The following is a 111,804-nucleotide window of genomic DNA, read 5'->3' as shown; positions in this document are numbered from 1 at the left end:
GGCACGATCACGCCCAGCGCCACAAGAAATGACAACGGCTGACCAGCTTCGGGCGCGAATGCGCTGAACCCCAGCAAAGGGGCCACCAACGCCCCGTCGATCAGACGAGTGACAATCAGCACCAGAAAGATCGCCAACACCCACCACCAGAACTCGGAGCGCGGCGCGCGCCCCTGAAAGGTTGCGTATTTTGACAGCACCGTACGAACGGCGTGGCTCATCTGTTCCATAGTTTCCTCCGCGCAAATCACGGGAAACATAGCAGATTATTGGAAAAAACCGACAATAATCGGAAAAGTTGGGCGGAAGGCTTCAATCACCGATGTCCAAAGCCAGGGCGTGGATGCGCGGAACGATGTCGCCCAGGGCCTTGTGAACGGTCCGGTGGCGCGCAACGCGGGACTGCCCCTGAAACGCGGCAGCGCGAATGCGGACGTTGAAGTGGCTTTCGCCGCCTTCCTGAAACCCTGCGTGGCCGCGATGGCGTTCACTGTCATCCACGACTTCCAGTTCACGCGGGTTGAACTCGGCCTGCAGTCGCTGGCGGATTTCGTCGGTCACGGTCATTTTTACGCTCAGCGGCAAATATTTTGCCGCGCCCCTCTTCTACTTTCGATCACTTAGATTAAACTGCTGCCTCCGAGTCGAAAAGACGCGTTCATGAGGATGAGCATATGGTGAAACCAGATCCCTTCGGATTCGACATGTCGGTGTCCAGCGCCAAGAAGAAAAACCCGCGCGGGCGTCGGGGCATGTCGGGCGCGTCCGAGACCTCGACCCGGGTCTGTGACCACGAAGGATGCCAGGAAGCCGGCAAGTTCCGCGCGCCCAAGGCACCGGATGTGCTGGACGACTTTTTCTGGTTCTGCCAGCAGCACGTGCGCGAATATAACCAGAAGTGGAATTTCTTCGACGGCACCACCGAGGCCGAGCTGAACGCCCAACGGTCGAAAGACAAAGTGTGGGAACGCGAAACCAAGCCGATGGGCGATCCCGAGGCGCGGGCTTGGGCCCGGCTTGGCATCGAAGATCCGCATCAGGTTCTGGGCGAAAACGCGACCAAGAACCCCGGTCGGGCCGCAACAGGCCGTCGTCTGCCGCCAACTGAGCGTCGTGCGATCGAAATCCTCGAAGCCAAGGACACCTGGACCAAAGCCGAGGTTCGCAAAGCCTACAAAAAGCTGATCAAGGTGCTGCACCCGGACATGAACGGCGGCGACCGCAGCCAGGAAGAACAGCTGCAGGAAGTCGTCTGGGCCTGGGATCAAATCAAGGACAGCAGAAACTTCAAATAGCGGTTTTAGTGCGCGAATGTATCGCGTAACGCAGCAGCTTCGGGGCGTTTTAGGCAACGTACGCGCGTTTGCTCAAAAGCGGATGCCGCGTTTCGCAGTTGGGGAAATAGCACACGGAGTTCCTCGGCATCCTCCCGATCGAAGGACATCACCGCCATTTCACCTAAAAACAGACTTTCAGTTGGTAATCCATTCGACAACAGTATCGCGTGGCGACGGCAAGCAATGTGGTAGTATGTAACGGGATCACAAGTATTTACTTGGCGAATTGTATGATCGTTAACGAGATGAACTGCCGCGGCGAAAACTTTTGGCTCTCCAAACAGCAACTCTGCGCGCCAACCCTCCACGACAATCCTGTGTTGTGGAGAAACGTACAAATCTCGGTCAGGCAGTCCTTTTCCGAATGCACCTTTCTGAATGCAAACCGGACGTAACTGGGGGTTTCGCTTCAAAGCTTCTGCCTGCAGGGTCTTCTCTCCGATCCACTCGATGCGTAGCAGTTCACCACTGGAAGCACGCACTTTGTCACCAACAGCGAGTTCCTCAACAGCGCGACAGCCACTTTCAGTTTCAATCAATGTCCCTTTCACGAAACACGGCACCGTCCCGGCGGGAAGGGCTACGGTCACGATGAGGGAGTCGTTATTCCCATTTCCCGGACCCGTTGACGCGAATATCTCGACCGTCAATTGCGTGTTTGGAGGGATCACAACTCCCGGTGTGAGTTCGACAGTCAACAGCCCGCTCTGAGAAATCGAAACGGAGTACTCAGAGGGGTCCAGTCCACCTGTCCCAGATACGACCACGCTCCACGAGGCTCCAGGTTTGGTTGCAGTGTATTGCTCCATTATGGAGGAAGACCCGCTTGGGATCGAAATGGAGGATGGGCCTAAGATTGTTAGCGTCATTGGAACCTCGGTCTTACAACACCGAACTCGGAAAGGACCACGGGTAAGTCTAGCGGCAGGTTAACGCGTCACATCTTGATATTGCAATGAAAACATCCGCAGGGCTCTTGAACTATACCTGCTATGCAGGAAAAATCGCTCACCGAAGGCTTGAACAAACCGTTCACACTTCTGGGGCAGTGCCAATAATGCCAGTTTCAAAGAAACACCGGACTACGCGACGGCGCGAACGGCTTTCCCTTGCCCTTGCCTGCAATATGTTGCACCACACACTGGTTCAAACCCGGCAAAACGGGCCAAAGGATAAGGACAAGGCGAATGGCTGACGGATCGACCGATATCAACGCAAAACCCACCGAAGAGATCTCGGTCCGTGACGTGTTCGGGATCGACAGCAATATGTCCGTCAAAGGGTTCGCCGAAAGCAGCGACCGCGTGCCGGCAATCGACCCTACCTACAAGTTTGATCCCGAAACCACGCTGGCAATTCTGGCCGGGTTCACCCACAACCGCCGGGTGATGATCCAAGGCTATCACGGCACCGGCAAATCGACCCATATCGAGCAGGTCGCTGCGCGACTGAACTGGCCTGCCGTGCGCGTCAATCTGGACAGCCACATCAGCCGGATCGACCTGATCGGCAAGGATGCGATCAAGCTGCGCGACGGCAAACAGGTGACTGAATTCCACGAAGGCATCCTGCCCTGGGCGCTGCGCAACCCTGTGGCAATCGTGTTCGACGAATACGATGCCGGCCGCGCCGACGTGATGTTCGTGATCCAGCGGGTGCTAGAGCATGACGGCAAGCTGACCTTGCTGGACCAGAACGAGATCATCACGCCGAACCCCTATTTCCGCCTGTTCGCGACCGCCAACACCGTGGGCCTTGGTGACACCACCGGCCTGTATCACGGCGTTCAGCAGATCAACCAGGCACAGATGGACCGCTGGTCGCTGGTGGCGACGCTGAACTACCTCAGCCACGACGCCGAGGTCATGATCGTTCTGTCCAAGGCACCGCATTACAACACCGAAAAGGGCCGCAAGACCGTCAGCCAGATGGTCACCGTTGCCGACCTGACCCGGACGGCGTTCATGAACGGCGATCTGTCGACCGTGATGAGCCCGCGTACCGTTATCAACTGGGCGCAGAACGCCGAGATCTTTCGCGACGTGGGCTACGCCTTCCGCCTGTCTTTCCTGAACAAATGCGACGAGCTGGAACGGCAGACCGTTGCCGAGTTCTATCAGCGTTGTTTTGATGAAGAACTGCCGGAAAGCGCGGCCAGCGTGAGCCTGGGTTGATGGCATCGATTGCGCCCAGATCGGGCGCAACGCCCCCGGCGGGGACATCGGGGACCAGATGAAGACGGGGTCCGGTCACTTCAACCGGGCGTCGGGCCTAAGGGCGTGAGTGAGGGCTGATAGATATGGCGCAGAAGAACGACAACCCTGCTGATCCGTTCAAGAAGGCTCTGGCCGAGGCGACCAAGGTCATGGCCGATGATCCCGAGCTGTCGGTAAGCTATTCCGTCGACCCGTCGGGCCTGTCCGGAGACTCGATGCGCCTGCCGCAGGTGTCACGTCGAATGACACGCGAAGAGGTTCTTTTGGCGCGGGGCACCGCAGATGCCCTGGCGCTGAACCGGCGCTACCATGACGATGCGACGCATGCACGATATGCGCCTCCGGGAGATATGGCGCGCGACCTCTATGAGGCGATGGAAACCGCCCGGTGCGAGGCGATGGGCGCCCGGGACATGCCCGGCACGGCTTCGAACATTGACGTCAAGATCGGCCACGAGGCGTTGCGGCGCGGCTATGACCAATGCAAGCAACCCTCGGAGGCACCGCTTGCGGTGGCGGCGGGTTATCTGATCCGTCATCTGGCGACCGGGCGTGATCTGCCCGCTGCAGCCGAGAACGTCATGAACCTGTGGCGCGGATTCATCGAGGAACAGGCCGGCGGGGTGTTGGAGAATCTCGACGAGGTGCTCTCGGATCAGGCCGAATTCGCCAAATTCGCCCGCCAGATGATCAAGGATCTGGGCTATGGCGACCAGTTGGGTGACGACCCGGACGAACTGGACGAAGATCAGGAAGATCAGGCCGAGGAAGACGCCGAAGAACAGCCCGATCCGGACAGCACCGGCCAGGACGACCAAGACGACCAGGACGCCGACGCGACGCCCGAGCAAACTCAGGAAGAGCAACAGGATCAGTCTCAGGCGCAGGTCTCGATGGACGAGATGGCCGAGGACGAGATGGGTGAAGAAGCCGAGATGCCCGAGGGCGAAGCGCCTTTGGAGCCGCCTGCCCCTCCGCCCGCCTCCGAGGCCGATCCGGACTACATGGTCTACCTGAACACACATGACGAAGAGATTGCGGCCGAGGACCTTGCCGAACCCGCCGAACTGGAACGGCTGCGCGCCTATCTGGATCAGCAGCTCGAGCCGCTGAAGGGCGCAGTAAGCCGCTTGGCCAACAAGCTGCAGCGCCGCCTTCAGGCACAGCAGAACCGCAGCTGGGAGTTTGACCGCGAAGAGGGCATTCTGGATGCCGGTCGGCTGGCGCGGGTGGTAGCCAACCCCACGACACCGCTCAGCTTCAAGGTCGAGAAGGATACCGAGTTCCGCGACACCGTGGTGACGCTGTTGCTGGACAATTCTGGCTCGATGCGTGGACGGCCGATTTCCATTGCAGCGATCTGCGCCGATGTTTTGGCCCGCACGCTGGAACGGTGCAACGTGAAGGTCGAGATCTTGGGCTTCACGACGCGGGCATGGAAGGGTGGACAAGCGCGTGAGGCGTGGCTCAACGACGGCAGACCGCAGCAACCCGGCCGCCTGAATGATCTGCGCCACATCGTCTACAAGGGCGCCGACGCGCCTTGGCGCCGCGCACGGCCCAACCTTGGCCTGATGATGAAAGAAGGCCTGCTGAAGGAAAACATTGACGGCGAGGCCCTGGAATGGGCCCACCGCCGGATGTTGGCGCGTCGTGAACAGCGCAAGATCCTGATGGTGATCTCGGATGGCGCTCCGGTCGATGATTCAACACTCAGCGTGAACCCCGCCAACTACCTTGAGAAGCATCTGCGCGATGTCATCGCCATGGTCGAAAAGCGCAAGATGGTCGAGTTGCTGGCCATCGGCATCGGCCACGACGTCACCCGTTATTATGATCGCGCGGTCACGATCACCGATGTCGAGCAGCTGGCAGGAGCTATGACCGAGCAATTGGCCGCGCTGTTCGACAGCGACCCGCGCGCGCGGGCCCGCGTGATGGGCATGAAAAAGGCCGGCTGAGGCCGGTCTTGCCTCCAGCGGGAGCATTTCAAAGATAGGTGAAGGCAGGCGAACAAGACCTGTAGCGAGCCGAAGGAGAAGCAGATGTTCCAGTCTTTCGAAGTCACGGCGCGGCCCGAACAGGGGCCGCCAAGATTGGCGGCATTGCGCACGGAATTGGAGCGCGAAGGACTGGATGGCTTCATCGTCCCGCGTGCCGACGCGCATCAGGGCGAATATGTGGCCGCCCGCGACGGGCGGCTGGCATGGCTGACCGGATTCACTGGTTCTGCCGGGTTCTGCGCAGCGCTGCGAAATGTGGCCGGCGTATTTGTGGACGGACGGTATCGCACTCAGGTCAAGGCGCAGGTGGCGTCCGATTTCACGCCGGTACCGTGGCCCGACGTAAGCCTTCCGGCGTGGTTGAAACAGCAGTTGCGCGATGGAGGGAAAGTGGCGTTCGATCCCTGGCTGCATTCCGCCGGACAGATCACCGCAACCCGGGCCGAGCTGCAGAATAGCGGGATAGAGTTGGTTGCGTCAGACAATCTTGTGGACCGCATCTGGTCCGACCAGCCACCACCGCCAATGAACCCGGTCAAGGTGCACCCGCTGGAATTTGCAGGCGAAAGCGCCGAAAGCAAGGTTTCGCGGCTGGCTTCGGTTCTGGCTCAGAACGGGAGGTCGGCTGCCGTCATCACGTTGCCGGATTCGATCATGTGGCTGCTGAACATCCGCGGGTCAGACATCCCATATAACCCGGTTGCGCATGGGTTTGCGATTTTGCAGGCCGACGGGCACGTGGACCTGTTCATGGCCGCAAAAAAACTGAAGGGGATGGACGAGCATCTGGGGCCGCGCGTTTCGATCCACGAACCCGACGCGTTCCTGAACGCTGTTGCGGCGCTTGAGGGCGCGGTGCAAGTGGACATGGGAACTCTGCCGCAAGCCGTTGCCGATGTGCTTGGCGACCGGGCTGTGGACGGTGGCGATCCCTGCGCCCGGCCGAAGGCCTGCAAGAACGAAGCCGAAATTGCCGGCAGCGCCGCCGCGCATCTTCGTGACGCTGCCGCAGTCATCGAGACTCTGTGCTGGCTGGATGCCCAACCCCCCGGCAGCCTGACCGAAACGCAGGTGGTCACACGGTTGGAGGAGAACCGGCGGCGCGACAATGCGTTGCAGGATATCTCGTTCGACACCATTGCGGGCACCGGGCCAAACGGCGCCATCATGCACTACAGAGTGACCGAAGAAACCGACAGCCGGCTTGAGGACGGTCATATTCTGGTTCTGGACAGCGGCGGGCAGTATCTGGATGGCACCACGGACATCACCCGGACGATCCCCATCAGCACGGTGGGAGATGAGGAAAAAACCTGCTTTACCCGGGTTCTGAAGGGAATGATCGCGATGTCGCAACTGCGCTGGCCCGTTGGCCTGGCCGGTCGAGACATCGAGTGCATCGCCCGGGCACCTTTGTGGGCCGCGGGCCAGGATTTCAATCACGGCGTCGGCCACGGTGTCGGCGCATACCTGAGCGTTCACGAAGGGCCACAGCGCCTGGCGCGGGTCAGCCACGTTCCGCTCGAGCCCGGGATGATCCTGTCGAACGAACCGGGTTACTACCGCGAAGGTGCCTTCGGCATTCGGATTGAGAACCTGCTGGTTGTTGAGGAGGCCCCCGCCCTGCCCGGCGCAGACCCCGAGCGCGCGATGCTGTGCTGGCGGACACTGACATATGTCCCCATCGATCGACGCCTGATCGTCGTCGACATGCTGACCACTGCCGAGCGTGATTGGTTGAACGCGTATCACCGGGACGTGGCGGAAAAAGTCCGGCCAAGACTGTCACATGCCGCGCAACTGTGGTTGGATGCCGCAACCGCGCCCTTGTGACACCCGTTTGTCACATACTATGGGCATAGGCGAAGGCCTGACCACAACGAGGCCGCGACGACGAGGGAAGGAGCAGACATGACAGATTACATCAAGATCCGCAAAGCACCTGGCAAGTGGTGCGTCAGGTCCGGTGGCGCGATTCTGGGCGAGACGACCAACGCCCTGGAACTGTTGGAAGGCGATCTGGCCCCCGTCATCTACTTTCCGCGTGCAGACATCGCGATGGCCTTTCTGGACAAGACCGAAAAGTTGACCCATTGCCCGCACAAAGGGGATGCCACGCATTACTCGATCGTCAACAAGTCGAGCGTGACGCAGAACGCGGTCTGGAGCTATGAAGATCCGATACCCGCCGTTGCCCAAATCAAGGGCTACCTTGCGTTCTACCCGCTGGAGTCGGTGAAGGTCGAACAGATTTGAGGGCTGGACAAACCTGGCCCTCAACTACGTCTGTCAGAAACTGTAGCTGTATCCGAGAATGAGCGAGTGCGAAGAGTAGCGGCCATTCGCGAGATCTGTCGGGATGAACACTTGGGTCGTGGCGAAATCAAGATCGCCGGTCGTCTTGTAGCGGTACCCGATGTCAATGTTCCCGCGTTCCCCTACCTGAAAACGTCCTCCAAACCCCAATTGCCCCGCAATGGCGGTGTCACTGTCATCGACCAGTGTCACGCCAGCACCGGACTGACCGTCGTGGGACACGCGTGCAAACCCGAGCCCGCCACCAACATAGGGCTTGAACCTGCCCTGTACCGGGACGTCATACCAAAGGTTTGCCATTCCGAAGGTCGCATCAAAGCTTCCGTCATACTGAGCAAACGGGCGGCCGATTTCCTTGGTATCATTCGAAGCATATGAAAGTTCGATCTCGGCCCGCAGATTTGGTGCGACACGCAGTCCGACGGCCAGACCGTAGGTTACGCCATTGTCGGTTGTGATGGTGCCTTGGCCAACCACGACAGAAGGAACTGTCTGGAAAAAATCAAAATCATAGTCGCCCATATCGGTGATGCCGAGAAAGCCGGTCACGTACGGAGCCTCCTGCGCCCGCGCGGAGACAGCACCAATCATCGAAACCGCAACCACCACAGTCAGCAAAGAAGACCGTTCGAAAGCCATGTTCACACCTCAATCAAAGTGACTATCAGGGATAATTCTTCCATCAGGCTAGAATGCTCTCACCTTTTGACAAGGTGTCAAAATCAAAGAGAAACCCTCAGTGGCTCGCCTGCCACTGCTTCGTCATGAGTGTTCCTCGGCCGCTGTTGCGGCCAGTGCACGGTTGTACGCCTTCAATGCGTCCACGTGGTACAAGGCTCCGACCGGGTTTTCGACCCCGTCATCATCCCGAACAACCACCGGGAGCCAGGTAATCCCGTCTCGATCGAAATAGGGCATTGCCGCCTCGAGGGTTGCGCTGGCCCGGACGCACAAACCCTGCTCGATCATCTCCTGAACCTCCTCCCTGCTTACCGTATTCGGATCTCCCAGCGGTCGCATCACGGCTCCGGCGCGCAGCATCGCCAGCAAATAAGCCTGTGGCCCGGCGGCCAAATGCACCCCGCGGCGCTCGAGCTGGGTCAGGAAGAAGGACCGGTCCACAAGGCGGGAGGCCAACGCCGTGGACATGGACACCGAGACCATCACGGCAAGGCCGATCTGCCAGTCTCCGGTCAGTTCGAACACAATCAACGTGGTCGAGATCGGAGCGCCCAGAACCGCCGCCGCAACAGCACCCATGCCGGCAAAAGCATATAGCGTATGCGTGCCCGACACGCTTGGCAGAAGGCCTGTGGCGATCAGGCCAAAGGCAAGGCCGGTCAGCGCGCCGATCATCAACGACGGAGAAAATACCCCGCCGCCCATACGACCACCCATGGTTATGGCCACTGCCACGGTTTTCATCACTGCAAACAGGATGGCCGTGGTCAGCACCAGATCTCCGGTCAGGGCACGGATGGTCGTCTCGTATCCGACGCCGATGATATGCGGAAACCACACCGCCAGCACGCCCAGCATCGCGCCGGACACGGCGGGTCGCAGCCAGCGCGGCAGCGACAGGCGCGCCTGCACGTGATTGCCGAAATCTTCGGCAAAAAAGATCGACCGCATCAGCAACAGCGAGACCAGCCCGCAGATCAGCCCAAGGATCAGAAAGGCCGGAAGTTCGACGTAAAATTGCAGGGATCCGGGCGTGTCCAGGACAAACTCGGTCACATCGCCATATGCCAGCCGGTTGATGACGGTGCCCGCCACCGACGCAATCACGATCGGTGCAAATGCGTGGACTGCAAAATGGCGCAGCACGACTTCCAGCGCGAACAGCGCTCCGGCGATCGGGGCGTTGAAACTGGCCGATACAGCGGCGGCCACGGCGCAGCCCAGCAGGTCGCGGCCGGTTATTCCATCCGCGTTGATACGCTGGCATACCCAAGTCGAAAGCACGCCCGCCATGTGCACCACTGGCCCTTCGCGACCCGTCGACCCGCCCGTGCTGAGTGTGATCAGCGAGGCGAAAAACGACGCGACCCCTGCTTTGGTTTCGACCCGGCCATCACTGATCGCGGATCCTTCGATCACATCGGCGACAGACCGAACTCTCCCGTCATCGGTAAAGCGGTGCAGGATGATCCCGACGACCAGCCCTCCAACCGTGGGGATCGCCAAAATCCAGGCCCAGTGCAGTTTCTCGGCAAAGCTGTGCAGAAACAGGATGTCGTCGGTCTGATAGACCAGCGCTTGCAGGGCCGCGATCCCCTTGCGAAATCCCAAAGCCATGAAGCCCGCCGTGATCCCGATCACCAGCGCGATGAACCAGAACTGGATCTGGCTTGGCCCGCGGTGCCGCAGTACCCGCCACGCGTCCTTGAGCGCGGCCAGGGCCTGGTTGAGCTGAGTGCGCAGGACGGTTCGGGTTGATTGTGTCATGGGGCTTTGCGGATAAACAGGTATCCCTTACTAAGCCACGCCGGGCGCTTAGAAAAGTCGGCTGACAAGATATTGAAGGCAAGTGTCGCCGCCCGGCTGCATCAGGCTTGCAACAACGAACGGGCGGCCGCGCGGGCTTCATCCGTGATGACGTCACCCGAGACCATGCGTGCGATCTCGTCGATCCGGTCCGGTTCGGACAGCGGCAGGACAGTGGACAGGGTCTGCCCGTCGGTCACGTGTTTCTGAACCCGCCAGTGATGCGCCGCGCGGGCCGCGACCTGCGGAGAATGGGTTACCACCAGCACCTGCCCGCCCTGCGCCAGCGCAGCAAGCCTGCGGCCCACGGCGTCCGCGGTGGCGCCGCCCACCCCGCGGTCGATTTCGTCAAAGATCATTGTCCGGGTGCTGTCATCGCCCGACAGGCACACCTTGAGCGCCAGCAGAAAGCGGCTGAGCTCCCCGCCCGAGGCGATTTTGTTCAGGGGGCCCGACGGGGCGCCCGGGTTGGTGGCCACGGTAAAGGCCACGGCGTCCTGCCCCTCGGGTCCGGGGTCGGCGGGCGTGATCTGGGTCTGGAACACCGCACGCTCCATCTTGAGCGGCGCAAGCTCGGCCATTACCGCCGCGTCCAGCCGGCCGGCAGCCTCGCGCCGCAGGGCGCTGAGCGCCTCGGCGGCCGCGTTATAGGTGGCCTGCGCGGCCTGCACCGCAACACGGCGGTCGGCCAGGTCGGCGTCACCGGCCTCAAGCTGGCCCAGCCGGGCGCGCAGCGTGTCGGCGTAACCGCTCAGGTCATCGGGGGCCACGTCATGTTTGCGGGCCAGCGCTCGGATGGCGAATAGACGTTCCTCGGTCTGCTCCAACTCGGCCGGGTTGAAGTCCAGCGCCTCGAGGCAGGCGGTCACGCCGTCCTGCGCCTCGCCCAGTTCGATAAGGGCGCGCCCAAGGGCCGCGATCGGCTCGTCCAGTTGGCCCTCGGCCCGGTCGGCGACGCCTTCCAGCCAGCGCAAGGCATCCGCCATCGCCCCTTCGGCCCCGTCACCGCCCAGCATGGCAAAGGCGCGGGCCACGTCGTCACGGATGCGCTCGGCCCCCTGCATCATCCGGCGGCGCGCGTCGAGTTCGGCGTCCTCGCCCGGCTGCGGATCAAGTTTGTCGAGTTCGGCCACGGAATGCCGCAGAAATTCTTCTTCGCTGCGCACGGCGGCCACGGCGGCCTCGGTCTCGGCCAGGGCCTTGCGGGCCCGCGCCATCTCGGTCCAGGCGGCGCGCACGGCGGCCAATTGCGGCTCGGCCCCGGCATAGGCGTCCAGCATGCCGCGATGGCCGCGCGGGTTCAGCAGGCCCCGGTCATCATGCTGTCCGTGCAGTTCGACCAAGGTTTCCGACAGCGCCCGCAGCACCTCGCCCGAGCAGCGGCGGTCATTGACCCAGGCGGTTTTGCGCCCCTCGGCAGTGTTGACGCGGCGCAGGATCAGTTCCGAGCCGCCGGGCAAACCGGCCTCGGTCAGGATCGCATGGGCGGGATGACCCTCGGGCAGTTCGAACTCGGCCACGACCTCGCCCTGCGCGGCCCCCTGCCGGACCAGTTCGGCCCGACCGCGCCAGCCCAGCACAAAGCCCAGCGAGTCGAGCAGGATCGACTTGCCCGCCCCCGTCTCGCCGGTCAGCGCGTTCAAGCCCGGCTGAAAGGTCAATTCCAGCCGGTCGATGATCAGCATATCGCGGATATCAAGGGCGCGCAGCATCGGGTCGTCAGCGTCCCAAGCCTGTGACCATGGCGATTACAACCACTGGCCCTTGATCGTCTGGCGGTAGATCGTGCTGAGCCAGTTGTTGCCGCGGCTCTTTAGTTCGAGCCCACGCGAGGTCAGCAGCTTGTAAGCCGCGTCGTACCATTCAGACGACTGGTAGTTGTAGCCCAGAATCGCGCCGGCCGATTGAGCCTCGTCGACCAGACCCAAGGCCAGATAAGCCTCGACCAAGCGGTACAGCGCCTCGGCTGTGTGGCTGGTGGTCTGGAAATCCTCGACCACTACACGGAAACGGTTGATGGCCGCGGTATAGTGATCCTGACGCAGGTAATAGCGCCCAATCTCCATTTCCTTGCCCGCCAAATGGTCGAAGGCCAGATCGAATTTCAGCACCGCCGAGGTGGCGTATTCGCTGTCGGGATAGACCTCGATCACGGTGCGCAGCGCCTGCAACGCCTGGAAGGTCAGACCCTGGTCGCGGCCGACCTCGTCGATCTGGTCATAGTAGCTGAGCGCCAGAAGGTACTGCGCATAAGCTGCGTCTTCGTCGGTTGGGTAGAAGTCGATATACCGCTGCGCGGCGGCGCGGCTTTCTTCATACTCCTTGTCCGAGTGGAACGCGAAAGCCTGCATGATCAGTGACCGCTTGGCCCAGTCGGAATAGGGATAAAGCCGTTCGACTTCGGAAAAGTACCAGGCCGCATCTGCGGGACGATTCTGCGCAAGCTCGTATTCGCCACGGGTGTAGATCTGCTCGGGCGTAAAGCCTTCAAGGTTCTGGGACTTGTCAGCGCCCTTGTTACCAAACAGGCCGCCCGCGTTGCCGCAGGCCGTCAAAGTAGCTGCCAGAAGAATCGCGCCCGCAAGCCTGACTGCCGCTTTGGTGCCAACCATACCGCCCATCCTAGTCGTCTTGTCTCTTTGGGTAACCCCGGATTGAGCTTTGGTCTAGCACATAAAATTCCGGTGCAAAACGCCTTATCGGCCCCACGACCGATTTGTCGCCGGGCCGGGCCGGATCAGGCAACTTCGGGGATTTCGTCCCAGACCAATCCCTGCCCGGGCAGTTGTGCGGCTTGCTCAGGCGTGCACAGCACCGGACGCACGGCGCCAGGCGTCTCGAACAGCTTGCGCAGCAATGTGTTGGTCATGGCATGGCCGGATTTCTCGCCGACGAAGTGACCGAAGATCGGGCCGCCGGCCAGATACAGATCTCCCAACGCGTCCAGCATTTTGTGGCGCACGGCTTCATCCTGGTGACGGAAGCCACCCGGTGTCAGCACTTCGGCCCCTTGAACAACAACCGCATTCTCCAGAGTGCCGCCCAGTGCCAGACCGTTTTCGCGCATCGCCTCGACATCGGTTCGGCGGCAGAAGGTCCGGCAGTCGGACAGTTCCCGAGCAAACGACCCGTTGCGCATATCCAGGATCTTCGACTGGCTGCCGATCGCAGTGTCTTCGAAATCGATGTGGAACTCGATGATCAAACCGTCAGCCGGCCGGATCGAGGCACGGGCACCTTCCCGCTCTGCCACGACCGGCTTGAGGACCTCATACGCCAGAACCGGGCTGGCCTGACGGCGGACACCCTTGGCGATGATACCGCGCACGAAGTCGATCGACGAACCATCCATGATCGGAACTTCGGGTCCATCAATCTCGATCAGGGCGTTGTGGATCCCGCACCCTGCCAGCGCAGCCATGATATGCTCGACAGTCGACACCGAAACGCCGGCGTCATTGACCAGGCGCGTGCATAGTTGGGTTCTTTCGACCACATCGTAGATGGCCGGGATCAACGCATTGCCCAGTTCGATATCTGTCCGCTTGAACCAGATTCCGTGACCGGCAGCTGCCGGTTTCAGAACCATCGTCGCGGGCTTGCCACTGTGCAGGCCCACGCCTTTGAACGTGATCGAAGATTTGAGCGTCTGTTGCAAATTGAACCTCGGTGAGCGGTGTCCAGCCTTTTTCGGCTGTGTTGCACCCTCAGTTAAGGAAGCGCGCATCAAGGCTCAACTCACTCTTTGTAACTGAATGAAACAGTTCTGCAACAGATCGGCAAAACCCTGCTTACTGGCACTTAAACGTTTGCATCAAAAGGAAAAAGGGCCGCCTTTCGGCGACCCCGTGAGTGGATATTGTTACCGCGATCAGTTGGCCTGACGGCGCAGGAAAGCCGGAATTTCGATACGCTCCTGCTCGGGATCGACCTCCTCATGCGAGGGTGCCGTAGCGTCAGTCTGGCGCATCGCAGGCTGTTGCCGGGCCGGTTGAGCGGGGGTATCCGGGGCATGCCCAGTCATCCGGTCGATCAAACGGTTGAACCCGAACCGCGGCCGTTCCTCGGCGGCGGGCTGGCGCTGCGGCGCCGGTTCCTGCGGGCGCGACGCGGTCAGACGCTGGGCCGAAGTCGGTACGTTCTGAACAGCTGCCTGCAGCCGTTCCAGCGCGGCCGGCGAAGGCGTTCCAGGGGTATGCGGCACCTGTTGCGGCTGATAGCTTTCCGCCGGGCGTTCGACCGGCTCGGGCTGCGGATCGAACTCGGCGCTGCGTGGCTGATAGGCCGGAGGAGGCAGCCCGTCGTCATCGTCCTCGACAGCCTCATCCGCGCCTTGACCGAATTGCAAAGTCGTGTGCGAAGGCTCTTCGGCCGCTTCAAACAGAGACGGTTCGCGCGGAGCTTCGGGCTGCGGAGCCGGTTCAGCAACTTCCGCCGCGACCGGAGCCGGCTGTGCTGCTTCTTCTTCCGCCGATACGGTACGGGTCAGAGGAGCGGACATGGACCGGCGCGGAGCCGGCGCCTCGGAGCCGCTTTCGCTGGCGTCGATGCCGGTTGCCACGACCGAGACGCGCATCTTGCCTTCCATCTCGGGATCCAGCGTCGAGCCGACGATGATGTTGGCCTCGGGGTCCACTTCCTCGCGGATGCGGTTGGCGGCCTCGTCCAGTTCGAACAGAGTCAGGTCATGGCTGCCGGTGATGTTGATCAATACGCCCTTGGCGCCCTTGAGGCTGATTTCGTCCAGCAGCGGGTTGGCGATGGCCTTTTCCGCGGCCTGGATGGCGCGATCTTCGCCCTCGGCCTCGCCGGTACCCATCATGGCCTTGCCCATCTCGTCCATCACCGCGCGGACGTCGGCGAAGTCGAGGTTGATCAGGCCCGGACGCACCATCAGATCAGTCACGCCCTTGACGCCCTGGTACAGCACGTCATCGGCCATCGAGAAGGCCTCGGTGAACGTGGTCTTTTCGTTGGCCAGACGGAACAGGTTCTGGTTCGGGATGATGATCAGCGTGTCGACGACCTTCTGCAGCGCCTCGACACCGTCCTCGGCCTGACGCATGCGCTTGGCGCCTTCGAACTGGAACGGTTTGGTCACCACGCCCACGGTCAGCACACCCAGTTCACGCGCAGCCTGCGCGATGATCGGAGCGGCGCCGGTGCCGGTGCCCCCGCCCATGCCGGCGGTGATGAAGCACATATGCGCGCCGGCCAGGTGATCGACGATCTGTTCGATGCTTTCTTCGGCGGCGGCGGCGCCGACCGATGCGCGGGCGCCTGCGCCCAGACCCTCGGTCACCTTGATGCCCAACTGCACCCGCGCCGACGAGCGGCTTTGCTGCAGTGCCTGCGCGTCCGTGTTGGCCACCACGAAGTCAACGCCGTCGAGTTGTTTTTCAATCATGTTGTTGACGGCGTTTCCACCTGCACCGCCTACGCCAAATACCGTAATCCGAGGCTTGAGTTCGTCGTGCCCGGGCATCGAAAGATTCAATGTCATGCTCTGTCCGCCTGTATTTATGATCCCGCAAAGCGGTGTTTTTCTTGCCTATCCGCTTGTGATTCTACCTTTCCAAACGTCAAACGTCACGCCAAAAATCGCGTGAATCCACAAAATATGGAAGAAATAAGGCGGTTATTCGCGGCATTTCGCCCGACTGCGCAAATCTAGCGGCTCAGGGCGGACAGACCACCACACACGCGAAAACCCCCAGCCAGATTTGGCGGGTGCGATGCTGGACATCCTGTTCAAACTGCGGCTGACTGCTCGGGTCCTGCCGACGGGCCTCTGATGGGCCTTGTCGATATTCTGAGGGATAAATCCCTGCACCGCAACCGGAATTTTCAGCTGATGGGAACGGAAGGACAATCCAGGCCGTCCTCCGAAAATCCGCTGACTTCCTGGATTTCGCCATCCCCCAGCCGCGCGATCCTGACCAGCAACCGCCCATCATGCTCGAATGGCCACCAGCATACCGGGCCGGGCTCGGTGTCATAGAGGAAGCACAGTTTGCCGTCAGGCGTCGTGATCTGGCCATAGACACAGTCCTCGCCCTCTCGCCGCCAGACCGAGCGGGTTGGGCTGAGGAACTCCTCGGTGCCGACAAGCATACCGCTGGTCAATTCGTGGAACGTGACGGTTTTTCCGACCACCGCGTCCAGGAATGCTTCGGGCGAGATACGGGTCTGCGCGACAGCCGCAGCCGGAACCCAGGCTGCGCAAAACACCGCAGCCCGGAGCAGGAACCTACCAGTTGTCACGGAACCAGCGCACGGCACGCTTGAACGGCCGTGCTGCGTAGGTATCGACCGGGATTTCAAAGTCCCACCATTCGTCCTGCGGATGCGCCGCGAACAGCGCAAGACCGACCGCCGACGAGAACCCCGGGCCTGTCGCAGATTGCGGCAACCCATGCACACGCAGCGGTCGGCCCAGACGCACCCGCTGACCTAGTATCCGGCTGGCCAGCCCATCCAGACCGGGGATCTGACTGGCTCCACCGGTCAAAACGATCTGTTGGCTTGGCATATGTTCGAACCCTGCAGCGTCCAGCCGAACGCGGACTTCCTCGAGGATTTCCTCGACTCGCGGGCGCATGATGCCGATCAGCTCGGCACGGCTGACGGTACGCCGGTCGTGTTCCCAATCCCCAGTGTCGCCGCCAATGTCGATCATGTCGCGGTCATCGGCTCCGGTGGCGTGAACCCCGCCATTGAAGGTCTTGATCCGCTCGGCGACCGAGGCGGACACACCAAGCCCCATAGAGATGTCACTGGTGACGTGATCCCCGCCCATGCGGACACTGTCGGCATAGATCATGTGCTTTTTGATGAAGATCGAAACGCCGGTGGACCCACCGCCCATGTCGATACAGGCCGCTCCAAGTTCCTGTTCGTCTTCTACCAGCGCAGAAATCCCCGACACATAGGCCGAGTTCGCGATGCCAGCCAATTCCAGGTCGCACCGCTTGACGCAACGAACGATGTTCTGAATCGCAACCGCATCGACCGTCAACATGTGCATGTCGACCGCAAGCGTCTGCCCCATCTGCCCCCGCGGGTCGATCAAGCCAGATCGGTTGTCCAGAGCGAAGTTCACAGGTTGTGCATGCAGCACCTCGCGCCCTGACCCATAGTCCGGGACATCGCACGCGTTCAGGACACGACCGATCTCGGCCTCGGTCACCAGCTGACCGTCCAGATCCACCTGCGCATCCAGCCCATAAGACCGAGGGTTTGCCCCCGAGAAACAGGCGATCACATGGTCTACCCGGATATCGGCCATCTTCTGAGCAGCCTGCAGCGCGGTGCGGATGGCGCGCTCGGTTTCCTGCATGGCCGTGATCTCACCAAAGCGCACCCCGCGCGATCGGGTCGTCGCCGCACCGATCACCCGGAACCCGGTCTGCCCGGCCATGGACCCGATCGAGTTGTCCTCGCTGAGCCGCGCCGACCCATCAAAACGCAGTACAAGACAGGCGATCTTGGAACTTCCGACATCCAGGATCGCAACGACACCGCGTTGCATGGCCTGTCTGCGCATCTGGCGCATTGCGCGTTGAGACTGATAGAGATCCGTCATCATCGTATTACTGCCCGTTACCCATAGTCACTTTTGTATTCCACCAGTCTGCGCTGGCGGCTTCTGTCATCCGAATGGTCGGCCGCGCCCCTATGCGCATATCGACCACGGCAACATCCCGTTCCAGAAGGTCCTGCACCTCGTTCACCGCCAGAACACGCTCGAGCGCGCGCACCGGACGTTCCGTCGGCAGCATGACCCGTTGGCCTCGGTCCAGAACCAGGTCCCAGCGCCGCTCGCCGACGCGGACCAGACCGCGCACCCGGCTGCCCAGGCTGCGCGCAGTGGCCAGAAGCTCCAGTGCCTCGGCCACATGCTGATCTGCACCCTGACCGGCAATCAGCGGAAGATCGGAGCGCTCGGTCCGAGCCGCGATCTCGGCCACGTGGGTGCCCGTTTCGTCCAACAGCTGGATGCCGTCACGGGTGCGCCAGACGATCACGGGCTGACGTTCGACAACATCGACCTGCAGAATGCCGCCCGGACGGATCCGCACGGTTGCCGATTTGACCGGGTCCAAGCCGGTGATCGTGTCCCGGATCTGCTCGACATCCAGATCCCAGGAGCTGAGCGGGAAGTCCAAAGGCACGACTTCGCGGATGTCGTCAGCAAGGCCGGCCCCCGCCCCGTCGATCGCCATGAGCTTGACCATGAATTCAGGACGCTCCTGGAACGACGTGATCAAGTTGTCCACCTGCGCCCGAACCGCTTCTCGCCGCTCTTCGGCCGCGAAGTAGAGCCCAACCGTGGCCACGACCGCGCAGAGCGGCACTCCGATCTTGACCCCCAGCCGGATTCCCGGCGTCAGCATCCATCGCTGGAACCGATAACTAAACCGCGACGGTGCCGGGTCCGCACGGCCCTTGCCACGGCGGAAGAACCGACCACCGCGCAACCGCAATTTGGGCTCAGCACGGACGGCGTCGGCGTCCGCAGACTGAAACTCGGCATCAGGGCCGGACAGAGGCTTGGTGCGGTGGATCACCGGCGCACGAGTGGCGGTCAGCGGTCGCATGAGGCGTCCTCGACCATCCAGGCGCAGAGCTGACCGAAGGTCATGCCCAGATGCGCGGCTTGTTCAGGCACCAGCGAGGTGGGGGTCATACCCGGCTGGGTGTTGGTCTCCAGCAGGAACAGGCCCTCTTCGCCCCGGGCCTCGTCCCAGCGGTAATCGGTACGGCTGACGCCCCGGCAGCCCAAAACTTGATGGGCACGCAGGGCGTAATCCATGCACAGATCGAAGATCCGCGGCGGGATATCGGCGGGCAGCACGTGGCGTGATCCGCCGGGCTTGTATTTGGCGTCGTAGTCATACCAGCCGTCGGTCAGGATCTCGGTCACGGTCAGGGCGCGGTCGCCCATCACGGTCACCGTCAGCTCGCGCCCGGCGACGTATTGTTCGACCATGACCTGTTCGGGCATGTCATCCGACAGCTGCGGCGGGCCGTTCGAGCCTTCGAACACCAGATAGATCCCGACGCTCGAACCTTCGTTGTTGGGCTTGACCACATATGGCGCGGGCATGACGTGCCCCGCCATCACGTCCGATTTCGGGACGATCACGCTGTCGGCCACGGGCAGGCCGGCCACGCGAAAAACCTCTTTGCTGCGCTGTTTGTCCATGGCCAGCGCCGAGGCAAGAACGCCGGAATGCGTGTAGGGCATTCGCAGCCACTCCAGCAGACCCTGCACGCAACCGTCCTCGCCCCAGCGGCCATGCAAGGCGTTGAAGACCACGTCGGGCTTGATGTCCTGCAAACGCGCACAAAGGTCGGGACCGGCGTCCAGCTCGACGACCTCGATCCCTTCTCCCACAAGGGCGGCTGCGCATTCGCGCCCGCTGCTGAGAGACACCTCGCGCTCCGCCGAGGGGCCACCCATCAATACCGCCACTTTGGGGTTTGTCCTGCTCGACCTACCCACGTTCGTGCGCCTCAATGTCCCCGGACCTTATCTGGTGGTCCGTATTTCGTTATGCCTTTGATCCGTCGCCTGAATTTGCCTGTTTTGGTCTGACGGTCGGGGCTTTAATCTGTCAGCGGATCACCGACCCGCATGATTTCCCACTCTAGCGTGATCCCGCTTGTTTCGTAAACCTTTTTTCGCACCTCTTCGCCCAGCCCTTCGAGGTCGGCGGCGGTGGCGTTTCCAGTGTTGATCAGGAAATTCGAATGCTTGTGGCTCATCTGTGCGCCCCCGCGCCAGGCGCCGCGCATTCCGGCGTCGTCGATCACCTTCCAGGCCTTCAGGTCGTGCACATCGTCTGCCCGCCCGGTCGAGGAAAACCCGGCCGGATTGCGGAAGGTCGACCCGGCGCTGCGGTCCTTGGTGGGCTGGGTCTCGTCTCGCTTTTTCAGCTGCGCCTCCATCCGGGCGTGCAGGTCGGCCGGGTCACCCGCCGGGCCCTGGAACGTGGCCGACACCAGCACCGCACCCTCGGGCAGGTCGGACTGGCGATAGCGGAAGTTCAGGTCGGCCGGCGTCAGCTCGACCAACTCGCCCTGCCGGGTGACGATCGTAGCCGATTTCAGAACATCCGCCGTGTAGCTGCCATAGCAGCCGGCGTTCATCCGCACGGCCCCACCGATGGAACCCGGAATCGTCCGCAGAAAGGTGAGGTCCACCCCCGCATCCGCCGCCTTGCGCGCCACATGCGCATCCAGCGCGGCTGCCCCCGCGGTGACGGTGGTGCCGTCGACCGCGATGCCGTTGAAGCCGCGCCCCAGCCGGATCACAACGGCCCGCAAGCCCCCGTCGCGCACGATCAGGTTCGAGCCGACGCCCATGGGAAACACCGGCACCTCGGCCGGAAGATGATGCAGGAAAGCCTGCAAATCCTCAAGGTCAGCCGGCTGAAACAGATAATCCGCCGGGCCGCCGACTCGCAGCCATGTGAGGTCGTTCAGTGGTCGGTTCGCCGTCAGGCGGCCTTGAGGCGTTGGCAAAGTGGTCATTGAGGCTAGATCGCGGATTCGGCGGGGCGTGGCAAGCCCGTTCCAAGCCGCAGGGTCAAATCCGCCGCCGCAGCCACCGCCCAAGGTAGATCACCGGCCATCGTAGCACTGACATGCCGGCGGCCAGAACGAACAGGCCGACCCACGGGCCGTTTTCGTAGGTGACATAACCCAAGATCGGAATGCCCACCGCGATCAGCGCATAGGCGCGGGTCCAGTGGTTGTCCTTGCTGGGGATCATGGCCAGCACATTGGCGGCGACGCCCCAAAGGGCGGCAAGGGCGATAGACCAGCTCATTGCCCCACCTCGCGGCCCGACCATTTGCGCCAGTAAAACCGGATGGGGTTGCGGAACATCGATACGAACCCGGCAAAGGCCAGCGCTCCGATCAGCCAGCCATGTACCACACCCAGCCAGACGATCAGAACCGGCGCGCAGATCAGCAGCACGATGCCCGGCGGGAATTGCAGGCGCATCGGCAACAGCGCCACGACAGTGGCGCAGATCACCCAAAGGGCGGCAAAGATGACGGAATAATCCATGGTTCTCTCCGCAAATGAGTCACGCACCAGGGCAGCGACACATCCGCAAGTTGTGCACCCAAATGCCTGCTAACGTCAAACGGCTTGTTTTACCTTCAGCCGGTCAGGCAGCGCATTGGCCCAGGCACTGATGGTGCCAGCGCCCAAGCAGACGACCATGTCGCCGAGCCGGGCCTGTTCGCGGACCAGACGCTCCAGGTCGCCTTCGTCCAGCAGCGCGCGTGCGTGGCGGTGGCCGTGACGGATCAGGCCCTGCACCAGATCATCGCGGCTGGCGCCTTCGATCGGGTCCTCTCCGGCAGAGAAGACCTCGGCAATGGCCACGACATCGGCATCGTTGAAACAGGCGCAGAAATCGTCGAACAGGTTGGACAGGCGCGAATAGCGGTGCGGCTGGTGAACGGCGATCACGCGGCCTTCGGTCGCCTGGCGCGCGGCCTTGAGCACCGCCGCGATTTCCACCGGGTGGTGGCCGTAGTCGTCGATGATGGTGACGCCGTTCACCTCGCCCACCTTGGTAAAGCGGCGGTTGACGCCGCCGAAATTGGCCAGCGCGTCGCGGATTTCAGCGGTCTTCATGCCCAGATGACGTGCCACGGCGACCGCCGACAACGCGTTCGAGACGTTGTGGTCGCCCGGCATCGGGAGGGTGCAACCCTCAATCACGGTGTCCTCGTATTGCAGGTGGATGTCGAAATGCGCAATGCCGCCCTTGTAGGTCAGGTTCACTGCGCGCACGTCAGCCTGGGCATTGAACCCATAGGTGCGCACGCGGCGGTCGGTGATGCGGCCCACCAACGCCTGAACCTCGGCATGGTCGGTGCAGCACACCGCCAGACCGTAGAACGGGATGTTCGAGACGAAATCATGAAAGCCCGCGCGCAGCCGGTCGAAATCACCCCAATGCTCCATGTGCTCGGGGTCGATATTGGTGACGATGGCGATGGTCGCCGGCAGCCGGTTGAACGAGCCGTCGGACTCGTCCGCCTCGACCACCATCCACTCGCCCTGCCCCATCCGCGCGTTCGAGCCGTAGGCATGGATCACGCCGCCGTTGATGACGGTCGGGTCGAAATCGCCCGCCACCATCAGCTCGGCCATCATGGTGGTGGTGGTGGTCTTGCCGTGGGTACCGGCGATGGCGATGTTGGATTTCAGCCGCATCAGCTCGGCCAGCATGTCGGCACGGCGTACCACCGGCAAGCCTAGCACACGCGCGCCGTCCAGTTCCGGGTTGCCCGGCTTGATCGCGGTCGAAACGACCACGACGGCCGCATTGTCGAGGTTTTCAGCCCGCTGACCCACAAAGATCTCGGCCCCCAGCGACGCCAGACGGTCGGTAATCTTCGAGGCCTTCAGATCGGATCCCTGCACCTGGTACCCAAGGTTCAGCAGCACTTCGGCGATACCCGACATCCCGATGCCGCCGATGCCCACGAAATGGATCGGTCCGACATCCTGCGGCAGTTTGGTTGCTGGATTCATGGGGTCTCCTTCTGCGCCAGCTGTTCGACAAGGGCCACCAGACGCTCGGTCGCGTCGGGCGCCCCGACCGACAGGGCAGCATGGGCCATTTTCTGTGCGGCTTCGGGGTTGGTCAGAACCAGTGCGATTTGCTCGGTCAGGGCGGGAACGTCAAGCGCATTTTCGGGAATCATGATCGCCCCGCCCGCCTGCACCAACCCGCGCGCATTGGCGGTTTGGTGATCGCCCGCTGCGGCGGCAAAGGGGATCAGGATCGAGGGCCGCCCGATCACCGAGATGTCGGCCACGCTGGACGCGCCCGAGCGGCTGATCACCAATTGCGCCTCGGACATGCGGCGGGGGACGTCGTGGAAAAAGGGCTGGACCTCGGCCAGAATCCCGTGGTCGGCGTAGAAGGCGGTGACCCGCTCGGCATCCTCTTCGCGCGCCTGATGCGAAACACGGATATACTGGCGCAGGCTCTCGGGCAGAGCAGCGATGGCGCCGGGCACCACATCGCTGAGGATGCGGGCGCCCTGGCTGCCGCCCATCACCAGCACCGACATCGGATAATCTCCGGGCGGGATATAGGGCGCGGCCGCGCGTTCCAGCACGGCAGCACGGACCGGGTTACCGGTGTGGATGCCGTGGGCGCCCTCGGGCAGGTCGGTGGGCCAGACGCCGCAGGCCACATGCGCGACCCGGGTGGCGAACAGCTGGTTCACGCGCCCCAGAACGCCGTTCTGTTCGTGAATCATGCGGGGCAGACGCAACATCACCGCCGCGCTCAGCGCCGGGATCGACGGATAGCCACCGAACCCCACCACCACATCCGGCTTGTCGCGCAGCAACTGGGCCGTCATCCCGGCAACTCCGGCTGCGATCCGGGGACCAGCCAGCGCCTTGGCCGCCAGCCCGCCGCGCGCGAAGGTGGCCGAGGAGACCTCGACGATCTCGGTGGAATGCGGAAAACCACCGGTATAACGCGCCCCGCGCGGGTCGGTGGACAGGCGCACGCGCCAACCCTTGTTCAGCATGGCCTCAGCCAGCGCCTGGGCGGGGAACATGTGGCCCCCGGTTCCACCAGCCGCAATCAGCAAATAGGGGTTCGTCATCAGCCTCGTCCGCGCAGAATGTCACCCAGCTCGCCTTGGGGCCGCGACCGCGTGAACGCCAGCAGCATCCCCAACGCGATGCCGCCTGCAATCAACGACGAGCCGCCGTAGCTGACGAAAGGCAGCGTCATGCCCTTGGCCGGCAGCAGGCGCACAGCGACGCCCATGTTGATCATCGCCTGCACACCGAACATGCAAGCCAGTCCCGTGCCTGCCAACCGGGTGAACATGTCACGCTCGCGCATCAGGCGCAGCAGGGACCGTACCACGATAATTGAATAAAGCGCGATGATGATCAGCACCAGGATCAAACCGTATTCTTCTGCCGCGACGGCGATGATGAAATCGGTATGTGCATCGGGCAGCGACCATTTCACCTGCCCCTCGCCAACCCCAACGCCAAACAGCCCGCCTTCGCGGATTGCGTTGGTGGCATAGCCCAACTGGGTCGTCGGATCGACCTCTTGATTCAGGAAACCATCGATGCGCCGGGCGAAGTGTTCAGAATTGGCGTAGGCGAACATGCCACCCAAGACGACCGCTCCGGCCATTCCCAGCAGCAGGAACATCGGTGCACCCGCCACGAAATACATCACGCCCCAGCCGAACAGGATCAGACAGGCCTGACCGAAATCAGGCTGCATCACCAACATGCCAACGATCGACATACACAGCGCAAACGACCACAACCGCCCTGGCGGGCCATTGATCTCCTGCGCTGCGGCCAGCAGCCAGGCGGCCACGACAATGAAGCCCGGCTTCAGAAATTCGGACGGTTGCAGCGAGGCGAAGCCCAGCGAATACCAACGCACCGCACCCTTGCCGAAATCGGTCCCGAAGACCGGCAGAAAGGCCAGCGCAACAAATGAGGCCAGAAAGCCCAGCACCGCCAACCGACGCACCAAGGTGGGTGACATCATCGAGGTCAGCATCATCGCGATCAGCGCCAACACACCGAAAAGGGCCTGACGCTCGACATAGTGGAACGGATCGAACCCATTGCGCTGCGCCAACGGCGGCGACGAGGCCAGCCCCAACAGAAGCCCGATCGCAAAAAGGATCAGCACGCAGGACATCGTCCAGCGGTCAATCGTCCGCCACCATTTCGGAAGGATCGGTTCACCGCGCTGGTCCTGGACCGCGCCATACACCATCTCAGTCATGAGATACCGCCACTATCTGCCTCGTTACCGTCCCGTTTTCGGGATCTGTTTGAGAGTTTACAGGGAAAATGCCCCTCAGGCCAGCCTCTTCCTCTTGTCATTGGCGTCAATCCGCGCCAAGGGCGAGGGATGCGATTTGACACGATCATACTGGGCGCCGGAGCCGCCGGCATGATGTGCGCCGCCCATTGCGGCGGCCGTGTACTGGTGATCGATCACGCCAAGGCGCCGGGGGAAAAGATCCGCATCTCGGGCGGGGGGCGGTGCAACTTCACAAACCTCTACGCCGGACCACAGAACTTCCTGTCGCAGAACCCGCATTTCTGCAAATCGGCGCTGGCGCGATACACCCAGTGGGACTTCATCGACCTTGTAGGCCGTCACGGCATCGCCTGGCATGAAAAGACGCTGGGGCAGCTGTTCTGCGACGGCTCATCGAAGCAGATCATCGCCATGCTGCTGGCCGAGATGGACCGCGCGGGCGCAGAGCTGTGGTTGCACACGTCGCTGCGCGGTCTGCGCAAGACCGAAGCCGGCTTTGAACTGGTGGTCGAGCGCGAGGGTGCGCGATATGACCTGAGCTGTGCCAACGTGGTATTGGCCACCGGCGGAAAATCCATCCCCAAGATGGGTGCGACCGGGCTGGCCTATGACATCGCCGCGCAGTTCGGATTGCACGTCACCGAGACCCGTGCCGCTTTGGTGCCGTTCACCTTCCCCGATGGGCGGTTCAAAGACTTGTCCGGTGTTTCCGTCCCCGCGCGACTGTCGAACGATCGTACGAGTTTCGACGAGGCGCTGCTGTTCACCCATCGCGGCCTGAGCGGTCCGGCTGTGCTGCAACTGTCCTCATACTGGCGCGAGGGCGATGCGATCCGGGTCAACCTGATCCCCGAGCTGCCCCTGTTTGACCTTCTGCGCGAACGGCGGCAAAGCACAGGCCGCAAGGCCCTAACAACCGAACTCGCGCACCACCTTCCCGGCCGGCTGGTCGAGTATCTGAGCGCCCAGATCCCGATGCGTGGCAACCTGGCCGATCAGTCGGATGCGGCGCTGCAAGCGCTGACCGATGCGCTGAGCGACTGGGCGCTGACCCCCTCGGGCACCGAAGGGTACCGCACCGCCGAGGTCACCTTGGGCGGCATCGACACGGACAGCCTGTCGTCGAAAACGATGGAGGCCAGGGATGTCCCCGGCCTCTATGCGATTGGTGAAGCGGTGGATGTCACCGGATGGCTGGGCGGATACAATTTCCAGTGGGCGTGGTCCTCGGGCCACGCCGCCGGAATTGCGATCGCCGGTCGCCTTTAGCCTACGACGTTGTAGCCGCGGCCGCGCATGCAGTTGCGGACGATGACTTCCTGCTTCTGGGTGTTTTGCAGAGCGCTGGCGCCTGCCCCCACCAGTGCGCCAGCTACGGCCGCACGGCCCAGATCGCTTGCGCTGTCGTCGATGATGGCTTTGGTGCCCGCAGCACCCGCCGCGCCAATGGCCGCCGCGCCAGCGGTATTGCTGTCGATCGTGCCCTGCTGCCGCGCCACGGCCTGACACTGCGCCAGGTCTGCGTTGTAGTTCGGGCTGACGGGCCCATCCACAATGGGCTGGTAGTTCGCGCCTGTGTTCGTGCAGGCCCCTGCCACCAGGATGGCCGGCAGGATCATTGAAAGCTTGCGGTTCAGCATGGTCTTAACCTCGTGTTGAATTCCTAGGGTAACAAAATCATTAATTCTGGTGCGTCAAGCTGATAGCACTTCAATTTGGCCCAACCGGCGGTTCATTGCAAATGCGCAGTTCAAAGCCGCTTTTGAACCTGCGCCACGAAATCGTCGCCGCGCTGTTCGAAATTGTCGTACTGGTCGAAACTGGCCGCCGCGGGCGCCAGCAGCACGGTTTCACCCGGCGCGGCGTCGCGCATGGCCTGTTCGACTGCCTCGGCCATTGTGGTGCAAACGCGGGCCTCAACCGACAACTGCATGGCGAAGCCGGCCGCCTCGCGCCCGATCACATAGGCGCACAGAACCTCGTCGGTCGCGTCGTTCAGCGCGGCGATACCCCCCTCTTTCTCAAGCCCGCCGCAGATCCAGCGGATTTTTTTGAACGCGCCCAGCGCCTTGGCCGCGCTGTCGACATTGGTGGCCTTGGAGTCATTCACGAATGTCACACCGTTTGCCTCAGCGATGATCTGGCTGCGGTGCGGCAATCCTGGATAGCTGTGCAGCGCGTCCTCGATCAACTTGGGCGCCAGGCCCAGCGCGCGGCAGGCGGCATAGGCCGAGCACGCGTTTTGGTGGTTGTGGGTTCCGGGCAGGCCCTTGATGCCGCGCAGGTCGATCGAAGCGGCCAGGCGCCCCTTGCGGTATTCCGAGAGGAACCCCTTGCGGGCAAAGACCTGCCAGCCCGGGCCGGCCAATTTGCGCGCCACCGAGACGCGGATCACCCGGTCGTCGCCCGGCCCTTCGGCCAGTTGACCGGCTAGAAACGCGCCTTCGATCTCGTCCACGCCGATCACGGCACGGTCGGGACCGCCTTCTGAGAACAGGCGGCGCTTGGCGGCGAAATAGCCGCCCATGCCCCCATGCCGGTCCAGATGGTCGGGCGAGAGATTGGTGAACACCGCCACGTCGGGCGTCAGCGCACGCGCCAGCTCGGTCTGATAGCTGGAAAGCTCCAGCACCACCACTGATCCGTCGCCGCCGGGCTCGATATCCAGCACGCCGCGCCCGATATTGCCCGCCAGCTGCGCCTCGCGCCCCGATTGGCTCAGGATATGGTGGATCAGCGCCGCCGTGGTCGACTTCCCGTTCGAGCCGGTGACGGCGACCACACGCGGCGGCACGTCGAACTTGTCCCATTCGGCACCGCCCAACGAGCGGAAGAACAGACCAATGTCATTGTCGACCGGAACGCCGGCCTGCAACGCCGCGGCAACAACCGGGTTGGGTTCGGGATAAAGATGGGGAATGCCGGGCGATACGATCAACGTGGCGATCGCGTCAAAGGTGCCCTGTCGCCGCAGGTCCTGACACGCAAACCCCTCGGCCTCGGCCTTTTCGCGCGCGGCGGGGTTGTCATCCCAGCACACCGGCTCGGCTCCGCCGGCCCGCAATGCGCGCGCCGTGGCCAGGCCCGACCGCCCCAGCCCCAGAACCGCAACCTTATGTCCTGAAAACCCTTTGACCGGGATCATGCCGCGCACCTTCTTCCATCTGCCAATGCGCCGCCACCCTGTACCGAAGAATTGACCCTTGGCAAGGGCGGCGTCAGGCTCGCGCCCTCGGCGCGAGCCGGGCCCAACGGGTACAGGCGGGCCGCAGGCCCACCGCGCCCGGCGGGAGCCTTACCGTACTTTCAGTGTCGCAAGACCAATCATCGCCAGGATCAGCGAGATGATCCAGAACCGGATCACGATAGTTGGCTCGGCCCAGCCCTTCTTCTCATAGTGGTGATGGATCGGAGCCATCAGGAAGACCCGCCGCCCTGTGCGTTTGAAATACAGCACCTGGATGATCACGCTCAGCGCCTCGACCACGAACAGGCCGCCGACGATGGCCAGAACCAGCTCATGCTTGGTGGCAACGGCGATGGCGCCCAGTGCGCCGCCGAGGGCCAGTGAGCCTGTGTCCCCCATGAACACCGCCGCGGGCGGAGCGTTGTACCACAGAAACCCAAGCCCACCGCCAAACAATGCGGCGGTGAAGATAAGGATCTCGCCTGTGCCGGGGACATAGTGCACGTCCAGATATTCGGTAAAGTCGACGCGACCCACCGCATAGGCGATCACGCCCAAGGTCGAGGCTGCGATCATCGCGGGCATGATGGCCAGCCCGTCCAGCCCGTCGGTCAAGTTCACGGCATTCGCCGCCCCCACGATCACCACGATCGAGAACGGAATGTAGAAGATACCCAGATTGATCAGCGTGTCCTTGAAGATCGGCACGGCCAGCTGGTTCTGGAGCATTTCGGGGTGGTGCAGCGTCGCCCACAGCGCGGCCAGCGCGGCAATAATGATGCCCAAAGCCAGGCGCATTTTGCCTGAAACGCCCTTGGTATTCTGCTTCGACACCTTGGCATAGTCGTCCGCGAATCCGATGGCTGCGTAGGCCAGCGTGACGAACAGAACCATCCAGACATAGGGATTGTCCCACCGCGCCCAAATCAGCGTGGACGTCACCAGAGCACCGACAATCAGCAGCCCGCCCATCGTGGGCGTGCCGGCCTTGTTAAAGTGACCCTCGGGGCCGTCATCCCGAATTGGCTGACCCTTGCCTTGTTTCCGGCGCAGCACGTTGATCAACGGCTTGCCGAACAGGAAGCCAAAGATCAGGGCCGTCAGAAAGGCGCCGCCTGCGCGGAACGTGATGTAGCGGAAGAGGTTGAAGAAATCCCCTCCGTCCGACAGGCTGGTCAACCAATAGAGCATTACAAAACCTTTCTCACACCGCGGTCATGGGTGGTCATGCATCAAGCGCGCCCACTTGCCCCATTTTCCGCAAACCGTCAACAATCCGTGCCAGCGCCATGCTGAGGGAGCCTTTGGCCAACACGGCATCGCCCGCCCGAACCAGCTGCGGCAGCTCTAGAACCATTTCGGCGCTGGTCTCAAACCACAGCCCGCGCTTGTCCTCGGGCAAGGCCTCGTGCAGCGCCCGCATCAACGGACCGATGCAATGCACCTTGTCGATCCGTGCCATGGCCGGCACATCGGCCAGCCCTGCGTGCATGGCGCGCTCTTTTGGACCCAGCTCCTTCATGTCGCCCAGAAAGGCGATGCGCCTTTCGCCCTTCGCTGCCGCCAGCACATCCAGCGCCGCCGCCATCGAGGTCGGATTGGCGTTGTAACTGTCATCCAGCAGCTCGATCTGCCCGCCGTCCGGCAGGGCCAGCATCTCGCGCACGCCCCGCCCCGTGACCGGCGCCCATTTGGCGAGGCCGGTGATGGCCGCGTCCAGTTCGACACCCAGCGCGACGCAGGCAGCCAGCGCGCCTAGACCGTTCATGGCAAAATGCGTCCCCGCAGATTGCACGTCGAAAGCGAATGGCTGGCCCATGGCCTCGGCGGTCACGTGGATGTCCGTGGGCGACTGGGTCACGCCGGTCAGCCGATAATCCGATGCGGTGCGGCCGAAATCCACGATCACCGCGCCATGCCGGGCAGCGCAGGTGCGCAGGATGACGGTATGATCCAGGTCGGCGTTCACGATGGCGGTGCCGCCGGCCTCCAGCCCATCAAAGATAGCGGCCTTTTCGTGAGCGATGCCGGCAACCGACTCGAACGCCTCGAGGTGAACCGCGGCGACGGTGGTGACCAGCGCCACATGCGGGCGAGCCTGCCGCGCCAGGGGTGCAATTTCGCCAGGGTGGTTCATGCCGATCTCGATCACCGCATATTCGGTGTCGCGCGGCATCCGGGCCAGAGTCAACGGCACGCCCCAATGGTTGTTGTAGCTGGCAACGCTGGCATGGGTGCGGCCTTGATCCGACAGGATGGTCGCCAGCATCTCCTTGGTCGAGGTCTTGCCCACACTGCCCGTCACCCCAATCACGCGGGCCTTGCACCGGGCACGGGCCGCGCGACCCAACGCCTCGAGCGCGGTCTGTACGTCATCGACGATCAGCAGCGGCGCATCGGCGGCCACACCTTCGGGCACCCGCGTGACCAGCGCGGCAGCAGCCCCTTTGTCCAGCGCCTGCGCCACGAAATCATGCCCGTCGCGCGCCGCCTTCAACGCCACGAACAGGTCACCCGGTTGCAGCGTACGCGTATCGATGGACACGCCGCCCGCCTGCCAGTCGGTCGTGGCCCGTCCGCCCGTCGCGGCGGCGGCCTCGGATGCGGTCCAGAGTGTCATGCGACCCTCCCGTCCAGCGCGGCCACGGCGATGCTGGCCTGTTCCACATCATCGAAGGGCAGAACCTGGTCACCCACGATCTGCCCGGTCTCGTGCCCCTTGCCCGCGATCAGCAGCGCATCGCCCGGCTGCAATGCATCTATGCCGCGCAGGATGGCCTCGGCCCGGTCGGCAACCTCGGTCGCGTCGGGGGCCCCGGCCATCACCGCGGCGCGGATGGCGGCGGGGTCTTCCGAGCGCGGATTGTCGTCGGTGACAAAGACGATGTCGGCTTTCTCGGCCGCGGCGCGGCCCATCAGCGGGCGCTTGGTCGCGTCGCGGTCGCCGCCCGCGCCGACGATGGCGATCAACCGGCCCATCACATGCGGACGCAGCGCCTGCAAGGCGGTGGCCACGGCGTCCGGCGTGTGCGCGTAGTCGACAAATACCGCCGCCCCGTTGCTGCGGGTCGCCGCCAACTGCATCCGCCCCCGCACCGTGGTCAGATGCGGCAGGGTGTCGAAGACATGTTCAGCCTCGTCTCCGCTGGCGATGACCAATCCGCAGGCCAGCAGAACGTTTTCGGCCTGGAACCCGCCGATCAGGTTCAGCCGGGTCTGGAAGGTCTTGCCGCGCCAGGCAAAGCGCAGATCCTGCCCGGTGGCGTCAAACCGTTGGTTCAACAGGCAAAGATCGACATCCCCGCTGCCTACGGTCAAAACTGTCTGACCGCGCGCCTGCGCGATATCACGGATCGCGGCGCCTTTCGGGTCGTCCATGTTGATCACGGCCGTTCCGTCCTGCGGCAGAACCCGGTCGAACAGGCCGGCCTTGGCGGCGAAATAGGCCTCGAACGTCGCGTGATAGTCCAGGTGATCCTGGGTGAAATTCGAAATCCCCGCCGCCGTCAGGTGCACACCGTCCAGCCGGCGCTGTTCCAGCCCGTGCGACGAGGCCTCCATCGCTGCGTGGGTCACGCCGGCCTCGGCGGCCTCGGCCAGACAGCGATGCAGGGTGATGGGTTCGGGTGTCGTGTGGGCCAGCGGTGCCGTCCACGCGCCCTCGACCCCTGTCGTGCCGAGATTGACGGCCATGTGGCCCAGTTCGGTCCAGATCTGGCGCACGAAGGTCGAAATCGAGGTCTTGCCGTTGGTGCCGGTGACCGCCACCATGGTGCGCGGCTGCGCCCCGAACCACAATGCGGCGGTATAGGCCAGCGTCTGGCGCGGGTCCTGCACCACCACCAGGGCGGCGTCCGAGGCGGCCAGTTCATCGGCGGCGATCCGCTCGCCTTCGGCATCGGTCAGGATGGCGGCGGCTCCCATGCGCAAGGCGTATTGGATGAATTCGCCGCCATGCACGCGCGTCCCCGGCAGCGCCGCGAACAAAAAGCCGTCCTTGACCTGACGGCTGTCAACCGCCAGCCCGGTAATCTCCGGGTCGGCACCGCCGCGCGCGGTCAGGGCCAGCTGGCTGAGTTTCTTTGACCTTGCGCCCATGACCCACCTCTGTCGGACTGCCTAATTCGAGGTCAGCGTTATAGCAGCGCGATCCTCAGGCTCAAGCCGCGGACGCAAGCCCAGCAGCGGCGCGATGCGGCCGATCAACTCGGCCGCCACGGGTACCGCCGTCCAGCCTGCCGTGCGGCGCTTTTCGCCGTAGGCCAGGATCGACGGTTCGTCCAGCGCAACGATCAGAACATATTTCGGATCATAGGCCGGAAAGACCGAAGCGAAGGTGGCGATCACCTTGTCATCATAGTAGCCGCCGCGCGGCTTGGGCTTGTCGGCGGTGCCGGTTTTACCGGCCACGGCATAGCCCGGAACGTCACCAAAGCTGGCGGTTCCGTCCGTCACCACTTTGCGAAGCATCATCAGCGATTGTTTGGCCGCGTTTTCTGACATCACTCGCGGCCCGTATTGCGGCCCGTTGCGGCGCAAGATCGTGGGGCTGACATAATGCCCGCCATTGGCGATGGCCGCATAGCCCGCCGCCAGATGCATCGGGCTGGTCGACAGGCCGTGGCCGTAGGAAATGGTGACGGTGCTCAATTCGCCCCACTTCTTGGGCTTGAGCGGCACCCCGCCCTTGGCCTCGACGATCTCGAACGGGGTGGGGTCGAACATGCCCAGCGCGTCCAGGAACTGTTGCTGGCGCTCGGCGCCGATCTGCAGCGCCAACCGCCCCGTGCCGCGGTTCGAGCTGTGCACAATCACATCGGCCACGCTGATCTTGCCGTAATTCTTGCCGTTGAATTCGCCGATCGGGAAACGCCCGATCTTCATCGGGCCCGAGGTGTCGATGATCGTGTCTGCATTCACCAGCCCCAGATCGACCGCTTGCGCGGCAGTGAAGATCTTGAAGATCGACCCCAATTCGTACACGCCCTGCACATAGCGGTTGAACAGAGGGCTGTCCGAGGGGTCAAAGCCCGAGGTCGGCGGGCGCGGACGGTCGTTCGGGTCGAACGAGGGCAACGAGGCGGCAGCAATCACTTCGCCGGTATGGGCGTTCATCAACACCGCCGAGGCGCCCTTGGCGTTCATGATCTTCATGCCGCCGTCCAGCACCTGTTCCACCGCCGCCTGAACGGTCAGGTCAAGCGACAGCTGCAGCGGCTTGGTTCCGTTGGCCGGGTCGCGCAGATAGTCATCGAACTGTTTTTCCACCCCGGCCACACCGATCACCTCGGCAGCCGAGACGCCTTCGCGCCCAAAGCCTGAACCGCCAAGGATATGCGCGGCCAGCCGGCCGTTGGGATAGAGCCGCATTTCGCGCGGGCCGAACAGGATGCCCGGATCGCCGATGTCATGCACCGCCTGCTTTTGTTCCGGTGAAATACGTTTTTTGATCCAGAGGAATTTACGCTTGCCGGTGAAGTCCTTGACCAACCGCTCTTTGTCCAGATCCGGGAAGATAGCCACCAGCTTTTCCGCGGCCGCGATCGGGTCGATCATCAGCGGGGGCTGGGCATAAACGGAGTAGGTATCAAGGTTGGTCGCAAGGATTCGGCCTTCGCGGTCCACGATATTCGCCCGCTGCATGGCAATCGACGCGCCCGGGGCGCTCGCTAGCGGCTCTTGCGCCTCCGAAGTAGCCAATGCGCCCATCCGGAACCCGACAATGGCAAATGCCGCAAAGAAAAACGCGCTGAGCACCAGCAACCGCCCCTCGGCGCGGGCGCGGGCGCGGTCCTTCATCTCTTCGTGGCGGCGGCGGATGTTCTCGCGTTCGATCACCTTGGGGTTTTCCCCGCGGGCGCGGGCCTCGAGGATGCGGGCAAGCGGGCGGAGCGGTGTGCGCGTCATGGGATCTGCACCTCGCCCAGGGCCTGGGTGTCGGTGATCGCCTGCAATTCGATCGGGTCGGCGATGGGCAGGTCGGGATCCTCGGCATAGGCGATCTGGTCGGCACGTCCGAACTGCTCGGCGCGCAGCGGCAGCAGGGCAAGACGCTCGAAATTCAGGTCGGCCAGTTCACGCAGTCGGTCCGGGCGGTTCAGATAGGCCCATTCGGCCTGCAATACAGCCAGCCGGGCCTGCGCCGCGCCGATCTGGTGCTGCAGGGACTGGGTTTCCTTCAGTACCTGTTGGGTGCGGTAGTTTTCCTGATAGGCCCACAAGGCCAGCCCGAAAACACCCAAGGCGGTCAATACAAACAGAATACTCTTCATCTTGCCTTTCCCCCGATCATGGGCATGCCGATGGCGCGGGCATCAATTTCCCCCGCCGGAGCATCGGTACGAACAGCAACCCGCAACTTGGCCGAGCGCGCGCGCGGGTTGTCCTGCAACTCCTGCGGGTCGGGGCCGATGGCCTTGCGGGTCTTCAAGGTGAATTGCGGCTGATCCTGCTGGATCTCGGGCGCATAGCGGTTGGCACGGCCAGTCTTGCCCGCGCGCGATTGAAAAAAGCGTTTGACCATCCGGTCCTCGACCGAGTGGAAAGTGACCACCGCCAGCTGTCCGCCCGGCTTCAACGCGCGCTCGGCGGCCATCAGGCCCATGAACAATTCCTCGTATTCGGCGTTCACCGCAATGCGCAGCGCCTGGAACGACCGCGTGGCCGGATGGGACTGGCCGGGCTTGGCGCGGGGCAGGCAGGATTCGACGATCTCGGCCAGACGCAGGGTGGTGGTGATGGGCGACTCGGCACGGGCCTTGACGATGGCGCGTGCGATGCGGCGGCTTGCCCGTTCCTCACCGTAGTGGAACAGGATGTCGGCCAATAGCTCCTCGGTCGCAGTGTTGACCAGATCAGCTGCGCTTTCGCCCTCCTGGCTCATGCGCATGTCCAGCGGGCCGTCTTTCATGAAGGAAAAGCCGCGCTCGGCCTGGTCCAACTGCATGGAAGAGACACCAAGGTCCAGCACCACGCCATCAAGGTCGTTGGCATATTCATCCATGCGCGAGAAAACACCCGGTTGCATCACCAGCCGGTCGCCATATTCGGCTGCCCAATCCGCCGCCATTTCAAAGGCCAATGGATCGCGATCGACGCCGATTACCTTGTCGGCGCCAGCCTCAAGCAAACCCCGGGTATAGCCGCCCGCACCAAAGGTACCATCCAGCCAGGTGCCGGATACCGGATGAACCGCGTCCAGCAACGGGCGCAGCAGAACGGGAATATGGGGTTTGTCAGATGAAGTGTGATCCGCGCCGGCCATGCCGTCACGCACCTTCGATGCCGTCAAGGAACTGCATCGGATCGAAATCCTCGGGCAGTTCGTCCAACCAGTCTTCGGTGGCGGCCAGTTCCTCGGCCTCGTATGTCTCGGGCTTCCAGATCTGGAACGTGTCGCCCGCGGCGATAAAGAACGCCTCGCCCTCCAGCCCGATCTTGTTGCGCAGCTTGGCCGGCAACACCAGGCGACCCGTTTCATCGACATTGGTCGGGAAAGACTGCCCGTGGAACAGGCGCTGCAACATCTTGCGCTGCATCGAGCCGCGCGGCAGCGCGTCGATCTTGGCGTCGACCTCGTCGATCGCCTCCATAGTATAGCATTCAAGGTATTTGCGGCGGTGGTCACCGTAAACGATCACCAGTTCAGGATTGTCACCGGGCTGCCAGTTGGGGTCCGAGGCCTCGAGCACACGGCGAAACGAGGCCGGGATCGACACCCTGCCCTTCGCGTCCACCTTGTGGTGGCTTTCACCTCTAAACCTGCGCGCCAAGACGACTGTCCCTTTCGCTTGCGCCCCACCTACGTCTTCCCCCGGATGAAAAACGGCGGGTTGATCTGCTGCCACTGATCAACCCGCCGCATTGACCCGCTTTGCGGGATGTCCAGCTGCGCGCGCCACCTGGGGGGATGTCTGCTCGCCCGCGCGCCGGATCTCTTGAGTGATGAAAGCGAGATGCCTGTATGAAACCTGTTTGTTTTTGGTTCGGGGTCGTTTGGCGCCCCATGTGCCTCGTCCTCATCGGATGAATAAGGGATGCCATGGGAATTCATGGAAATCAATGAGATTTTTTTCCAAGTAGTTAGATTCGGAAAACTACAGCAGTAGAAATTCATACGCAAACATGAAAAATGCCCACAGGTAGACACCGGATAATATATAAACACAATATATAGACAGATTCCGTGCGGGAAAATTTTCCCACGATTTCCCATATTTTCTGTGCAACAACTCTGATTCCGCCCAACACCCCTCACTTTTTCGACCAAATGGCGCCGAATCACCCTGCGATCCAGGCCGAACCCGAGAGAGACCGCCCCGAATTTCCCACCAATTCCCGCCAGTCCCACAAAGTCCCATGACCCCGCCCAAATCGGGAGTTGGGCCAGACGCACAAAAATCGCGCAGTCCTGAACCGCACAAATTCCGCGTTTACGCGCGCAAATTTTCATCAAATGATGGGCGGCAGCCAGGCCGGAACAATGCCCCGCAGTTCGCGCTAACGAAAATTTCCATATTTTAAAGGCATATTTACGGGTGTCGGGATTCCGGCAGTCAATCTATGCACTTGCTGCATAGCAGCATTGATCCTGTCCGGTATTGTGCAATCGCAGCATTTGCCTATCTTCAGTCTCAAGCAAGCGCCGGAACATCGCGGCGGCAACGACAAATGATTGGGTAACGAACATGGCAGTCGCAAGCACCAACAGCGCACACAAAAGCGCATCGACATTTGGTTTCGCCTCTCTGATCGAAACCATGAAGACCCGTATCGCACGTTATCGCGTGTACCGCCAGACGGTGAACGAACTGTCAGAACTGTCGGACCGCGAGCTGGCCGATCTGGGCCTGCACCGTTCGATGATCCGTCGCCTGGCCATGCAGGCCGCCGAAGAACAATTCGCGCGCTGAGCGCCACGAAACACCGAGATCAGGTCCACTCCTCCTCCCATAGGACCTGTATTTCAGCGGCAGCATCTCTCCTCCTCCCTGATGCTGCCGCACCCTATACCGGCCTCAACCTGCCGGATGCTGATACATCGGGGCTCTCCTCCTCCCTGCTCTGATGTTGAAAGCGCGCGGTGGCATCTTCCTCCTCCCTGATGCCACCGCGCCCTTCTAATACCGGGCCAGACCCGGAAACGCATACATCGGGTTCTCCTCCTCCCTTCCCGATGTGAAAAGAGCGCGGTGGCACCCTTCCTCCTCCCTGGTGTCACCGCGCGCTTCAGATACCGGGGAAAACCCGGGTTCGGATACATCGGGGCTCTCCTCCTCCCTGCTCTGATGTTGACAAGAACGGCGGCTCCCTCCTCCTCCCTGGGAACCGCCGTTTTTTTCATTCGGCATGAAAAAGGCGCCACGGGCAGGACCGGGCGCCAAACAAAAAAGTCGAGCATGTGCCGGGAGGCACATTCCGCTGGATCAGAACGGCACGTCGTCTTTTGCGGATAGATACTGCGCGACGACCTTCTTGGTTCCGGCCTTGTCGAACTCGACCTCGACCTTGTCCCCCTCGATCCCGACCACGCCGCCATAGCCGAACTTCTGGTGGAACACCCGCTCGCCCAGGGTAAAGCTGGCCACGGCGGTCGCGTCGATCACGGTGTTGCGGGATTCACGCGGCTGTGACATGCCGTATTGCCCCTGCCGCGCCTGCATCCGTTTCCAGCCCGGCGAGTTGTAGACATTGGCCTGCGCCGCGCGGGTCTCGATGCCTGCCGACATCTGCCGGTTGCCGTGCAAACCTGCCCCGGGCAAAACCTCAACATGATCCTCGGGCAATTCGTCGATGAAGCGCGAGGGCATCGCGTTCTGCCACTGCCCGAACACCCGCCGGTTGGCGGCGAAGGAAATGGTGCAGACCTCTTCGGCGCGGGTGATGCCCACATAGGCGAGCCGCCGTTCCTCCTCGAGCCCCTTGAGGCCGGATTCGTCCATCGACCGTTGCGAGGGGAATAGACCGTCCTCCCACCCCGGCAGGAACACGGCGGGAAACTCCAGCCCCTTGGCCGCGTGCAGGGTCATGATCGAGACCTTGGGCCCGCCGCTGTCCTGTTCGTTGTCCATCACCAGGCTGACATGTTCCAAGAACCCTTGCAGGTTTTCGAAATTGTCCAGCTGGTTGACCAGTTCCTTCAGGTTTTCCAGCCGCCCCGGCGCCTCGGGCGTCTTGTCGTTCTGCCAGTGGGCGGTATAGCCGGACTCGTCCAGCACGATCTGCGCCAGTTCGATATGCGACACCTCGGGCGGGCCATAGCGCACGGGCGCGCTGCCGTCGTCGATGACCGCATCATCCTCGATCTCGATCCGGGGGCCGCGGGTCATCGCGTTCCAGCGCGCCAGCCCTTCGACCAGTTCGCGCAGAGCTGCGCCGCCTTTGCCCTTGATCAGCCCTTGCTCCACAGCGATCCGCGCGCCCTGAACCAGCGACACGCCATGTTCGCGCGCGGTGCGCTGGATCGTCTGCTGCGCCTTGTCGCCCAAGCCGCGCTTGGGCGTGTTCACGATCCGCTCGAAAGCCAGATCGTCCTCGGGGCTGACCACCAGCCGGAAATAGGCCATGGCATCTCGGATCTCCATCCGTTCATAGAATCGAGGGCCGCCGATCACCTTGTAGGGCAGGCCGATGGTCAGGAACCGGTCCTCGAAGGCGCGCATCTGATGGCTGGCGCGCACAAGGATGGCGATTTCGTCGAGGCTAAATTTTTTTGCCCTACACACCAGCACGGACTGAAGCATATTGGTTGATTTTTCGTCCCCAGCTAACAGCTCGATAATCAAGTTCTGGGTCTTAATATCCGAGTAAACCTTACCGGTTTCAAAAGCCTCCTTGATGAAAGTGTGTTCATCAACTGGCCCCAATCCCGCCTTTGCTCTCCGGTCCAGCTCCTGTTCAAAGCTCTTCAATCTAGGGTTGAACCTGTTTTGTGCCTCCAACGCCCTACCACTTGCAAGGTCATCGATTTTCTCACCGATCCAACGGGCCTCTTCCTCTCCATCCCAGTGGCCAATCAATCGAACTTTGTGACCATCTTTCTCCGCGTCCGTCCAAAGCTCTTTGCCAAGCCTACCCTCATTCCCACGAATGAGATTTGAAGCCGCTTCCAATATATAGAGCGTCGAGCGGTAGTTCTGCTCCAGCCGCACCACGTGGGCGCCGGGAAAGTCTTTCTCAAAACGCAGGATGTTACCCACTTCGGCCCCGCGCCAGCCGTAGATCGACTGGTCGTCGTCCCCCACGCAGCAGATATTCTTGTGCCCACCGGCCAACAGCCGCAGCCACAGGTACTGGGCGATATTGGTGTCCTGATACTCGTCCACCAAGATATACCGGAACCAGCGCTGGTATTGCTCCAGCACGTCCGGGTGGGTCTGAAAGATGGTGACCATGTGCAACAGCAGGTCGCCGAAATCCACCGCGTTCAACTCTCGCAGGCGGGTCTGGTATTGAGCATAAAGCTCGACGCCCTTGTTGTTGTAGGCCCCGGCATCGGCGGTGGGCACCTTGTCGGGCGTCAGGGCGCGGTTCTTCCAGTCGTCGATGATGCCGGCCAGCATCCGCGCAGGCCAGCGCTTGTCGTCGATATTGGCGGCCTGCACCAACTGCTTGAGCAATCGCAACTGGTCGTCGGTATCCAGAATGGTGAAGTTCGACTTCAGCCCCGCCAGTTCCGCATGGCGGCGCAGCAGCTTGACGCAGATCGAGTGGAAGGTGCCCAGCCACGGCATCCCCTCGGCGGGCTGGCCCAGCAGGCGGCCGACCCGTTCCTTCATCTCGCGCGCGGCCTTGTTGGTGAAGGTGACGGCGAGGATCTCGTTCGGGCGGGCCCGCCCGGTGTTCAGCAGATGCGCAATGCGGGTGGTCAGGGCCTTGGTCTTGCCGGTGCCCGCCCCGGCCAGCATCAGGATCGGGCCATCCAACAGCTCGACCGCTTCCCGCTGCGCCGGGTTCAATTCATTCAAGTAGTCCGCCTCGGGCCGAAGCGCGGCCATGGCGCGGGCCGACAGCGAGGCGCCTTCGAAGGCGTCATTTTCATCGAAACTGCTCATGCGCCCAAACTAGGCCGGAAGCGCGCCGAGGGAAAGGGTTTGTTCACGGCTTGTTCGCACGGTTTTGCGAATTTCTTTCGTAGCGCTGGTTGAGCCGTCAGGCGCAGGCTGCATCCGACTGAAACCCTTGCCGAATCGCGCGGCAGGTCGGATCAATCGACATGGACCTGCACAGCACCTATCCGGGCATCGAGGATCTGAAGCGCCGCGCACGCCGTCGGTTGCCGCGCTTTGTCTGGGACTATGTCGACAGCGGCACCGGGGCCGAGACCACGCTGAAACGCAACCGGGCGGCGCTGGACCGCATCGGGTTTCTGCCCGCCATCCTGAAAGGCCCGCTGGAATTCGACACCAGCACCCGCTTTCTGGGGCGCGACCATCCGCTGCCCTTCGGCATGGCTCCGATCGGGATGTGCGGGCTGGTCTGGCCTGGGGCCGAGGCGCTGATGGCGCGCGCCGCCGCGCAGGCGGGCATTCCCTATGTTCTGTCCACTGTCGCCAGCCAAAGCCCCGAGGACATGGCCCCGCATATCGGACCCGACGCCTGGTTCCAGTTGTACCCGCCCAAGGACCCCGAGATTCGAGCCGACCTGCTGAACCGCGCCCGGTCCGCCGGGTTCGGCACGCTGGTTCTGACCGTGGACGTGCCCGTGGCCTCGCGCCGGGAACGGCAAACCCGCTCGGGCCTGACCCATCCGCCGCGCCTGACGCCGCGCCTGCTGGCGCAGATCGCCGCCCGCCCGGCCTGGGCCTGGGGCATGGCGCGTCACGGCAAGCCCCGGATGCGCACGCTGGACAAATATATCGACGGCACCGCCAACCTGCCGCCCACTGCGCATATCGGATACCTGCTCAGGACCTCTCCGGGCATGGATTACGTCAAGTGGCTGCGCGATCACTGGCAGGGGCCGTTCATTATCAAGGGCGTGCTGCGCCCCGAGGATGCCGAGCGGCTGAAACAGGCCGGGATCGACGCGCTTTGGGTGTCGAATCACGGTGGCCGTCAGTTCGATGGCGCGCCGGCCAGCATCGACATGCTGCCCGCCATCCGCGCCGCAACCGACCTGCCGCTGATCTTCGACAGCGGCGTTTCGGGCGGGCTGGACATTCTGCGGGCGCGGGCCTTGGGCGCCGATCTGGTCATGCTGGGGCGGGCGCTCCTCTATGGCGTTGCAGCATTGGGCGCGCGCGGCCCGACCCATGTCATCGATATTCTGCGGCAGGACATGCTTGCAAATATGGGACAATTGGGTGCCGCAACGCTAAAATATCTGCCCAATGTTAACGCAAACATTGATGCCGCGATGCAGCATGTGCCATAAAACGCCGCAATAGGCGGCGTTTGCGAGCGATAACATGCCGGTTCTACCCAGAACTACAGATATATCTGCGCGTAATCTCGGTCTATTAACACGGCCAAATGCAAAAGACCGGGACTTGCCATGACTGACTTCAAGAAAATCCTGATCGCCAACAGGGGTGAGATTGCCATTCGCGTGATGCGCGCCGCGAACGAGATGGGCAAACGCACCGTTGCCGTCTATGCCGAGGAGGACAAGCTGGGCCTGCACCGGTTCAAGGCGGACGAGGCGTATCGCATCGGCGAGGGTCTGGGCCCGGTCGCGGCCTATCTGTCGATCGACGAGATCATCCGCGTCGCCAAGGAAAGCGGCGCTGACGCCATCCACCCGGGCTATGGCCTGCTGTCGGAAAACCCCGATTTCGTGGATGCCTGCGTTCAGAACGGCATTACCTTCATTGGCCCCAAGGCCGAAACCATGCGTGCCCTGGGCGACAAGGCCAGCGCACGCAAGGTGGCGATTGCCGCCGGTGTGCCGGTGATCCCGGCGACCGAAGTGCTGGGCGATGACATGGACGCGATCCGCAAGGAAGCGGCCGAGATCGGCTATCCGCTGATGCTCAAAGCGTCCTGGGGCGGCGGCGGCCGGGGGATGCGCCCGATCTATTCCGAAGACGAGTTGGAAGAAAAGGTTCTGGAAGGCCGCCGCGAGGCCGAGGCCGCATTCGGCAATGGTGAGGGCTATCTGGAAAAGATGATCACCCGCGCCCGCCATGTCGAGGTGCAGATCCTGGGCGACAAACACGGGCAGATCTATCACCTGTATGAACGCGACTGCTCGGTTCAGCGCCGAAACCAGAAGGTCGTGGAACGCGCCCCTGCCCCCTATCTGACCGAAGAGCAACGCGCCGAGATCTGCGACCTGGGCCGCCGCATCTGCGCGCATGTGAACTATGAATGCGCCGGCACGGTCGAATTCCTGATGGATATGGAGACCGGCAAGTTCTACTTCATCGAGGTAAACCCCCGCGTCCAGGTCGAACACACAGTGACCGAAGAGGTCACCGGCATCGACATCGTGCAGGCGCAGATCCTGATTGCCGAGGGCAAGACCCTGGCCGAGGCCACCGGCAAGGCCAGCCAGGACGAAATCCGCCTGAACGGCCACGCGCTGCAGACGCGCGTGACCACCGAAGACCCGCTCAACAACTTCATCCCCGACTATGGGCGCATCACGGCCTATCGTTCGGCCACGGGCATGGGCATCCGGCTGGATGGCGGCACGGCCTATGCCGGCGGGGTGATCACGCGGTATTACGACTCGTTGCTGACCAAGGTCACCGCCTGGGCGCCGACGCCGGAAAAGGCGATTGCCCGGATGGACCGCGCCCTACGAGAGTTCCGCGTGCGCGGTGTTTCCACCAACATCGCCTTTGTCGAAAACCTGCTGAAGCACCCGACTTTCCTGTCGAACGAATACACCACCAAGTTCATCGACGAGACGCCCGAGCTGTTTCAGTTCAAGAAGCGCCGCGACCGGGGCACCAAGGTTCTGACCTATATCGCCGACATAACGGTGAACGGGCACCCCGAGACCAAGGATCGCCCGCGGCCGCGTGCCGACCTCAAGGAACCCAAGCCCCCCGCGCCCAAGGCGGAACCGCTGATGGGCACGCGCAACCTGCTGGAACAGAAGGGCCCGCAGGCCGTGGCCGACTGGATGAAGGCCCAGCGCCAGTTGCTGATCACAGACACCACCATGCGCGACGGGCACCAGTCGCTGCTGGCCACCCGCATGCGCTCGATCGACATGATCCGCGTGGCGCCCAGCTATGCCGCGAACCTGCCGCAGCTGTTCAGCGTCGAATGCTGGGGCGGGGCGACCTTCGACGTGGCCTATCGTTTCCTGCAGGAATGCCCCTGGCAGCGCCTGCGCGACCTGCGCGAGGCCATGCCCAACCTGATGACCCAGATGCTGCTGCGCGGTGCCAATGGGGTGGGCTATACCAACTATCCCGACAACGTGGTGCAGGAATTCGTGCGCCAGGCCGCGCAGAACATCGACGTGTTCCGCGTCTTCGACTCGCTGAACTGGGTCGAGAACATGCGCGTGGCGATGGACGCTGTGATCGAGAACGGCAAGATCTGCGAAGGCACCGTCTGCTATACCGGCGATATCCTCGACCCGAACCGCGCCAAGTATGACCTGAAATACTATGTCGGCATGGCCAAGGAGTTGCGCGACGCCGGCGCCCATGTTCTGGGCCTCAAGGACATGGCCGGCCTGCTGAAACCCGCCGCCGCGCGGGTGCTGATCCGCGCACTGAAGGAAGAGGTCGGCCTGCCGATCCATTTCCACACCCACGACACCGCCGGCATCGCCAGCGCCACCATCCTGGCCGCCAGCGAGGCGGGCGTGGACGTGGTGGATTGCGCGATGGACAGCTTCTCGGGCAACACCAGCCAGGCGACGCTGGGCACCGTGGTCGAGGCCCTGCGCCACACCGACCGCGACACCGGGTTGGACGTGAAGGCGATCCGCGAAATCAGCGACTACTTCGAGGCGGTGCGCGGCCAATACGCGGCCTTCGAATCCGGGCTGCAGGCCCCCGCCTCCGAGGTCTATCTGCACGAAATGCCGGGCGGCCAGTTCACCAACCTCAAGGCGCAGGCGCGCTCGATGGGGCTGGAGGAACGCTGGCACGAAGTCGCGCAGATGTATGCGGACGTGAACCAGATGTTCGGTGACATCGTCAAGGTGACGCCGTCCTCGAAAGTTGTGGGTGACATGGCGCTGATGATGGTCAGTCAGGGCCTGACCCGCGAGCAGGTCGAGGATCCCTCGACCGACGTGGCCTTCCCCGATTCAGTCATCGACATGATGCGCGGCAATCTGGGCCAGCCTCCGGGCGGTTTCCCCGAAACGATCTTGACCAAGGTGCTGAAAGGCGAAAAGCCGAACACCGAACGGCCGGGCAAAGACGTGCCTCCGGTTGATTTGGAGGCCACCCGCGCGGAGCTCTCGAAACAGCTGGAAGGCATGGAGGTCGATGACGAAGACCTGAACGGATACCTGATGTATCCCAAGGTGTTCCTGGACTACATGGGCCGTCACCGCATCTATGGCCCGGTACGCACCCTGCCCACCCGCACCTTCTTTTACGGAATGGAGCCGGGAGAGGAGATCTCGGCCGAGATCGACCCGGGCAAAACGCTGGAAATCCGCTGCCAGGCTATTGGGGAGACGGACGAGAATGGCGAGGTCAAAGTGTTCTTTGAACTCAATGGCCAACCGCGCGTCATCCGGGTGCCCAACCGGATGGTCCAAGCCTCGACCATTCAGCGGCCCAAGGCCGAGCCGGGCAACGCCAACCATGTCGGCGCGCCGATGCCGGGCGTGGTCTCGACCGTCGCCGTGACCGCCGGGCAGGAGGTCAAGGAAGGCGACCTTCTGCTGACCATCGAGGCGATGAAGATGGAAACCGGCATCCATGCCGAGCGCGACGCCACCGTGAAGGCGGTGCATGTCCAGCCCGGCGGCCAGATCGACGCCAAGGATCTTTTGGTCGAGTTGGAATAAAACCGTTAAAACACAGAAAGGCGCGCCATCAGGCGCGCCTTTTTTCATCCGAGCGGGCTAGTTCAACCGTCGCTGGACTCCGCGACAGGCTGTTGCGGCAACTGTTCCGGCGTGCTGTCAATCGAAACCTCTTCCTCGATCGGCGCTGGCAAGCCCAACAAATCGTGCAGTTCATGAAGAGCCGGATCGGACAAGTCACGGCCACCGGTCAAGGTATCAAGTGCTTCCTGCGGATCATCCGCCCCTGCCAAGGCTTCTTCGGCTTCGGTCACAGCCTGCTGCGCTTCGGCCACGGCATCCTCGTATTTGTCCTGTGCGGTGATGCCCTCGGCTGCTTCTTCTTCAGTTGGCGCAAATTGGTCCTCGATCTCCGCTTCGGTCAGACCTTCCAGTTCGGACAATTCCTGTTCGCGCATTTCAAGCTCCTCTGTCGCGCCAGAGAAACCAAGTATACTCTGCTGATAGCTGTAAAGCTTGCCCGGCATGCTGTTCGGGGCCGCATTCATCAAGGCAGTCTGGCTGGCGTGCGCGGCATTCAAGCCCTTGAGCTCGGACGCGATTTTGCCGTGCTTGATTGGTTTGACATACGGCTCCTCGACAACTGCCGCCGCTACCTGCGCTTTACGGATCGGCTTCTCGACTTTCTTTTTTCCAGTGAAGAATTCGTCGAGTTTGGCTGCAAAACCATTCTGCCCTTTGGTCCGTGATGTAGTTTTGGTGTTCTTTCGTTGTGCCTTTGGTTTAGCGAGACCGAGACCGGCGAGAAAACCCTTGCCCTGGCCGGACCCACCCTTCGTGCTGCGCGCAGATCCTCCGAGGCTGGCACTGGGTTTTTCGGCGCTTTTGCCATTTCCGTTGCCGCCACCGCTACTATTTCCGTTTCCACCACCGTTACCATTTCCGCCACCATTGCCATTCCCGTTCTTGGCTATGGCGATATCTGGCGTAGCCAACACCGCAACGAAGCTAACTGCCCCGGCCAGCAACAAAGATGTCGCCACAACCCGTGACATAGAAATAAACCAATGCATGCCAATCCCCTTTTAGGTATCCAAATACTTGCGCCAACCGGCACAAGTTTGAGCAGAAATTTCGCATTATGCATATACTAGTTATCGAATACGGCAAAATTTGGCCTTCGAACGAAACCGCTGTTATCCACTCAGTTCGAGAGAATTGACCTCGGGCGACAGTTTGAAAATATCATTAACTTCATAGGCTTGCTCGTTTCTCAACTGACCTGCAAAGAGGCTCAGAAGCATGGCTCCGACCAACGCAGTCAGTTTTATGTTCTCAACCTTGTTCATCCCTCCGTCTCCACCGTTGTCAATATCCGTGGCTGTAGGTTTCAACGGCTCAGCACACCTGTTCCGTCGCAAATTTTTTTCCGGCCAAGTGCGTTTTTCCTCTTGCAGCTTTCCGCCAGAATTTATAGTTCACGCCTCACTCGACGGCGCGGGCGTAGCTCAGGGGTAGAGCATAACCTTGCCAAGGTTAGGGTCGTGAGTTCGAATCTCATCGCCCGCTCCAACGAGGACCGAAAGGTCGCACAAGATATCTGATTGCGGGCGTAGCTCAGGGGTAGAGCATAACCTTGCCAAGGTTAGGGTCGTGAGTTCGAATCTCATCGCCCGCTCCAGATATCCACCTTCCCACAACAAGCACTGGCGGATCGGTCGGTCCTGCGCCATTCTGTTCTGACATGCAGCAGTCAGATGGATGCCCCGATGTCAGACTACCAAATTCGCACGCTGACCGCCGAAGAACTGCGCCACGCAGTGGATTGGGCCGGGCGCGAGGGCTGGAACCCGGGTCATGAGGACGCAATCTGTTTCCGCCCGACCGACCCCGACGGATTTCTGGGCGGGTTTCTGGATGGCGAGATGATCGCCTCGGTTTCAGCCGTGAACTACGACGACGCGTTTTCGTTTCTGGGTTTCTATATCGTGCGGCCCGAGTTTCGCGGATCCGGTCATGGTCTGGAAATCGCCCAGCACGCCCTGGCGCATTGTACGGGGCGAAACATGGGTTTGGACGGGGTGGTCGAACAACAGGACAACTACCGCAAGTCGGGCTTTGTCTTCGCCTACAACAATTATCGGTTCTCCGGCACAGTGTCAGGCATCCTCTCCAGCCTACCCAAGACCAGTATCGAGGTTGCGCCCCTCGGTGGCCTGTCCGAAGACCTTCGCATCTATGACCGTGCCCTGTTCCCCGCGCATCGGGATGCCTTTCTGACGGAGTGGCTGAGCGCACCGGGCCATATCTCGCGTGTTTGTATCCAGAAAGGTCGCATCGCCGGGTATGCAACTCTGCGCTCCTGCCTGAATGGCTACAAGGTAGGGCCGCTGTTCGCCGACGATCCGGACATCGCGCAGGCGCTTCTGGCTGCGGTCCTGGCCGAAGTTCCCGCTGATCACCACAGTTCTGAGGTCTATGTCGACATGCCACAGCCCAACGCGGCGGCCTTTGCACTGGCTGACGCTTTGGGCCTGGAAAAAGTCTTTGAAACCGCGCGCATGTACTCCGACCACGAGCCGGATATCGACCTGAACCGCGTGTTCGGCGTGACGACGTTCGAACTTGGCTGAACCTTAGAACGCCCTGAAGGTCATTGTTGTCAACGACCGTTCGATGTTCGGAATGACCAGAAGGTGTTCATTTATGAAATGGCCAACATCCTCGGTTTCGGGGATGTAAAGCTTGAGCAGCAGGTCATATTCACCACTGGTGGAGTAGAGTTCCGAGTGGATTTCGCGCAGAGCGATCTCTTCGGCCACCTTGTAGGTGGTGCCGGGCTTGCAGCGGATTTGGATGAAAACGCAGGTGGACATTTCGTGGCCTTGTTGCTTCCGTTTGGCGCAGGCTGGCACGCCCCGCGCCCGGGCGCAATCCCCTGCAACAGTTTGCTGCGATTGCAATGATCGGGCTGGATAAGGCCGCCCGTCCCCGTCTATAAGCGCCCCTGTAGCAAGAGGATTTCGCCAATGCGCACAGCTTCGATCAGCCGCAAGACCGCCGAGACCGCGATTACGGTCGAGGTCAACCTCGACGGCACCGGCACCTATGACAACCAGACCGGTGTGGGGTTCTTCGATCACATGCTGGACCAGCTGGCGCGGCATTCGCTGATCGACATGACGATCCGGGCCAAAGGCGATTATCACATCGACGACCACCACACGGTCGAGGACACCGGCATCGCGTTGGGTCAGGCGCTGACGCAGGCGCTGGGGGACAAGAAAGGCATCCGGCGGTATGGCGAGTGCCATCTGCCGATGGACGATGCGCAGGTGCGCTGCGCGCTGGACCTGTCGGGCCGACCGTTTCTGGTGTGGAACGTGGACCTGCCGACGCCCAAGATCGGCAGTTTCGACACCGAGTTGGTGCGCGAGTTCTTTCAGGCGCTGGCCACCCATGGCGGCATCACCCTGCATATCGACCAGTTGCACGGCTTCAACAGCCACCACATCGCCGAAGCGGCGTTCAAGGCCGTCGCCCGCGCCCTGCGTCATGCGGTCGAGACCGACCCGCGCAAGGGGGATGCGATTCCGTCCACCAAGGGCGCGCTATAGATGCTGACCGCGATCATCGACTACGAAAGCGGCAACCTGCACTCGGCGGAAAAGGCGTTTCAACGCATGGCGCGCGAGCTGGACGCGGGTGAGGTCGTCGTGACCTCGGATGCCGATGTCGTCGCGCGCGCCGACCGGCTGGTGCTGCCCGGCGACGGCGCCTTTCCCGCCTGCGCGGCCGAGCTGCGCGGGCACAAGGGCATCCATGATGCGATGGTCGAAGCGGTCGAGCAGAAGGGCCGCCCGTTTCTGGGCATCTGCGTCGGCATGCAGCTGATGGCGACCACGGGCCGCGAATATACCGACACGCCGGGCCTGAATTGGGTGACCGGGGACGTGGTGCGGATCGAGCCCGAAGACCGGGCGCTGAAGGTTCCGCATATGGGGTGGAACGATCTGGTGATCGAGAGCGAGCACCCGGTGTTCAACGGCGTCGCCTCAGGCGACCACGTCTATTTCGTCCACTCCTACCATTTCCGCGTCGCCAATCCGGCGCAACGCCTGGCCCATGTGGACTATAGAGGGCCGGTCACGGCCGTGATCGGCCGAGACACGATGATCGGGATGCAGTTTCACCCTGAAAAAAGCCAGGATGTGGGCCTGCGGATGATCGGGAACTTCCTGACCTGGGCCCCCTGACCGGTTACTGTACGCGGGTCCAGGTCTGACCGCGACAGATCAGGCCGCCCGCGACGCAACCCTTGACCGTCAGATTGTTCTGACCGTCCAGCGACATCTTGGAATTGTAGGTCTTGTCCCGGTCCGGCGCCCAGATCTTGCCGCCGCTATAGCTGCCGCCGCCATCCGCGACCATGTCCCAGATGATGTTCTTGCCCAAGTTCTCGTAATCCAGCTGCTGGTTTCCGTCCTTGTCGAAGGCGCTGTCGATGGTGCCGCAAACGGCACTGCCGCAAGGCCCGATCGAGACGTGCAGATATCCGCCGGTATCCCCCGGCTGGGTTTTCCAAAGCCCGTCGACCGGGTCATCCGCGCGCGCGCCGGTGGCCAAGGTGACAAGTGCTGCCGCAGCGGCCAGAGCAAGTTTGTTCATGGTATCCTCCCTGTTTTGCAGGCAGTCTGACCGCCGGCACCCGTTCGGGCAAGATTGACTTTGCGTCGCGTTGCATCCCCTGCCCCACCTGTGCCATATCCCGCGCCAGTACCAGTCACGAAAAGGCCGCCCGACATGATCCTCTATCCCGCAATCGACCTGAAAGACGGCCAGGCCGTGCGCCTTCTGCGCGGCGAGATGGACAAGGCCACGGTCTTCAACGAAGACCCCGCCGCCCAGGCCCGCGCCTTTGTCGAGGCCGGCTGCGAATGGCTGCATCTGGTGGACCTGAACGGCGCTTTCGCCGGGGAACCCGTGAACGCCGCCCCGGTCGAGGCGATCCTGAAATCCTGCAACGTGCCGGCCCAGCTGGGCGGCGGCATCCGCGACATGGCCACGATCGAGACCTGGCTGGACAAAGGGCTGGCCCGGGTGATTCTGGGCACGGTTGCGGTGGAGAACCCCGATCTGGTCCGTCAGGCGGCCAAGGCCTTTCCCGGCCAGGTCGCCGTCGGGATCGACGCGCGCAATGGACGCGTCGCCACCAAGGGCTGGGCCGAGGAAACCGACGTGATGGTGACCGACCTGGCGCGCAGCTTCGAAGACGCGGGCGTGGCAGCGATCATCTACACCGACATCAACCGCGACGGCGCGATGCAAGGCCCCAATGTCGAGGCCACGGCCGACCTGGCCCGGGCAGTCTCGATCCCGGTGATCGCCAGCGGCGGGGTCAGCTCGCTGGACGACCTGATCGCCTTGCGCGACTGCGGCGCAAACCTGAACGGCGCGATTTCAGGCCGCGCGCTCTATGACGGCGCGCTGGATCTGCGCGAAGCCCTGGCGGCGTTGAAGGGTTAGGATATTGCAAGCGGTCCGCAAACAGGTTCTGCCCGAGCAGTCTGAATTGTGGTCGCTGTTCACTCCGGGTGATTTTGTTGATGGGTACTCGGTCCAAAGCGACCTTGCACCGTTTGACGCGATGAAAATCGGTCTGAACATGCCGGGGTGGGTGAAGATCCTGATGGGAATCCGGAACGCAATCGTTGCCCCATTCGGCTTGAAGGGCGGCAAGCACTTGAACACCGACAATGGCTCGCCCGACGCAGGCACCGGTGCGATTTTTCCCGTGACCTACAGGGATGAGACAGAGGTCATCGTGGGAATCGATGACCGCCATCTGGATTTCCGCATCGCCGTGCATCGCGACAAAGACCGCGTAGTCATGGCAACCTGGGTGCGGACTCACAATCGTTTGGGACGGATCTATCTGACGGTGATCATGCCCCTTCACATTCTGATCGTGCGCAATTGCATGAAACGGATCGCACGCGCTTCTCAGGGATGACGCCGATCAGTTGGCTGCGGCATCCGTCAGCTTGCTCAACGCACCGCGCATCTTGTCGATCACCGGGGATTTTTCCACCGCATCAAGCTCGTCCATGGTTTCCTTGGGATCCTCGTAGGCCAACCAGACCTGGCCGTCGGCATCCTCATAGGCCTGCACCTTGAGCGGAAGGAACAATCCCGCACGCGGGTCGATCTGCATGGCGGGCGGTCCCAGAGCCGGGTTTCCGAAGATCAAGACCTGATTGGGCGGTATCGTCATGTCAACCTTGTGCGCACCGGCCGCGTGGTCAACGCGGGCAAGTACGGTCGCGCCTGCATTTTCGACGGCGGCCTGCAGCGCGTCGATGGCCTCGGTCACGGATTTGTCGGTGGGAACCTTGATGATGTCGTCGGCCATCGCCCACGTCGCACCGGACAGAATGAAAGCGGTTGTAAGAAACAAGTTGCGCATGGTTTTCACCTCCTGCTGAAATCCGCTTCAGTTTCACGAGGTTCCGGGCGCAGGACAATCACAACTCTGGCATCGGCGGGGCTTTGCCGGTAGAGGTGCGGCAACAAAGGACAAACCATGCTGAAAACCCGCATCATTCCCTGTCTGGATGTCGCCGATGGCCGCGTGGTCAAGGGCGTGAATTTCGTGGGCCTGCGCGACGCGGGCGATCCGGTGGAATCGGCCAAGGCCTATGACGCCGCCGGCGCTGACGAGATCTGCTTTCTCGACATCCACGCCACCCACGAAAACCGCGGCACCATGTTCGACGTGGTTCAGCGCACGGCCGAGCAGTGCTTCGTACCGCTGACGGTGGGTGGCGGCGTGCGCACCAAGGAAGACGTGCGCGCGCTGTTGCTGGCGGGGGCCGACAAGGTCAGCTTCAACTCGGCCGCCGTGGCCAACCCCGACGTGATCGCCGAGGCTGCCGACCAGTTCGGCAGCCAGTGCATCGTCTGCGCCATCGACGCCAAAACCGTCAGCCCCGGCAAATGGGAGATCTTCACCCACGGCGGACGCAAACCCACCGGCATCGACGCGGTAGAGTTCGCCAAGACCGTCGTCGCCAAGGGGGCGGGTGAGATTCTGCTGACTTCGATGGACCGCGACGGCACCAAGGCGGGGTTCAACATTCCCCTCACCCGCGCCATCTCGGACGCGGTCGACGTGCCGGTGATCGCCTCGGGCGGCGTGGGCAATCTGGATCATTTGGTCGAAGGCGTGACCGAAGGCGGAGCCAGCGCGGTGCTTGCGGCCTCGATCTTTCACTTCGGCGAATACACGATCCGCGAGGCCAAAGAGCACATGGCATCCGCGGGTATCCCCATGAGGCTGACATGAGCATACTGAACGAGCTGGCCGCCACGATCGCATCCCGCAAGGGCGCGGACCCCGAATCAAGCTGGACCGCCAAGCTGCTGTCCAAAGGCCCCGAGAAATGCGCCGAGAAGTTTGGCGAAGAGGCCGTGGAGGCGATCATCGAAGCCGTGAAGGGTGACCGCGACCGGCTGACATCCGAGGCCGCCGATGTGCTGTATCACCTGCTGGTCATGCTGGCCGCGCGCGACGTGGCGCTGGAAGACGTTCTGGCCGAGCTTGCCAGGCGGCAGGGCACCAGCGGCATCGCCGAAAAGGCCGCACGCGACCGGGGCTGAGACCCGGCTTTCACCAATAGCGTCCGCGCCCTATACTGATTGACCGAAGCGCCTGCCGGGCGCAGGGGCGACGAGGGACACAGGCATGTTCAAACCCATGATCTGGGCACTGACGACGCTGGCCATTCTGGGGCTTGGCGCATGCTCATCCGCGCCGCCCGCTCGCAGCGACGACGTCGCGCGGCTTGCAGCCCAGATCCAGGCGCTGGGGCCCGAGGTCGACCCGGAAGAGGCCCAGCGCGCGGCCCGCGTCACCTATGCCTATACCGCGCAGCTGGCGCAGGAATACCAGATCACAGACCCCCCTCTGATCCATAACGCCAAGGTCAACAAAGGGCTGCGCCCGCGCGGGCTGTGCTGGCACTGGGCCGAAGACATCGAACGGCGCTTGAAGCAGGAGAACTTTCGCACGCTGACCCTGCACCGCGCGATCGCCAACGCCGACAACCCGTTCCGAATCGATCACAGCACGGCAATAATCAGCCGACGCGGTGATTCGATGTACGACGGTGTCGTTCTGGACCCATGGCGTTATGGAGGGGTCCTGTTTTGGAGTCCATTGCGCGAGGACACACGCTATGACTGGGTCCCGCGCGACATCGTGCTGGAGAAACGGCGGCAAGAGCAGCTTGCGGAAATCAACGCCGTTGCGGTGAACTGAGCGGTCAGAGTTTTGATGAGATGATGCCGGTGGCGAACCCGCCCATGCGCAGCTCGCCGAACAGGCGCTGATATTCGATCTTGGGGCAGCGATTCATGACGACATCGACACCGCGCGCCTGCGCCACCGCGGCGGCCTCGGCGTTTTCAACACCGATCTGCATCCAGATCGTGCGCAGGTCGGGAAATGCAGCCAGCGCTTCATCCACGATCGGAGGAACGGCTTCGGACCTGCGAAAAATATCTACCATGTCAACGGGTTCACTGATTTCGGACAACGAGGCCCGAACAGTTTCACCAAAAAGATCGGCTCCGGCATGGCCAGGATTGACCGGAATCACCCTGTACCCCTTGAGCGACAAGTAGCGCGCAACGTAATAGCTGGGCCGCACCGGGTTCATCGACACGCCAACGACCGCAACCACCTTGGTGCGTTTCAGGACGGATCTGAGGAAGTCATCGGAATACTCAGTCATGGCTGCAGCCTAGCCGTGACTTGGAAAAGAAAAAAGCGCCCAAGGATACCTTGGGCGCCAGTTGTTGGAACGAGGGACAGTGAAATGACCCGCGGCAGTTCCGTTCCGCGGTCACTGTGACATTTAGGCATGAGTTTCGGAAAAAAAAGAGGTCGCGCGCATTTTTGTGGTGACACGAGCGGATAAGCGGGAATCTGCCTGTCAACCGTACAGGATCGCCGGCCAGTTTTTCTCGGCTTTCTGGATGAAGCCGGTCGTGTCCGTCAGCCACATCCTTTCGATCTCGAGGGAATGCGTCAGATACAGCCTGCCGCCTACGATTTTCCACGCCATCGGGTCCGTGCTGGTGAGCTCGCCATAAGCCATGGCATAGGCGCAATATCCGCCGAACCTCGGCGCGTAGGCACGCGGATTAAGTTCGAACGCCTCTCGGTTCTCCTGCGAGGCAAACCGCCAGGTAGCGCCCTTCCACATCACCGCAATGTCGGGTCGCCCTTGAATCGGGCCGCCATCTCGAAAATAGCTGACCGCGTCATAACCGGTAATGGCCGCACCTTTTGCGGAATAGAAGACCGGGGCGGTCTGCGCCCGCAATGTCAGCGGACAAGCGATTGAAAAGGTAAGACCGGCAAGTACGGATCGTCGGGGTAGCATCAGATTTCACGGGTTGTGTTTTACAGACGCTATAAGATGCAACTTTTGACGCGCCGCGAAACCCATTTGACGCAGTTGTGAAGGGTCGTGTCGGAAAGGGCTCAATCGAACACGTCCTCGATCACATCCCAAGCTTCGTCCAGAACGCGCGAGAAAAGGCCTTTTTTCCTTTTCTTGTAGCTCTTCTTTTTGGGCTTCTGCATCGGAATGCTGTGTCGCGGCTTTGGATCCGAAGCCTTTTTGACCGGAATCATCTTCAGGTTATGCAACGGGGCACCGCAACTGGAACAACTGAGTTCGTGCCGCTGGCGACCCTTGAGGACCAGCGCCGCGCGGGTTCCGCAGTAGCAGCACGTAGCAATCTTGGACGGGGCGGGAATGGGTCTCTCCTCTCAATGCGGCTGAGAAGCATATAGGGCAATCGCCGCGGCATTTGAGACGTTGAGCGATCCGAAACCGCCCGCTGCGTCAATTTTGACAAGCATATCCACCGTTTCCTTGGTCTTTTGCCGCAACCCCGGCCCCTCTGCCCCCAGAACCAGCGCAACCGGACGATCGCGCTTGCCTTCCAAAGCGGCCTCGATGGTCTGTTCGGCCTCACCATCCAGGCCCAGAACCAGGAACCCCATATTCTGCAACTCGACGATCGCATCAGCCAGGTTACGCACCCGCAGGTAAGGTTGGCGTTCCAACGCACCGCTGGCGGTCTTGGCCAGCGCACCGGTTTCCGGCGCCGAATGGTGGCGCGTGCCGATGACCGCGCTGGCGCCCAGAACCTCGGCCGAGCGCAGAATCGCGCCCACATTGTGCGGATCGGTCACGCGGTCCAACAGCAGCACCCGAGGGTTTTCGCGCCCGATGCAATTCTCGGCCAGACCGCCCCATTCCAGCGGCTTGACTTCAAGCGCCGCGCCTTGGTGCACCGAGCCCGAGTCGATTGGCGCGTTGAATTTTCGCGGATCGACGAGCTCAGCCTGCATGCCCGATTCCGCGATCGCATCCGCCAGCTTGTCCTGCGCGTTGCGGGTCACGATCAGGCGCAGTTTCTGCCGTTTGGGGTTCATCAACGCATCACGCACGGCGTGCAATCCGAATAACCAAACGGTTTCGGAAGCCGCCGCTTTGCGCGCCTGCTCTTTCTCGATCACCCACTTCGGTTTCTTCATTTTACTGGCCTCCGGGCCGGGAACAATGTTTCCTGCGCCAAAGCGGAATTTTCCTGTTGACGCTCCTTTTGAGCGCTAGTAATCACGCCTCCACGTCAGGTGCAACGCCTGACAGTGGGCGACAGGCCGCAAGGTGTGGCAGGGGACTGTAACTCCCTCGCGGAGACGCACGCCTGGTTCGATTCCAGGGTCGCCCACCATTTTCTTCCGCAAATCAGAACACAGATGGATATTGCACACCGGATTTGTCCAGGTGGTCCCTTGCGTTTGCCCTCGATTCTGCGAGGAAATTCAGGCAAAGGTTGAGTGCCCGGAGATCATGCGATGCCCCGAGCATCAACGGCCGGACGTCGGACGGCGTGGGACTGGCGGTTGCGTCGAGACACCCGATGCTTGTATCGAAACGGGATTTTCTGACTCATCCTTTCCAATGAGCAGCTTATCATCTTCCAGTTCCAAAAATTTACAAATTCATAAATCAAAGAGTTCAAGAATTTACAAAATAATATTTCATTTCTAGGGACTTGTTGGGGAATTTTCATTCTGCCCCTCATACTTGCCCTGCGCAGGTTGCGTTTTACCCGACGGAAGAGGAGCCCGAGGGCGTAGCCTGCTAATTGGGAGGAATTCATGTCAAACAAATCTGTCACGCGTCGCGGCGTGCTGAAGTCTGGTGCCGTCACAAGCGCCGGTCTGGCATTGCCGACGATCTTCACGGCCTCGTCGGCCGCGGCTTATACCAACGAACCCACGGGCGGATCAGTCACGCTGGGCTTCAACGTGCCGCAGACCGGCCCCTATGCCGAAGAAGGCAATGACGAACTGCTGGCGCAGCAGCTGGCGGTCGAACACCTGAACGGCGAAGGCGACGGCGGCTGCCTGAACACCTTCACGTCGAAGGCGCTGAAAGGCAACGGCATCCTGGGCAAGAAGGTCGAGTTCGTCACCGGCGACACGCAGACCAAGTCGGACGCGGCGCGCGCATCGGCCAAGTCGATGATCGAAAAGGATGGCGCGATCATGATCAACGGCGGCTCGTCCTCGGGCGTGGCCGTTGCGGTTCAGGGCCTCTGCCAGGAGGCGGGCGTGATCTTCATGGCCGGCCTGACCCACGCCAACGACACCACCGGCAAGGACAAGAAGGCGAACGGCTTCCGTCACTTCTTCAACGCCTACATGTCGGGTGCCGCTCTGGCGCCGGTGCTGGCCAAGGAAATGGGCACCGAACGCCGTGCCTATCACCTGACCGCCGACTACAACTGGGGTTGGACCCAGGAAGAGTCGATCGTGGCGTCGACCGAAGCGATGGGCTGGGAGACGGTCAACACTGTCAAGACCCCGCTGGCCTCGACCGACTTCTCGTCCTACATCGCGCCGGTTCTGAACTCGGGCGCGGACGTGCTGGTTCTGAACCACTACGGCGGCAACATGGTCAACTCGCTGACAAACGCGATCCAGTTCGGCCTGCTGGACAAGGTCGTAAACGGCAAGGACTTCAAGATCGTCGTTCCGCTGTACTCGGAACTGATGGCCGCCGGCGCTGGCGAGAACATCAAAGGCGTTCTGGGTTCGATGAACTGGAACTGGCAGCTGCAGGATGAGGGCACCAAGGCCTTCGTGAAGTCCTTCGGCGAGAAGTACGGCAAGCCGCCGTCGAACTCGGCTCAGACTTGCTATGCCCAGGTACTGCTGTACGCGGATGCCTGCGAGCGCGCAGGCACCTTCAACCCGTGCGGCGTGGTCGAAGCTCTCGAGGACTTCGAGTTCGACGGTCTGGGCAACGGCCCGACCTGGTATCGCGGTGCCGACCACCAGTGCTTCAAGGATGTGCTGGTCGTGCGCGGCAACGAAAACCCGACCAACGCCTATGACACGCTGGAGATCGTCGAGATCACTCCGCGGGCGCAGGTCGAGTACGATCCGGATCACCCGATGTTCGCCGGCGGCGAACTGGGCAAGTGCAACCCGGGCGCGTAACCCCGACACTCGGTTTTTCGCAAGAAAACCCCTGAGTCCTCAAAACGGCTCTCTCCGGTCAGACGACCGGGGAGAGCTGCCGGGACCAGTCAAAGGTAAGGACAATGGACGCAATCCTACTGCAAATTCTGAACGGGCTGGACAAGGGCTCGGCCTATGCGCTGATTGCGCTGGGGCTGACGCTGATCTTCGGCACGCTCGGCGTGGTGAACTTCGCCCACGGGGCCCTGTTCATGATCGGCGCCTTCTGTGCCGTCACGCTTCAGAAGATCTTCAACCTCAGCTACGAGGTGGTCGACGAGACCCAAACAGACTTTCTGGGCAACCCGCTGAAGGTGAAGACCCCCTATGTCGAAAGCTGGTTCGGCCCCGAGCTGGGCGCGACCATCATCGACTGGTCCGTGCCGCTGGCCATCCTGTTTGCCATCCCGATCATGCTTATGGTCGGCTACGTGATGGAACGCGGCCTGATCAAGCATTTCTACAAGCGTCCCCATGCAGATCAGATTCTTGTGACCTTCGGCCTAGCCATCGTTCTGCAAGAGATCATCAAGTATTTCTTCGGCGCCAACCCGATCCAGACCCCGCCGCCTGCGGCACTGAGCGGGTCCGTCGATCTGGGCGTGGCGCTTGGCTTTGACCCGAATGCCATCATCTACCCGATCTGGCGCCTGGTCTATTTCCTGTTTGCGGTCGTGATCATCGGGGGCGTGTTTTCGTTCCTGCAGTTCACCACCTTCGGCATGGTCGTGCGCGCCGGAATGGCCGACCGAGAAACCGTGGGCCTTCTGGGCATCAACATCGACCGAAGGTTCACCATCATGTTCGGCATCGCAGCCGCGGTGGCCGGTCTGGCAGGCGTAATGTACGGCCCGCTGAACCCGCCCAACTATCACATGGGCATGGATTTCCTTGTGCTCAGCTTCGTGGTCGTCGTGGTCGGCGGCATGGGCTCGCTGCCCGGCGCGGTTCTGGCCGGGTTCCTTCTGGGCATCCTTGAAAGCTTTGCCTCGACCACCTGGGCGACCACCACGATCCCGGGCATCAACCAGATCATCATCTACCTTGTCGCCATCATCGTTCTTCTGACCCGTCCGCGGGGTCTGATGGGCCGCAAAGGCGTGATGGAGGAATAACCCATGCTGGGACTGAACAAAAAAGACACAAGCCTGCTGATCGTCGTCGCAATCCTGACGCTGCTGGCCCCCTTCATCCTGAACCCCTTCCCCACTGACAGCGCCATGGCGCAGTTCAACGCGGGCTATCCGGACCTGATGCAGCGGTTCGTGATCTTCGGCATCTTTGCCATCGGGTTCAACATTCTGTTCGGCCTGACCGGATACCTGTCCTTCGGCCACGCGGCCTTTCTTGGGGTGGGTTCCTACTCGGCCGTCTGGATGTTCAAACTGCTCAGCTACAACGTCATCCCGGCCATCGCGCTGAGCGTCGTGGTCGCAGGGCTGTTCTCGGTGCTGATCGGCTATGTCAGCCTGCGCCGGTCGGGGATCTACTTCTCGATCCTGACGCTGGCCTTCGCGCAGATGAGCTTTGCGCTGGCCTATTCGGTGCTGTCGAACCCCAAGTTCAACCTGACCAACGGGGAAACCGGCCTGCAGGTCTATGCCGACGACCCGCAGATCCTGCAGGGGGCCAATGCGCCCGATTTGCCGCATCTGTTCGGACTGCCGATGCGCGCGACCTACACGATGGATGTGGGCGCGTGGAGCTTTGACTTCAACGCGGGCTACTATCTGTGCGCAGTGATCATGATGGTGGTGTTCTACCTGGCGATCCGCATTTTCCGTTCGCCCTTCGGCATGATGCTGCGCGCGGTGAAGTCGAACCAGCAGCGGATGAACTATACCGGGCTGAACTCCAAGCCCTACACTCTGGCCGCTTTCGTGATCTCGGGCATGTATGCCGGTCTGGCCGGTGGCCTGATGGCCGCAATGGACCCGCTGGCCGGCGCAGAACGGATGCAGTGGACCGCCTCGGGCGAGGTCGTTCTGATGACCATCCTGGGCGGCACCGGCACCCTGATCGGACCGGTTCTGGGCGCGGGCTTCATCAAATATTTCGAGAACATCTTCTCGAAGATCAACGACAACGTGCTGCACAGCTGGTTCGCGTTCCTGCCTGACGGGCTTGAGGACGCGGTGGTGTTCATCATCCACCCGTTCATCGGCAAGGGCTGGCACCTGACCCTGGGCATCCTGTTCATGCTGGTGGTTATCTACCTGCCCGGCGGGCTGGTCGAGGGCGGTCAGCGGTTGCTGAACTGGATCCGCCGCAAAAGCGTTGGCGGGGATGACACCCGCGAGGGCAAAACCGAGCCGGCAGAATAAGGAAACGCGTCAATGGCAATTCTGAAAGTAAAAGATGTCAGCAAGCGCTTCGGCGGCCTCAAGGCCCTGACGGACGTGAACCTGAGCGTCGAGGAAAACTCGGTCCATGCGATCATCGGCCCCAACGGGGCGGGCAAGTCCACCCTGCTGAACTGCCTGGTGGGCAAGCTGATCCCGGATACTGGTTCGGTCTTGTTCGACAACCAGTCTGTGCTGGGGCGCGAGCCGTACCAGATCAACCAGATGGGCATCAGCCGGGTGTTCCAAACGCCCGAGATCTTTGGCGAACTGACCGTGATGGAAAACATGCTGATCCCGATCTTCGCGATGCGCGACGGGGCATTCCGCATGCACGCCTACGAGACCATCGCCAACGAAAAAGAGGTGGTCGAACAGGCCGAGGCCATGCTGGAAGAGATGAATATGGCCGACAAGCGGCACATGCATTCAGCCTCGCTGTCGCGCGGCGACAAGCGGCGGCTCGAAATCGGCATGTGTCTCAGCCAGAAGCCGCGCCTGCTGCTGCTGGACGAGCCTACGGCCGGCATGGCACGGGCCGACACCAACAACACCATCGACCTGCTGAAACAGATCAAGGATGAACGCGACATCACCATCGCGATCATCGAGCACGACATGCATGTGGTGTTCAGCCTGGCCGAGCGGATCACCGTTCTGGCGCAGGGCACGCCGCTGGTCGAAGACACCCCCGAAAACATCCGCGGAAACCCCAAGGTCCGAGAGGCCTATCTGGGTGAGGCGGCGTGAGGAAAAGCTATGAACGAGAAACCTGACTTTTCGAAAAACGCCAACATGGCCAGCACCGCGCCCGCGTTTCTGTCGGTGTGGGACATGCATTCGTATTATGGCGAAAGCTACATCGTCCAAGGCGTCAGCTTCAACGTCCACGAAGGCGAGATCCTGGCTCTGCTGGGGCGGAACGGGGCGGGCAAGACTTCGACCCTGCGCTCGATCGCGCGGGTGGGCGAGCCCGAGGTGCGCCACGGAGAGATCTGGCTGGACCACAAGCCGCTGCACAACATGACCAGCTACGAGGCCGCCGCCGCCGGATTGGGTCTTGTGCCCGAGGATCGGCGGATCATCCCCGGCCTGACGGTCGAGGAGAACCTGCAGCTGGCCCAGATCGCCCCCCCGATCGGCTGGTCGCTGGAACGGATCTACGAGCTGTTCCCGCGTCTGGGCGAACGACGCAAGCAGGAGGGCGTGACCCTTTCGGGCGGCGAACAGCAGATGCTGTCCATCGCCCGGGCGCTGGCCCGGGACATCAAGGTGCTGCTGCTGGACGAACCCTACGAGGGGCTGGCCCCGGTGATCGTGGACGAGATCGAAAAGACGCTGATCCACATCAAGCAGCAGGGCATGACCACCATCATCGTCGAACAGAACGCGGTGCGCGCGCTGCAACTGGCCGACCGGGCAATCATTCTGGACACCGGCTGCATCGTGTTTGACGGCACCGCCGACGAAGTGCTGGAAAACACCCAGCTGCGCGAGGAATATCTGGCGATCTGACCCGCGTCAGTTGGGCAGGCAGGCCCATTCGGCCACGACCCGCCCCTGCCGCAGTGCCAGAACCGTGCCGAACTGGTTCAAAACCGCTTCACTCTGACTGGGGCGCAGCAAGGCGATATCGCCGGGCTGCGCCCTGGTTGTTTTGGGACCCACCCAGACCTCTTGATTGCTTGAACGCCCGAAAACACCGGAATAGCCGAACCCGTCGGGCCAGACGGGTCTGGCTAGGTAGTGACCACCGGAAATGGCAAGGTTGGACCGGCGCAGGCCGGGCAGGTCGATCCCCGGCACCGGGTTGCGCGGCATGACCTTGAGGATCGGTGTGGCCAGGAACAGGGCGGGCAAAAATGCCTTCGTCGATGCGTGGTCAAAATCCGAAGGTTTCACCAGAACCGACCCAAAGGCGACCTCGGTCGCCGGGGTTCGCGTGGCCGGGTCCTGAAAGGTCAGGCTACCACCGGTGTTCAGGCACAGCCCCTGCGCCCCCTGCCCCAGCGCAGCGACCGCTTGCCCAAAGGCTTTAGCACTGGCTCGCTGCGCGCGGCGTCGGAGCGGCGCAGGCAGTTTGGCCAGATGCACCTCGTACCCCATCACGCCCGACAGTGTGACATGGGCGCGATCCGCGATCCGTGCCGCGACACCTGCGACCTGATCGGGGGTCAACCCGCCGCGATGCAGGCCCACGTCGATCTCGAGCGACAGGCGCAGGGTTTGGCCCGTGTCAGCGGCAAGCGGCAGATACGCGTCCAGCCGCTGTGGCGTGTCGATCAGCCACTGCACCCGCCGGGCAGCGTCAGGATGCGTCTCAAGAATCCGCCGGGCGGCCGTCACCGGCAGCGGCTTGCCCAGCAGGTGATCGGTTTCCGGCTCGGCGGCCAGCAGGGCCGACAACATGGGTTCGGAAAAGCTCATCAGGCCCGATGTCGGAATCCGGGCGCGGATATGGTCCAGCAGAGGCAGGCACGGCAGCGATTTGGCCACCAGCCGGGCCTGCAAGCCGTGGCCCAACCCTGCGCGGGCGGCGTCGCAATTCCCATCGACCCGGTCCAGATCGACGACGGCAACCGGCCGATCGACACCATGATCGCGCAGCGCTTGAGCGAGATGTTCAAGATACTCTGCGGTCATGGGCGAAACATCCGAGCCAGTGCGGGTGTCAGGAACTTGCCCTTTGGGTCCAGCCGTTCACGCAATGCGCAGAAGGCATCGAAATCAGGATAGAGGCGCGACAGATCGGAATAGGTCAGGCTGTGCAGCTTGCCCCAATGGGGGCGGCCGCCGGCCTGCAGGAACAGCGGCTCCATCGCCTCGAAATAACGCAGATGGCCTTCCTTCGCATCGGTGTGGATGGCAACCGATACCCGTGGGCCACCTTGGAATGGTGACAGGCAGGCGTCGTCGCCCGCGGTCTGGCGCACCTCGATGGGGAAATAGATGTCGGCGTGGTCACGCTCCAACCGTCGGATCAGCTCTGACAGCACGTCACGGGCGTTTTCGGGCGGAAGGTGGTATTCCATTTCTTTGAACCGGATATGCCGGTCGCTGCACAGAACGCGCCAGCTTTCGCCGACGTAATCCTCGTCGGATTGGGCCATCGTCAGCAGACGCAGCAGGGCGCGCCGCAGGCCGGGACTGAGCCCACCCGCGCTGCGCGCCAGCTTCAGAACCTTGACGGCGATCATGTCCAAATCGCGCGGCGCGCGGGTCTCGGGTGCATCGGTGATTTCATGCCGGATTTCAACGGTCTTGCCGGTGAAGGGGATGTAGAAACACTCGAAATTCCGGTTCTCGTCCCAATGCTGGTGCATGCGCTCGAGTGTGTCCTGCAGGTCTGACAGACGCACCCGGCGGCGCAGGTTGTATTTCGGCACGACGTTGATCTGCGCCTCGGTCACGATGCCCAGCATCCCCAACGATACCTGCACCATGTTCAGTGGAATGTCGTCGGTGGTCAGGGTCTGTCCGTCAGCGCCGATCAGCCGGGCTGCAGTGATCTCGGCAGACAGGCACGGCAGGGTGCGCCCGGTGCCATGGGTCGCCGTGGCCGCCGCGCCGGCCAGAGTCTGCACGTTGATATCACCCAGATTGCGGAAGGCCTTGCCGTGCTGGCCCAGGGCCGGCGACAGATCGCGCAGCCGGGCATTGGCGTTGACCCAGGCCCGCCCGCCTTCGATCTGCGTCACGGCAGGCAGGTCCAAGGCGGTCAGGTCAATGATATGCTGCACCCCCGGAACCAGCGGGGTGAAGGAATGCCCTGCCCCGACCGGACGCAGGGTTTCGGCCGAGGCGATCAGTTGCTGTAGGTCTTCGGTCGTGGTCGGCCGCTTGGGCCGTATTTGGCTGGTCTGGTTGCCTGCCCAGTTCTGCCACATGGCTGATCCTCCTCCCATCCAGGGCAGAGGATTGCAGCCGGGGCGATAGGGAACAAGCCCAGTTTTCAGGACGTTACGTCGGGAAAGCTGTTATTCGGCCGCAGGCCGCAGGTTGGCGACGCTGTCGAACCAGGCCTCGATGGCGTCCAGACGGGGCTCAATCGCCTGCGCCGCGCCGTCGGTGAAATCCACGAACTTGTCACGGTTCAGGCCGTTGACCCCGACCAGCACCGGGACATCGAGCGCCAGAGCCTCGGCGATGACGGGGCGGAACCCGCGGCCATCGGCCTCGTGCTTGCCGAACTTGTTGACGATCAGCAATTGCGGACGGTCGGATAGAGACGCTGTCACATAGCCAACCGCCTGCTCCAACGCAGCCGGGTCCAGCCGGCACCCGCGCGATTGGCTGCCCAGCGATTGCGAGATGCGGATGGTCTCGCCATCCGGCAGCACGCGCAGGTCCATGTCGCATTTGCTGCTGTCGGCGCATTCGGTGTTGGTCTGAACCACACCGGCCAGACGGGCGCCCTTGGCCAGCAGACGTTCGGCTACCGTGCTCAGCAGGCGGTCGGTTGCGCCGCGATCGGTAGTGGTGACATAGGCCAGGTGCATCGGCAGACCTTTCTGGGTTTCATCTTGTTGTTTCAACTAGCACGCATAGGGCGCCCCTTCCAGCACCAGCATCAAGGCAGCGGAGACACTCCGATCACCGGCGCGTGCAGGTGCAACAGCGCGGCATAGGCCAGCCCCGCCACCAACCAGACCCAGGGCCTCGGCCAGGGGCGTGGCAGCCGCAGCGCCAGGCGTGCGGTGTTGCGCGACAGTCGCGGCCAATCGGCTCCCATCTCGCGCGCCTTGCGCCTGTCGATCAGGGCCATGCCCATCCAGGCGAAACCCGCGAACAGCCCAAACAGAACCACATGCGCCAGGCTGCCATTGGCCAGCAGATGCGCCAGCGCCCACAGCATCATCGCCAGCAAGATCGGGTGACGGGTGGTGCGCAGGATGCCGGGCTGCTCGGGGTTGAACGGGCGGCGTCCCAGGCCGCCGAAGGAAAAGGGGTTGGTCGCCGCCAGCCCGGCCACCGCCAGCCAGCAGACGACGGGCATAACCAGCAGCGGCATCCAGCGCAGGATCGCCAGCGGTGGGATCACCTCGACATAAGGCGCATCGGCCGCGGCCACGATCAGCCAGGCCAGAACTGCCAGTGACAGTGCCGAATAGACCGCGAAATAGGGCCCGCGCCCCATCAACCCGATCAGCCGGCCACGCACTGCCGGACGCGCCGGAATGGCGTGGCTCAGCAGAAAGATCAGAAGTGCAGCAACAAAAGCGCCCCAACCGGCCATGGTCATCTCCGCCTGTTTTGCGCCCGAGATACCGGGGGAAACGGCCCCGGTCCTTGTCCAAAATCAAGTGTGGTCGGGGGCAGCTGCGCCGCCCCCGATCCAAGGCTACAGGCCCAGCGCCTTGCGGCGTTCCTCGGCAAATCCCTGAACCATGCGGTCGGCGACCAGCGCCAGAATGGCCATCGCCGCCCCGGCCGAAATGCCCAGCCCAACATCTGCCTGCCCCAGCGCCAGATAGATCGACTGGCCCAGACCGGTCGTGCCGATCAGCGCCGCGATCACCAGCATCGCAAAGGCGTAAAGGATCGTCTGGTTCAGCCCCAGCAGGATCGTGGGTGCAGCATAGGGCGCACGCACGTCGCGCATGATCTGCCACTCGGTCGCGCCGCTGGCGATCGCGGCCTCCATCATCTCGTCCGGGGTGTTGACCAGACCGTGACGGGTGTAGCGGATCATTGGCACGATCGCATAGGCGCAGATCGCCAGAAAGGCCGAAAACTCGCCGATCTGGAACACCATCAGCACCGGGATCAGGAACACGAACAACGGGATCGTCTGCAGCATGTCGCAGATCGGGCGCACGATCTTCCAGACCGGCGACCAGACCGCGCTGGCGAGGCCGATCAGCCCGCCGACAACGGAGCAGAAGAACACCGCCGCACCGCTGAGATAGAGCGACAGCAGCGCTCTCTCCCACAGGCCCGAGATCAGGATCGTGCTCAGCAGCGCCACCGACAACGCCGCCAGACGCCAACCGCCCGCCACCCAGCCCAACGCCGCCGCGCCGGTCAGCACGAAGGGCCATGGCAGGTTCGCGATGCCGGTTTCCAGCATGCCGATCAGGATCAGCGTGACCAGACCGCCAGTCAGGTGCCCGCGCCACGCCATCAGCAAGGCGATCACCGCACCGGCGGCGAACAGTCCAAAGCTCATGGCCGGGGTCCACTGGAACCCCCAGGTAAAGGGCAGAACCGCCTGATCCAGACCGATCCGCAGCGGCAGCAGGACATAGAACATCGAGTTGTTCTTGAGCGAATCCAGCCACGGGCCGTTATTCTGGGTAAAGGCTGTCAGGCCGCTGTCCACCGCCTCCGCGACCGGATCCAGCAGCGTCAGTTCGGACGGGTTGGGCAGCCGCGCCCAGAACAGCAGCGTGAACAGGACCGCAAAGCCAAGAACCGCCCAGACGACGCGGTTGTCATGGCGATTGCGCTCGGTTGCGAGCGTGCCGCTCATGCGGTCGATCACCACCGCAAAGACAACGATCACCATGCCGGCCAGCAGAGATTCACCGAACTGCGCCTTGCGCATGGTCAGCAGGACCTCCCAGCCGATATCGTTGAACCCGCCGATGACCGCAGCGATGATCACCATCGACAGGGCCGCCATCAGGCACTGGTTCACACCCACCATGATCTGCGTCGCCGCCGCCGGGATTTCCACCTGGAACAGCTGCTGGAACCGGGTGCCGCCCGACATGATGGCGGCTTCCTTGATCTCGGGCTCCACGCGCTCCAACCCCAGCATCACGTTTCGCGCCATCGGCGGCGCCGCATAGATGGCCGAGGCGATCAGCCCCACCACAGGGCCAAAACCGAACAGCAGGAGCAACGGTGTCAGATAGGCAAAGGTCGGCACCGTCTGCATGATGTCCAACACCGCCTGAACGGCCGATTTCACCCGCGGCACTTCGTTGGCCAGAATGCCAATCGCACTGCCGACGATCAGCGCGACCGGGACCGAAACGGCCACCAGCGCCAAGGTGTTCATGCTCTCGGCCCAATAGCCCGAAGCCAGCACGAAGCTGAGGCCCAGAAAGCCCAGCGCCGCCATGGGCAACCCGCCCAGATACCAACCGAGTGCAGTCACCAGCCCGATCAGGATCGGCCAGGGCGTATTTCCCAACACGAAGTTGGCCCAGTTCATCGGGTAGGCCATAAGGTCGGAAAACAGCCGGGCCGCCGGTTTGATCGCGTTCAGAAACCAGTCGAGGAAGGCGCCCACCCATTGTGTGGCTGGCACTTCCCATGACGCAGGCCATTTGACGAGCCAGGGCGCGTGCGGCTCAAGCGCCAGACACAGCGCGCCCACGATCAGCGTGATCAGGGCCGCCTGCGCTCCGGCTGTCAGGTGAATCCGAGTGGGTCTGGGAACATCGGCGACGACGGTCATGCGTCATCCACCTGCAGGGCTGCGGCCAGATCCGAGGGGTGCACGGTGCCGACGATCGCGCCGGTTTCGTCATGCACCGGCACGGGCTCGTACAATGCCATACAGCGCGCCAGCGCCGCGTCCAATGTCATCTTTGTTGTCAGGCCAGGGTCATCGGGACCGCGCTCGGCCTCGCCCGCTTGCATGACCGAGGCGACTTTGGCGTGCTGGCCCTTGGCCACGTCCTTTGAGAACTCGCGCACATAGTCGTCGACGGGGCGCAGAACGATATCCGTCGGCGTGCCGATCTGCACAATCTTGCCGTCCCGCATGATTGCGATGCGGTCCGCCAGCTTTAGCGCTTCTTGAATATCATGCGTGATGAAGACGATGGATTTCTTCAGCGTCGCCTGAATGCGCAGGAATTCGTCCTGCAGCTGCCGCCGGATCAACGGGTCCAAGGCCGAGAACGGCTCGTCCAAGAACCAGATGTCGGGGTTCACTGCCAAAGACCGGGCGATGCCCACGCGCTGACGCTGACCGCCCGAAAGCTGCCGGGGAAAGCTGTCCTCGCGGCCCTCGAGCCCCACCAGCGAAATGACTTCCTGCGCGCGGGCCAGACGTTCTTTGCGGCCCACACCCTGCACGCGTAGCGGATAGGCGACGTTCTCGGCCACCGTCATGTGCGGGAACAGTCCGAAATGCTGGAACACCATGCCCAGTTTCTTGCGGCGCAGTTCGGTCAGCTGCTTCTTCGGGGCACCCATAACGTTGTCGCCGTCGATGCGGATCTCGCCACCCGTACCGGGCAACAGTTGCGAGATGCAACGGATCAGGGTCGACTTGCCGGACCCCGACAGACCCATGATGACGAACAATTCACCATCGCGGACTTCGAAATTTGCATCCTGTACAGCCGGGATGAACCCCTGTTCGCGCAAATTGGCGGCGGCCTTGTCGGCGTCGTTCCCTGACCGAGACAACGCGTCGGTCAGGGCTTTTTCTGCGCCTTGGCCAAAAACCTGCCAGAGAGACTGGCAGGCAATGGCTGGCGTATTCGCGTCAGTCACTTAGGTGGCTCACTTCGTTGCCGCGTCCACGACCGGACGCCACTTGTCTTCGTTGTCCGCCATCCAGGCCGCGACAACCTCTTCGACCTTGCCGCCGTCGACATCGATCGCACCCATCATCGGCTGCTGGTCTTCGACCGCCAGTTGATAGTTGCTCAGGATTTCATAGGCGGCAGGCCACTTGTCCGCCAGACCGCTCCACCCGGCTTTGAAGATGCGCGAGGGCGAGAAATCGCAGTCATTGACGGCATTGGGGTTTGGCCCCCAGGCCGGATCGTTGAAGCAAGCGTCTTCACCCGGCGGCAACTCAACGAATTTCACATCATAGGCCGACATGGCCCAATGCGGTTGCCAGAAGGTGATCAGCAGAGGCGATTTGCGTTCGGTCGAAGCGCGTAGTTCGGCAATCAGCGCGCCCTCGGACCCGGCAGGAATAGCCTTGAACGGCAGTTCAAGCCCGACCATGCGGTCTGCCCCGGGCGTACCCCAGTCAGCCGGATAGTCGACCAGACGTCCCATCGGCAGGGTCTCAGCCGTCGCAAAATTCTGTGCGCAGTCCTTCAGCGCTTCCCACGCGGGCAGGCCCGGGCAAAGGTCGGCGACATGGGCCGGATATGCGATGCCTTCCTTCGCATCGAGGCCAAGGTCGCCGATTTCGACCACGGTGCCCTCTTCGATTTTCTTGGCGTATTCGTCCGACACGTTCGACGACCAGATCTCGAGCGTGGCGTCGATGTCTCCGTCGGCCAGCGCCTGGAACTGGTTCAACATGCCCGCGGTGACGAATTCGACCTGGTAACCGGCGGCCTTGAGCATCTCTGCAGCGACATGCGTGGTGACGTGTTGGCCCGTCCACTCGTTGATCGCCAGTTTGATCGGCTCGTCCACCGCGCCCATGTCAGCCGCGTGCGCGGCGCCAGCGACCATGATCGCCAGAAGGCTTACATTCAGTTTTTTCATGGATTTTCTCCCTGTTTCTTTGTTTTGCCCACCCCGGCGGAAACGTGCCCGCCGGCTGACTTGTCTAACGACAATACCATGTCGCAACATGCACAAATTTGGCCGGAAAAGGAAAGCGAACAGTTCGCGTCATTCCCAATAAACGGCCTCGGTACCGCATTTCATTCCTCTCGCGCCCTCGTGTCATGGGGCGGCTTGCCCGAGGTTTCGCGGATCGGACATTGATTGACGAGTCAATCACAAACCCAATTGGGGTCGTTTGTCGAGTATTTCTTGTAACGATGGGGCAAAATCCTGATTTTCCGACTGTTTTGCCCAAATGGCAGACCGTACTGGGCGGCCGCCCTTGCATTTACCGGAACAAATTGGCAACATTTGGCGCGAAGGGAGCTTTGCGATGCACCATTTCGATGAGATCTATGGGCTGGCGGCCGACCGGCACGGCGGACCGCACGCGCTTGAAGACAAACTGTCCAAGCCCAAATCCGCCAAGGAATTGGGCGCCCTGTCAGAGGATCGGTGGCTTTCGACAATCACCAAATGCATCTTCCAGGCTGGCTTCAATTGGAAGGTCATCGAGGCGAAATGGGACGGTTTCGAGGCGGCCTTTGACGGGTTCGACGTTGGGCGCTGCGCCTTCATGGATGATGAGAAATTCGACGCGCTGTTGCAGGACACGCGCATCGTGCGCAACGGCACCAAGATCGCCACCGTGCGCGACAACGCAGCGTTTCTTATGGAACTCCGCACGGAAGGCGGCGTTGGCAAAGTGTTGGGCGGCTGGCCATCTACCGACTATGTCGGACTTTTGGACATGCTCGCAAAACGTGGTTCTCGGTTGGGCGGGGCTTCAGCCCAGTATGCGATGCGCTTTGCCGGAAGAGACAGCTTTATCCTGTCACGCGACGTAACCGCCCGTTTGATCGCCGAAGGCGTCATCGACAAGCCAGCCACCTCCAAGAAAGCGATGGCTGCGGTACAGGACGCCTTCAACACCTGGATGCGTCAATCCGGCAGGTCGTTGACCGAAATCAGCCGGGTGCTTGCGATGAGCCTCTAGAATCGCTTGCGACCGAACCACAGCGGGCTAGGGTTTGGTCATGGTCCGGTTGATTTCGATCCTGCTCTTTCTTGCTTTGTTGTCCTGCGGTCGCCCTCTGACCGAGAACGAGCGCGCCTTTGCAAGCAAGGTTCAAGGCGAAACGCTGGATCTTGACCGGGTTCGGCTGGTCGAAGGCGCGCCGGTCGCCTCCATCACCTACGAACGAAAAGCCAGACCGAGGCTGGCTTGCCGCGAGCGTATCCTGCCGCCGGTCAAGGACGAGATCGTAACCGGAAAACCGGCGGCGATCGCGCTGTTCAACCGGGTATACTTCACCAAGGACTGGTATCTTGACGACTACATGGCGCGGTACCCCGACCAGATGAACCTTGTGGCCGCCATGATCTTTGCCCATGAACTAACCCATGTCTGGCAATGGCAGAACAGGAAAACCACCGGCTATCACCCGTTGCGGGCGGCTGCCGAACATGGTGGCCGCAAGGATCCTTACCTGTTCGATCTGGATAACTCGGCCGATTTTCTGGACTACGGGTTTGAGCAGCAGGGCGCCATCGTCGAGGAATATGTCTGCTGCCGAGCATTGGATCCGGACGCCCCGCGGACCCAGCGTTTGCATGACATGCTGGCCAAGCATTTCGACCCGGCAAAACTGCCGGGTGCCCGGCGAGAAAGCGACGTGGTCATCCCTTGGAGCGGCGCCAAGGTGGAAGGCATCTGCCGCTGAGGTTCACTTGCTCTGCAAGGTCTTTAGATACGCGACCAGATCGGCAATCGGCTTGCTGGTCAGGATCGGCTGGCCGGCATCTGTCTTGATGGCGGTGTCCTGCCCTTCGAAATATGGCCCGTAGACCGGCATCGGACTGCCATGGCTGACCAGAGGATCACGGCCGTCTATCCGCTGCACCACACGCGCGGTCGGAAATTTTCCGCCCGCGTCCCCAAGCGTCTTCAGATTGGTCGGTTGGATTAACAGCACGCCGGCCATTGGCCCGTGTCCAGTCGCATCCAGTCCATGACAGGTGGCGCAATGGTGCAGGTAAAGCTGCTCGCCGGCTTCGGCATCCTGGGCTGCAGCACCTGTGGCGGCAATCGCACCTGCCATGGCCAAGGCCGTAAACGTCAACAGTTTCATTGCGTTCCTCCGTTCTAACGCCAAAAGCAGGGTTGCCCGAACCGTCACGACCCGCAATGATCCAGATCAACGAAATCGGCTAAGGGGTCCGGGCCATGACACATTATGCAGCCATCATGCTCGCCGCCGGGATCGGAGTTCCGATTCTCGCCGCGCTGAATGCGGCGCTCGGAAAACTGATCGGCTCGCCCACCACCGCTGCGGTCATCCTGTTTGCAGTGGCGTTTGGGTCTTCGGCGCTGGTGATGCTGCTGTTCCCCGGAACACAAGCTTTGGCAAAGGTTGCGCAGACCCCGAAACATCTGCTGTTGGGTGGGGTTCTGATTGCCTTCTACGTGCTATCCATTACCCACGTCGCACCGCATTTCGGCGTCGGCAACGCGGTGTTCTTCGTGCTGTTGGGGCAGTTGATCAGCACCGCGGCCATCGACCATTTCGGCCTTTTCGGCGCGCAGGTCACACCGCTGACCCTGATGCGCGCCGGCGGGATCGCGGTGATGGCCGTAGGCGTCGCGATCACTCAGCTGGCCTGAGCACACCCCCATCCAGCCGCAGCATCCGGTCCATACGCGCCGCAAGGTCAAGGTTGTGCGTGGCAATCAACGCCGACAGGCCGGACTCGCGCACCAAATCCATCAGCGCGGCAAAGACCTGATCCGAGGTACCCGGGTCCAGATTCCCTGTTGGCTCGTCCGCCAGCAGGACACGCGGTTCATTGGCTAGGGCCCGGCAGAAGGCCACCCGCTGCTGCTCGCCCCCCGACAAAGCTGCCGGGCGGTGGTCGGCACGTTCGGCGACGCCGACACGTCCCAGCAGATCCATCGCGCGGGCCTTGGCCGCCCTGTCGGACACCCCGTTGGCCAATTGCGGAAGCACGACATTTTCCAGCGCGGTGAATTCCGGCAGCAGGTGATGAAACTGATAGACAAAACCCACATCCCGCCGACGCATCGCGGTGCGGGTGCGGTCGCCCTTGCCGGTCGCGTCCTGCCCGCCGATTTCGACCGTCCCGGAATCCGGTGTATCCAGCAGACCGGCGATATGCAGAAGGGTCGACTTGCCCGCCCCCGAGGGCGCCACAAGAGCTACCGCCTCGCCCGCGCGCAGCTCCAGATCGGCGCCGCGCAGCACCTGCACCTCGGCGGGCGTGCCTTTCAGATAGGTCTTGGTCAGGCCGGTCAGACGCAAGGTGACATCATTCATATCGCAGCGCCTCGACCGGGTTCAGCCGTGCCGCACGGCGGGCCGGGAAATAGGTGACGAAGAAGGACAGACCCAGCGACAGCCCAACCGCCTTGAGCACGTCCGACAGGTGCAGCTCGGCCGGCAAGGCATAAATGCCCCTTATCGTCGGATCCCAGACGCCGCCGCCCATCACGTAGTTCACGAAAGAGAAGATCGGGTCGATATAGAGAGCGAACAGACAGCCCAGGATGACGCCCATCGCGGTGCCGATGATCCCGGTGAAGGCACCACAGATGAAAAACACCCGCAGGATCGACCCCTCGCTCAGCCCGATGGTCCGCAGAATACCGATGTCGCGCCCCTTGTTCTTGACCAGCATGATCAGGCCCGAGACGATGTTCATCGCGGCAATCAGCACCAGGATCGACAGGATGATGAACATCACGTTGTCCTCGACCTCGAGCGCGCGCAGAAAGCCGCCTGACGCATCCTGCCATGTCCAGATCTGCGACCGTTCTCCCGCCGCCTCAAGGATGGGGATCAGGATCGGGTTCAGGTCCTCGGGGCGGTCGACCATCACTTCGATCTCGTCGGCGACGCCCTCGCGGTTGAAAAAACTCTGTGCCTCGGAAAACGGCATGTAGACACGGGTGCGGTCGATGTCATAGCGCCCGGCCGAAAACACGTAGACGACTTCATAGGCACTCACGCGGGGCGAGGTACCGAAGGCGGTCTTGACCCCGTTGGGCGAGGTCAGCTTGACCCGATCCCCCACCGTTGCACCGATGGCGCGGGCCACGCCCGAGCCGATGGCGATCCCCTCCTCGAACCGGGACAGGTCGCCGTAAGCCTGATCGCTTTCGGCAATACCGGGCAGGCTGTAGAGATCGTCAGGGCGGATACCGAACACCTCGACCCCGCTGCTGCGATCGCGGTTGGTGATCAGGACCTGCCCCTTGACCAGCGGCGCAGCGCGTTGAACGCCCGGCACCCGCGCGATGCGCTCGGCCATGGCGTCGAAATCAACTATGGTGCGATCAACCTGCCCTTGCGCGTCCAGTTCGCCGGCCGAGTAGACTGTTACATGAGCGTTGGCCCCAAGAATGGTGCCCACGAATTCGGACCGGAACCCTGACCGGACCGCCAGCGTGGCGATCAGCGCGAACACGGCCAGCGTGATCCCGATCAACGAGATCCACGTCATCACGCTTACACCGCCTTCGGCACGCCGGGCGCGCAGATAGCGCCAGGCGATCTTCCATTCGAAGGCGGCAAAGGGAGGGGGTGTTCTGGCCATTCCTGCTCCGGCAAATCTGTGGTGGGGACATTTTCGGGATTTGGCTGGATGGTCAAGCCGGTTCTGGATGTACGCGCCCGTTCAACCGGCCAGCGACGCAGTTGCACTCAGCACGGACTGGGTCGTCTCACGATCACTGATCCCCCGACGCGCCAAGGCATCGAACAAGCGATCTTGGGTTTCAGGCGTCAGCATGGAAACCGCCCGGTTGTGTAGACCAAGGCTCAACAGTTCCGGTTCGTCGATCCTGGCGATCAGGTCTTCCAGCTTCTGTTGCGAATAGGTCGGCCAAAGCCCCAGCGCAGTGCTGGTTGCGTCCTCGAACCACGGGCGCAAAGCCAGATCCGACCGGAGGCAAAATGCATTCAGCAGCATGAATTCCGAGGGTCTACGGCGCGATCCGAAGAGCGACTGCACCGAACCGTAGCGTTCGTTGATCTCGTCCAACATCTCCAGAACCAACGACCTACGCACCGGGAACGGCGTCGAAAACGTCGTGGTCTTCAAAGCCTCGATATCCGGAACGGTGACCTGCAAAGCGTCCAGGCTCTGCTGCAGCCAGTTGCGGTGAAAGTCGCTGTTGACCGAAATGAACGGAAGCCGGGCGGCTCCGCCATCCGAAAAGAACTCTGACTCAGTGAAAGACCGCAGAAACAGGTTTTTGGTGTCCAGGATAACCATCTGCTCCGCCTCGGCGATCCGTGCGGCACCCAGCTTGAGCACCTGCTGCGTGCGGTATCCGTTGTTGCCGCGCCACCCCCCCTTTCGCACGAAAGGGATACGGTGCCGTCCTTCAATCAGAAGCCGGTCGCCCAGTGAACGCCGGGCGCATTGACCTGCCCCAAGCAGAATGTCATCGCCCCCGACGACCCGAACCTTGGATTGCAAAGGACCATAGGCCGCCAGTATGGGCTCGATACGCGTTCGCAATGTGGTTTCGTCCACGTCGTTCAGAACAACATGGATGGAAGCAACCTTGGCCGGATCAGCAAATCGCGCAAAGGAACGCGCCTGCAACTCGAGCAGCGGGCAATCCTTGGAATACACTATCGTGGCAAAACTCAGCACGGTCGGGGCGCCTTTCATAATCACTTGGCGCCGCTGTATCAGCTTCTCGACCGGCCGCCAAATCCGCTTTGCCGTGTTGGCGCAGAATCAGCCATCGGGCGCAAATTCCAGCAACGGATGATTTTTGAAAGACGTTTATACCGCTGGTTGTGAAGCCCATCACAGACAGGCCCTTATTGTTTCAGGTATGAAGTCAATGTGAGGTTCAGACATTAAACTGAACTTGAAATGCAACATTTTCACAGCAACTTTGTTTCGCATTTTGCTTCTTTTGAGAAATTTTGGCACCCTGATTGTGGGGGAATACATTTTAAAGAGCGGGGGTCGCTCATGAATATTGAAAAGGAAATTGAACAGGTTGGTGCGCCAGCCACGACGATCACTTCTCAGGACATGGATTGCGAAACCGCAGCGTTGCTGCGGGCCGTCATCCGACCGCTGTTTGCCGGTGCGGCCAGTTGGGCCAGCCTAGCCGACACGCTGCGCGAAAAAGGCTATCGCCTGGCATTCCAAAGCGGGCGTATGTGCCTGATGGACCGGGCGACCGGCAAACGGCTTTGCGGGTTGCGGTTCCTGGACATCGAATTGAAGGATCTGGTCCGGCGTATGGGCCGCCCCGTCGTAGTCGCCCGAGGTGACAGGGCGGATGGGGAACTACTTCGCGCGCGTCCGGCGACGGGCGGGTCCTAGTACCGCCGCCAGAACTGGACGGACCGGCGTAGAGACTTGGCAAGGCCGTGTTTGGCGGCCCGCCGGATCGGCAGTGGCGTTTCCGGGCGCCTCAGCACCTCGATGAGCAGGTTTGCCGGCATATGCCCGCGGCGATAGAACTCCGCGAAATCATCCAGATCCAATCCTTGTGCCGCACGATAATCGGCAAAGAACCGTTGCCAGACTCGGGCATAGTCCTGCCCCGTCGCTTGCTGGTCGCTGGTCTCGCCTCGGTCCCAGAACAATGAAATCGGCTCATCCATCCTTTCGCCGCGATAGCCCCCGGCAACCAGTCGCAGCATCAGGTCGTAGTCCGCGGCGATGCGAAACTGTGTGTCGTGTCCCCCCAATTCCTGAAAAACATCTCGTCTCAAAAAAACAGAATTATGGCAAAACGGCATACGCTGGAGGATGGCTTTGACCGACATCCGTTTTTCCATCTTTTCCCCGCCGTCAGCGGACCGGTGCAGGGTTGACCCAAAAAGATAGTCGGGGTGGGTCGCGGTCAATCGCTCGGCCGCCCGGTTCAGAACATCATCCGCTGCCAATGAGTCGTCGGAATTGAGGAACAGCACGTATTCGCCGCGTGCGGCTTTGACGCCGCGATTCATCGCGTCGTACAGGCCTTGGTCCGGTTCACTGATCAGCCGCGTGCGCGGAGCGTCGGCGATCAAATCCTGAATGAATTTGACCGTCCCGTCCGTCGATGCTCCGTCCTGAATGATGTGCTCGGAACTGTCGCAATTCTGCCGCGCCATGCATTCGATGACGCGGGGAAATGTGTCCTGACGCCCTTGGGACAGCAGGTTCCAAGTTGCCGTGATCACCGAGATCAGCGGCGCGTCACCGGTTTCAGACGGAGCGCTCATAGATCTCGGCAATGCGGGTTACGGCGGCCTCGGGGCTCAGCTCTTCGCTTTCGCCGGTGCGGCGGCTGGTCAGTTCGACCACCCCGTTCTTCAACCCGCGCGGGCCGACGGTGATACGCCAGGGCAGGCCGATCAGGTCCATCGTGGCAAACTTGCCCCCTGCCCGCTCGTTGCGGTCGTCATAGAGCGGCTCGAGCCCAAGCGCCGTTAGGGCCTTGTAGATCTTGTCACAGGCCGCGTCGGCCTCGTCATCGCCCTGTTTCAGGTTGACGATGCCGCAGTGGAACGGGGTCACGCCCTCGGGCCAGATGATGCCCTTGTCGTCGTGGCTGGCCTCGATGATCGCACCGATCAGTCGGCTGACGCCGATGCCGTGGCTGCCCATGTGCACCGGAACCTGCTTGCCGTCGGGGCCTTGCACCGTGGCGCCCATCGGCTCGGAATACTTGGTGCCGAAATAGAAGATCTGCCCAACCTCGATGCCACGCGCGCTGCGGCGACGTTCCTCGGGCACCTGCTGGAACAGGGCCTCGTCATGGGTTTCGTCCGTGCGGGCATAGAGCGAGGTGAACTCCTCCATGATCGCCTGGCACTGGGCCTTGTCGTCATAGTCGATGTCGCGCTCGCCCAGACGGATATCAGTAACCGCGCTGTCATAGAACACCTCGGATTCGCCGGTATCGGCCAACACCAGGAATTCATGCGTGTCGTCACCGCCGATCGGGCCGCTGTCCGCGCGCATCGGGATCGCCTGCAGCCCCATGCGTTCATAGGTGCGCAGATAGCTGACCAGGTGGCGGTTGTAGGCGTGCAGCGCGTCTTCTTTCGTCAGGTCGAAATTGTAGCCGTCCTTCATGTAAAATTCGCGGCCGCGCATCACGCCGAAACGGGGGCGGATCTCGTCGCGGAACTTCCACTGGATCTGGTACAGGGTCAGCGGCAGGTCCTTGTAGCTGCTGACGTGACCGCGGAAGATGTCGGTGACCAGTTCCTCGGCGGTGGGGGTATAGAGCATATCGCGGCCGTGGCGGTCCTGCATACGCAGCATTTCCTGACCGTAATCATCATAACGCCCGGATTCCCGCCACAGATCGGCGGATTGCAGGATCGGCATCTGGATCGGAATGTGCCCGGCGCGGATCTGTTCCTCGTGCACAATGTTTTCCAGCTTGCGCAGCACCTTGAAACCCAGCGGCAGCCACGAATAGATCCCGGCGGCAGCCTGCTTGATCATCCCGGCGCGCAGCATCAGCCGGTGGCTGACGATCTGGGCCTCGGACGGGTTTTCCTTGAGTACGGGCAGAAAGTAACGGCTGAGGCGCATGTTTTTACCTTGCAGGTGAGAATTCCACGGCCACGTGATTATGCGAAAGCCCCGCCGGGGGCAATCGGGCAATGGCGGATTTGCGACCTCAGGTCAGTCGGAATTTTGATTGACCCGCCAATCAGGTCTCGAAACAGTGGGAAAACTTCTGAAGACGAGGCCCCGATGCAGACCATCCGCGAACCCGCCCGAGACATCCCCGTGGTGCACAAGACTGACGTATTGGTGGTGGGCTCTGGCCCGGCAGGGCTGGCCGCGGCGCTTGCTGCCGCGCGGGCCGGGGCCGAGGTCGCTCTGCTGGACCGTTTCGGCTGCATGGGCGGCAATATCACCGCTGTCGGGGTCGAGGGCTTTGCCTGGTACCGGCACGACAAGACCATCGAGGCCGGCGGCATCGGATGGGAGTTCGAGCAACGCGCCAAGGAGATGGGCGCGGCGGTCCCGGAAAGCCAATCGCTGAGCTACGAGTTGGACAGCGAGGGCTTCAAGCTGGTGGCCGATCGGTTGGTGGAAGAGGCCGGGGTCCGCCCGATGCTGCATCGCCAGTTCGTGGCCCCGATCATGGACGGCGACCGGATCACTGGTGTGATCACCGAGTCGAAGGCGGGGCGCGAGGCAATCCTTGCCCGCATCGTGATCGACGCCACGGGTGATGCCGACGTGGCCCACCGTGCCGGCGCACCGACCCGCAAGACCGAGCCGGAACAGATGATGGCGGCCTCGGTCATGTTCCACTTGGCCGGGGTCGACAAGCGCGCCTTCATGGATGGCGTAAAGGCCGACCCGCAGACCTACAAGGACTGGGGCGGCGGCGGTGAATGGAACATCGAGACCAGCGGCAAAGAGGACGACATGTTCTCGCCCTTCGTCTACAAGCCGTTCCAGCAGGCCATCGACCAAGGCCTCATTCCGGCGCACCTGAACACCATCGCGGGCACCTGGGGTGCAATGCATGACACGGGCGAACTGACCTATATGAACCTGATCCACCTGGCCGGGATCGACGGGACTGACCCGGACAGCCTAACCAGGGGCGAGATCGAGGGCCGCCGCCAGACCAAGCTGGCGATTGACGCTCTGCGCCGGTTCATGCCCGGATGCGAAAACGCACGGCTGCGCAACTTCGGCATGACCATCGGCATCCGTGACACCCGCAAGATCGACGCGGTCTACAACATGACCGAGGACGATGTGCGCCATCAGGGCCGGTTCGGCGACACGATCGGCATCTACCCCGAGTTCATCGACGGTTACGGCATCCTGATCCTGCCCACCACCGGGCGCTATATGCAGGTACCCTACCGCTCGATGCTGCCCAAGGGGGTGCGCGGGCTGCTGGTGGCTGGCCGGTCTCACGGGGCCGACCGCATCGCCCACGCAGCGACACGCAACATGGCCTGCTGCGCGGTGATGGGCCAAGGGGCCGGCATCGCGGCCGCCATCGCACTGAAAAGCAATCAGGAGCTGTCCGAATTGAACCTGACCCCGGTTCATTCCGAATTGGACAGACAAGGCGTGAGGATCCACTGATGGAACACATCCCGACGATCGACATTGCGCCCTTGATGCAGGAGGCCCACCCTGACCACGGAAATACCGTCCAGCAGGTTATGGATGCGTGCACCGGGATAGGTTTCCTTTCGATCACCGGCACCGGCATCCCGCCAGAGCTGGTCGAGAGGGTCCGGGCTTGCGTTCGCGCAATCTTCGACGTGAACGAAGCCAACAAATGGCAGCAGGCGATCACCCGCGAGAACTATCGCGGATATATCCCGATGGGGTTCTTCACGCCCAATGACGGGTCGGGACATGCGGACAAGTATGAGGGCTACAAGCTGCACCACGAAGTGGCCGAGGATGCGCCCATCCGCCGGGATTGCGCGCTGTACGGACCCAACCTCTGGCCCGCAGAGGTACCGGACGCGCAGGGCACAATCCTTGAATACTGGGTGCGATTGGATCAGGTGGCCGACAGCTTGCTGGGCGCGTTGGAGGCCGGGCTGAAACTGCCTGCGGGTTGCCTACGGAATGCGTTCCGCGACCCGTTGACCAACATGACTTTGCTGCACTACCCGCCGCAGGCCCCGGAAGAGGACGGTTATGGCATCCACCCCCACAAGGACACCGACGCGTTGACCATCATCGCCCCCGACCCGGTGGGTGGGCTGGAGGTCCAGACGCGGGGCGGCGGCTGGATCACTCCCGACTGCCCAACTGGTGGGTTTGTCGTCAACATCGGGGACATGCTCGAGCTCTGGTCCGGCGGGCGCCTGAAATCGACCCCGCACCGCGTGGTCAACCGATCCGGAAAGGAGCGCTACTCTTTTCCCTATTTCGCGGTACCAAGGCACGACGTGGTGGTTTCTCCGCTGCTGCCGCCGCTGCCGGGATTTGACCGCCCGTCCGTGCATTGCGGTCACTGGTCCGCCGAGATCTGGCGCACCAACTGGTCCGACGAGACCGCTGCCGAAGACACGCCGGAACTGGGCACTCTGCACGACTGAGACACAAAAACACTGATCCATGAACCGCTTGCATCGCGGGCCTTCATCAGCCAAGAACAAGGGCAACGACGCAGTCAGGAGGCCGCGATGGCGTTGCCGGTTCGGGATCAATTCAGATATTGGGGCATCGCCGCTGCGATATTCATATTGCTGTTGTGGCTGCTGGGCGACGTTCTGCTGCCATTCGTGATCGGCGGCGCAGTGGCCTATTTCCTGGATCCCGTAGCCGATCGGCTGGAGAACATGGGGCTCTCCCGCGCGGCTGCGACGGCGATCATTACCGTCTTCAGTATTCTTGCCTTTGCCTTGATGATCCTGATGGTGGTTCCGGCCCTGATCACTCAGCTGATCGATCTGGTGGACGTACTGCCCAGCCTGTTCCAGGAAATGCGAGCCTTCGTCGAGCGGCAATTCCCGTCGCTGTTGGACCGGGAATCGAACACCCACCAGTTCCTTCTTTCAATGGGCGACACGCTGAAGGGTAAAACAGGCGACATACTCGAAACGGTCATGGCCTCGGTCGGATCAGCGGTGAACATCGTGGTCCTTCTGGTGATTGTGCCCGTCGTGGCCGTCTACCTTTTGCTGGACTGGGACCGAATGATCGCCCGGATCAACGATCTGCTGCCCCGGGACCATGCGCCGACGATCCGCAAGCTGGCCGCCGATATTGACGCTGTTCTTGCCTCGTTCGTGCGCGGCATGGGTACGGTTTGCCTTATCCTGGGCACCTACTACGCCGTTGCCTTGATGATCGTCGGCCTACAATTCGGCCTGGTGGTCGGTTTCATCGCCGGGTTGGTCACCTTCATTCCCTATCTGGGCGCATTGATCGGCGGTACGCTGGCCATTGGCTTGGCGCTATTCCAATTCTGGGGTGACTGGGCCTCGATCGGTCTGGTGGCAGGGATATTCGCCATCGGCCAAGTCGTCGAAGGCAATTTCTTGACGCCCAAACTGGTTGGTGACTCGGTCGGGCTGCACCCGGTCTGGTTGCTTCTGGCCTTGTCCGTTTTTGGCGCGCTATTCGGGTTTGTCGGCATGCTGATCGCCGTTCCAGTCGCTGCGGCCTTGGGCGTGCTTGCACGTTTCGGAACTTCGCAATATCTGACAAGCCGCCTGTACACGGGGCGTGACGAGCTGGATCCGGAAAGCGAGTGAATGGCCAAACAGCTGAGCTTTGATCTTCCGGCGATGACGGCGCTGGGGCGCGAGGATTTTTTCGTATCTCCCGCGAATGCGCTGGCCGTCGCAATGATTTCGGCCAATTCTTGGCCGGGCAACAAGCTGGTCCTGAGCGGCCCGGCCGGATCGGGCAAAACCCATCTTGCGCATGTCTGGGCCGCCGAGACAGGCGGGCGTATCGTGCAGGCCTCTGATCTGAAACACGAAGATGTTCCCGCACTTGCACAAAGTCCCGTGGCGGTCGAGGACATCCCGATGATCGCCGGGGATATAAACCAGCAGAAAACCCTGTTTCACCTCCACAATCTGGTTCTGGCCGAGGGGCATGCCCTGCTGATGACCGGGCGCCTTGCCCCCAAATACTGGGAACTGCCGCTAGCAGACCTGCAAAGCCGGGTGGAAGGTGCCCATCATGTGGCGCTTGATCCGCCCGATGATGCCTTGCTGTGCGCGGTTCTGGCCAAGCTGTTCGTCGACCGACAGCTGAACCCGGGGCCGGACGTCATCGCCTACCTCGTCAAGCACATGGATCGCCGGTTTGAAACCGCAGCCGAGGTGGTGGCCCAACTTGATCAGGTCGCTTTGGCAGAAAAGCGCGAGATCACACGGACCTTGGCCGTGCGCGTTCTGAACAACGAAATCGACACGGCGGTTTCCGGTGATTGACCCGTGGGGTCCGATTTCGCATCCTGCGCGAGGCAACGTTGGGGAGATCATGGAACAGAGCGCTGCAAGGATCCCGGACTGGGGACCATTCGGAAGACCGCTGTTCGACCATCCGGGAATCCGAGATCTCTCGCGCGTTGGCGTGGTCGATGTCGGATCGAACTCGGTCCGGATGGTTATCTTTGACGGCGCGGCCCGGTCACCCGCTTATTTCTACAACGAAAAAGTCATGTGCGAGCTTGGCGCCGGGCTGTCGGAAACCGGCAGGCTGAACCCGCGCGGTCGCCTACGTGCGCTGGCGGCGCTGCGGCGCTTTGAACACCTGTCCCGCGATCTTGGCCTGCCCGGACTGCACGTTGTAGCCACCGCCGCCGTGCGCGAGGCGGAAGACGGTCCGGAGTTCTGTCAGGAGGTTCTGGCCGAGACAGGGCTGCATATCTCGGTCATCGACGGCGAGGAAGAGGCCCGATTGTCGGCACAGGGCGTCCTGCTGGGCTGGCCGGGCGCCTACGGCCTGATCTGCGACATCGGCGGTTCGTCGATGGAGCTGGCAGAGATCGGCGGCGGATCGGTCGGACGGTGCGTGTCCTCGTCTCTGGGGCCGCTCAAACTCCGGGATATCAAGGGCGGACGCCGCGCCCGCAAAGCCCACATCAAGGAAACACTCGAGGCGCTTCGTGACCAGATGGGGCCGCAGCGCGACCGACTGTTCCTGGTCGGCGGAAGCTGGCGAGCCTTTGCAAGGTTGGACATGCTGCGCCGCGGATATCCGCTGAACGTGCTGCACGAATACCGCATGACCACCAAGCAGGTGCGCGAAACGATCAAATACATCGAAAAGGGCGACCACGAACACCTGCGCTCTCAGGCTGGGGTCTCAAGCTCGCGGATGGCCCTGATTCCGTATGCCATGGACGTGCTGTCGCGGCTGATCCGCACCTTCAAACCCAAAGACATCGCAATATCCAGCTATGGTATCCGCGAGGGCCTGCTGTATGAGCAGATGCCGCAGATTCTGCGGGATTGCGACCCTTTGATCGAGGCCTGCCGGTTCTCGGAGCAAAAGGACGCTCGGCTGCCCGGTTTCGGGCCGCATCTTTATGATTTCGTGATGCCGCTGTTCCGGTCCGCCCCTCCTGCCCGAGTTCGGCTGATCAAGGCGGCCTGCCTGTTGCACGATGTCAGCTGGCGCGCCCACCCCGATTATCGGGCCGAGGTCTGTTTCGACAATGTGACTCGCGCCAACCTGGGCGGCCTGAAACACTCGGAACGTGTCTTCATCGGACTTGCCCTACAGCATCGGTACCGGAACAAGCGAGAGGGCAACCGGTTCGCCCCTCTGTACGAACTGCTGGACGAGCGCGACCAGAAGCGGGCCGAGATTCTGGGAAAGGCCATGCGTTTCGGCGCAATGCTGTGGATGCAGAACGACGCGGCCACTGGCAAGCTGCGGTTCTACCCCAAGAAGCGCGAACTGGAGTTTTACCTGCCCAAGTCGCTCAGCCCTTTGTTCAACGAAGTGGCCGAGGCAAGATTCGAGTCACTGGCGAACGCGCTCAAATCACGCCCGATAGTCAAAATGCAGGGCTGATCCGGACGATCAGATATCGGTTGCACCTTCGTCGTCCTCCTTGGGAGCAACCTCATCGGGCTGGTCGGGAACGTCCGGTTTCCTGCGGATGATAATGTCGCCATTGGGCAGCATTTCGGGCGCCTCATAGGCGCTCCAATCCTTGACCTTGCCGCCGATCTCGGCAAGGGCCGGGCCCATCTCCTCGATAAAGGACTGCATGGCCGGGCCGAATTGCTCGGCAAGCCCCAGAAGATCCTCAAGCGCGGGCTCCATTTCCTTTCGCAGGCCTTCGAAGAACAGCTCGGCCCCCTGCTCCATCAGGGACTTACCGCCTTCGTCCTGGGCCGCGGCCGGCGCGGCAAAAAGGGCCGTGGCACCTATCAGCATCAATCGTTTCATGACCTGAAATATAAGGGGCGGGAACAGTTGTTGAAAGGGTCAGATGTCGATGTCCAGCGTCACCGGAAAATGATCTGAGGCCGTGACCAAGGCATCGCGCAACTCCGGCACTGTCCAGCAGTGCTCGTCCCGGAACGGGTGCCAGATGCGCCAGACCGGATTGCGGACCCTCAGATCCTCGCTGATCATGATGTAGTCCAACAACGCCTCAAGATATTGGCCTTCCTTCGGGCGGGCAAAGCGCGCGGTCGATGGGATCCAGCCCGGCCGAGGTCGAAGTGCCTGTGCGGGATGCGGATCGTACAGGCCGGTTTCCAGAAGGATTTCCACCGATGACCGCCCGAAAAGATGTTCGAATTCATCCAATCCCGGCCCGTCATTCAAGTCGCCCAGCAAGATCACCGGTTCAGCAGCGGCTATGTGCGCGCGCACCCGGCGCGACAGCCAGACAGCCTGCGCCAACTGCTTGCGGCGGTTGGCGATAGAGATGCGCAAGGCTTCGTCGCGCGATTGGGCACCGTGCGGTGCCTTGGACTTCAGATGTGCACCGATCAACCGGAACTCGAACCCGGCCCGGGTTCGGACCGCCAGTTCCATGGGTGGTTTTGAAAACCGCACCAGATCCTCGGTCGCGTCAATGTCCAGATCGATCCGAAACTCGCGGTCAAAGCGTGGGAGATCGTCGGGATCGTGGCCGCCATCTTGCACTCCTTTCGGGTCGTGCCGGGCGGTCAGGGCCTCGGGATCATACAAGAGGGCCAGTTCTTGATGCGTATCGTTGGCGAAACCCATGATCGCATTGGATGTACGCAGATCGAACGTCTCGGCGAAATGCTGCAAGGCGCGCACCGTGTTTTGCGATTTGCCCGTATTCGGCGCCTCGACGATCAGCATGGCGTCGGCGTCGACGGCCGTCAGCACCGTCGCAATGGCCTCGATCTGCTGTGCCTTGGTGACATTGTGCCGGCCCGACCAGCTGTCATCGACAACCAGTTCATCATTGCGGTCGAACAAATTGGCGAACCATTCAATGTTGTAGGTCGCCAGACGCATCGTCTCAGACCCGCGCGCCGTTGATTTCATCCCAGGCGCGGTTGATGTCGATCATCTTTTTTTCGGCAAGGCGAATTGCTTCTTCGGGAACACCACGGGCCATCATCGCATCTGGATGTGTGTCACGCACAAGCCTGCGCCAGATTTTTCGGATCTCGGGTAGTGGAGTGTCAGGGGTCACGCCCAGAACGGTGTAGGGATCCTTGGGCGCATCTGGAACGAAGCGCGCACGCAGGGCTTTGAACTGTGCATCGGTCTGGCCAAAAATCCGCGCCACATCCTCCAGAAACTCGTTCTCGTTGGGGTGATAGAACCCGTCCGCCATGGCGATGTGAAACAGCCCCTCCATGAGGTCGCACAGGGTGGTGCTGTCTTCGGCGAACATGCGCGCGATCTTGCGTGCGTATTCCTGATACCCGGCCACATCCGTCCGGGCCATGTTGAACACGCGCGCCGCGCCGGCCTCTTCCTCCGGCGGAATACGAAACACCTCGCGAAAAGCGGTCACCTCGTCGCGGGTCACCTGCCCGTCCGCCTTGGCCATCTTTGCGCCCAAGGCGATCACAGCAATCGCGAAGGCCACGGAACGTTCGGGCGGCGTGCGTAGCTTCTCAAAAACGGCCGTCAGGCTTTCACCTTTGGCAAGCGCGCTCAGCGCCTCGGATATGCGGGACCAGATCGACATGAGCGCACACTAGCGCGCCGAGTACGGACTGTCAGGTGCGACCATTCATTCCGGGGCCAGAATTTTCTGCATCAGCACAAGATCCAGCCAACGCCCCCATTTATGACCAACTTCCGGCATTCGGCCGACCGCCTCAAAACCGACCGCCGCATGAAAGGAAATCGCGCCCGGGTTCTCGGCCGAGATTCCAGCGACCAGAACATGCACGCCTTGCGATCGCGCCACCTCCTCCAAGGCTCGGATCAGCGCGCGACCCGCGCCCCGCCCCCGGCCTTCAGGAGCCAGCAGGATGGTGTGTTCCCGGCTGTGCGCATATCCGGGACCCGAGCGAAAACTGCCGTAAGTCGCATATCCCGCGACACGGCCGTCAAGCTCGGCGACTTGGAACGCCAGCCCTCGCTCGTCGATATCCCGCGCGATTTCTTCGGGGCTTCGCTCGGTCGTGGTAAACGTGATCAGCGTCTCGCGGATGATCGAATTGGTGATCTCCGCAATTTCAGCCGCATCCCGGGGCAGAGCCGGGCGAATGATCATTCCAGCACCCGCGGTCCGTGCGGCGTTTCAAATTCAGCCCGCAAAACCGCAGGCCCGGAATCGAAAACAACCTTGTCGAGCGGGCCGAGCAATTGCGCCAAATCCAGCGCGTCCGGGTGATAAACCACCAGCCGCCGCAGGTGGCAGCCACTGGCCCGCAGCATGCCAGCCGGATGCAGGTCACCTTGCCACTGAATCAAAGCGGGAAACAGGTTGTCGAACGGTAAACGCCCCGATCCTGGCACCGCCATCTTCCACCGCAACGCACCACGATCAAGGTCATGGATATCGCCAATGTCGATTGAGAATCCATCGACATAGGCCTGCATATCCGAAACCTGACAGACCCAGTTGGTGAGCCTCGGCGGCCCCGAGAAACGATCAAGATCAAACCAACGTGGCCGCCCAGGATCGGCAGCGTCCGGGTCAATCGCGATCGCTTCAAGATACAGGCCCTCGTCCAGCCCAAGAAGCTTGTTGTAGGTGCCGAATTTTCCATGTTTGCCACCGGGCATCATCGGAATACCCAAGGCATGCTCTACATGCGCGACCGCCTCGTCTAAAGTCGACGCGGCCACCGCCAGATGATCAAGCTCCATAATTGCGCCTCCAGCGTCCAAAACCGACCTCATGCCATCGGATACCATGAAAAGTCCGACTTGGGCACTTCGTCTGACACCAAACATCCGAGCGGGTGAATGCCCGAGGCTGCAGGCATCGCGAAAAAGGGGGCAGAAAGCCCCCCAAAGTCACAGTTCAGGCGCGCGCCTCGCGTATCAGGCGCAGAATGTCCTGTGCCGCCTCAGGGATGTTGGTCCCCGGCCCGAAGATGGCCTTGACCCCGTGATCATACAGGAACTGATAATCCTGCTGAGGGATGACGCCACCGCAGATAACAATGATATCTTCGGCGCCGGCCTTTTTCAGCTCTTCCACCAGTTGCGGTGCCAGCGTCTTGTGGCCCGCCGCCTGGCTGGAAATGCCAACCACATGCACGTCATTGTCGATCGCGTCCTGCGCGGCCTCGGCCGGGGTCTGGAACAGCGGACCGACGTCCACGTCGAAACCGATATCGGCGAAGGCGGTGGCGATCACCTTGGCCCCGCGGTCGTGACCGTCCTGGCCCATCTTGACCACCAGAAGACGCGGGCGGCGGCCTTCTTCCTCGGCGAATTCCTCGATCGATTTCTGGATGGCGGCAAAGCCCTCGTCACCTTCATAGGCCGCGCCATAGACACCAGCCAGCGTTTTCACTTCGGCCCGATGACGGCCGAATTCCTTTTCCATTGCCATGCTGATCTCTCCTACGGTTGCGCGGGCACGCGCGGCCTCGACCGCGGCTTCCAGCAGGTTGCCCCCCTCTTTCGCGCGCCGGGTCAGTTCGTCCAACGCAGCCTGACAGGCGGCCTCGTCCCGGGTCGCGCGGATGCGTTCCAGCCGGGCGATCTGCGCCTCGCGGACGGCCTGGTTGTCGACCTCGAGGATCTCGATCGGGTCTTCCTTGTCCTTGCGGTACTTGTTGACGCCGACGATTACTTCTTCGCCACGGTCGATCATGGCCTGACGGCGCGCGGCGCTTTCCTCGATCCGCAGCTTGGGCATGCCGCTGGCAACCGCCTTGGTCATGCCGCCCATCTCCTCGACCTCTTCCATCAGGGCCCAGGCTTTTTCGACCAGCTCATTGGTCAGGCTTTCCACATAGTAGGAGCCGGCCAACGGATCGACCACATCGGTAACGCCGGTTTCTTCCTGCAACACCAACTGTGTATTCCGCGCAATGCGGGCCGAGAAATCGGTAGGCAGAGCAATCGCTTCGTCCAGCGCGTTGGTATGCAGCGACTGCGTGCCCCCCAACACCGCGCTCATCGCCTCATATGCGGTGCGGATCACGTTGTTGTAAGGGTCTTGCTCCTGCAGCGAAACGCCCGAGGTCTGGCAATGGGTGCGCAGCATCTTCGAGCGGTCCGACTTGGCCCCGAATTCGGTCATCACCCGGTGCCACAGAGTACGCGCGGCGCGCAGCTTGGCGATCTCCATGAAAAAGTTCATGCCGATGGCAAAGAAGAACGACAGACGGCCAGCGAACTTGTCCACGTCCATTCCCGCGTCGATGGCTGCGCGCACATATTCGCGCCCATCGGCCAGGGTATAGGCCAGCTCCTGCACCAGGTTCGCCCCGGCCTCCTGCATGTGGTAGCCCGAGATCGAGATCGAGTTGAACTTGGGCATCTCGTTCGAGGTGTACTCGATGATGTCCGAGATGATCCGCATCGAGGGCTCGGGCGGGTAGATATAGGTGTTGCGGACCATGAACTCTTTCAGAATGTCATTCTGAATGGTGCCCGCCAGAACCGACTTGTCATGGCCCTGCTCTTCGCCGGTGACGATGAAATTGGCCAGGATCGGGATCACCGCGCCGTTCATCGTCATCGAAACCGAGACCTGATCCAGCGGAATGCCATCGAACAGGATCTTCATGTCCTCGACGCTGTCGATGGCAACACCGGCCTTGCCCACATCACCCACCACGCGCGGGTGGTCGCTGTCATAGCCGCGGTGCGTGGCCAAATCGAAAGCTACCGAAACGCCCTGCTGACCGGCCGCGAGGTTGCGGCGGTAAAAGGCATTCGATTCTTCGGCCGTGGAAAAACCTGCATATTGGCGGATGGTCCACGGGCGGCCCGCATACATGGTTGCCTTCACACCGCGTGTGAACGGCCCGAAGCCGGGCAGCGACCCGATATGCGGCAGGTTCTCGATGTCGTCCTGCGTATAAAGCGGCTTGACCTCGATCCCCTCCAGCGTCGTCTTGCTGAGGTCTTCGACAGGGCGCCCACGCAACTCTTTTTCGGCCAGGGCGCGCCAATCCTTCGTATCGGTCATAGCGTAATCCTCTTGTCTGTTCCCGTCGCGGGCCCGAATGGCGCGCCGAGGGGCTGGGTATGAATATGGAAGGGCTGACCCGGCCCACGGCAGGTCCGATCATTCAAATTTTTGATCGTCGCACGCATTTCGCCGGTCGCATTCGCGGCAACTGGGTCTATATTCAAAGGAACAGGAGACCACATGACCCGCACGCTTGCCCTTGTTTTGTCAGCTTTTTTGCCTGTGACTGCCGTCGCCGCCGACGGTGCGGCCCCGGATGAAACCGCGTATATCCGGCCAGCCGGAGACAGCGATCTGAACGAGTTTTTGTGGACACACCGCCCCATAGTGGTGTTCGCCGATACGCCAGCCGATCCCCGGTTCCAGCAGCAGATCGACATGTTGCTGGAGGGCGAAGACATGATGCGTGACCGGGATGTCATCGTGCTGACCGACACCGACCCTTCGGCGCGATCCCCGATCCGGAGGCAACTGCGCCCGCGCGGGTTCGCGATGGTCTTCGTCGACAAGGACGGTGTGGTGAAGCTGCGCAAGCCCACGCCGTGGAGCGTGCGCGAGATCAGCCGGTCCATCGACAAGACCCCCCTGCGCGAACGCGAAGTCCGCGAGCGGCGCGAGGGGCGCTGACGACCCAGACCCGCCCGGCGCAAGGGGTCTGCCACGCCCGCCTCATCCGCACCGACGGTGCAGATCTCGGCAACACGGGCAAAACCCACATTTTCCGGGCAAGCGCACATGGGCGTTATTCGAACTCCATGATCACGTCATCGACGGCGAGGCTGTCGCCCGGACCGGCGTTGATCTTGGACACCACGCCCCGGCGCTCGGCGCGCAGGATGTTCTCCATCTTCATCGCCTCGACCGTGCACAGCGCCTGACCTTCCTGCACCTCTTGGCCGACCTCGACATCGATCTTCACGATCAGGCCCGGCATCGGGCACAGCAGCATCTTCGAGGTGTCTGGCGGCAGTTTCTCGGGCATCAGCTTGGCCAGTTCGGCAGCGCGCGGCCGGCGCACATGCACCTTCAGGTCCGCCCCCCGGTTGCGGATGCGGAACCCGCCCGAGATCTTGCCCACCTTCAGCACGAGCGGGCTGCCGTCCACGTCCAGAACCGCAAGTTGGTCGCCGGGTGTCCAGTCCGAGCTGACGCGTAGGGCGGCACCGCCCTCGAACTTGACCGTGGCGCCGTCGCGGTCTGCATTCACCTGCACGGCATATTCCTGCCCCTGCAGCGTGACCACCCAGCGCTTGCCGACTTTGCGTTCGTGGTTGTCCATCCGGCCCGAAACGCGGGTGCGGCGGATCTCGGCCACCCGGTGCATCGCCGCGCACGAGGCCGCAATGCGGCGCAGGTCGCCTTCGGGCAGTTCTACACCGTTGAACCCATCGGGGTATTCCTCGGCGATGAATGCGGTGGTCATGTCACCACTGACGAATTTGGGGTGATCCATCACCGCCGACAGGAACGGCAGGTTGTGGCCGATGCCTTCGACCTCGAAACTGTCCAGCGCCACGCGCATCGCCTCGATCGCCTGCTCGCGGGTCGGCGCCCAGGTGCACAGCTTGGCGATCATCGGGTCATAGTACATGCTGATCTCGCCGCCCTCATAGACGCCGGTATCGTTGCGCACGGCTGTCTCGCCACTGGGCGCATCGCCCTGCCATTTGCCGTTTTCTAGCAGCGGCCCCGCGGCCACCTCCTGCGGCGGACGATAGCGGGTCAGCCGCCCGATCGAGGGCAGGAAGTTGCGATAAGGATCCTCGGCATACAGCCGGTTCTCGATGGCCCAGCCGGTGAGCTTGACGTCATCCTGGGTGATCGACAGCGGTTCGCCCGCGGCGACGCGGATCATCTGTTCGACCAGATCGACACCGGTAATCAGCTCGGTCACCGGGTGTTCCACCTGCAGGCGGGTGTTCATTTCCAGGAAGTAGAAATTCTTGTCGCCATCCACGATGAATTCCACCGTGCCCGCGCTGGCGTACCCAACGGCCTTGGCCAGCGCCACGGCCTGCTCGCCCATCGCGCGGCGGGTCGCCTCATCCAGGAAGGGCGACGGGGCCTCTTCGACCACTTTCTGGTTGCGGCGCTGGATCGAGCATTCACGCTCGCCCAGATAGATGCCGTTGCCATGCGTGTCGCACAGAACCTGAATCTCGATGTGGCGCGGTTGCGTCACGAATTTCTCGATGAAGATCCGGTCATCGCCGAAGGAATTCGCCGCCTCGTTCTTGGAGCTCTGGAAACCTTCGCGTGCCTCCTCGTCGTTCCAGGCGATGCGCATGCCCTTGCCGCCGCCGCCGGCGCTGGCCTTGATCATCACCGGATAGCCGATCTGCTGGCTGATCTTCACCGCCTCGTCCGCATCCTCGATCAGGCCCATGTATCCGGGAACGGTGCTGACATCGGCCTCCTGCGCGATCTTCTTCGAGGTGATCTTGTCACCCATGGCCTCGATCGCCCCTTTCGGGGGGCCCACGAACACGACGCCTTCGGCCTCGAGCGCTTCGGCGAATTTCGCGTTTTCGGACAGGAAGCCATAGCCCGGATGCACCGCCTGCGCGCCGGTCTGGCGGATGGCGTCCATCACCTTGTCGATCACGATGTAGGACTGGTTCGCCGGCGGGGGGCCGATGTGAACCGCCTCGTCCGCCATTTCCACATGCAACGCGTGCTTGTCGGCATCCGAGTAGATGGCGACAGTGCCGATTCCCATTTTCCGAGCGGTCTTGATGACCCGGCAGGCAATCTCGCCTCGGTTGGCGATCAGGATCTTGTTGAACATGGAACGTCCTCTGTCTTTGTGTTCTGGACAAACGAAAACGCCGTTGCCGGGCTGATGCCCCGCAACGGCGTTCCGTCAAATGATGACCGGGACGGCGCGCGCCCCGGAAAACCGGTATCAGTTACAGTTGTTTTGCGTCTTGCAATACAGCACGTTGCCGGCTGCACCGACCGCAGCCCCAAGGATCGGGTCCGCGCTGAGAACCGCAGCCCCGACAGCCCCGACTCCGCCGCCAAGCAGCGCCTGTTCCCCGGTTGAATCACCGCAGGCTGCCAACCCGCCACAGGTTGCGAGCGCAAGGAAAACTCGTGAGATTCGCATGTATACTGCCCCTTTTGGTTTCTTGTCGAATTGAACAGCAAATGCCTGAAACGGGCTTTGTTATTCAATATCAAACGGGGTGAAACAGGGCTTTGCGCAGGTTTTTGCCGCCTTGGGTCCGCAGTACGGCCAAAGAAAAGCGCGGGCAGGTCTGTGTTGGAAACACGGTCCTGCCCGCGGAAGGAAGGGGTACGGAATAGTAGGTGCATGTGCGGCGCAGGCAAAGTCGAGCCGCACGGCCCGTTCACCTTGCACAGCAAAAATGCGGCCGCCAACGGATCAATTGCAACGCCGGAAATTCCGGCTGGAAATTGCCCATTCCCGGAAACGGCGCGCAGGTTCGTGCCGAAAGAGCCCGGTTTGCAACGGGTTCCGGCACAGACTTCAGCCATCACTGGGCGCCGACTGGACCGCATACCCGGTCGCCGCCGGATCGTGCGCCAAGCAGATGAACCCATAATATTTGGCTGAAGGCTCATGCTGAACTACGCCTCCCCACCGAAGATATCGGGGAAGGATTGCCGCGCGGTCTCAAAGTCGATCTTCAGCAACGCATCATAGCTGGCCGGATCGAACGGATCCTCGGCAGGCACGACCTCGCGCCCAAACAGCCAGCTGAGGCGACCAGCGTCCAGATTTCCGCGTTCAAACGGCTGATCCCCGAAATGCTCCCACAAAGCTTCGAGGAATGCCGTATCGGCACGCTTGTCCGCGGCTTTTCGGTCCCGATAGCGTTCACGGCGGGTCAATGGCGTCACGCCCTTGGGGTTTGCCCGGCGGATCGTGAACTGGAAATCGGTTCCCGGCAGCCGTCCGGGGAATCCACGGTGCTTCAACATGCCGGCACCTCGTTCAAAAAACCGGTCCGCGACGGGCACCCGCGCAGGGATGAATGTGTCATGCGTATCTCCAAAGCCGCATCAGTTTCTCGGAATGCTCCGACGACATGAGATCGGGAAATCATGTTCAGAGTCCCTCCCAGATACATGCGGATTGCTCCAACCGGTAGGCTTCAAAATACTGCGTCGCATCCGGAGACGAGTTGCCGAATTCCACCGGGCGGTCGGACAGCGAGATCACGACCCGCGCCGGGCTGAGTTGATGGTGCGCGACATAAGGAATGGCCAGTGTCTGACACAGATGCTCCATGTCGGTCGCGGCCACGTCATAGCCGATACCGCCCACCTCATCGCCAATCTTGGGCGCGACAAATCGAAACCGCAGCCAGAGTTCGCCCGGGTTGGTATCGACCAGAACGTCCTCAAGTGTCACCGGCTGGCCGGATGGAACCGGCAACAGGTTCCCGTCCTGCGCGAAACCGGGCGATCCAAAACACATGAATGCCAGAACAAGAGCGCGACCCCGGACCCGCCACGGGCAGGCTCCTCCTTCCGGGGTCGCAGGCGCCAGGATCATCTCCTGCGCTGTTCCGTATCTGGTGGCTGGGATCATGAAACGGTTTTGTGTCAGCGGTCAATCAGGAACATTCGTGGATCGAACCGGGGCAAAGCGCCCCGGCGGATTACAGCGGAATGTTGTCGTGTTTCTTCCAAGGGTTCTTCAGCTGCTTGTTGCGCAGGCTGGCAAAGGCCCGCGACACACGGCGGCGCGTCGAGTGCGGCATGATCACCTCGTCGATGAAGCCGCGTTCGGCCGCGACAAACGGGTTGGCGAACCGATCCTCATAGTCCTGAGTGTGCTTCGCGATCTTGTCCGGGTCTCCCAGATCGGCGCGGTGGATGATTTCGGTTGCACCCTTCGCGCCCATCACCGCGATTTCGGCGGTGGGCCAGGCATAGTTGAAATCACCGCGCAGGTGTTTTGACGCCATGACGTCATAGGCGCCGCCGTAAGCCTTGCGGGTGATCACGGTCACCTTGGGCACAGTCGCTTCGCCATAGGCAAACAACAGTTTCGCGCCATGTTTGATGACACCGCCATATTCCTGGCTGGTGCCGGGCAAAAAGCCGGGAACGTCCACCAGGGTCAGGATCGGAATCTCAAAACAGTCGCAGAACCGTACAAACCGTGCGGCCTTGCGGCTGCTGTCAATATCCAGACACCCCGCCAGAACCATCGGCTGGTTTGCCACCACGCCGACGGTCTGCCCCTCAAGCCGAATGAAGCCAGTGATGATGTTTTTCGCGAAATCCTCCTGGATTTCATAGAAATCACCCTCATCAGCTACCTTGGTGATCAGTTCCTTCATGTCGTAGGGGGTGTTGGGGTTTTCCGGGACCAGCGTGTCCAGAGAAGTCTCGATCCGCCCCGGCTCGTCAAAAAACGGGCGCACAGGCGGCTTTTCCCGGTTGTTGAGCGGCAGGAAGTCGACCAGCCGCCGCACTTCGGCCAGCGCTTCGACATCGTTTTCGAAAGCGCCATCAGCCACACTGGACTTCTTGGTATGGGTCGACGCCCCGCCCAGTTCCTCGGCGGTGACGACCTCGTTGGTGACGGTCTTCACCACGTCGGGGCCAGTCACGAACATGTACGAGGTGTCTTTGACCATGAAGATGAAGTCGGTCATCGCCGGGCTGTAGACCGCGCCACCGGCACAGGGACCCATGATCACCGAGATCTGCGGCACCACACCCGAGGCCATGATGTTGCGCTGGAACACCTCGGCATAGCCCGCCAGCGAGGCGACACCTTCCTGGATTCGCGCCCCTCCCGAGTCGTTGATGCCGATTACAGGCGCGCCGTTCTGCATGGCCATATCCATGATCTTGCAGATCTTCTGCGCATGCGTTTCCGACAGAGACCCGCCAAACACCGTAAAGTCCTGGCTGAACACATAGACCATGCGGCCATTGATCGTACCCCAGCCGGTCACAACGCCATCCCCGGCAGGTTTTTGTTTTTCCATGCCGAAATCGGTGCAGCGATGGGTCACGAACATGTCGAACTCTTCAAAGCTGCCCTCATCGACCAGCAGCTCGATCCGCTCGCGCGCCGTCAGCTTGCCCCGCGCATGCTGCGCATCGATCCGTTTTTGCCCGCCACCCAGGCGCGCGTCCTCACGGCGGTTCTCAAGCTCGGCAAGGATGTCCTTCATCACGATTTTCCCCTGTCAAATTTGTGGCGACAATATAGATTGCTCCGCATCACCCAAAGGCCTTTTCGGCAAATTTGCAAATTTTTGGCAATTACATTTCTGGGAATTGCAAATCAGTTAATGTTTGTGCATCGGCATGGCCTTTCCCGAATACCGGAACTATGAGTGAACCATGCAGTTCAGTTCCACGTCTACGCACCGCTCTCCGCCAAAGCTGCTAACGCTTGTCCTGCTGTCGGGATTGTCGGCGCTCAGCATGAACCTGTTCCTTCCCAGCCTGCCTTTCATGGCGGTGTATTTTGAGGCCGACTACAAGGTCATGCAGCTGTCGATTGCGTTGTATCTGCTGATCAACGCCGTTCTGCAGATCCTGATCGGTCCGATCGCCGACAAGGCCGGGCGGCGGCCGGTGCTGCTGTGGGGGCTGGTGCTGTTTCTGCTGGCAACGCTGGGGTGCATCTACGCCCCAAACGTCGAGACATTTCTTGCCTTCCGCATGGGGCAGGCAGTTATCGTCGTGGGGATCGTCCTCAGCCGTGCAGCGGTGCGCGACATGTATGATCAGGATCAAGCCGCATCCATGATCGGTTACGTCACTATGGGCATGGCCGTCGTGCCGATGATCGGACCCGCCATCGGGGGTATTCTGGAGGAAAGCTTTGGCTGGAAGGCCAATTTCTGGCTGCCTTTCGGACTGGCCGCCTTCGCGCTGGCGCTGACCTATCATGACTTCGGAGAAACCTCGGCCAAGAGCGGCAAAACCCTGATCCAACAGTTTCGGGAGTATCCCGAACTGCTGACCTCTCCGCGGTTCTGGGGGTATTCGCTGTCATCCGCGTTGTCGTCTGGCGCGTTCTTCGCCTATCTGGGCGGCGCGCCTTTCATCGGCACCGAGATCTTTGGCCTGACCGCCGCCGAAGTCGGAATCTATTTCGGCGCCCCTGCCGTCGGTTACTTCTTCGGGAACTTCATCAGCGGCCGGTACTCGGTACGCTATGGCGTGAACCGGATGGTGCGCTGGGGCTGCTGGCTGAACGCAATCGGCGTCGCGTTGTCGGCGGTTCTGTTTCTGGCGGGCTGGGGCTCGGCGCTCAGCTTTTTCGGGTTCATGACATTCGTCGGCCTGGGCAACGGCATGTCGATCCCGAATGCAACCGCCGGATCGCTGTCCGTGCGACCACATCTGGCTGCGACCGCATCCGGGCTAAGCGGCGCGATCATGCTGGGCGGCGGTGCAGCTCTCAGCGCCCTGGCCGGAGCGATGCTGACCAATGAAACCGGCGCCATGCCGCTGTTGTGGTTGATGTTGGCCACATCGGTTCTGGCCATCGTCGCGATCAGCAGCGTGATCTGGCGGGAACGTCAACTCGGCATCTAGCCATCTTGCACCCGGGACTTTGCAAAGTTAGCCTGCGCAGGCGGAATAACTGCAAAGAAAACCCGATGGCAACTCAGAAACTCTACGCCGGTGCAAAGCTGCGCGAAATGCGGACGCGTCTGACGCTGACGCAAAAGGAATTTGCCGCCAAGCTGGGCGTGTCCCTGCCCTATCTGAACCAGATGGAGAACAACAACCGGCCGATCTCGACCACGGTTGTTCTGGCGCTGGCGCAGGAATTCGGCATGGATGTAACCGAGCTGAGCACCGGCGACAGCGAGCGTCTGGTCTCGGACATGCGCGAGGCGTTGGCCGATCCTGTCTTCGCGGATGCCATCCCCCCTCTGGCGGACCTGCGGCTAACGGCGTCCAATGCCCCCGCATTGGCGCGGTCCTTCATCGAGCTGCACAAAGCTTACCGGCAGACCCACGAGAGGCTCGCCTCGCTGGACGAGGCCCTCGGACGCGAGGACGCGCGCATTCAGGCCAGCCCGTGGGAAGAGGTGCGCGATTTCTTTCACTACTGCGACAACTACATCGACGCGGTCGATCGGGCCGCTGAACGGTTCGCCGCCCGCGCCGAAGGACCGGGAGGCATTCGGCAGGCAGCACTGGACAGCCTGAAGGAACGCGGGGTTCAGGTGATGTTCGAAGACATTCCCGCCCTGCGCAGCTATGACAACGCTACAAAAACTCTGCGCCTGTCCTCGCGCGCTGCGCCGCAGACCCAGGTCTTTCAACTGCTGCTGCAGGTCGCACTGATCAGCCAGGACAAATTGCTCGAAGCCACGCTGGACTTTGCCAAGTTTCAAAGCGAGGAAGCCCGCTCGATCGCCAAGATCGGCCTCGCAAACTATTTCGCCGGCGCGTCGCTGATGCCCTACACCGCCTTTCTGTCAGCGGCCCAGGAGGACCGGCACGATCTTGAACTGCTGAGCAACCGGTTCGGCGCTTCGATCGAGCAGGTTGCCCACCGCTTGTCCACGCTGCAGCGACCGGGCGCCAAGGGCATCCCGTTCTTCTTTGTGCGGGTCGATCAGGCGGGCACGATCACCAAACGCCATTCGGCCACCCGGCTGCAATTTGCGCGGTTCGGCGGGGCCTGCCCGCTTTGGAACGTGCACCGGGCTTTCGAAACGCCCGGTCATTTCCTACTGCAATTGGCGGAAACACCCGACGGGGTTCGGTATATCTCGATCGCGCGGGACGTGTCGAAATCGGGCGGGTCCTTCGGCGCGCCAGTGCGCCGTTATGCCATCGCCCTCGGGTGTGAGGTCCGGCACGCCGAAGCACTGGTCTATGCCGACAATCTAGATATCAACAACACCAGCGCCTACGAACCGATTGGGATTTCCTGCCGCATCTGCGAACGCCAGACCTGCCACCAACGGTCCGTCCCACCGCTGGAGCGCCGACTGAAGATCGACGCCCATACGCGCGGCACGCTGCCCTACGAAGTTACCTGAGCCGAACAACGGAAAAGGGCAGGATCAGTTCCCGCCCTTTTTTGGCTCACGCTTTGCTCAGGATCGACCAGATCTGGTCCTTGAGCGCGGCCCGCTTTTTGCGCAGTTCGCCCTCGGCCAGGTCTTCCATCGGCTCAACATTGGTTTCCGCCCGATGCACCATACGGTTGAGTTCGTGATATTCGTCCGCAAGCCGGGCGAAATGGGCATCGGTCTGCTTGAGCTGGCTCATCAGTTCAACCTTGTCCGGGAATTCCTCGGCCAGTTCATGCGGGGTATGGGACATTCCTGCTCGCTCCTTGAGTTTGGTTTCGCACTACAGCTAGACCCTAATACCAAAGCTGACTTTGACTCGGATCAATTGGAAGGGGAATGTTTCCCTCGCGGTCGCATCCCCCTTACCGACAATGCATTCAACGCTGCGCCTCGGCCCATTTGGGGTGGATCCACGGCCGGTCATTGGACCGGGGCAGCGGGTCTTTGCCCAGCAAATGATCCGACATCTTTTCGCCCACCATAATCGACGGCGCGTTCAGGTTGCCGTTGGTGATCTGCGGGAACACCGAGCTGTCCGCCACACGCAACCCATCCACCCCGATGACACGGCCCTGCGGGTCGACGACCGCGTTTGGGTCGTCCGCCCGCCCCATGCGGCAGGTGCCGCAGGGGTGATAGGCGCTCTCGGCATGTTCGGCGATGAAAGCGTTCAGTTCTTCGTCGGTCTGCACGTCCGCACCGGGCTGGATCTCTTTGCCCGCATAGGGTTTGAACGCGTCCTGGCCGAAAATCTCGCGGGTCAGGCGGATGCAGGTGCGGAAATCCTCCCAGTCCTGCTCGGTGCTCATGTAGTTGAAGTGGATCACCGGCGCGTCCTCGGGCTTGGCCGAGCGCAGCGTCACCGCCCCGCGCGAGGGTGAACGCATCGGCCCGACATGCGCCTGGAAGCCATGCCCCTCGGCTGCGGCCTTGCCGTCATAACGCACGGCGATGGGCAGGAAGTGGTACTGGATATCCGGGTACTCGACCCCTGGCTTCGACCGGATGAACGCCGCGCTTTCAAATTGGTTCGACGCGCCAAGACCGGTCTTGGTGAACAGCCACTGCGCCCCGATCAGGCCCTTGCCGAAAAGGTTCCAGTATTTGTACAGCGTGATCGGCTGCAGCGAGGCCTGCTGGATATACAGTTCCAGGTGATCCTGCAGGTTCGCGCCCACGCCGGGCCGGTCGGCGACCACGTCGACGCCATGCTCGGCCAAATGCGCGGCCGGTCCGATCCCCGACAACATCAGAAGCTTGGGCGAGTTGATCGACGAGGCCGCCAGCACCACCTCGCGCCGGGCGCGCACGATCTGCGTGCGGCCACCACGGATCAGCTCGACCCCGGTTGCGCGGCCATCCTCGATCACCACGCGCGTGGCGAGGCCCCGGACGATGTCGCAGTTCGGGCGTTTCAGCGCGGGCTTCAGATATGCATTGGCCGCCGACCAGCGCCGCCCTTTCCAGACGGTCTGCTCCATCGGGCCGAAGCCCTCCTGTTTCTCGCCGTTGTAGTCGTCGGTCAGCTCGTAGCCGGCCTGCCGCCCGGCCTCGACGAAGGCCTTGAACAGAGGGTTCTTGCGCGGCCCCCGCGACACATGCAGCGGGCCGTCGGTGCCGCGCCATTTCGGGTCACCGCCATGGCCGCCGTCGTGCCAGCTTTCCATCCGTTTGAAATAGGGCAGAACATCCGCAAAGGACCAGCCATCCGCGCCCATATCGGCCCAGGTGTCAAAGTCGCGCGCATGGCCGCGCACATAGACCATCCCATTGATCGAGGACGACCCCCCGATCACCTTGCCACGCGGGCAGGCCAGCTGCCGGTTGTTCAGGTGGGGTTCGGGCTCGGACTGATAACCCCAGTCATAGATCGGCATGTTCATCGGATAACTCAGCGCCGCCGGCATCTGGATGAACGGCCCGGCATCGGTGCCGCCGTGCTCGATCACCAAAACCGAGGCCCCTGCCTCGCTGAGACGATAGGCCATCGCACATCCGGCGGATCCGGCGCCGACGATGACGAAATCTGCTTCCATGGTCTTGTCTCCATTGGCCCCAACCGGTGGCGCCGGATGTCCCGTGCGTTGCCACCGGTGGGCGTATCTTCAAAATTCGAAAGAGGTCATTCGCCGCGCGGGAAGCGCTGGCTTTCCTCAAGGTTGTCCAGGTTCATGTGGTTGCGCATGTAGCGCTCGGACGCTTGCTGCAGCGGCTGATAATCCCACGGGTAATAGCCGCCCTGCCGCAGCGCCTCGTACACGACCCAGCGCCGCGCCTGGCTGGCGCGTACCTCGGCGTCGAACCGGTCAAGATCCCAGCGCGCCTCGGACTTGGCGCGCAGGGTTTGCAGCGTACCGGCGTGTTCGGGCTTGCCGGCCAGGTTCACCAACTCGTGCGGGTCGGCCTCGAGGTCGAACAGCTGATCGGGGTCCAGCGCGCAGCGGTTGTATTTCCACTTGCCATAGCGCATCGACACCAGCGGGGCATAAGACGCCTCGGCCGCGTATTCCATCAGAACCGGCGCCGCGCGCTCGGTGCCGTTGGCCAGCGGCACCAGGCTTTCGCCATCCGTCCACGGAGCGATCTCCGCCATGTCCACACCCGCCAGCGCGCCCAGCGTCGGGGTCACGTCGATGGTCGAAACTGGTGTGTCGATGCGGCCCGTCGGCAGGTTTGGTGCCGAGATCATCAGCGGCACCCGGGCCGAGCCTTCGTAGAAGTTCATCTTGAACCAAAGGCCCCGCTCGCCCAGCATATCGCCGTGGTCCGAGACGAAGAGGATGATCGCCTCTTGCCGGGTGGTCTCCAGCACTTCGAGGATCTCGCCGATCTTGTCGTCCAGATAGGTGATGTTGGCGAAATAGGCCCGGCGCGAGCGGCGGATGTCTTCTTCGGTGAAGTCGAAACTGCGCCAGTCATTGGCGTCAAAGATGCGCTGGGAATGTGGATCTTGGTTTTCATAGCCCAGATCGCCGACCTCGGGCAGTAGGTGCTCGCATTCCTCGTACAGGTCCCAGAATTTGCGCCGCGCCACATAGGGGTCGTGCGGGTGGGTGAAGCTGACGGTCACGCACCACGGGCGGTCATCCTTGCCACGGGCCAGATCATACAGCTTGGCCTTGGCGTGATAGGCGACCTCGTCGTCATACTCCATCTGGTTGGTGATCTCGGCCACGCCTGCCCCGGTAACCGAGCCCATGTTGTGGTACCACCAGTCGATGCGCTCGCCCGGTTTGCGGTAATCCGGGGTCCAGCCGAAATCGGCCGGGTAGATGTCGGTGGTCAGGCGGTCTTCGAACCCGTGCAGCTGGTCCGGGCCGACGAAATGCATCTTGCCCGACAGGCAGGTGTAATAGCCCGCGCGGCGCAGGTGGTGGGCATAGGTCGGGATGTCGCTGCGGAACTCGGCCGCGTTGTCATAGACCCCCGTGCGCGAGGGTAACTGGCCCGACATGAAGCTGGCCCGCCCCGGCGCACACAGCGGTGAGGCCGTGTAAGCGTTGGCAAACCGCGTTGACCGCGCCGCCAGTTTCTTGAGGTTGGGCGCGTGCAGCCACTCGGCGGGACCGTCGGGAAAGAGGGTTCCGTTGAGCTGATCCACCATCAGGATCAGAATGTTGGGTCGTGTCATTTTTCGGCCTCGAGCAAGGTCGTCAGGACGCGCATGGCGTGGGAAACCGCCAGTTGCGGTTCCTCAGGCGCGGACAAAGCGGCGCGGATATACAGGCCGTCGATCAGGGCGATCATGTTCTCGGCCGCTTCGACCGGGTCCTTCATCAGCGGGCGCAAGGAGTGGATCAGGTTCGACCGGATCCGAGCCTGATAGATCTGCCACAGGCGCAGCGCGTCATCGTTGGTCTGGGCCAGAACGTAAAAGGTCATCCACGCGGCGATCACGTCGGGTGTAAAGCAGGACGGCGCGAAACAGGCGCGGATGATGGCCTGGGCGCGCTGGTCCGGCGCCGCGGCTTTCAACTCAGCCCGGGCTTCGGCGCCGAAATCGCCAAGGATGCGCCGCATCGCCGCCAGAAAGATCTGGTCTTTCCCCCCGAAGTAATGGTGCGCGAGGGCGCTGGACATGCCGGCGCGTTTGGCGATCTGACTGACGGTTACATCCAGGGACTTCTTGGACCCCAACTCGGCAATCGTCGCCCTGACGATCGCATCGCGCCGGATCGGCTCCATTCCGAGTTTTGGCATAACCGCCCCCAAACCTAGTCTCAACAGAACAAACGCTAAGGGCTTTTTATTGACTCGTCAATCAATAACGTTGCCCTTGGGGTCCGGGGCGGTTACAGCTTGGGGGCAAGGCTTGGAGGGGTCAAGCCACTGCGGTTCAGAACGGCCTCGCGCCAGGTTATGAAACTGACCGCTGCGAGGATCAGCGTCCCCCCAGCGACGACCCAGATATCGATGCCCTCTTGAAACACAAGCGCACCCAGAAGCGTGGCCCAGATCAGCTGCAGGAAGGTGACCGGCTGGGTCACCGCGACGGGTGCAGCCTGCAAAGCCAAGGTCATGAAATAGTGCCCCGCCGTTGCAAAACTGGCGATCATGAACAGCACGCCGATGTCGCGCAGGCTGGGCGGAGTCCAGACGGCGATCGCAAAAGGGATAAGAAACAACGTCGTCCAGATCGACAGATGCGCCACAACGACCGAAGGCCGCACGTCCTGCACCATCGCTTTGGCCAGCAGGTACGACCCCCCCAACATCAGCGAGGTGCCCAGCATCGCCAGATGCCCGGCGGAAATCTCGCGGAACCCGGGCCGTAGAATGATCACAGCGCCCACGATGGCGACAAGCACGGCCGCGATACGGCGAAAGGCCATCGTCTCGCCCAGAAAAAGCGCGGCGCCCAAGGTCACATAGACCGGCGTCAGGTAGTTCATCGCAGTCACTTCCGCCAGCGGGATACGGGTCATCGCAAAGAACCACAACATGACCCCGACCGCATGTATGGCCCCACGCAGTCCAAACAAGGCGATATGCCGGCGGGTCAGATGCGTGGTCAGGATCGCCCGCATGGCTGGCAGCAGAAAGACCAGCCCCAAAGCATAACGCAGGAACGCAGCCTCAATCGGATCCATCGAGGTACCCAGAGATTTGACCAAGGCTGTCATCGCCACAAAAGACAGCCCAGCGCTGAACATCCAGAACATTCCGGCAAGCGGGCGGGATTGGGTGGCGATCGTTGTCATGGGTCCGGTTGAACACGGAAACCCGGCGACGAACAAGCCTCTACATTGCGACCAGCTTCCAGGCGATCGCCAACATGACGATACCGATCAGCACATCCAGCACCTGCCATGCCCTGGGCCGGGCGAAAATGGGAGACAGCACCCTGGACCCATATCCCAGAGAGAAGAAGAAAACGAAACTGGCGGACATGGCGCCGATGGCGAAACCCATCCGGTCTTCATACTGCGCCGAAATCGAACCGATCAGCACCACCGTGTCCAGATAGACGTGCGGATTGAGCCAGGTGAAGGCCAGAACGGTCAGCAAGGCCGCGCGCAGACTTGTACGCTTCGCCTCTCCGACCTCAAGCGCGGCGCCGCCGCGCCAGGCTGACGCCAGACTGCGCAGTCCGTACCACGTCAGGAACAGCGCGCCGCCGTATCGCATCATCGGCTCGAACCACGGCGCCGCAGTTGCCAGGCTGCCGAAACCCGCGACACCTGCGGCGATCAGAATGGCGTCCGACACGGCGCATGTCAGGCACAACACAAAAACATGCTCGCGCCGGAGCCCCTGCCTGAGAACAAACGCATTCTGAGCGCCGATTGCCAGGATCAAACTGAAGCCAAGCGCAAAGCCGGCGATGACGGATGTAGACATGGACCCTCCTGTTCAGGTCCGTTGACTACGCGACAGATACGCATGTATCAAATTAAAGAAAATGAGCCATAATTAGTTTTTCTAATGCACTTGGACCCACATCACCTGGCCGCGTTGGCCGCTATTCTACGGCATGGCAGCTTTGACGCCGCCGCCGCTGAACTGGCGGTAACGCCATCTGCGATTTCGCAACGGATCAAGGCGCTGGAGGATCGGGTCGGCGTATCGTTGATTCACCGCGGCACACCTTGCACCGGAACCCCGGCTGGCTTGCGGCTTGCCCGCCATGCCGAAGACATCGGCCTGCTTGAAGCGCAACTCAATCGCGAGCTTTCGCTGGAACAGGGCACAGGCCCCACCCGGGTCAGGATCGCGGTTCCGGCGGATGTTCTGTCCACCTGGTTCATAGACGCGATGGCAGCCGTTGGTGATATGCTGTTTGACCTTGTGATCGACGATCAGGATCACTCGGCTGAATGGCTGCGGCGCGGGGATGTCAGCGCCGCCATCTCGGTGGGCGGGCAAACCGTCCCGGGATGCGATTCCATTGCCCTCGGCACGCTCAGATACCTGCCGACGGCAAGCCCCGAGTTCATGGCTCGTTGGTTCTCTGGCGGAGTGAATGCTCAGAGCCTGTCGCAGGCACCCTGCCTGACCTTCAACAGGAAGGATGCCCTGCAAAAGGCCTGGATACATGCGCAAACGGGTAGCCGGCTGTCTCCGCCGACCCACTTTCTGCCCTCGTCTCACGGGTTCGTAGCCGCTGCTGCCGCAGGTTTGGGTTGGGGGATGAACCCCGCGCATCTGGTCCAAAGCGCGATCGCGGATGGCCGTCTGCGCGAGCTTGTGCCCAACACCCCGTTGGATGTGCCTCTGACCTGGCAGGTCGGGCGTATCCTTGCACCGGCGCTTTCACCGTTGACGCGAGCGGTCCGGAAAGTTGCGGCGCAAGTGCTGGCAAACCCGTAACACCACGCTGTGATCGATGGCTCAGGTGGCGCGTTCCGCATCCTTCCGCTGCGGCGTGACCAGACGATAGCATGCGATTGCCGACCAGAAGCTGCACAGGGTGAGGAAAGCGACCGCCAGTGCGACCTCGTTCATATGCGCAACCGCCGCCAACCCGGCCGACCCGACAATCGCCACGAGTCTGCAAATGCTCTTGATCGCGGCCGACGCCTTGACCCGCTGTTCCTTGGGCGCGGTGTCGATGAAATACAGCTTGCGCGCACTGCTGATGCCGGTTGTCGCGACGGTCGCCACGAACAGGGCGATCGCGTGCAAGTGAACGTCGTGGTCAAGGTGCAAACAGTGAACCGCAACCAGAACGACGCCCGTCACCCCCACCATCAACGACCCGGCCACCATGACCGCCCGGTGTGACTTCATGTTCACGAGCTGCCACAGGGGCGCGGCGACCAGATAGCCGGTCGCCGACGAAATGATCAACGCCGTCAGTCCCTTGGCCGATCCATGATGCGCCTCGGCTGCGATCAATGCAAAGAACGGCACCGACAGAGAAACCCCGACCAGCGGCAGCCGCATGGTCAGATACCGTCGGAACCAGGCGAATTCGAACATGGCCCGAGCGTCCGACAGGAACTGCCCCGCCGCTCGACGACCGTTTTGCGCCTGGGGTTGCGACCGCGACAGTTCCGCAAGGGCAAGAATGGACAATCCGGACAGCACAAAGAACCCGGCAGACACCGCGATCACGGTCGAGTGACGCGAGAATGGCGGGTTGTCCGAAGTCAGATGATGCAGCGTCAGTGTCAGCCCGATGGCCCCAAGCCCCCCTGCCCCCAGTTGAAGATAGCTCATCCAGATCCGGGATTTCGAGCGCAGGTGATCCCCCCAAAGGTCAGTGAACATCAGCGCCTGGACCTCTTCGATCATGCCGATTGCAAAGAAGGCTAGGACGAAAGCCGCAGCCACCATGGGCGAGCCCCCGATCGCCGCAACCACGATGGCTGCCAGAAGGCACGCACCAATCGCGACCTCGGTCAGGGCAATGGAACGTTTCTTCTGCTGCTTCGCGGACACAGGGACCGCAAAGAACATGTCCGAAATCATGTTGCCTGCCTGACGCACGGAAACCAGCGCCCCGGCAAGAAACATGGGCATCTCCAATGAGACCGCCAGAAACGGCAAGACGATCGAAGGGCTGCCCATCGTCCACGCGACCTGGGACAGCACGCTTTGGCTTGCCAGAACCGGCACATTTCGCCGCTCCAATTCCGTGGATTTGCCTGTCATGTCCTGTCGTGCCGGCCCCGACCTGTCTGTCGCAAGGTCTCTGCCAGCTCCTTTGTGCGCGGTTCAACCCTAAGGGTATGCGCAGGACCCATATGCGCCAAGGACCAACTGCGACGCAGGCAAAAAAAGAAACCCGGCCGTGTTCGGCCGGGCTCCAAAAACAACCGAGTGCGACGCTTAGAGTTGCGCCATCACCTCGTCGGTGGCCTCGAAATTGGTGGTCACGCGCTGAACGTCGTCATCGTCTTCTAGCGCCTCGACCAGCTTCATCAGGCGCTGCATGTCCTCAAGGCCCAGTTCGGTGGTGGTCGTGGGTTTCCACACCAGCTTGGTGGATTCAGATTCACCCAGAGCCGCCTCGAGCGCACTGGACACTTCGTTCAGGTCGGTATCCGCACACCAGATGATATGACCGTCTTCCGAGCTTTCCACATCCTCGGCCCCAGCCTCGATGGCCGCCTCGAAGATCGTGTCGGCATCGCCCGCCGATGCGGGATAAATCACTTCGCCCTTCCGGTCGAACATGAACCCGACCGAGCCGGTCTCGCCCAGGTTTCCGCCATTCTTGGAAAAGGTCGAACGCACGTTCGACGCAGTGCGGTTGCGGTTGTCGGTCATCGCCTCGACGATCACGGCCACACCGTTGGGACCGTAGCCTTCGTACCGGATTTCTTCGTAATCCTCACCGTCGCCCGCCTGGGATTTCTTGATCGCGCGTTCGATCACGTCCTTCGGCACCGAGTTCGACTTGGCCTCTTTCACCGCCAGACGCAAGCGCGGGTTCTTGTCGGGATCGGGGTCGCCCATCTTGGCGGCCACGGTGATCTCTTTCGACAGCTTGGAAAACAGCTTGGACCGCGCGGCGTCCTGGCGCCCCTTGCGGTGCTGGATGTTGGCCCATTTTGAGTGGCCTGCCATGTTGCGTCCTCGTAATCGTGATTGCGTATTCGGCGCACATATAGACTTTTGCGGGGCAAAGGATCAAGACACCCGCTTGCTCGTGCAGTCAGCGCGTTTATGGTGGCCCAATGACGACAGATCAGATCATTCTCTTTGCACTCTTTATTACGGTATTCGGTCTGCTGCTTTGGGGGCGGTTCCGCTATGACCTTGTGGCGTTTGCCGCCTTGATGGTCGGCGTGATCCTGGGCGTTGTTCCGGTTGACAAAGCCTTTGCAGGGTTCGGCCATCCGGCCACGATCATCGTGGCGCTGGTGCTTGTGGTCTCGGCCGGGTTGGTGCGGTCGGGTGCGGTGTTCCTGATCACCCGCACGCTGGTCGATGCCTCGCGGGGTCTGGGTGCGCATATCGCGCTGATGGGCGGGATCGGAGCGGTTCTGTCCGCCTTCATGAACAACGTGGCGGCGCTTGCGCTGCTGATGCCTGTCGACATTCAGACCGCGCGCAAGGCGGGGCGTTCAGTTGGGCTGACGCTGATGCCGCTGAGCTTTGCCACCATTCTGGGCGGCATGGCCACGTTGATCGGCACACCGCCCAACATCATCATCGCGTCGATCCGACAGGAAACCCTGGGCGAGCCGTTCCACATGTTCGATTTCGCCCCGGTTGGCGGGCTGGCGGCCATCGCAGGTCTGGCCTTCGTCGCCCTGATCGGCTGGCGACTGATCCCCAACCGCGGCGAACAGACCGAGAGTTCGGAAACGCTGGCGGAATATATCGCTGAACTGACAATCCCGGCTGAGTCTCCCCATATCGGCAAGCGCGTCGCCGAGCTGGACGAGGTCGCCGAGAAATCCGACGTCGCCATCATCGGCCTGATCCGGGACGGCAAGCGCCGCTATGGCCGCGCAGCAAACGCGATCCTTCAGGAAGGCGACGCGCTGGTGCTGGAAGCCAGCCCCGAGGCGCTGGACGAGTTCCGTGCCGCGCTGAACCTGGATTTCTCGGATGCCCGCCGGCAAGAGCTGCTGACCGCGGCCGGCGACGGGTTGGAGGTGATCGAAGTCGTCGTACCCGAAAGCGCCCGCATCAATGGCCGAACGGCACAGGGGCTGGGGCTGGCCTGGCGGCAGAACACGATCCTGATGGGCATTTCCCGTCAGGGCCGGCGCATCACCCAACAGGTCCGCAAGACCGAGGTACAGCCGGGCGACATCCTGCTGTTGCTGTGCCCGCGCGACCGGGGCGCGGACGTGACCGAGTGGCTCGGCTGCCTGCCTCTGGCCCAACGCGGCCTGAACGTGACCGCGAATGACAAAGCGTGGCTGGCCATCGGCCTGTTCGCCGCTGCCGTTCTGGCCGCCAGCATCGGGCTGATCTATCTGCCGATCGCGCTGGGGCTGGTGGTGATCGCTTATGTGCTGACCAAGATCATCCCGATCACCGAGATCTACAATCAGATCGAATGGCCGGTCGTGGTCCTGCTGGGCTCGATGATCCCGCTGGGCAGCGCGCTGGAAAGCTCGGGCGGGACGGAACTGATCGCGAACGCGCTGGTCCAACTGACCGACGGCCTGCCGGCATGGGCCATCCTGACGGTTCTGATGGTCGTGACCATGACGCTGTCGGACGTGCTGAACAACACAGCAACCGCCATCGTGGCCGCGCCGGTGGGCATCCAGATGGCGCGCACGCTCGAGGTTTCACCCGATCCGTTCCTGATGACGGTGGCGGTGGCCGCCTCGGCGGCGTTCCTCACCCCGATCGGGCACAAAAACAATACGCTGGTGCTGGGGCCCGGCGGCTATCGTTTTGGCGACTATTGGCGTATGGGCCTGCCGCTGGAAATTCTGATCGTGGCGGTTTCGGTCCCGGCGATCCTCGTGTTCTGGCCGCTGTGAGGGCTTGCGTGACTGCCGGACCGCGCGCTAAGGGCAGCGCATGAAACGCTTTCTGATCCTGCAGCTGCGCCCCGAGACCGATGCCTCGGACGCCGAATATGCCTCGATCCTGAACCGGTCCTGGCTGACACCCGAGCGTACCCACCGCATCCGTCTGGATTGCGAGGCCCTGCCCGAAGGTCTTGACGTGACCGACTATGCTGGCGTGATCGTGGGCGGCGGGCCGGGCTGCGTCAGCGACGACCCGGCCAGCAAATCTCAGATGGATGCCCGAATCGAGGGCGCGATCATGGGGCTGATGCCGCAGATCACGGCGCACGATCATCCTTTCATGGGCTGCTGCTATGGCCTGGGCATTCTGGCCGCGCATCTGGGCGCGCCGGTCAGCAAGGACCGCTATGGCGAGCCGGTCGGCCCGTCGCGCTGCCACCTGACCGAGGATGGCGCCCGCGACCCGCTGACCGCCGGGCTCGAGCCCGACTTCGATGCCTTCGTCGGTCACAAAGAGGCAGTGCAGGCCCTGCCCGCGGGCTGCGTGCATCTGGTCGCGTCAGACCCCTGCCCGTTCCAGATGATCCGCTGGGGCCAGAATGTCTATGCCACGCAGTTCCACCCCGAAGCCGACGCCAAGGACTTTGAGCAGCGCATCCACATCTACAAGGACCACGGCTATTTCCATCCCGAGGACGCCCAGCCGCTGATCGAACGCTGCCACGCGGCCGAGGTCACGCAGCCCGGCGAAATCCTGCGCCGTTTCGCCCAGCGCTACGGGTGACCCAACGGCGCGGTTGCCTGACCGGGGACCGCGCGCTTAGGTTGGACCGAAACGACTTTGGGAGGGGTTGTTTTGGATCTTCTGATAAACGTGGGCCTGCCGGTTTCGCTGGCCATCATCATGCTGTCTTTGGGCATCGGGCTTGAGGCGGCGGATTTCCGGCGCGTGATCAGTCGGCGTTATCCGTTTGCGATCGGCGCGGTCTGCCAGGTCGTTCTGCTGCCGGTCGCGGCCTTTGCCACGGTCAAAATGTTTGCCCTGCCGCCGGCAATTGCGGTCGGGTTCATGCTGCTCAGCTTTTGCCCGGGCGGCGTCACCAGCAACATCCTGTCGAAACTGGCGAAGGCCGATGTGGCGCTGTCGGTCAGCCTGACGGCGGTGATCAGCCTGCTGTCGATCGTCACGGTGCCGGTTCTGGCGGCCTGGTCGATCGACCACTTCATGGGCGAGGACGCACCCGAAGTGTCGATCAGCGGTCTGGCGCTGGCGATGTTCCTGATCACTACACTGCCCGTCGCCATCGGCGTTGGCCTGCGCCATTTTGCAACCGGTTTTGCCAACCGGATCGACGGCCCCCTTTCGAAACTGGCCACCATCCTGTTCGTGTTGATCGTGATCGCCGCGCTGGCTGGAAACTGGCAGCTGTTCGTCGACAATCTGGGCATCATGGGCGCCGGGCTGATCTCGCTGAACCTCGCGCTGCTGCTGATCGGATTGGGGCTGGCGCGGGCGGCGAAACTGTCGTGGAATGAGGCCAAGACCATCTCGATCGAAACCGGCATCCAGAACTCGACCCTGGGCATCACGCTGGCGGCCCTGATCACCGGAACCGAAAGCGGCTTCAGCCCGCTGGCCCTGCCCTCGGCCGTCTACGGGATCACCATGTACGCCGTCGCGATCCCCTTCATCGCCTGGTACCGCAACCGCTGAAAGGACAGAGCATGACCGAAAACACTGCTGATGCGATCGTCGTGGGCGGCGGGCTGGCCGGGCTGGCCGCGGCAGCCGAACTGGGTGACCGCGGCAAGAAGGTGATCGTGCTGGACCAGGAACCCGAGCATTTCCTGGGCGGTCAGGCATTCTGGAGCCTTGGCGGCCTGTTCATGGTCGACACGCCCGAGCAGCGCCGTATGGGTATCCGCGACAGCCGCGACCTGGCCCTGCGCGACTGGATGGGCAGCGCCCAGTTCGACCGGGACGAGGACGCCTGGCCCCGCAAATGGGCCGAGGCCTATGTCGAATTCGCCGCCGGCGAGATGCGCCCCTGGCTGCACCAGA

At 62.1% G+C, this 111,804-nt stretch carries 108 protein-coding genes and 3 tRNA genes (2 of these 111 only partly in view); 42 read left to right on the top strand and 69 right to left on the bottom strand.

What is annotated here, in order from left to right; translation table 11 throughout:
- Both AC2FML_RS09550 and AC2FML_RS09545 read right to left on the bottom strand, forming a co-directional pair.
- Positions 1 to 230: the 5' portion of a DUF805 domain-containing protein gene (locus tag AC2FML_RS09550; RefSeq protein WP_170357302.1), read on the bottom strand. 160 nt of this gene lie to the left of the window's left edge; only the first 230 of its 390 coding nucleotides appear in the window; its start codon is at positions 228 to 230; the stop codon falls past the left edge of the window.
- An 82-nt stretch (positions 231 to 312) separates the two neighbouring features.
- Positions 313 to 567 carry a BolA family protein gene (locus tag AC2FML_RS09545; RefSeq protein ID WP_496782906.1) on the bottom strand — a complete coding sequence of 85 codons (255 nt, stop codon included), beginning with the start codon at positions 565 to 567 and terminating at the stop codon, positions 313 to 315.
- Between the two features lie 107 nt (positions 568 to 674).
- On the opposite strand from AC2FML_RS09545, the gene AC2FML_RS09540 reads away from it, so the two are divergent.
- The gene (locus AC2FML_RS09540) at positions 675 to 1,295 is read left to right on the top strand and encodes a J domain-containing protein (protein ID WP_170340931.1); all 621 of its coding nucleotides are present in this window, start codon (positions 675 to 677) and stop codon (positions 1,293 to 1,295) included.
- A 5-nt stretch (positions 1,296 to 1,300) separates the two neighbouring features.
- Here AC2FML_RS09540 and AC2FML_RS09535 read toward each other — a convergent pair whose 3' ends face one another.
- Entirely contained in the window at positions 1,301 to 1,927 is a 627-nt protein-coding gene (locus AC2FML_RS09535) for a Hint domain-containing protein (RefSeq protein ID WP_496782904.1), read from the bottom strand.
- Between the two features lie 597 nt (positions 1,928 to 2,524).
- Between AC2FML_RS09535 and cobS the strand changes: the two genes are divergently transcribed.
- The 4 genes from cobS to AC2FML_RS09515 all read left to right on the top strand — a co-directional run bounded on the left by cobS (position 2,525) and on the right by AC2FML_RS09515 (position 7,812).
- The gene (cobS, locus tag AC2FML_RS09530; RefSeq protein WP_093964859.1) at positions 2,525 to 3,511 is read left to right on the top strand and encodes a cobaltochelatase subunit CobS; all 987 of its coding nucleotides are present in this window, start codon (positions 2,525 to 2,527) and stop codon (positions 3,509 to 3,511) included.
- Between the two features lie 125 nt (positions 3,512 to 3,636).
- Positions 3,637 to 5,514 (top strand): cobaltochelatase subunit CobT, encoded by a 1,878-nt coding sequence (cobT, locus tag AC2FML_RS09525; RefSeq protein WP_170436798.1) that lies wholly within the window; start codon positions 3,637 to 3,639, stop codon positions 5,512 to 5,514.
- A gap of 84 nt (positions 5,515 to 5,598) precedes the next feature.
- Entirely contained in the window at positions 5,599 to 7,389 is a 1,791-nt protein-coding gene (locus AC2FML_RS09520; protein ID WP_496782902.1) for an aminopeptidase P family protein, read from the top strand.
- A 78-nt stretch (positions 7,390 to 7,467) separates the two neighbouring features.
- Positions 7,468 to 7,812 (top strand): DUF427 domain-containing protein, encoded by a 345-nt coding sequence (locus AC2FML_RS09515; RefSeq protein WP_170357298.1) that lies wholly within the window; start codon positions 7,468 to 7,470, stop codon positions 7,810 to 7,812.
- A gap of 33 nt (positions 7,813 to 7,845) precedes the next feature.
- On the opposite strand, the gene AC2FML_RS09510 is transcribed toward AC2FML_RS09515, so the two are convergent.
- From AC2FML_RS09510 to ftsW, 16 genes are all read right to left on the bottom strand, one after another.
- On the bottom strand, positions 7,846 to 8,511 hold the full coding sequence (locus tag AC2FML_RS09510) for an outer membrane protein (RefSeq protein WP_496782901.1): 666 nt from the start codon (positions 8,509 to 8,511) through the stop codon (positions 7,846 to 7,848).
- A gap of 123 nt (positions 8,512 to 8,634) precedes the next feature.
- Positions 8,635 to 10,320 (bottom strand): chloride channel protein, encoded by a 1,686-nt coding sequence (locus AC2FML_RS09505; RefSeq protein WP_496782899.1) that lies wholly within the window; start codon positions 10,318 to 10,320, stop codon positions 8,635 to 8,637.
- Between the two features lie 101 nt (positions 10,321 to 10,421).
- The gene (gene recN / locus AC2FML_RS09500) at positions 10,422 to 12,071 is read right to left on the bottom strand and encodes a DNA repair protein RecN (protein WP_480636407.1); all 1,650 of its coding nucleotides are present in this window, start codon (positions 12,069 to 12,071) and stop codon (positions 10,422 to 10,424) included.
- A gap of 36 nt (positions 12,072 to 12,107) precedes the next feature.
- Positions 12,108 to 12,971: an outer membrane protein assembly factor BamD gene (locus tag AC2FML_RS09495; RefSeq protein ID WP_170340921.1), complete on the bottom strand. Its 864-nt coding sequence runs from the start codon at positions 12,969 to 12,971 to the stop codon at positions 12,108 to 12,110.
- Between the two features lie 125 nt (positions 12,972 to 13,096).
- Positions 13,097 to 14,017: a UDP-3-O-acyl-N-acetylglucosamine deacetylase gene (gene lpxC, locus AC2FML_RS09490; protein WP_093964852.1), complete on the bottom strand. Its 921-nt coding sequence runs from the start codon at positions 14,015 to 14,017 to the stop codon at positions 13,097 to 13,099.
- Between the two features lie 213 nt (positions 14,018 to 14,230).
- Complete coding sequence (gene ftsZ, locus AC2FML_RS09485; protein WP_170368145.1) at positions 14,231 to 15,862, bottom strand: cell division protein FtsZ; 1,632 nt, start codon at positions 15,860 to 15,862, stop codon at positions 14,231 to 14,233.
- Between the two features lie 344 nt (positions 15,863 to 16,206).
- Complete coding sequence (locus AC2FML_RS09480; RefSeq protein WP_367648017.1) at positions 16,207 to 16,590, bottom strand: hypothetical protein; 384 nt, start codon at positions 16,588 to 16,590, stop codon at positions 16,207 to 16,209.
- Between the two features lie 19 nt (positions 16,591 to 16,609).
- Entirely contained in the window at positions 16,610 to 17,944 is a 1,335-nt protein-coding gene (ftsA, locus tag AC2FML_RS09475; protein WP_170340546.1) for a cell division protein FtsA, read from the bottom strand.
- Between the two features lie 7 nt (positions 17,945 to 17,951).
- Positions 17,952 to 18,959: a cell division protein FtsQ/DivIB gene (locus tag AC2FML_RS09470; RefSeq protein WP_170585751.1), complete on the bottom strand. Its 1,008-nt coding sequence runs from the start codon at positions 18,957 to 18,959 to the stop codon at positions 17,952 to 17,954.
- Positions 18,947 to 19,867 carry a D-alanine--D-alanine ligase gene (locus AC2FML_RS09465; RefSeq protein WP_496782898.1) on the bottom strand — a complete coding sequence of 307 codons (921 nt, stop codon included), beginning with the start codon at positions 19,865 to 19,867 and terminating at the stop codon, positions 18,947 to 18,949. The genes AC2FML_RS09470 and AC2FML_RS09465 overlap by 13 nt, the downstream gene beginning before the upstream one ends.
- 104 nt (positions 19,868 to 19,971) lie before the next feature.
- Positions 19,972 to 20,898, bottom strand: a complete 927-nt coding sequence (gene murB / locus AC2FML_RS09460; RefSeq protein ID WP_496782896.1) for a UDP-N-acetylmuramate dehydrogenase — start codon at positions 20,896 to 20,898, stop codon at positions 19,972 to 19,974.
- A 55-nt stretch (positions 20,899 to 20,953) separates the two neighbouring features.
- The gene (locus tag AC2FML_RS09455) at positions 20,954 to 21,196 is read right to left on the bottom strand and encodes a DUF2484 family protein (RefSeq protein ID WP_170357288.1); all 243 of its coding nucleotides are present in this window, start codon (positions 21,194 to 21,196) and stop codon (positions 20,954 to 20,956) included.
- On the bottom strand, positions 21,193 to 21,441 hold the full coding sequence (locus AC2FML_RS09450; RefSeq protein ID WP_170357287.1) for a DUF2484 family protein: 249 nt from the start codon (positions 21,439 to 21,441) through the stop codon (positions 21,193 to 21,195). Before AC2FML_RS09450 ends, AC2FML_RS09455 begins: the two co-directional genes overlap by 4 nt.
- 75 nt (positions 21,442 to 21,516) lie before the next feature.
- Positions 21,517 to 22,926 carry a UDP-N-acetylmuramate--L-alanine ligase gene (murC, locus tag AC2FML_RS09445; protein ID WP_496782894.1) on the bottom strand — a complete coding sequence of 470 codons (1,410 nt, stop codon included), beginning with the start codon at positions 22,924 to 22,926 and terminating at the stop codon, positions 21,517 to 21,519.
- Complete coding sequence (locus AC2FML_RS09440) at positions 22,923 to 24,020, bottom strand: UDP-N-acetylglucosamine--N-acetylmuramyl-(pentapeptide) pyrophosphoryl-undecaprenol N-acetylglucosamine transferase (protein ID WP_170357285.1); 1,098 nt, start codon at positions 24,018 to 24,020, stop codon at positions 22,923 to 22,925. The genes murC and AC2FML_RS09440 overlap by 4 nt, the downstream gene beginning before the upstream one ends.
- The gene (gene ftsW, locus AC2FML_RS09435; protein WP_170357284.1) at positions 24,020 to 25,183 is read right to left on the bottom strand and encodes a putative lipid II flippase FtsW; all 1,164 of its coding nucleotides are present in this window, start codon (positions 25,181 to 25,183) and stop codon (positions 24,020 to 24,022) included. Before ftsW ends, AC2FML_RS09440 begins: the two co-directional genes overlap by 1 nt.
- A 129-nt stretch (positions 25,184 to 25,312) precedes the next feature.
- Between ftsW and AC2FML_RS09430 the strand changes: the two genes are divergently transcribed.
- Positions 25,313 to 26,494: a BaiN/RdsA family NAD(P)/FAD-dependent oxidoreductase gene (locus AC2FML_RS09430; RefSeq protein WP_496782893.1), complete on the top strand. Its 1,182-nt coding sequence runs from the start codon at positions 25,313 to 25,315 to the stop codon at positions 26,492 to 26,494.
- Here the strand turns inward: AC2FML_RS09430 and AC2FML_RS09425 are convergent.
- The 9 genes from AC2FML_RS09425 to mraZ all read right to left on the bottom strand — a co-directional run bounded on the left by AC2FML_RS09425 (position 26,491) and on the right by mraZ (position 36,184).
- A complete protein-coding gene (locus AC2FML_RS09425; RefSeq protein ID WP_093964839.1) occupies positions 26,491 to 26,865 on the bottom strand; it encodes a glycine zipper family protein in 375 nt (124 codons plus the stop codon). The genes AC2FML_RS09430 and AC2FML_RS09425 overlap by 4 nt on opposite strands.
- Before the next feature lie 110 nt (positions 26,866 to 26,975).
- Entirely contained in the window at positions 26,976 to 28,370 is a 1,395-nt protein-coding gene (murD, locus tag AC2FML_RS09420) for a UDP-N-acetylmuramoyl-L-alanine--D-glutamate ligase (RefSeq protein ID WP_496782892.1), read from the bottom strand.
- Positions 28,371 to 28,520: 150 nt separating this feature from the next.
- Complete coding sequence (mraY, locus tag AC2FML_RS09415) at positions 28,521 to 29,603, bottom strand: phospho-N-acetylmuramoyl-pentapeptide-transferase (RefSeq protein WP_170357281.1); 1,083 nt, start codon at positions 29,601 to 29,603, stop codon at positions 28,521 to 28,523.
- A gap of 34 nt (positions 29,604 to 29,637) precedes the next feature.
- Positions 29,638 to 31,032, bottom strand: coding sequence for a UDP-N-acetylmuramoyl-tripeptide--D-alanyl-D-alanine ligase (locus AC2FML_RS09410; RefSeq protein WP_480726992.1), 1,395 nt, complete (start codon positions 31,030 to 31,032; stop codon positions 29,638 to 29,640).
- Positions 31,029 to 32,510, bottom strand: a complete 1,482-nt coding sequence (locus tag AC2FML_RS09405) for a UDP-N-acetylmuramoyl-L-alanyl-D-glutamate--2,6-diaminopimelate ligase (protein WP_496782890.1) — start codon at positions 32,508 to 32,510, stop codon at positions 31,029 to 31,031. Before AC2FML_RS09405 ends, AC2FML_RS09410 begins: the two co-directional genes overlap by 4 nt.
- 21 nt (positions 32,511 to 32,531) lie before the next feature.
- Complete coding sequence (locus AC2FML_RS09400; RefSeq protein WP_170357278.1) at positions 32,532 to 34,319, bottom strand: peptidoglycan D,D-transpeptidase FtsI family protein; 1,788 nt, start codon at positions 34,317 to 34,319, stop codon at positions 32,532 to 32,534.
- Positions 34,316 to 34,684, bottom strand: coding sequence for a cell division protein FtsL (gene ftsL, locus AC2FML_RS09395; protein ID WP_170391006.1), 369 nt, complete (start codon positions 34,682 to 34,684; stop codon positions 34,316 to 34,318). Before ftsL ends, AC2FML_RS09400 begins: the two co-directional genes overlap by 4 nt.
- Positions 34,681 to 35,676 carry a 16S rRNA (cytosine(1402)-N(4))-methyltransferase RsmH gene (gene rsmH / locus AC2FML_RS09390; RefSeq protein WP_496782989.1) on the bottom strand — a complete coding sequence of 332 codons (996 nt, stop codon included), beginning with the start codon at positions 35,674 to 35,676 and terminating at the stop codon, positions 34,681 to 34,683. Before rsmH ends, ftsL begins: the two co-directional genes overlap by 4 nt.
- A 4-nt stretch (positions 35,677 to 35,680) precedes the next feature.
- The gene (gene mraZ, locus AC2FML_RS09385) at positions 35,681 to 36,184 is read right to left on the bottom strand and encodes a division/cell wall cluster transcriptional repressor MraZ (RefSeq protein WP_093965061.1); all 504 of its coding nucleotides are present in this window, start codon (positions 36,182 to 36,184) and stop codon (positions 35,681 to 35,683) included.
- A gap of 915 nt (positions 36,185 to 37,099) precedes the next feature.
- Between mraZ and AC2FML_RS09380 the strand changes: the two genes are divergently transcribed.
- Entirely contained in the window at positions 37,100 to 37,324 is a 225-nt protein-coding gene (locus AC2FML_RS09380; protein WP_093964832.1) for a DUF1127 domain-containing protein, read from the top strand.
- A 513-nt stretch (positions 37,325 to 37,837) separates the two neighbouring features.
- On the opposite strand, the gene AC2FML_RS09375 is transcribed toward AC2FML_RS09380, so the two are convergent.
- Positions 37,838 to 40,465: an ATP-dependent helicase gene (locus AC2FML_RS09375; protein WP_496782888.1), complete on the bottom strand. Its 2,628-nt coding sequence runs from the start codon at positions 40,463 to 40,465 to the stop codon at positions 37,838 to 37,840.
- 161 nt (positions 40,466 to 40,626) lie between these two features.
- On the opposite strand from AC2FML_RS09375, the gene AC2FML_RS09370 reads away from it, so the two are divergent.
- Both AC2FML_RS09370 and AC2FML_RS09365 read left to right on the top strand, forming a co-directional pair.
- Positions 40,627 to 41,787: an alpha-hydroxy acid oxidase gene (locus AC2FML_RS09370; protein ID WP_496782886.1), complete on the top strand. Its 1,161-nt coding sequence runs from the start codon at positions 40,627 to 40,629 to the stop codon at positions 41,785 to 41,787.
- Between the two features lie 120 nt (positions 41,788 to 41,907).
- On the top strand, positions 41,908 to 45,345 hold the full coding sequence (locus AC2FML_RS09365; protein WP_222457453.1) for a pyruvate carboxylase: 3,438 nt from the start codon (positions 41,908 to 41,910) through the stop codon (positions 45,343 to 45,345).
- A 62-nt stretch (positions 45,346 to 45,407) separates the two neighbouring features.
- On the opposite strand, the gene AC2FML_RS09360 is transcribed toward AC2FML_RS09365, so the two are convergent.
- Positions 45,408 to 46,376 (bottom strand): hypothetical protein, encoded by a 969-nt coding sequence (locus AC2FML_RS09360; RefSeq protein ID WP_496782884.1) that lies wholly within the window; start codon positions 46,374 to 46,376, stop codon positions 45,408 to 45,410.
- Positions 46,377 to 46,499: 123 nt separating this feature from the next.
- Entirely contained in the window at positions 46,500 to 46,652 is a 153-nt protein-coding gene (locus AC2FML_RS09355) for a hypothetical protein (RefSeq protein WP_496782883.1), read from the bottom strand.
- 148 nt (positions 46,653 to 46,800) lie between these two features.
- Here AC2FML_RS09355 and AC2FML_RS09350 point away from each other — a divergent pair.
- The 3 genes from AC2FML_RS09350 to AC2FML_RS09340 all read left to right on the top strand — a co-directional run bounded on the left by AC2FML_RS09350 (position 46,801) and on the right by AC2FML_RS09340 (position 47,936).
- Positions 46,801 to 46,875: transfer RNA gene (locus tag AC2FML_RS09350), tRNA-Gly, on the top strand.
- A 34-nt stretch (positions 46,876 to 46,909) separates the two neighbouring features.
- A tRNA-Gly gene (locus AC2FML_RS09345) sits at positions 46,910 to 46,984 on the top strand.
- Between the two features lie 88 nt (positions 46,985 to 47,072).
- A complete protein-coding gene (locus tag AC2FML_RS09340) occupies positions 47,073 to 47,936 on the top strand; it encodes a GNAT family N-acetyltransferase (RefSeq protein ID WP_496782881.1) in 864 nt (287 codons plus the stop codon).
- Positions 47,937 to 47,939: 3 nt separating this feature from the next.
- Here AC2FML_RS09340 and AC2FML_RS09335 read toward each other — a convergent pair whose 3' ends face one another.
- Positions 47,940 to 48,179, bottom strand: coding sequence for an Lrp/AsnC family transcriptional regulator (locus tag AC2FML_RS09335; RefSeq protein ID WP_170357271.1), 240 nt, complete (start codon positions 48,177 to 48,179; stop codon positions 47,940 to 47,942).
- A 153-nt stretch (positions 48,180 to 48,332) separates the two neighbouring features.
- On the opposite strand from AC2FML_RS09335, the gene hisB reads away from it, so the two are divergent.
- Together hisB and hisH are read left to right on the top strand one after the other, a co-directional pair.
- Positions 48,333 to 48,920 (top strand): imidazoleglycerol-phosphate dehydratase HisB, encoded by a 588-nt coding sequence (gene hisB / locus AC2FML_RS09330; RefSeq protein ID WP_170357270.1) that lies wholly within the window; start codon positions 48,333 to 48,335, stop codon positions 48,918 to 48,920.
- Entirely contained in the window at positions 48,921 to 49,559 is a 639-nt protein-coding gene (gene hisH / locus AC2FML_RS09325) for an imidazole glycerol phosphate synthase subunit HisH (protein ID WP_170371555.1), read from the top strand.
- Between the two features lie 4 nt (positions 49,560 to 49,563).
- On the opposite strand, the gene AC2FML_RS09320 is transcribed toward hisH, so the two are convergent.
- Positions 49,564 to 49,971, bottom strand: coding sequence for a DUF2147 domain-containing protein (locus AC2FML_RS09320; protein WP_170357268.1), 408 nt, complete (start codon positions 49,969 to 49,971; stop codon positions 49,564 to 49,566).
- 135 nt (positions 49,972 to 50,106) lie between these two features.
- On the opposite strand from AC2FML_RS09320, the gene hisA reads away from it, so the two are divergent.
- Together hisA and AC2FML_RS09310 are read left to right on the top strand one after the other, a co-directional pair.
- Complete coding sequence (gene hisA, locus AC2FML_RS09315; protein WP_170390999.1) at positions 50,107 to 50,829, top strand: 1-(5-phosphoribosyl)-5-[(5-phosphoribosylamino)methylideneamino]imidazole-4-carboxamide isomerase; 723 nt, start codon at positions 50,107 to 50,109, stop codon at positions 50,827 to 50,829.
- A 4-nt stretch (positions 50,830 to 50,833) separates the two neighbouring features.
- Positions 50,834 to 51,316, top strand: coding sequence for a DUF2867 domain-containing protein (locus AC2FML_RS09310; RefSeq protein ID WP_496736214.1), 483 nt, complete (start codon positions 50,834 to 50,836; stop codon positions 51,314 to 51,316).
- A gap of 6 nt (positions 51,317 to 51,322) precedes the next feature.
- On the opposite strand, the gene AC2FML_RS09305 is transcribed toward AC2FML_RS09310, so the two are convergent.
- Positions 51,323 to 51,715, bottom strand: coding sequence for a DUF302 domain-containing protein (locus AC2FML_RS09305; protein ID WP_496782987.1), 393 nt, complete (start codon positions 51,713 to 51,715; stop codon positions 51,323 to 51,325).
- Between the two features lie 171 nt (positions 51,716 to 51,886).
- Here AC2FML_RS09305 and hisF point away from each other — a divergent pair, with 171 nt between their 5' ends.
- The 3 genes from hisF to AC2FML_RS09290 all read left to right on the top strand — a co-directional run bounded on the left by hisF (position 51,887) and on the right by AC2FML_RS09290 (position 53,623).
- Positions 51,887 to 52,648, top strand: coding sequence for an imidazole glycerol phosphate synthase subunit HisF (hisF, locus tag AC2FML_RS09300; protein ID WP_170340259.1), 762 nt, complete (start codon positions 51,887 to 51,889; stop codon positions 52,646 to 52,648).
- Positions 52,645 to 52,962 (top strand): phosphoribosyl-ATP diphosphatase, encoded by a 318-nt coding sequence (locus AC2FML_RS09295; protein WP_170357264.1) that lies wholly within the window; start codon positions 52,645 to 52,647, stop codon positions 52,960 to 52,962. Before hisF ends, AC2FML_RS09295 begins: the two co-directional genes overlap by 4 nt.
- 85 nt (positions 52,963 to 53,047) lie before the next feature.
- Positions 53,048 to 53,623, top strand: coding sequence for a hypothetical protein (locus tag AC2FML_RS09290; protein ID WP_244952321.1), 576 nt, complete (start codon positions 53,048 to 53,050; stop codon positions 53,621 to 53,623).
- A 4-nt stretch (positions 53,624 to 53,627) separates the two neighbouring features.
- Here the strand turns inward: AC2FML_RS09290 and AC2FML_RS09285 are convergent, their stop codons facing one another.
- The 3 genes from AC2FML_RS09285 to rlmB form a co-directional block, all read right to left on the bottom strand.
- On the bottom strand, positions 53,628 to 54,098 hold the full coding sequence (locus AC2FML_RS09285) for a CoA-binding protein (protein WP_170390994.1): 471 nt from the start codon (positions 54,096 to 54,098) through the stop codon (positions 53,628 to 53,630).
- A gap of 201 nt (positions 54,099 to 54,299) precedes the next feature.
- A complete protein-coding gene (locus AC2FML_RS09280) occupies positions 54,300 to 54,752 on the bottom strand; it encodes a YHS domain-containing (seleno)protein (protein ID WP_496782879.1) in 453 nt (150 codons plus the stop codon).
- 392 nt (positions 54,753 to 55,144) lie between these two features.
- Entirely contained in the window at positions 55,145 to 55,918 is a 774-nt protein-coding gene (rlmB, locus tag AC2FML_RS09275) for a 23S rRNA (guanosine(2251)-2'-O)-methyltransferase RlmB (RefSeq protein ID WP_170365706.1), read from the bottom strand.
- Positions 55,919 to 56,034: 116 nt separating this feature from the next.
- Here rlmB and AC2FML_RS09270 point away from each other — a divergent pair.
- From AC2FML_RS09270 to AC2FML_RS09245, 6 genes are all read left to right on the top strand, one after another.
- Positions 56,035 to 56,118: transfer RNA gene (locus AC2FML_RS09270), tRNA-Tyr, on the top strand.
- Between the two features lie 430 nt (positions 56,119 to 56,548).
- On the top strand, positions 56,549 to 57,895 hold the full coding sequence (locus AC2FML_RS09265) for a substrate-binding protein (RefSeq protein ID WP_093964815.1): 1,347 nt from the start codon (positions 56,549 to 56,551) through the stop codon (positions 57,893 to 57,895).
- A 104-nt stretch (positions 57,896 to 57,999) separates the two neighbouring features.
- Complete coding sequence (locus AC2FML_RS09260; protein WP_170340251.1) at positions 58,000 to 59,031, top strand: branched-chain amino acid ABC transporter permease; 1,032 nt, start codon at positions 58,000 to 58,002, stop codon at positions 59,029 to 59,031.
- 3 nt (positions 59,032 to 59,034) lie between these two features.
- Positions 59,035 to 60,240, top strand: coding sequence for a branched-chain amino acid ABC transporter permease (locus AC2FML_RS09255; protein ID WP_093964813.1), 1,206 nt, complete (start codon positions 59,035 to 59,037; stop codon positions 60,238 to 60,240).
- Positions 60,241 to 60,252: 12 nt separating this feature from the next.
- Positions 60,253 to 61,008 carry an ABC transporter ATP-binding protein gene (locus AC2FML_RS09250; protein WP_093964812.1) on the top strand — a complete coding sequence of 252 codons (756 nt, stop codon included), beginning with the start codon at positions 60,253 to 60,255 and terminating at the stop codon, positions 61,006 to 61,008.
- 9 nt (positions 61,009 to 61,017) lie between these two features.
- Positions 61,018 to 61,773, top strand: a complete 756-nt coding sequence (locus AC2FML_RS09245) for an ABC transporter ATP-binding protein (protein ID WP_093964811.1) — start codon at positions 61,018 to 61,020, stop codon at positions 61,771 to 61,773.
- A 6-nt stretch (positions 61,774 to 61,779) separates the two neighbouring features.
- Here AC2FML_RS09245 and AC2FML_RS09240 read toward each other — a convergent pair whose 3' ends face one another.
- The 7 genes from AC2FML_RS09240 to AC2FML_RS09210 all read right to left on the bottom strand — a co-directional run bounded on the left by AC2FML_RS09240 (position 61,780) and on the right by AC2FML_RS09210 (position 69,675).
- A complete protein-coding gene (locus tag AC2FML_RS09240) occupies positions 61,780 to 62,901 on the bottom strand; it encodes an alanine racemase (protein WP_496782877.1) in 1,122 nt (373 codons plus the stop codon).
- Complete coding sequence (locus AC2FML_RS09235; RefSeq protein ID WP_496782876.1) at positions 62,898 to 64,145, bottom strand: D-arabinono-1,4-lactone oxidase; 1,248 nt, start codon at positions 64,143 to 64,145, stop codon at positions 62,898 to 62,900. The genes AC2FML_RS09240 and AC2FML_RS09235 overlap by 4 nt, the downstream gene beginning before the upstream one ends.
- 90 nt (positions 64,146 to 64,235) lie before the next feature.
- The gene (locus tag AC2FML_RS09230) at positions 64,236 to 64,757 is read right to left on the bottom strand and encodes a DUF2478 domain-containing protein (protein ID WP_496782986.1); all 522 of its coding nucleotides are present in this window, start codon (positions 64,755 to 64,757) and stop codon (positions 64,236 to 64,238) included.
- A gap of 71 nt (positions 64,758 to 64,828) precedes the next feature.
- Positions 64,829 to 65,494 (bottom strand): NnrU family protein, encoded by a 666-nt coding sequence (locus AC2FML_RS09225; RefSeq protein WP_496782874.1) that lies wholly within the window; start codon positions 65,492 to 65,494, stop codon positions 64,829 to 64,831.
- A gap of 105 nt (positions 65,495 to 65,599) precedes the next feature.
- Complete coding sequence (locus AC2FML_RS09220; protein ID WP_496782872.1) at positions 65,600 to 67,666, bottom strand: ABC transporter permease; 2,067 nt, start codon at positions 67,664 to 67,666, stop codon at positions 65,600 to 65,602.
- Positions 67,663 to 68,715 carry a quaternary amine ABC transporter ATP-binding protein gene (locus AC2FML_RS09215; RefSeq protein ID WP_170340842.1) on the bottom strand — a complete coding sequence of 351 codons (1,053 nt, stop codon included), beginning with the start codon at positions 68,713 to 68,715 and terminating at the stop codon, positions 67,663 to 67,665. Before AC2FML_RS09215 ends, AC2FML_RS09220 begins: the two co-directional genes overlap by 4 nt.
- Positions 68,716 to 68,724: 9 nt before the next feature.
- Positions 68,725 to 69,675, bottom strand: coding sequence for an ABC transporter substrate-binding protein (locus AC2FML_RS09210; RefSeq protein WP_170369440.1), 951 nt, complete (start codon positions 69,673 to 69,675; stop codon positions 68,725 to 68,727).
- 397 nt (positions 69,676 to 70,072) lie between these two features.
- On the opposite strand from AC2FML_RS09210, the gene AC2FML_RS09205 reads away from it, so the two are divergent.
- Complete coding sequence (locus AC2FML_RS09205) at positions 70,073 to 70,735, top strand: DNA-3-methyladenine glycosylase I (protein WP_170365692.1); 663 nt, start codon at positions 70,073 to 70,075, stop codon at positions 70,733 to 70,735.
- Positions 70,736 to 70,775: 40 nt separating this feature from the next.
- Positions 70,776 to 71,462, top strand: coding sequence for a hypothetical protein (locus AC2FML_RS09200; RefSeq protein WP_170420370.1), 687 nt, complete (start codon positions 70,776 to 70,778; stop codon positions 71,460 to 71,462).
- Positions 71,463 to 71,465: 3 nt separating this feature from the next.
- Here AC2FML_RS09200 and AC2FML_RS09195 read toward each other — a convergent pair whose 3' ends face one another.
- A complete protein-coding gene (locus AC2FML_RS09195) occupies positions 71,466 to 71,870 on the bottom strand; it encodes a c-type cytochrome (protein ID WP_496782870.1) in 405 nt (134 codons plus the stop codon).
- A 95-nt stretch (positions 71,871 to 71,965) separates the two neighbouring features.
- Between AC2FML_RS09195 and AC2FML_RS09190 the strand changes: the two genes are divergently transcribed.
- The gene (locus tag AC2FML_RS09190) at positions 71,966 to 72,403 is read left to right on the top strand and encodes a DMT family transporter (RefSeq protein WP_170340233.1); all 438 of its coding nucleotides are present in this window, start codon (positions 71,966 to 71,968) and stop codon (positions 72,401 to 72,403) included.
- On the opposite strand, the gene AC2FML_RS09185 is transcribed toward AC2FML_RS09190, so the two are convergent.
- The 3 genes from AC2FML_RS09185 to AC2FML_RS09175 form a co-directional block, all read right to left on the bottom strand.
- The gene (locus AC2FML_RS09185; RefSeq protein ID WP_170340830.1) at positions 72,387 to 73,073 is read right to left on the bottom strand and encodes an ABC transporter ATP-binding protein; all 687 of its coding nucleotides are present in this window, start codon (positions 73,071 to 73,073) and stop codon (positions 72,387 to 72,389) included. The genes AC2FML_RS09190 and AC2FML_RS09185 overlap by 17 nt on opposite strands.
- Positions 73,066 to 74,352, bottom strand: a complete 1,287-nt coding sequence (locus AC2FML_RS09180; protein ID WP_475143183.1) for a lipoprotein-releasing ABC transporter permease subunit — start codon at positions 74,350 to 74,352, stop codon at positions 73,066 to 73,068. The genes AC2FML_RS09185 and AC2FML_RS09180 overlap by 8 nt, the downstream gene beginning before the upstream one ends.
- 81 nt (positions 74,353 to 74,433) lie before the next feature.
- The gene (locus AC2FML_RS09175) at positions 74,434 to 75,438 is read right to left on the bottom strand and encodes a DUF6492 family protein (RefSeq protein ID WP_496782868.1); all 1,005 of its coding nucleotides are present in this window, start codon (positions 75,436 to 75,438) and stop codon (positions 74,434 to 74,436) included.
- A gap of 312 nt (positions 75,439 to 75,750) precedes the next feature.
- On the opposite strand from AC2FML_RS09175, the gene AC2FML_RS09170 reads away from it, so the two are divergent.
- A complete protein-coding gene (locus tag AC2FML_RS09170; protein WP_170340824.1) occupies positions 75,751 to 76,110 on the top strand; it encodes a hypothetical protein in 360 nt (119 codons plus the stop codon).
- Here the strand turns inward: AC2FML_RS09170 and AC2FML_RS09165 are convergent.
- Positions 76,107 to 77,000, bottom strand: a complete 894-nt coding sequence (locus tag AC2FML_RS09165) for a glycosyltransferase family 2 protein (RefSeq protein ID WP_170390980.1) — start codon at positions 76,998 to 77,000, stop codon at positions 76,107 to 76,109. The two genes, AC2FML_RS09170 and AC2FML_RS09165, sit on opposite strands and share 4 nt — an antisense overlap.
- Positions 76,984 to 78,324 (bottom strand): proline--tRNA ligase, encoded by a 1,341-nt coding sequence (gene proS / locus AC2FML_RS09160; protein ID WP_170340821.1) that lies wholly within the window; start codon positions 78,322 to 78,324, stop codon positions 76,984 to 76,986. Before proS ends, AC2FML_RS09165 begins: the two co-directional genes overlap by 17 nt.
- 165 nt (positions 78,325 to 78,489) lie before the next feature.
- Here proS and AC2FML_RS09155 point away from each other — a divergent pair, with 165 nt between their 5' ends.
- The 5 genes from AC2FML_RS09155 to AC2FML_RS09135 all read left to right on the top strand — a co-directional run bounded on the left by AC2FML_RS09155 (position 78,490) and on the right by AC2FML_RS09135 (position 84,270).
- Positions 78,490 to 79,854 (top strand): FAD-dependent oxidoreductase, encoded by a 1,365-nt coding sequence (locus AC2FML_RS09155; RefSeq protein ID WP_496782866.1) that lies wholly within the window; start codon positions 78,490 to 78,492, stop codon positions 79,852 to 79,854.
- A complete protein-coding gene (locus tag AC2FML_RS09150; RefSeq protein WP_496782864.1) occupies positions 79,854 to 80,828 on the top strand; it encodes an isopenicillin N synthase family dioxygenase in 975 nt (324 codons plus the stop codon). The genes AC2FML_RS09155 and AC2FML_RS09150 overlap by 1 nt, the downstream gene beginning before the upstream one ends.
- Before the next feature lie 87 nt (positions 80,829 to 80,915).
- Positions 80,916 to 81,989, top strand: coding sequence for an AI-2E family transporter (locus tag AC2FML_RS09145; protein WP_170357245.1), 1,074 nt, complete (start codon positions 80,916 to 80,918; stop codon positions 81,987 to 81,989).
- Entirely contained in the window at positions 81,990 to 82,679 is a 690-nt protein-coding gene (locus tag AC2FML_RS09140; RefSeq protein WP_170441854.1) for an HdaA/DnaA family protein, read from the top strand. It begins immediately after the preceding gene.
- Between the two features lie 49 nt (positions 82,680 to 82,728).
- Complete coding sequence (locus AC2FML_RS09135; protein WP_496782863.1) at positions 82,729 to 84,270, top strand: Ppx/GppA family phosphatase; 1,542 nt, start codon at positions 82,729 to 82,731, stop codon at positions 84,268 to 84,270.
- A gap of 9 nt (positions 84,271 to 84,279) precedes the next feature.
- Here the strand turns inward: AC2FML_RS09135 and AC2FML_RS09130 are convergent, their stop codons facing one another.
- The 6 genes from AC2FML_RS09130 to scpA form a co-directional block, all read right to left on the bottom strand.
- Positions 84,280 to 84,639 carry a hypothetical protein gene (locus AC2FML_RS09130; protein WP_437436398.1) on the bottom strand — a complete coding sequence of 120 codons (360 nt, stop codon included), beginning with the start codon at positions 84,637 to 84,639 and terminating at the stop codon, positions 84,280 to 84,282.
- A gap of 51 nt (positions 84,640 to 84,690) precedes the next feature.
- Positions 84,691 to 85,704, bottom strand: coding sequence for an endonuclease/exonuclease/phosphatase family protein (locus AC2FML_RS09125; RefSeq protein ID WP_170364626.1), 1,014 nt, complete (start codon positions 85,702 to 85,704; stop codon positions 84,691 to 84,693).
- Positions 85,705 to 85,708: 4 nt separating this feature from the next.
- The gene (locus AC2FML_RS09120) at positions 85,709 to 86,389 is read right to left on the bottom strand and encodes a molecular chaperone DjiA (RefSeq protein ID WP_170340209.1); all 681 of its coding nucleotides are present in this window, start codon (positions 86,387 to 86,389) and stop codon (positions 85,709 to 85,711) included.
- 45 nt (positions 86,390 to 86,434) lie between these two features.
- The gene (locus AC2FML_RS09115; RefSeq protein ID WP_170441851.1) at positions 86,435 to 86,923 is read right to left on the bottom strand and encodes a GNAT family N-acetyltransferase; all 489 of its coding nucleotides are present in this window, start codon (positions 86,921 to 86,923) and stop codon (positions 86,435 to 86,437) included.
- Entirely contained in the window at positions 86,920 to 87,522 is a 603-nt protein-coding gene (locus AC2FML_RS09110) for a VOC family protein (protein WP_496782861.1), read from the bottom strand. The genes AC2FML_RS09115 and AC2FML_RS09110 overlap by 4 nt, the downstream gene beginning before the upstream one ends.
- A 157-nt stretch (positions 87,523 to 87,679) precedes the next feature.
- Complete coding sequence (gene scpA / locus AC2FML_RS09105) at positions 87,680 to 89,845, bottom strand: methylmalonyl-CoA mutase (RefSeq protein WP_496782984.1); 2,166 nt, start codon at positions 89,843 to 89,845, stop codon at positions 87,680 to 87,682.
- 144 nt (positions 89,846 to 89,989) lie between these two features.
- Here scpA and AC2FML_RS09100 point away from each other — a divergent pair, with 144 nt between their 5' ends.
- On the top strand, positions 89,990 to 90,436 hold the full coding sequence (locus AC2FML_RS09100) for a DUF4174 domain-containing protein (RefSeq protein ID WP_170390971.1): 447 nt from the start codon (positions 89,990 to 89,992) through the stop codon (positions 90,434 to 90,436).
- Between the two features lie 115 nt (positions 90,437 to 90,551).
- Here the strand turns inward: AC2FML_RS09100 and AC2FML_RS09095 are convergent, their stop codons facing one another.
- From AC2FML_RS09095 to AC2FML_RS09075, 5 genes are all read right to left on the bottom strand, one after another.
- On the bottom strand, positions 90,552 to 92,597 hold the full coding sequence (locus tag AC2FML_RS09095; RefSeq protein ID WP_170390970.1) for an acetyl-CoA carboxylase biotin carboxylase subunit: 2,046 nt from the start codon (positions 92,595 to 92,597) through the stop codon (positions 90,552 to 90,554).
- 117 nt (positions 92,598 to 92,714) lie between these two features.
- The gene (locus tag AC2FML_RS09090; protein ID WP_093964781.1) at positions 92,715 to 92,918 is read right to left on the bottom strand and encodes a hypothetical protein; all 204 of its coding nucleotides are present in this window, start codon (positions 92,916 to 92,918) and stop codon (positions 92,715 to 92,717) included.
- 485 nt (positions 92,919 to 93,403) lie between these two features.
- On the bottom strand, positions 93,404 to 93,757 hold the full coding sequence (locus tag AC2FML_RS09085) for a hypothetical protein (protein ID WP_170340793.1): 354 nt from the start codon (positions 93,755 to 93,757) through the stop codon (positions 93,404 to 93,406).
- Between the two features lie 127 nt (positions 93,758 to 93,884).
- Positions 93,885 to 94,370, bottom strand: a complete 486-nt coding sequence (locus tag AC2FML_RS09080; protein ID WP_170440720.1) for a DUF6497 family protein — start codon at positions 94,368 to 94,370, stop codon at positions 93,885 to 93,887.
- A 70-nt stretch (positions 94,371 to 94,440) separates the two neighbouring features.
- Positions 94,441 to 95,973 (bottom strand): acyl-CoA carboxylase subunit beta, encoded by a 1,533-nt coding sequence (locus AC2FML_RS09075; protein WP_170340194.1) that lies wholly within the window; start codon positions 95,971 to 95,973, stop codon positions 94,441 to 94,443.
- Positions 95,974 to 96,145: 172 nt separating this feature from the next.
- On the opposite strand from AC2FML_RS09075, the gene AC2FML_RS09070 reads away from it, so the two are divergent.
- Together AC2FML_RS09070 and AC2FML_RS09065 are read left to right on the top strand one after the other, a co-directional pair.
- Entirely contained in the window at positions 96,146 to 97,351 is a 1,206-nt protein-coding gene (locus AC2FML_RS09070; RefSeq protein ID WP_170369477.1) for a multidrug effflux MFS transporter, read from the top strand.
- Between the two features lie 65 nt (positions 97,352 to 97,416).
- Complete coding sequence (locus AC2FML_RS09065; RefSeq protein WP_170364638.1) at positions 97,417 to 98,817, top strand: helix-turn-helix domain-containing protein; 1,401 nt, start codon at positions 97,417 to 97,419, stop codon at positions 98,815 to 98,817.
- Positions 98,818 to 98,863: 46 nt separating this feature from the next.
- Here the strand turns inward: AC2FML_RS09065 and AC2FML_RS09060 are convergent, their stop codons facing one another.
- The 6 genes from AC2FML_RS09060 to AC2FML_RS09035 all read right to left on the bottom strand — a co-directional run bounded on the left by AC2FML_RS09060 (position 98,864) and on the right by AC2FML_RS09035 (position 104,694).
- Positions 98,864 to 99,103: an HP1242/YdcH family protein gene (locus AC2FML_RS09060; RefSeq protein WP_093964776.1), complete on the bottom strand. Its 240-nt coding sequence runs from the start codon at positions 99,101 to 99,103 to the stop codon at positions 98,864 to 98,866.
- A gap of 127 nt (positions 99,104 to 99,230) precedes the next feature.
- The gene (gene betA, locus AC2FML_RS09055; protein WP_496782859.1) at positions 99,231 to 100,889 is read right to left on the bottom strand and encodes a choline dehydrogenase; all 1,659 of its coding nucleotides are present in this window, start codon (positions 100,887 to 100,889) and stop codon (positions 99,231 to 99,233) included.
- An 86-nt stretch (positions 100,890 to 100,975) separates the two neighbouring features.
- Positions 100,976 to 102,484: a choline-sulfatase gene (gene betC, locus AC2FML_RS09050; protein WP_496782857.1), complete on the bottom strand. Its 1,509-nt coding sequence runs from the start codon at positions 102,482 to 102,484 to the stop codon at positions 100,976 to 100,978.
- Positions 102,481 to 103,053 (bottom strand): choline-binding transcriptional repressor BetI, encoded by a 573-nt coding sequence (gene betI, locus AC2FML_RS09045; protein ID WP_170340187.1) that lies wholly within the window; start codon positions 103,051 to 103,053, stop codon positions 102,481 to 102,483. The genes betC and betI overlap by 4 nt, the downstream gene beginning before the upstream one ends.
- Before the next feature lie 92 nt (positions 103,054 to 103,145).
- A complete protein-coding gene (locus AC2FML_RS09040) occupies positions 103,146 to 104,054 on the bottom strand; it encodes a DMT family transporter (RefSeq protein ID WP_170357230.1) in 909 nt (302 codons plus the stop codon).
- Between the two features lie 40 nt (positions 104,055 to 104,094).
- Entirely contained in the window at positions 104,095 to 104,694 is a 600-nt protein-coding gene (locus AC2FML_RS09035) for a LysE/ArgO family amino acid transporter (protein WP_093964771.1), read from the bottom strand.
- Between the two features lie 84 nt (positions 104,695 to 104,778).
- Here AC2FML_RS09035 and AC2FML_RS09030 point away from each other — a divergent pair, with 84 nt between their 5' ends.
- Positions 104,779 to 105,663 (top strand): LysR family transcriptional regulator ArgP, encoded by an 885-nt coding sequence (locus AC2FML_RS09030; protein WP_496782855.1) that lies wholly within the window; start codon positions 104,779 to 104,781, stop codon positions 105,661 to 105,663.
- Positions 105,664 to 105,684: 21 nt separating this feature from the next.
- Here the strand turns inward: AC2FML_RS09030 and AC2FML_RS09025 are convergent, their stop codons facing one another.
- Together AC2FML_RS09025 and AC2FML_RS09020 are read right to left on the bottom strand one after the other, a co-directional pair.
- Positions 105,685 to 106,950 (bottom strand): MFS transporter, encoded by a 1,266-nt coding sequence (locus tag AC2FML_RS09025; RefSeq protein WP_496782853.1) that lies wholly within the window; start codon positions 106,948 to 106,950, stop codon positions 105,685 to 105,687.
- A 177-nt stretch (positions 106,951 to 107,127) separates the two neighbouring features.
- On the bottom strand, positions 107,128 to 107,868 hold the full coding sequence (locus tag AC2FML_RS09020; protein WP_170340180.1) for a YebC/PmpR family DNA-binding transcriptional regulator: 741 nt from the start codon (positions 107,866 to 107,868) through the stop codon (positions 107,128 to 107,130).
- Positions 107,869 to 107,978: 110 nt separating this feature from the next.
- Between AC2FML_RS09020 and AC2FML_RS09015 the strand changes: the two genes are divergently transcribed.
- From AC2FML_RS09015 to AC2FML_RS09000, 4 genes are all read left to right on the top strand, one after another.
- Positions 107,979 to 109,751 (top strand): SLC13 family permease, encoded by a 1,773-nt coding sequence (locus AC2FML_RS09015; protein WP_170365637.1) that lies wholly within the window; start codon positions 107,979 to 107,981, stop codon positions 109,749 to 109,751.
- A 40-nt stretch (positions 109,752 to 109,791) separates the two neighbouring features.
- Complete coding sequence (locus tag AC2FML_RS09010) at positions 109,792 to 110,526, top strand: glutamine amidotransferase (protein ID WP_496782851.1); 735 nt, start codon at positions 109,792 to 109,794, stop codon at positions 110,524 to 110,526.
- Positions 110,527 to 110,598: 72 nt separating this feature from the next.
- Positions 110,599 to 111,456 carry a bile acid:sodium symporter family protein gene (locus AC2FML_RS09005; RefSeq protein WP_170404604.1) on the top strand — a complete coding sequence of 286 codons (858 nt, stop codon included), beginning with the start codon at positions 110,599 to 110,601 and terminating at the stop codon, positions 111,454 to 111,456.
- 11 nt (positions 111,457 to 111,467) lie between these two features.
- On the top strand, positions 111,468 to 111,804 hold the beginning of the coding sequence (locus AC2FML_RS09000; protein WP_170365631.1) for an FAD-binding dehydrogenase. Its footprint extends 1,325 nt past the window's final position; the window shows 337 of its 1,662 coding nt (coding positions 1–337); it begins with the start codon at positions 111,468 to 111,470; its stop codon lies off the right edge, out of view.

The sequence above is a fragment of the Ruegeria sp. BHSC029 genome (assembly GCF_059613085.1).
The sequence above is the reverse complement of the archived record's forward strand: the minus strand, read 5'-3'. Positions and strand labels throughout refer to the sequence as shown.

What these genes read in the sequence shown, in the direction of transcription:
- AC2FML_RS09360 (WP_496782884.1), bottom strand. Translation starts at nt 46,376, where the DNA reads ATGCATTGGTTTATTTCTATGTCACGGGTTGTGGCGACATCTTTGTTG.
- AC2FML_RS09090 (WP_093964781.1), bottom strand. Translation starts at nt 92,918, where the DNA reads ATGCGAATCTCACGAGTTTTCCTTGCGCTCGCAACCTGTGGCGGGTTG.
- AC2FML_RS09125 (WP_170364626.1), bottom strand. Translation starts at nt 85,704, where the DNA reads ATGCGTCTGGCGACCTACAACATTGAATGGTTCGCCAATTTGTTCGAC.
- AC2FML_RS09035 (WP_093964771.1), bottom strand. Translation starts at nt 104,694, where the DNA reads ATGTCTACATCCGTCATCGCCGGCTTTGCGCTTGGCTTCAGTTTGATC.
- AC2FML_RS09290 (WP_244952321.1), top strand. Translation starts at nt 53,048, where the DNA reads ATGTTCAAACCCATGATCTGGGCACTGACGACGCTGGCCATTCTGGGG.
- AC2FML_RS09305 (WP_496782987.1), bottom strand. Translation starts at nt 51,715, where the DNA reads ATGGCCGACGACATCATCAAGGTTCCCACCGACAAATCCGTGACCGAG.
- AC2FML_RS09210 (WP_170369440.1), bottom strand. Translation starts at nt 69,675, where the DNA reads ATGAAAAAACTGAATGTAAGCCTTCTGGCGATCATGGTCGCTGGCGCC.
- AC2FML_RS09265 (WP_093964815.1), top strand. Translation starts at nt 56,549, where the DNA reads ATGTCAAACAAATCTGTCACGCGTCGCGGCGTGCTGAAGTCTGGTGCC.
- ftsA (WP_170340546.1), bottom strand. Translation starts at nt 17,944, where the DNA reads ATGACGGATCTCTATCAGTCTCAACGCGCAATGCGCCAGATGCGCAGA.
- AC2FML_RS09340 (WP_496782881.1), top strand. Translation starts at nt 47,073, where the DNA reads ATGTCAGACTACCAAATTCGCACGCTGACCGCCGAAGAACTGCGCCAC.
- AC2FML_RS09380 (WP_093964832.1), top strand. Translation starts at nt 37,100, where the DNA reads ATGGCAGTCGCAAGCACCAACAGCGCACACAAAAGCGCATCGACATTT.
- AC2FML_RS09520 (WP_496782902.1), top strand. Translation starts at nt 5,599, where the DNA reads ATGTTCCAGTCTTTCGAAGTCACGGCGCGGCCCGAACAGGGGCCGCCA.
- AC2FML_RS09075 (WP_170340194.1), bottom strand. Translation starts at nt 95,973, where the DNA reads ATGAAGGACATCCTTGCCGAGCTTGAGAACCGCCGTGAGGACGCGCGC.
- AC2FML_RS09140 (WP_170441854.1), top strand. Translation starts at nt 81,990, where the DNA reads ATGGCCAAACAGCTGAGCTTTGATCTTCCGGCGATGACGGCGCTGGGG.
- ftsW (WP_170357284.1), bottom strand. Translation starts at nt 25,183, where the DNA reads ATGACTGAGATGGTGTATGGCGCGGTCCAGGACCAGCGCGGTGAACCG.
- murB (WP_496782896.1), bottom strand. Translation starts at nt 20,898, where the DNA reads ATGACCACTTTGCCAACGCCTCAAGGCCGCCTGACGGCGAACCGACCA.
- AC2FML_RS09285 (WP_170390994.1), bottom strand. Translation starts at nt 54,098, where the DNA reads ATGACTGAGTATTCCGATGACTTCCTCAGATCCGTCCTGAAACGCACC.
- AC2FML_RS09470 (WP_170585751.1), bottom strand. Translation starts at nt 18,959, where the DNA reads ATGCGACCGCTGACCGCCACTCGTGCGCCGGTGATCCACCGCACCAAG.
- AC2FML_RS09455 (WP_170357288.1), bottom strand. Translation starts at nt 21,196, where the DNA reads ATGAGCTGGTCTATCGCCCTTGCCGCCCTTTGGGGCGTCGCCGCCAAT.
- AC2FML_RS09505 (WP_496782899.1), bottom strand. Translation starts at nt 10,320, where the DNA reads ATGACACAATCAACCCGAACCGTCCTGCGCACTCAGCTCAACCAGGCC.
- murD (WP_496782892.1), bottom strand. Translation starts at nt 28,370, where the DNA reads ATGATCCCGGTCAAAGGGTTTTCAGGACATAAGGTTGCGGTTCTGGGG.
- AC2FML_RS09150 (WP_496782864.1), top strand. Translation starts at nt 79,854, where the DNA reads ATGGAACACATCCCGACGATCGACATTGCGCCCTTGATGCAGGAGGCC.
- AC2FML_RS09085 (WP_170340793.1), bottom strand. Translation starts at nt 93,757, where the DNA reads ATGTTGAAGCACCGTGGATTCCCCGGACGGCTGCCGGGAACCGATTTC.
- rlmB (WP_170365706.1), bottom strand. Translation starts at nt 55,918, where the DNA reads ATGAAGAAACCGAAGTGGGTGATCGAGAAAGAGCAGGCGCGCAAAGCG.
- ftsL (WP_170391006.1), bottom strand. Translation starts at nt 34,684, where the DNA reads ATGAAGAGTATTCTGTTTGTATTGACCGCCTTGGGTGTTTTCGGGCTG.
- AC2FML_RS09155 (WP_496782866.1), top strand. Translation starts at nt 78,490, where the DNA reads ATGCAGACCATCCGCGAACCCGCCCGAGACATCCCCGTGGTGCACAAG.
- mraY (WP_170357281.1), bottom strand. Translation starts at nt 29,603, where the DNA reads ATGCTCTATTGGTTGACCAGCCTGTCGGACGGAGGGGATTTCTTCAAC.
- AC2FML_RS09135 (WP_496782863.1), top strand. Translation starts at nt 82,729, where the DNA reads ATGGAACAGAGCGCTGCAAGGATCCCGGACTGGGGACCATTCGGAAGA.
- AC2FML_RS09515 (WP_170357298.1), top strand. Translation starts at nt 7,468, where the DNA reads ATGACAGATTACATCAAGATCCGCAAAGCACCTGGCAAGTGGTGCGTC.
- AC2FML_RS09200 (WP_170420370.1), top strand. Translation starts at nt 70,776, where the DNA reads ATGGTCCGGTTGATTTCGATCCTGCTCTTTCTTGCTTTGTTGTCCTGC.
- cobT (WP_170436798.1), top strand. Translation starts at nt 3,637, where the DNA reads ATGGCGCAGAAGAACGACAACCCTGCTGATCCGTTCAAGAAGGCTCTG.
- AC2FML_RS09095 (WP_170390970.1), bottom strand. Translation starts at nt 92,597, where the DNA reads ATGTTCAACAAGATCCTGATCGCCAACCGAGGCGAGATTGCCTGCCGG.
- AC2FML_RS09320 (WP_170357268.1), bottom strand. Translation starts at nt 49,971, where the DNA reads ATGAACAAACTTGCTCTGGCCGCTGCGGCAGCACTTGTCACCTTGGCC.
- AC2FML_RS09020 (WP_170340180.1), bottom strand. Translation starts at nt 107,868, where the DNA reads ATGGCAGGCCACTCAAAATGGGCCAACATCCAGCACCGCAAGGGGCGC.
- AC2FML_RS09440 (WP_170357285.1), bottom strand. Translation starts at nt 24,020, where the DNA reads ATGACGAACCCCTATTTGCTGATTGCGGCTGGTGGAACCGGGGGCCAC.
- hisB (WP_170357270.1), top strand. Translation starts at nt 48,333, where the DNA reads ATGCGCACAGCTTCGATCAGCCGCAAGACCGCCGAGACCGCGATTACG.
- AC2FML_RS09410 (WP_480726992.1), bottom strand. Translation starts at nt 31,032, where the DNA reads ATGACACTCTGGACCGCATCCGAGGCCGCCGCCGCGACGGGCGGACGG.
- murC (WP_496782894.1), bottom strand. Translation starts at nt 22,926, where the DNA reads ATGAATCCAGCAACCAAACTGCCGCAGGATGTCGGACCGATCCATTTC.
- AC2FML_RS09365 (WP_222457453.1), top strand. Translation starts at nt 41,908, where the DNA reads ATGACTGACTTCAAGAAAATCCTGATCGCCAACAGGGGTGAGATTGCC.
- AC2FML_RS09295 (WP_170357264.1), top strand. Translation starts at nt 52,645, where the DNA reads ATGAGCATACTGAACGAGCTGGCCGCCACGATCGCATCCCGCAAGGGC.
- betI (WP_170340187.1), bottom strand. Translation starts at nt 103,053, where the DNA reads ATGCCAAAACTCGGAATGGAGCCGATCCGGCGCGATGCGATCGTCAGG.
- AC2FML_RS09120 (WP_170340209.1), bottom strand. Translation starts at nt 86,389, where the DNA reads ATGTCGATCTGGTCCCGCATATCCGAGGCGCTGAGCGCGCTTGCCAAA.
- AC2FML_RS09375 (WP_496782888.1), bottom strand. Translation starts at nt 40,465, where the DNA reads ATGAGCAGTTTCGATGAAAATGACGCCTTCGAAGGCGCCTCGCTGTCG.
- AC2FML_RS09060 (WP_093964776.1), bottom strand. Translation starts at nt 99,103, where the DNA reads ATGTCCCATACCCCGCATGAACTGGCCGAGGAATTCCCGGACAAGGTT.
- AC2FML_RS09100 (WP_170390971.1), top strand. Translation starts at nt 89,990, where the DNA reads ATGACCCGCACGCTTGCCCTTGTTTTGTCAGCTTTTTTGCCTGTGACT.
- AC2FML_RS09335 (WP_170357271.1), bottom strand. Translation starts at nt 48,179, where the DNA reads ATGTCCACCTGCGTTTTCATCCAAATCCGCTGCAAGCCCGGCACCACC.
- hisF (WP_170340259.1), top strand. Translation starts at nt 51,887, where the DNA reads ATGCTGAAAACCCGCATCATTCCCTGTCTGGATGTCGCCGATGGCCGC.
- AC2FML_RS09115 (WP_170441851.1), bottom strand. Translation starts at nt 86,923, where the DNA reads ATGATCATTCGCCCGGCTCTGCCCCGGGATGCGGCTGAAATTGCGGAG.
- AC2FML_RS09400 (WP_170357278.1), bottom strand. Translation starts at nt 34,319, where the DNA reads ATGACGCGCACACCGCTCCGCCCGCTTGCCCGCATCCTCGAGGCCCGC.
- AC2FML_RS09010 (WP_496782851.1), top strand. Translation starts at nt 109,792, where the DNA reads ATGAAACGCTTTCTGATCCTGCAGCTGCGCCCCGAGACCGATGCCTCG.
- AC2FML_RS09190 (WP_170340233.1), top strand. Translation starts at nt 71,966, where the DNA reads ATGACACATTATGCAGCCATCATGCTCGCCGCCGGGATCGGAGTTCCG.
- AC2FML_RS09245 (WP_093964811.1), top strand. Translation starts at nt 61,018, where the DNA reads ATGAACGAGAAACCTGACTTTTCGAAAAACGCCAACATGGCCAGCACC.
- AC2FML_RS09030 (WP_496782855.1), top strand. Translation starts at nt 104,779, where the DNA reads ATGCACTTGGACCCACATCACCTGGCCGCGTTGGCCGCTATTCTACGG.
- AC2FML_RS09205 (WP_170365692.1), top strand. Translation starts at nt 70,073, where the DNA reads ATGCACCATTTCGATGAGATCTATGGGCTGGCGGCCGACCGGCACGGC.
- ftsZ (WP_170368145.1), bottom strand. Translation starts at nt 15,862, where the DNA reads ATGACATTGAATCTTTCGATGCCCGGGCACGACGAACTCAAGCCTCGG.
- AC2FML_RS09130 (WP_437436398.1), bottom strand. Translation starts at nt 84,639, where the DNA reads ATGCTGATAGGTGCCACGGCCCTTTTTGCCGCGCCGGCCGCGGCCCAG.
- cobS (WP_093964859.1), top strand. Translation starts at nt 2,525, where the DNA reads ATGGCTGACGGATCGACCGATATCAACGCAAAACCCACCGAAGAGATC.
- AC2FML_RS09165 (WP_170390980.1), bottom strand. Translation starts at nt 77,000, where the DNA reads ATGAGCGCTCCGTCTGAAACCGGTGACGCGCCGCTGATCTCGGTGATC.
- AC2FML_RS09495 (WP_170340921.1), bottom strand. Translation starts at nt 12,971, where the DNA reads ATGGTTGGCACCAAAGCGGCAGTCAGGCTTGCGGGCGCGATTCTTCTG.
- AC2FML_RS09235 (WP_496782876.1), bottom strand. Translation starts at nt 64,145, where the DNA reads ATGTGGCAGAACTGGGCAGGCAACCAGACCAGCCAAATACGGCCCAAG.
- betA (WP_496782859.1), bottom strand. Translation starts at nt 100,889, where the DNA reads ATGGAAGCAGATTTCGTCATCGTCGGCGCCGGATCCGCCGGATGTGCG.
- AC2FML_RS09250 (WP_093964812.1), top strand. Translation starts at nt 60,253, where the DNA reads ATGGCAATTCTGAAAGTAAAAGATGTCAGCAAGCGCTTCGGCGGCCTC.
- AC2FML_RS09405 (WP_496782890.1), bottom strand. Translation starts at nt 32,510, where the DNA reads ATGGGCGCAAGGTCAAAGAAACTCAGCCAGCTGGCCCTGACCGCGCGC.
- AC2FML_RS09040 (WP_170357230.1), bottom strand. Translation starts at nt 104,054, where the DNA reads ATGACAACGATCGCCACCCAATCCCGCCCGCTTGCCGGAATGTTCTGG.
- AC2FML_RS09195 (WP_496782870.1), bottom strand. Translation starts at nt 71,870, where the DNA reads ATGAAACTGTTGACGTTTACGGCCTTGGCCATGGCAGGTGCGATTGCC.
- rsmH (WP_496782989.1), bottom strand. Translation starts at nt 35,676, where the DNA reads ATGGCCGGCGCGGATCACACTTCATCTGACAAACCCCATATTCCCGTT.
- AC2FML_RS09355 (WP_496782883.1), bottom strand. Translation starts at nt 46,652, where the DNA reads ATGAACAAGGTTGAGAACATAAAACTGACTGCGTTGGTCGGAGCCATG.
- hisA (WP_170390999.1), top strand. Translation starts at nt 50,107, where the DNA reads ATGATCCTCTATCCCGCAATCGACCTGAAAGACGGCCAGGCCGTGCGC.
- AC2FML_RS09180 (WP_475143183.1), bottom strand. Translation starts at nt 74,352, where the DNA reads ATGGCCAGAACACCCCCTCCCTTTGCCGCCTTCGAATGGAAGATCGCC.
- hisH (WP_170371555.1), top strand. Translation starts at nt 48,921, where the DNA reads ATGCTGACCGCGATCATCGACTACGAAAGCGGCAACCTGCACTCGGCG.
- AC2FML_RS09450 (WP_170357287.1), bottom strand. Translation starts at nt 21,441, where the DNA reads ATGGATTATTCCGTCATCTTTGCCGCCCTTTGGGTGATCTGCGCCACT.
- AC2FML_RS09185 (WP_170340830.1), bottom strand. Translation starts at nt 73,073, where the DNA reads ATGAATGATGTCACCTTGCGTCTGACCGGCCTGACCAAGACCTATCTG.
- AC2FML_RS09260 (WP_170340251.1), top strand. Translation starts at nt 58,000, where the DNA reads ATGGACGCAATCCTACTGCAAATTCTGAACGGGCTGGACAAGGGCTCG.
- AC2FML_RS09065 (WP_170364638.1), top strand. Translation starts at nt 97,417, where the DNA reads ATGGCAACTCAGAAACTCTACGCCGGTGCAAAGCTGCGCGAAATGCGG.
- AC2FML_RS09545 (WP_496782906.1), bottom strand. Translation starts at nt 567, where the DNA reads ATGACCGTGACCGACGAAATCCGCCAGCGACTGCAGGCCGAGTTCAAC.
- AC2FML_RS09540 (WP_170340931.1), top strand. Translation starts at nt 675, where the DNA reads ATGGTGAAACCAGATCCCTTCGGATTCGACATGTCGGTGTCCAGCGCC.
- AC2FML_RS09425 (WP_093964839.1), bottom strand. Translation starts at nt 26,865, where the DNA reads ATGCTGAACCGCAAGCTTTCAATGATCCTGCCGGCCATCCTGGTGGCA.
- AC2FML_RS09070 (WP_170369477.1), top strand. Translation starts at nt 96,146, where the DNA reads ATGCAGTTCAGTTCCACGTCTACGCACCGCTCTCCGCCAAAGCTGCTA.
- AC2FML_RS09145 (WP_170357245.1), top strand. Translation starts at nt 80,916, where the DNA reads ATGGCGTTGCCGGTTCGGGATCAATTCAGATATTGGGGCATCGCCGCT.
- AC2FML_RS09255 (WP_093964813.1), top strand. Translation starts at nt 59,035, where the DNA reads ATGCTGGGACTGAACAAAAAAGACACAAGCCTGCTGATCGTCGTCGCA.
- proS (WP_170340821.1), bottom strand. Translation starts at nt 78,324, where the DNA reads ATGCGCCTCAGCCGTTACTTTCTGCCCGTACTCAAGGAAAACCCGTCC.
- AC2FML_RS09015 (WP_170365637.1), top strand. Translation starts at nt 107,979, where the DNA reads ATGACGACAGATCAGATCATTCTCTTTGCACTCTTTATTACGGTATTC.
- AC2FML_RS09025 (WP_496782853.1), bottom strand. Translation starts at nt 106,950, where the DNA reads ATGACAGGCAAATCCACGGAATTGGAGCGGCGAAATGTGCCGGTTCTG.
- AC2FML_RS09240 (WP_496782877.1), bottom strand. Translation starts at nt 62,901, where the DNA reads ATGACCGCAGAGTATCTTGAACATCTCGCTCAAGCGCTGCGCGATCAT.
- recN (WP_480636407.1), bottom strand. Translation starts at nt 12,071, where the DNA reads ATGCTGCGCGCCCTTGATATCCGCGATATGCTGATCATCGACCGGCTG.
- AC2FML_RS09080 (WP_170440720.1), bottom strand. Translation starts at nt 94,370, where the DNA reads ATGATCCCAGCCACCAGATACGGAACAGCGCAGGAGATGATCCTGGCG.
- AC2FML_RS09510 (WP_496782901.1), bottom strand. Translation starts at nt 8,511, where the DNA reads ATGGCTTTCGAACGGTCTTCTTTGCTGACTGTGGTGGTTGCGGTTTCG.
- AC2FML_RS09170 (WP_170340824.1), top strand. Translation starts at nt 75,751, where the DNA reads ATGAATATTGAAAAGGAAATTGAACAGGTTGGTGCGCCAGCCACGACG.
- AC2FML_RS09370 (WP_496782886.1), top strand. Translation starts at nt 40,627, where the DNA reads ATGGACCTGCACAGCACCTATCCGGGCATCGAGGATCTGAAGCGCCGC.
- AC2FML_RS09225 (WP_496782874.1), bottom strand. Translation starts at nt 65,494, where the DNA reads ATGGCCGGTTGGGGCGCTTTTGTTGCTGCACTTCTGATCTTTCTGCTG.
- AC2FML_RS09110 (WP_496782861.1), bottom strand. Translation starts at nt 87,522, where the DNA reads ATGGAGCTTGATCATCTGGCGGTGGCCGCGTCGACTTTAGACGAGGCG.
- AC2FML_RS09280 (WP_496782879.1), bottom strand. Translation starts at nt 54,752, where the DNA reads ATGCTACCCCGACGATCCGTACTTGCCGGTCTTACCTTTTCAATCGCT.
- AC2FML_RS09220 (WP_496782872.1), bottom strand. Translation starts at nt 67,666, where the DNA reads ATGACCGTCGTCGCCGATGTTCCCAGACCCACTCGGATTCACCTGACA.
- AC2FML_RS09175 (WP_496782868.1), bottom strand. Translation starts at nt 75,438, where the DNA reads ATGAAAGGCGCCCCGACCGTGCTGAGTTTTGCCACGATAGTGTATTCC.
- betC (WP_496782857.1), bottom strand. Translation starts at nt 102,484, where the DNA reads ATGACACGACCCAACATTCTGATCCTGATGGTGGATCAGCTCAACGGA.
- AC2FML_RS09230 (WP_496782986.1), bottom strand. Translation starts at nt 64,757, where the DNA reads ATGCACCTGGCCTATGTCACCACTACCGATCGCGGCGCAACCGACCGC.
- AC2FML_RS09430 (WP_496782893.1), top strand. Translation starts at nt 25,313, where the DNA reads ATGCGATTTGACACGATCATACTGGGCGCCGGAGCCGCCGGCATGATG.